Source organism: Salirhabdus salicampi, from assembly GCF_024259515.1.
GTDB classification, from domain to species: Bacteria; Bacillota; Bacilli; order Bacillales; family Alkalibacillaceae; genus Salirhabdus_A; species Salirhabdus_A salicampi.
The window spans coordinates 67594-182936 of sequence record NZ_JANBWE010000004.1 but is presented as its reverse complement, the minus strand read 5'-3'; the positions used below and the strand labels follow the sequence as shown (position 1 = coordinate 182936).

Below are 115343 nucleotides of genomic sequence, written 5' to 3'. Positions count from 1 at the left end.
TCTTCCTTTCTCAAATTATATTTTTACCTTCTTTAATCGAAGGGAATTCGATACTACACTTACTGAACTAAATGCCATTGCTGCACCAGCAATCCATGGTGCCAATAATCCTAATGCCGCAACTGGTATTCCTGCACTATTATATACAAAAGCCCAAAACAAATTTTGCTTAATGTTTTTCATCGTTTTCTGGCTAAGTCGAATCGCTTTTGGAAGCAAACGTAAATCCCCACCTAAGATGGTAAGATCAGCCGCTTCAATCGCCACATCTGTTCCAGTCCCAATCGCAATGCCAATGTCGGCTACCGCTAATGCCGGGGCATCATTAATACCGTCACCAACCATGGCGACGTTTTTCCCTTCTTGTTGAAGTTTTTTCACATAGTTTGCTTTTTGATCAGGTAATACTTCAGCAATTACCTGTTCAACACCAACTTTACCTGCAATGGCTTCAGCTGTTCGGCGGTTGTCTCCAGTTAGCATGAGAACTTTTATCCCCATTTGTTTTAATTGCGTAATTGCTTCCTTTGCCTCATCTTTAACGGTATCTGCAACAGCAATTGCCCCATTACATACACCGTCAACACTGATTAGCATTGCCGTCTTTCCTTCTTTCTCCCAATCTTCCATTTCTTTTTGAAAGTGTAATGGAATGTTATGTTTTTCTAGAAGAGAACGGGTTCCGATGAGTATGCTCTTCCCATCAATAGTAGCTATTATACCGTGACCTGGTATTGCTTCAAATTGGGAGGAGTCCATAATATCAATACCCTGTTCTTTACCATACTCAACGATGGCATCTGCAAGTGGATGTTCAGAACCTTTTTCTGCACTAACTGCGAGCGCTAACGTCTGTTCATCCCCCAAATAATTAGTAACCTTTGGTTTCCCATGTGTAATTGTTCCTGTTTTGTCAAAGACAACTGTATTGATAGCAAAAGCAGCCTCTAAATATTCTCCACCTTTAAATAGAATACCTTGTTCTGCTCCCTTTCCAGTTCCAACCATAATGGACGTAGGTGTTGCTAGCCCTAACGCACATGGACATGCTATAACAAGGACTGTGATACTAGCTGTTAATGCCATTTCTAAGTTACCAGGGTTACCAAAATAGAACCATGCTCCAAACGATATGAGCGCAATAGCTACTACAACAGGAACGAAATAACCTGAAATAATATCGGCCATTCTCTGGATTGGAGCTTTTGATCCTTGTGCCTGTTTCACGACTTCAACGATGTTTGCTAATGTTGTATTTTCCCCAACTTCAGTAGCCTCGACTTGAATAACACCATTTTTATTAATCGTCGCTCCAACTACCCGGTCCCCTGTTATTTTGTTAACAGGTATAGATTCGCCTGTAATCATCGATTCATCTACTGATGTACGCCCTTTGATCACGTATCCATCTACTGGAATTTTTTCACCTGGTTTCACAATTAGGACGTCACCTACCGTTACCTTATCAATCGGGACACGCACTTCTTCCCCCTCTTTTATAACGGTAGCCTCTTTCGCTTGAAGGTTTAGCAGTTTCGAAATCGCTAGCGTTGTACGTCCTTTTGCCAATGTTTCGAAGTATTTTCCTAGTAGAATGAGCGTAATTAAAATGGCGCTCGTTTCAAAGTATAGATGTGGATGATACATTGGGTTAAATACGGTTCGTACGGTTTCAACAACGCTATAAAAATAGGCTGCACTCGTACCTAAGGCAACAAGAACATCCATGTTCGCACTTTTGTTTTTCAAATTCTTATAAGCACCTACGTAAAAAGGCCAACCAATAATAAATTGAACAGGTGTTGCCAAGGCAAATTGAAACCATGGGTTCATAAATATACTAAGTAGTGTTATGCCAAATACATGGTCAAGCATCGTAATAAGGAGAGGAAGAGATAACAAACTCGAAATGATTACCCTTTGTTTTGTTCGTTGGATCTCTTTTTCTTTATAGTCTTCAATATCCTCTTCATCTTCTGTTTTTGCTTCAAAACCTAACTTTTCAATTCGTTTAACTAGTTCTTGTTTCGTGATCATGGCTGGGATATATTCAATCTGTGCTGTTTCGTTAGTTAAGTTAACAGTAGCAGTGACAACCCCATCCAATTTGTTCACGACTTTTTCAATACGGTTGGAACACGCAGAACAAGTCATTCCAAAAATGGTAAAATTCACGTGCTTTGTTACAACATCAAAACCTAGATGTTCGATTTTCTCCGTAATTTGCTTAACAGATGTGGAGTCATCCTCATATTGAATCGTCGCCTGATCAAGGGCAAGATTAACTTTGGCGTTGACTCCATCAATTTTATTTAAGACCTTTTCGATTCTCGTTGAACATGCAGAGCATGTCATTCCTTGGATATCGAGGGTCATATTTTTTTCCTCTACCATTGACTCTCCCCCTTACGATTTCGAAAACTGTTGAAATACTTTCATAAGTTCTTCAATAGCCTCTTCACCGTTTCCAGATTCAACGGCAGCAGTGACACAGTGATGTGAATGCCTTTCCAGTAGGCTATAACCAACCTTTTTTAATGCTTGATTCACAGCCGACAGTTGAACTAAAATGTCCACACAATAACGGTCGTCATCAACCATCTTTTGTATCCCGCGGACTTGCCCTTCAACCCGGCGTAACCGGTTTAAAAGCTGCTGTTTTTCATCTCCTGTTGGAGGGTGTACAGGAGTCTTTCCACTATCTATCAAAAATTCGTCGCACATACATATCACCTCTTTTATACTTTATACTATACCCCCCTACAGTATTCATCGTCAAAGATTATGCACGAAAAATCTATTTAAAAAACGCAATCCCTTTTATAGGATTGCGTTTTTTGCATTAAGGCATTGTTGTTGGGGTTGGTTCTAAACCTTGACTTGAGTATTTTGCATCAATGGAAGCGCGAATATCTTGTAACGATTCTCCATTATCATAACGTTCCACAGCCTCACGGGCTATATCTACACAAATTCCTCAGCCAAAGCCCATCGAATCCAGTTGAACAACACCTTGATTTACCTGACTGACAAAACAGTCTCGATTACTCACATGCCCTTGTTCAAAACAGCCGCAATAACAAGGCATGTGATCTAACACTTCTGGGTGATGAATGGCCATTTCATAGGCTTCCTGGATTGCACCTGTTTTATCGTCATATTCAAAGAAATGTGCAACCTGAGGTGACCATCCAGACGTCTCTAAACTGTATTGCATCCCATCTAAATGATGATCACTTTTTATTTCTCCCCTTTCTCCCTCTTGTTCGTTGGAACAAGCAACTAAGCCCATCACTAAAAGGAAGAAAAGAATACTGTAGTATTTCACCACGTATATCACCTCAATTTTTACATTTCATGTTTTTTAATGGTTATCTATCATTTTACCATACTCATTGAGCGGAATTTTTTACGTTAATATGATGTTTTAAATCGTAATCATTCTTATTTACAAATCGTAATCATTCCGATACAATGTTTATGCTTTAGTAAATACGTGGAACAATAAGAAGAATTTCATGAAACATATATTAAGAAGGAAGGTGAACGTGAATGACAGAGCCTATTGTCTCCATTCATGACTTAACCTATCGTTATGAACAACAAAATGTATTAGAAAATATTACGTTAAACATTCCGAAAGGATCCTTTGCCGGGTTAGTTGGACCAAACGGATCCGGAAAAACAACATTAATTAAACTTATTTTAGGTATTTATAAAGTCCAAACGGGGGACATCAAACTGTTTGGTACATCAATTACAAAGTTTCGAAATTGGCATAAAATTGGCTTCGTATCCCAGAAGGCGAACTCCTTTAATAAAGGATTTCCAGCAACTGTATACGAAGTCGTAGCGATGGGCCTAACTCGAAAACTCGGCTATTTTCAATTTTTAACGAAACAACATAAAGTCGAAATCGTAAACGCCTTAAAGCAAGTAGGAATGGAACAATATATTCATCAAAATATTGGGGATTTATCCGGCGGACAGCAACAACGGGTATTCATTGCCCGTGCACTTGTTAGTAAACCCGAATTACTCATCCTGGATGAGCCAACAGTAGGAGTCGATACGGAGAACGTAGATCGATTCTATAAACTATTGGCGAAACTAAATCGTGAACAAGGCATCACTCTTCTCCTCGTTTCACACGATATTGGAACGATTACGACATATGTGACAGACTTATTATGTTTAAATAAAACCTTACATTTTCATGGTAATCCCGGTGACTTTGAACAAAAATCTGATAAAGAATTATCACAGTTTTACGGGCACGCGATGCATACCATTTCTCATAATCATTAACAGGAGGAACAAACATGATTGAAGCTTTTTTTCAATTTGAATTTTTACGAAATACATTTTACACCGGATTATTAGTCGGATTAATTGCCCCTCTTCTTGGAACGTTTATTATGGTACGCAGGCAGTCGCTCATAGCTGATGGCTTATCTCATGTTACGTTAGCTGGTATAGCATTCGGACTTTTTCTCCAAAAGAAAATGATTAGCCCCTTTATTTCTCCATACTATATGGGGATTGGTTTTTCCATTGCCGGTGCCATCATCATCGAATATTTACGTAGTATATATAAAGCTTTTCAAGAGGTTGCCATTCCGATTATATTATCCCTCGGTGTTGGGTTAAGTGTTATTTTTATATCATTAGCCGATGGGTTCAATACAGATTTATTTGCCTATTTGTTTGGATCAGTCGCGGCCGTTAGCCGAAAAGATTTATATATCATTCTTCTGATTACAGTAATAGTTTTTATAGTAGTTATCACATTTTATAAAGAATTATTCGGCCTGTCTTTCGACGAGGAATTTTCTAGTGTATCAGGTGTACACGCGAAGTTTATCCATTTTATTTTTATCATTTTAACTGCCCTTGCCATATCGGCATCAATTCGAATTGTCGGCGTATTGCTCGTTTCATCTTTAATGACATTACCGGTTGCAGCTAGTATACGTGTTGCAAAAAGTTTTAAACAAGCAATCACTTTAAGTATCGTGTTCGGTGAAACAGCAGTTCTTACAGGACTGGTGAGTGGGTATTATTTTGAAATCCCCCCTGGGGGTACCATTGTCGTTGTAGCGGCTATTATTTTAACCGTAACCCTTTTCATAAGAAAACGATAAGTTATCAGTAGGTAGGTGAAATCGACATGAACTTACAGGAAGCACTATATAAATTAAAGGCTGAAGGTTATAAACTTACCGATAAACGAAGAGACATTTTACAATATTTCGTAAATCGTGATGAATATAGTACCGCAAATGAAGTCCTTTCCCATCTACTAACGTTATATAAAGGAGTTAGTTACGATACTGTTTATCGGAATTTGTATTTATTTCACCAGTTACGATTACTTGAACAAACGACGTTGAATGGTGAAAAGCACTTTCGATTACAATGTGAAACAAAACACCATCACCATCTCATATGTAAAAGTTGTGGTAAAACAAAAGCAATTGATAATTGCCCTATGGAAGATGTAAAAAAATCGTTAACAGGATATGTAATCGAAGACCATAAATTTGAGATATATGGCTATTGCCCTGATTGTAAGAGCGCATAAACGGCAGTCATGTTGTTTCTTTATTTTTTTGATAAAATAAGATGTCGATAAAAAAGGCAGTCGTTTGCCTTTTTTACTTTCGCAATCGTACTATTCCGTATGTGGCACCCCGTTTATGGGGGAATTTATGAACATAAGTTACGAGTGCCATTTTAACAATTTATGTTAAAAAATCCCAAATGTTGAGGGTGTTTACAAATGACGTTAAAGAGTTGGATGCTCATTGCACTTGGTGGAGGTTTCGGAGCCCTTTCACGTTACAGTCTATCGGTGGTTTTATTACATGAAGGTGTTTTTCCGATCGCAACTTTACTAGTCAATTTCATTGGGTGCGCTTTATTGCCGTTTGTATTCTTCCACCGTCAGAGGGAAATGACTTTGCTTGTCGGCACAGGTTTTTTTGGCTCATTTACAACTTTTTCAACCTTTTCATTAGAAAGCATGAATCTTCTCATGGAAAAACAATATATGCTATTTAGTTTATATACTTCGCTTACGATTATAGGCGGAGTTGTCTTAAGTGCTATCAGCTTCACCATCATTATGAAAAAAGGAGGAAAACGGAAATGAATTGGGTACTCATATTTGCTGGCGGGGCTCTAGGGGCAATCAGCAGAACTTGGTTTGGTCGTCAATGGAACAAAAGCGCACTCCCTTGGGGAACGTGGTTAGCGAACGTAGTCGGTTCAACCTTATTAGCTGTTTTGTTTGTTACATACGCACACCAAGGGATTCGTACAAGTGCATTTACATTGTTGAGCATTGGCTTTTGTGGAGCCTTTACAACGATGTCCACTTTTAGTCTTGAAACAGTGCAGCTTATTCAAGCAAACAAATTGCGTAGCGCCTTCATGTACGTGCTATCCTCGGTCTTGACAAGCCTTGCAATCGTTGGAATTGTACTCTTTACCTTTTTATCCACATAACTTATATATAAACTGGATGGTTTTCCTTATATGCATTTCCTAAACGATTATAGTACTCCACCACTGTACCATTTAACTGTTTCACTTCCTCTGGTACCGCTGGCAATCGATCTGCTTCTTCCTGTGACCAAATGACTTTCCCCGGCTTAATAAAACGACCATTATCTATCCGAATATTGTTCATAACAATCGTACCAGGCATGATGACACAATCTTTACCAATATGAGCACCACTTAAGGAGACCCTTTGACCGATATACGTATTTCTGCCTATATAAATCGGACCTTGTAGAGCAGTATGTTGGTGGATACTTACCCCATCCTCAATATAAATGCCATATGTTTTATTATTCATCTCAAGTTGCTGCTTCGGTGAACTACTCATCGTAATGTGATTATGAATGTTAACGTTTTTACCAATATAAAAAGGTGCCGATGAATCTGCTCGTAAAACATTTTGAACACCGATGAACGTATAATCATTCACTCTAACGTCCCCAATAATGACAGATCCTGGTCCAATTACGACTGTTGTTTTCAATCGTGGGTATACAATTTTATCCTCATTTCTCAAAGGAGGATTATGAACAATAATCTGTCCAGATGGATAAATGCCTGCTGTATGAAATAATGGTCGTACATAGCGCACTTGTACCCCACCGCAAGGCGAGAAACTATTATAGTAATACAATATATACCACCCTACTTTCTTCAAATTATAACTATGTACATAACTTATGAAGAAAGAATAAAATTCAGAAGTGAGGAATGTCATGTCATTTTTTTGACAATTCAATAAAATCGTGAATAATTATAATTAAATAGAATCGTTGAAAAAACGAGAGGAGTATCATTATGGATCAAGATCAATCTAAGAATCCTTCTATCAATGTAAATGGGTATAGATATGAATGGGAAAATGAGCGTGGCCGCTTAACGTTTGAGGGAGAAGATGCCACTCTATTTTGGACCGATTCTGCTTTAAAGTCATTATTAGATACATTTGAAGAAATATCTGGACATGACGCAGCAAACGTAGTATTAGAATCCTCGGGTTACCGTATGGGGATCATTGTAAGTAACCATTTCAAAAAGGCTGGTAACATTGAAGAACTCTTAAAACAACTTCCGGCGGCATACGCTGCTGCTGGCTGGGGTTCTGTCTCGTTTGTACATGTTGATTTGGAAAATAAACAGATGATCGCAAGATTTACAGACACATGGGAATACAAAGTGAACAAAAAACAAGGCAAATCAGAAGGCGGCCCTTTCCTTCCCAGTCATTGGGCAGGTACATTGTCCGGTTTGTTTGGTGAAAATGTGTGGTATAAACAACGTAAATGCCAATTAAGTGGAGATGACTATGACGAGTATGAATTTTTTCCTTCTTCATTTACTCCAACCGAAAACATTCATGCTTACACTCGAAAACAGGAAAAAGCCGAAATTGAAAAACTTGAACAGCTCGTTAATCAACGTACGAAAGATCTTGAAGAGCTTGTGGCAGAACTATCGGCTCCATTACTTCCGGTACTAGAAAAGTGTGTTGTTGTCCCCCTTCTCGGAAAGTATGATTCTAATCGAATGGAGGATCTCATTAATAAGACGATTTATCAATTACCCCAATATGATCCTGAATACATAATTATTGACTTCACCGGGTTTGACATTAGCGGTCATAGACAACTCGGAGCGCTGTTTGATCAATTTATTCAAGCAACTCGAATGCTAGGTACGGAGTGTATCTTTGCAGGGATATCCCCTCGGTTAAGTATAAAATTAACTGGGGCTAAATATAACTTGTCTAATGTTAAGTGTTATACAACATTACGACATGCAGTCATGTACGCACTCTCCCAAGAAGGTAAGCAAGTAATACAGAAAAAGTAAAAGAAGGAGATAATCTCCTTCTTTTTTATTGGCCATTCTCCCTTTCCAAGGCCCCCATGGTCCATAGGCGTATGCTTAAATCAATTAAAAACACTTCATCTTGATTCTCTAACGAACAATCGGTTAACGATTCAATTTTCTTTAACCGGTATAAGAGTGATTGACGGTGTAGATTTAAATGACGTGCGGTTTGACTAACGTTTCCACGATTCCTGCTGTACGTAATAAACGTGTTGACCAGGTTAATCCCCCGCTCTTGATCGTATTGAAGTAAAGCACCAATTGTTTGTTCCGCAATTTCTTTTAATTCTTCGTTATCTCGTAAACTCATTAATGCGCGATCTACCCGGGTATCAGCATACGTATTTTGATGTCCCGGGCCCTTCTGTCTCCTTCCAATTTCTAACGCCTTTTGCGCTTCTTGATAGCTTTCATGAAAACAATATTGACCTGCTGTTTTTCCAATCCCCCAAGATAAAATGAACCCTGGTAGTAGTTGGTTGATTCGATCCTTTAAATCATCTAAAAATTGAAATGCCGTTTCCATTCCTTTCCCGTCTTTAATTTCAAGAAACGTGATAAATTGTCCCCTTTGGTAAGTCATTAGCGTATAACAATCCAACATCTTCCCTGTATAAAAAATTTCATCTTCGATTCTACGGGTCACATTTTGCCGCCAATGCTCATAGGAAGATTCGTCTACACTACGTTTATATATATCACGTAAATTTTCCGGAAAACCGATGATACAAACAAAAGGTAAATGAATCGGGTAATTTAGTGATTTCGCCCTTGATAATACGCTATCCCATGAACGAATCTTTTCTTTTGCTAAACTCCATACGAAATCATCCCGAAGTTTCATCTCCGTTTGCCGTATTGTATTTTCCTTTAAAAAGCATAGCGCAACCGCTGTAACGGCATGTTCCAACATATGCACAGTTCGTTGGCCTAATAACGTCTGTAACTCACTTTGAGAAAGTCCTTCTACAATTAAATAACCTTGGACTTCGCTGGTCGACTGAATCATAAATTGAAGTAACGTTCTTTTATTTACGTTAATGACTCGTGTGTTAGGAGATGTTGCATAGTTGGTCTTTTCAAATGGGGTAAGGGAAATGGCGTAATCCTCAGATTGAAGATACTCTTTCCAGTCTTGGACGAGGCGCTGCGCATTATGGCTTTTCTCTTTTATTAAGCCGCGTTTATCGGTAATAATAACAGGTTTACGTATCGTTTTATAAATATAGTTCGCAATTTCGAGTAATCCACCGTTATTTAAAATAATGTTTAATAATTGTTGTTGGATTTCTTCATTTTTTTCTATTAGTCTTTCTTTCTTTTTTTCTAATGCTTGTAAAATGCCTTGAATAATATCCGCAAACCGAACGTCCCAGGGAATAGTCATAATTGGGAAGCGAGATTCATTGGCTAAATCAACAATCGAATCAGGTAAATGGTCAATATGTCTCCCAGTGGCGATTGTTAAACCCGAAGCCTTCGATTCAATCACTTCTTTAACGAATTGCAAGAAGACCTCCTCTTGCTGACAGCCAATTCCAGTACTTAGTACTAGCTCATGTTTTCGAACAAAATTTTCTACGGGTGTTTCAATAACCGATACCCATTCCACTATCGTATCTTCCAGAAACTCTCCTCCAGCGTGAATCTCAACCTTATTCATAACTTGTAATTTTACAACATCCTTCATCGTTAAGTGCATCGAATCACCACCTTATCCAACGAAATAACAAACTGACATATGGAAACGAAAAAACTTCTTACATTTTTACGAATATTCAATTTATTTATAGTAGCTTATCATAAAAGTAAGAAAAAGTTTAGAGGTAACATATATCACCTACAACGTATGAACACCTTAGTGTAAATATGTGTCCTTCATTCTTATCCCTAATATAAAGGAGTGGTTATGAGTGGAAAAAAATCTTAACGAAAGTCTAGCAACGAAAGCTGTTTGGGCTGGTGAAAGTGAATACTTAGCCCACGGAGCCACACAAGTTCCAGTAGTACACAGCGTATCATTCGGATACTTCGATGTTGATGAATGGTATGACGTCGCAATCGGGAAAAAAGAAGGTCATATTTACGGTAGAAATACAAATCCAACGGTTCAAGCATTTGAAGATAAAGTAAAGGCACTCGAAGGGGCCAAAGCTGCTACATCGTTTTCAACTGGAATGGCGGCTATTAGTAACTCATTAGCAACATTTTTGAAACCAGGTGACCGGGTAGTGTCCATTAAAGATACCTACGGCGGTACGAATAAGATTTTCACTGAATTTCTTCCACGATTAAATATTAATGTCATGTTATGTGATACGGGAGATCACGTACAAATAGAAGAAGAAATCGCTAAAGGTTGTGACATTCTTTATTTAGAAAGTCCAACAAATCCAACGGTAAAGATTACGGATATTCAGCGAATGGCAAATGCCGCGAAAGAAGTAGGAGCACTCGTTTTCGTCGATAATACGTTTGCGACGCCTATTAATCAAAACCCACTTGAATTAGGTGCTGACCTAGTCATTCATAGTGCAACTAAATTTTTAGGGGGCCACGCTGATGCACTAGGTGGAGTTGTATGTGGAGACCCTGCACTCGTAGAAAAAATTTATCATTACCGAGAAATTAATGGTGCTACCCTTGATCCAATGGCTGCCTACTTGTTGCTTCGTGGAATGAAAACGTTAGATTTGCGAATTGAACGACAATGCGAAAGCGCCATGAAAATAGCCCAATATTTACAGGATCATGATGCCATTGAAGCTGTTTATTATCCTGGTCTAAAAAGTCACCCAAACCATGATATAGCGAAAAAGCAAATGCGACGCTTCGGCGGGATGTTAAGTTTTGCCCTTAAGGGAGGCCTGGACAGTGTTCGAGATTTTTTGCCGCAATTACAGTTCGCACATCGTGCCGCTAATTTAGGTGCCGTCGAAACGGTAGTTGGCCCTGCAAGGACAACGAGTCATGTTGAGTGCACACCTGAGGAACGGAAGGCACTTGGAATACCAGAAGGATTAGTTCGGTACTCTGTAGGAATTGAAGACCCTAATGATTTAATTGCAGACCTTGAGAAGGCATTATCCCACGTAACGGTAACTAGCCGCTAGTTGGGAGGATGGATAACATGACGAACCTTCATTATACGTTAAAGGATCATGTGAAACACATGCGGAGAGCTTTACATCAATTTCCTGAATTAAGCTTTCAAGAATATAAAACAACAGAATTCATTATAGGTGAGTTAAAAAACATTCCAGGTATGAAGGTTTATACAGGTAGAGATTACGTCGGCTTAGAAACAGGAGTAATTGGTGTGTTATCTACGGGCGATGGACCAGTTATTGGAATCCGTGCTGATATAGATGCCCTCCCAATCCAAGAGCAAAACGATATTCCCTATCGTTCGAAATGTGATGGAGTGATGCACGCCTGTGGTCATGATGCTCATACAGCCATGGCCCTCGGTGCTGCAGCTTTACTTGCCGAACAACTAAGAAAAGGTGAATGGAAAGGGACGATTAAATTTATTTTCCAACCTGCCGAAGAGGACACTGATGAAAACGGGTCAACAGGTGCTCCATATTTAATTGATGCCGGCATATTACACCATGTTGATGCAGTTATTGCCCTTCATGTTCACCCAGATTTACCTGCAGGAGAGATTTTATTAAACAAAGAGTATACCATGGCTGGTATTGATACGTTTGATGCCAAAATACTCGGAACAGGAGGGCATGCTGCATACCCCCATACTACAAATGACCCTATTTGGATGCTAGGAACCGTATTACAAAATCTTCAAGGCATTGTCGCTCGGAAAACTTCTCCAATGGACCCTTCCGTTATCAGTGTTACACATGTTCAAACAAATCCTTCCTATAACGTCATACCGGATAGTGTCTCATTAAAAGGAACACTACGAAGCTATCACCCAACTAATAGACAGCAATTACGTGAATTACTGGAAACATCCCTTACATGGACTCGCACAGTAGGTGGGGATTATACCTTGAATATAATTAAAGGCGAACCACCGTTGTACAATGACCCACAAATTACGAAAGTCTTTGAAGAAACCATTCAAAATATCTTTCCAAATTTCCTCATTCATAATGGTCCTTTTGGTATGGGGGGAGAAGACTTTGCCCATATGACAAATCAAGTACCAGGTGCCATGTTCTTCCTCGGGGCAAAGGTAATGGATGAAAAGGAACGGGGATTGCACACACCTCATTTTGATATAGACGAAACCGCCCTTTTGTATGGCGTGACGATATTAGCGGAAACCGCAGTTCGCTTACTCAAGACAGCGTAGAATAGCGGACAAATTTAAAAAGAAAGGATGTGAAAAAATGTTCACGGTGGAGGAATATCACGACCGAATGAATAGAACGAAGAAAAAGATGCACGAGAACGGTATTGATGTCTTAATTATTGTAAATCCATCCAATATGTACTATTTAAGTGGTTATGATGCATGGTCATTTTATGTTCATCAAATGTTAATCGTTATGATCGATGAAGATGAACCAATTTGGATCGGGCGGGAAATGGATGCAAATAGTGCTAAATTATCCACTTGGATGCAGAATGACCATATTATTTCCTATCCAGATGATTACGTCCAATCAGTTGAAAAACACCCGATGGCGTTTGCCGCCAATATTTTAAAGGAAATCGGTCAGGCAAACCGTGTGATTGGTCTGGAAATGGAAACGTATTATTTTTCAGCTCAAGCTTATAAAGTACTTGTAAATGAACTTCCAAGCGCAACATTCAAGGATGCTAATCAACTTGTAAACTGGGTCCGTATTGTGAAATCTCCGCAAGAAATTGCGTATATGAAAAGAGCAGCAAGGTTGGCTGAGTTAGCCGTTAAAACTGCATACGATTCAATCGATGAAGGTATACGTGAATGTGATGTAGTCGCAAATATTTACCACTCCCAAATTAGTGGCACACCGGAGTTTGGTGGTGACTATCCAGCAATCGTCCCAATGCTTCCAGCCGGCAAAAAAACATCAGCACCACACTTTACATGGACCGATGCACATTACTCCTACGGAGACCCAGTAATTATAGAAATTGCCGGTTGCTATAAACGCTATCATTCCCCTTTAGCAAGAACGATGGTCATTGGAGAAAGTACAGAACAGATGAACGATACAGCTGAGGTCGTTTTAGAGGGACTAAATCATACGTTAACTTCTATTAAACCTGGGATGACCTGCGAAGAAGTGGAAGGCGTGTGGAGAGACTATATTACCCGTAGAGGTTACTATAAACCAAGCCGATTAGGCTATTCTGTTGGGTTAAGTTATCCACCTGACTGGGGAGAGCATACGATAAGTATTCGAAAAGGGGATAAAACCATCATCGAACCAAACATGACATTCCACTTAATTCCTGGAATTTGGTTTGATGACTACGGGGTTGAAATAAGTGAAACGATTCGAATTACCGAAACAGGATGTGAAACGTTAGCGAATTTCCCAAGGGAATTATATGTAAAGCAATCGTCTCCTAATTTATTTATAAACGGCAGTGCACTTCCAAAAGAAGAAATATAGAAACAGACGTTTCAAAGCATGTGGTGTCTAAACATCACATGCTTTTTTCTTTTAAGATGTTTTACCTATGTTAAACTTGTGGGAAAGGAGTTGACTCATAATAGTGAAAGAAACTATAGGTAGACATATATATGATTTGGAACGACAATTGTTGCAGCCCAATGTTCGTAAAGATATATCCATTTTAAACGAGTTACTTGCAGATGAATTCTTTGAATATGGAAGCTCCGGAACCGTATGGTCTAAAACGGATGCGACCAACAATGGCGGCATGAATACACCAAAAATGACATTATATGATTTTTCAATTCATAATTTATCTGAAGATGTCGTTCTAGCTACATACCGTGTAAAAGATGAAACCCGAAACCGTGAAACATTACGCAGTTCTATTTGGAAAAAGATAAGTGGAAATTGGCAAATGGTCTTTCATCAAGGAACCGTCATGCCAACATTATAAACATAAGAAAGGAAGAACGTTCATGCAAGTACATACAGAAGAAACCGTTTCTGTTCGGAAATGGTTACTCATTCTTCTATTAACTGCCGTACCCTTTGTAAACATTGTCGCAATATGTGTGATGGCATTTGGAAACTTTAATACAAATATAAAAAACTACGGAAAAGCGACTCTTATGATGTTCGGAGTTGGTCTTCTCATTGCCATGTTTACTGCCTTTCTTTAAGGTCGCTTACCACGTTGCAAATCCCGAATTGTCAAGCCGAAGTCCATTTGTAAATGGGGATAATCTTTAAAACGGGACCAATCCCCTCCCCATTCAAATCCTAATTCTTTCGCAATTTGTACGACTTCCATCCAGTCTGATTTTCCATTGGCATTCCCATCATAGCGTAAATCCCAAATAACTTCCCCATTACTGTTTCGAATCGCAAAGTCTATTGCTAAACCATAATTATGATAAGATTCGCCCCCCTTTGCGTATGTTACAATATTTCCATCATCGGTCCGTCCTCGGTTGTATAATTCATTTTGCTTATCAAATGATCGAAATCCTTCAGTAATCACAACGGAAATACCCATTTCATCACTACGTTCCACGAGTCTTTCAGCTTTACCCGCAACTACAGGGTGTAAGGATGTAGGTAAGGGGGTATTTCTTAATTCCCATTCATTGCGGATTACCAATGTTATAATTAATAGAGAGACAATCACTATAAAAGTCCAGATACGTAAGCGTAATCTACTCATCATTTGCTCTCCCTTTTGCTATGTAACCATGTAGAACATGATGACTTAATGGTACATTTTGTAATATACTATGAATTTATGAAAAATCATAGTAGTATGATAGTGATAGCCTTTTTTCAAAAAAAAGAAACTATACTGAACTGAAAGAGGATTACACATGGGGAATTTTCAACAAACCGTTAAAAATATTTTTAATAGATTAGATTATATCATGCTTCTTTGTCTATTAATGTTATTTGCCATTAGTCTTGTCGCCATCTATAGTGCTGCAGGACAATACTCCGCCGATCCCTCCTATTATGTTATTCGCCAAATTATTTGGTATGGGATAGGGTTCATGATTTTATTTTCTCTACTTTTCGTAGATTTTGATATTTTCCGTACTTTAGCTTACCCCCTTTATGCTTTTGGAAGTTTGTTATTATTACTCGTACACTTTTTTGGGGTAATGAGGAATGGTTCTCAACGGTGGTTATCAATAGGTGGATTAGAAATTCAACCATCTGAATTTATGAAAGTGTTTCTTATTATTGCAGTCGCCCTAGCGATACACCGTTATGGTCAAAAACAGGCTCCTGGTTCATTTTCATACGATATGCAAGTTCTCTTACGAATTGCAGCTTTTGGCCTTGTACCCTTTTGGCTAATTTTACAACAACCGGACTTAGGAACAGCCCTTGTTGTTGTTGCAATATTGGCGGTCATTACACTCGTATCAGGTGTTTCATATAAAGTTATTTCCGTTCTTGCTGGTCTTGGTGTTTCATTAGTTCTATTATTAATTTGGCTCCACAATAATGCGAACGATATTTTTCGTAAAATTATAAAAGACCACCAAATGTCCAGAATTTATGGATGGCTACAACCCGATGATTATGCTAGCTCGTTCGGGTATCAATTAAAACAGGCTATTCTCGGAATCGGAGCAGGTCGACTAACCGGTAGTGGTTTTATGAATGGAACCCAATCTCAAAGTGGTAGAGTTCCCGAAATTCATACCGATTTTATTTTTACTGTAGTAGGAGAGGAATTTGGATTTTTAGGTGCGTCCATCCTCATTCTCATCTTCTTTTTACTCATCTACCGCATGATTGCCATTGGACTTAACTGCAGTAATCCTTTTGGTGCCTATATTGTTTGTGGTGCCGTTGCGTTAATCGCTTCTCAAGTGTTCCAAAATATTGCGATGACAATTGGCCTCATGCCGATTACCGGACTGGCTCTTCCGTTTATTAGCTACGGCGGGAGTTCTTTATTGACGAATATGATTGCAGTAGGGCTCGTCATGAATATTAAAGTAAATACCCGCTCCTTTATGTTCGGATCGAAAAAACAAGAATTATAATCATCATTCAGCTGTCCATTATTGGACAGCTTTTTTCGTTTTCACTTTATTGACTTCTCTTCGTGACCAATTCACGCAAAATATCCCGGCAAAAATTAGTGCACCACCTAGCCATACATTCCATTTTACTGGCTCGTTCAGTAACATCCAACCAAATAATACACCGAAGAAAGGCGCTAAAAATAAAAATGCACTAACCTTACCTGGATCATGTTTTTGTAACAAGTAAAACCAAACGCCAAACTGAACTACTGATGCCATAATAGCCAACCACATAATAATCGAAACGGATGATACATTCATGACGAGTCTCATATTTTCAAAAACGAAACTACTTACTAATAAAAGGAGTCCTCCAAACAACATTTGATAAGCAGTCAAAACCCAAATGTCAACAAAATGGCCCCACTTTTTAATAAGTAATGTAGCACATGTCCAAAAGATTGCACTACCTATTGCCCACATCGTGCCTATTTCGGTACTTACATTCGCTCCCAATGTAATAAGCACGCCAATAAATCCAATTACGACCCCGAACCATTGATACCAATAATAATGAAACTGTAAAAATAATTTACCAAACAATACAACTAATAACGGATTCGTAAATGTAAGAATAGAGGATTCACCTGCTGTTATCGTTTGCAAACTTATAAAAATACAGCCCATTACCCCTGCAGTTTGAAAAGCTCCGATCATAAACATGCGGAACCAATCTTTCAAGCTTACAGGGTGCCGTCGTTTTAAAATTATCACAATTAGGGCCATAAGCACACCTGCTATCGTAAAACGTAACGCTACTAAAAGTAACGGAGAGACATAAACGAGCCCCATTTTTCCGATTGCAAATGAGGAGCCCATTAAACTCGTTGTAATGAGAAGCAAAATAACAAAAGATAATTTACTCATATGTATATACCCCTAACTTCTCCTATAACCCCCATTATAAACTATGTCTACCATTTTACCGCTTGTATTCCATCTTTATCAAAGGTTATTCATATTCATTTATGATTATTAAAACAAAAAAATTCACCATGATAATGGTGAATTTTTTACTCCGCTCCTTTTCGTTTTCTGCGAGGAGGTAACGACTCTTTTCTAATCATTTTCATAAAGGCAATAACAATCATAAATATAATGATCGTAAACGGTAGAGCTGCTATTAATGAAGCTGTCTGTAAAGCATCTAAACCACCTGCAACTAACAAAACAGCAGAAATAGCCGCAATTAAAAAGCCCCACGTTAATTTCACAGCCGTTGCAGGATGTAAACTTCCCCTCGATGTCATACTACCTAAAATGTATGTTGCCGAGTCGGCAGACGTAACTAAAAATGTAAAGATGAGTAAAAACGAAACGAACGATAACCCTATGCTCATCGGTAAATATTGATAGGTTTCAAATAATGCTACGGTTACATCTTCATTTACAACTTCAGCAATGTTAGTACCTAACATTAAGTCATGATAAAGTGCCGTCCCACCGAAGGTTGCAATCCAAAAACATGCAATTAATGGGGGGATAATTAGTACACCAATAATGAACTCACGAATGGTTCTTCCCCTTGAAACACGTGCTATAAAAGCACCGACAAAAGGAGACCAAGCAATTACCCATGCCCAGTAAAAGATTGTCCAATCTCTTACCCATGTTCCGCCGAGATAAGGCGTTAGTCGTAAGCTATAGGATACAAATAAATTGATGTAGTCTCCAATTCCTAACACAAAGGCATTTAGGATGAATACAGTTGGACCAGTTAAGAAAACGAAAATAAGTAAAAGTAAACATAAACTTAAGTTAATATTACTGAGCCATTTGATACCTTTATTTAAACCTGTAAAGGATGAAAGAGAATAGAGTACGAAAAGAACCGCCATAATGATTAGTTGTATCCAAACCGAATTCGGTAAATCGAATACGTAGCGGATCCCACCTGACATTTGTAGAACCCCGAAACCAATTGAAGTAGCGACTCCCATAACCGTTGCAATTACAGCTAACGTGTCAATGACACCTTTTACCCCTTCTCGTTGGCCAATGATTGGTTCAACTGCTGTAGAAACGAGACCGTTTTTTTCCTTACGAAACTGGAGAAAGGCAATCATCATACCGACGATTGTAAAAACTGACCATTGACTAATCCCCCAATGAAAAAAAGAATATCCCATTGATACCCTAGCTGTTTGTTCGTTTTGAGGCTCCAAATTCTCAAAGGGTGGTGTAAAGAAGTGGCTCATCGGTTCAGCTATACCCCAAAATACGAGACCTACTCCGAATCCAGCAGAAAAAAGCATACCAATCCAAGTGAAAAATGGATATTCTGGCTTTGAATCTTGTGGTCCAAGACGAATTTTTCCGTATTTACTAATCGCTAAAACAATTAAAAAAAGCACAAAAATAAACACAGAAAATAAGTAAAACCAACCAAAATTCGTTGTTGTAAAAAGGAAGAGTCGCTCTGATACTGCTCCAAACTGCTTAGGGGCCAGAGCACCTATGACCACCAGAATTAATATAATGATGGCTGAAATGCTAAATACCGGATTTTGAAATGTTTTTCTCATAAACGTCCCTTTCCCTCATTGATTTTATTTTTATGCTCTACTTTTTTATCATGTACAAGTTCATCATTCTTATCCCACTAAATCCCTCCATGACCAACAAAAAGGAGAGGATCTATGATCTTCTCCTTTTTCTGTATATACCTCTTCAACTTTATCATTACTTGTGTCATACAATCATTCTCTATAATCTATACAAATTAAAAAGCCTCACCATTCGGTGAGGTTCTTTATTCATCCCTATATAGGCCTACTAATGAAGGGTATAGTTTTATAAACTTCCTATAGTGTTGTTGGTACATATCATAATGTTCTTGACGGGGTATATATGTTTTACATTTGATGGACATTAAATACCGTTTGCTAAATTCATTGTAGTCCTTAGTCCAACCGAGTTGCACAAACGCAGTTGCTGATGCACCGATTGCTGTCATATATTGACTATCAGTTGGCACTCTTAATTCCCTACCTAGGCAGTCCGCTAATATTTGGCACCATACTGAACTTTTCGTCCCACCACCGATTAGCGTTACATTACGATGATCATCCACATCAAAGGATTCAAATAACTGCTTCAACGAAAAACAGATTCCTTCTATAACTGATCTCACCATGTCACCTTTACTCGTTTGTGGACCAATTCCCCAAAACGCGCCTTTTGCCTCTGAATCATGGACTGGAAACCTTTCACCATTTAAATATGGTAAAAAGAGTACACCATTACTACCCGGAGGACTTTCTTCGACAAGGTGTTCAAAGTTTTCATAGTCATCTCGAGTCTGTGAATCGAAGAATGTATTCATCGCCCATTTGTGAACATTTCCGACATTTAATAATGGAGCAATTGCTATAATCCGGTCTTTCGGAAGATGGGCTAACCGAAAAATTCCTTGTAACCCATCGTCCATTTTCTCCTCATGTTGAACAATGGCTGTCCAACCTGTTGTCCCAATATAAAAATAGCCATCGCCATCATCGATAGTAGCAGCACCTAAAGTAGAAGCACCCGCATCTCCACTTCCAGCTAAAACAGGTGTAGATGGTAAAAAGCCAATCTCCTTTGAAGCACGTTCTGATACATTTCCTACAATATTTGAGGGTTCTAAAAGCAACGGTAACTTGCTATTATCAATCCCTATTGTATCAAGGATGTTTTCATCCCACGACCTCGTTTTTAAATTCATCATTCCAGTGGTAGCCCCAGTCACAGAATCTGTTACACATTTATTGGTCAGTTGATAAATGATGAAGTCCTTCGCACTAAAAACAAAACACTTCGTTTCCTCATATATGGATTGGTCATACCTTTCTAACCATAACAATTTCGCTATCGGAGTTGACGGATGAATCCCATTTCGTGTCGTTTTATGAATAGTAGGGTATAATTCTTTTATCATCTGCGCCTCTATAATAGCACGCTGATCAGAATACAATATAGCATTCACAGACGTGCCATTCGTCGAGATAGGAATGACATCTTCCATTTGCCCTGAGAACGTAATCATGGAAATATCCTCTGGTTTGATATGAAATTCGTTCCACCATTTATTTGCAATGTTTGTAACACTGTGCCACCAATCTAATGGGACTTGTTCTATTTCCCTATTTGAACCGTAATGAGTTGTAAGATCTACAGAAAGCTCCCCTTTAATTGATCCTTCACGACTAACGAGTACTCCTTTTATCGCTGTCGTCCCAATATCAAATACAGCTATATAACCCATTGGTTACCTCCTTTCTAAATTAAGAGTGCCTTCCTAACCTTTGGATAATCAGTGCAACAATAATGATCACCCCCGTAATAACATCTTGCATAAATGACGGCACTTGTACTATGGTAAGACCATTTGCCAAAATGCCGATAATGGCCGCCCCATAAAGCGTTCCTAACACATTCGGGATTCCACTTCTCACTACCGTCATCCCTAAAAAAACAGCCGCATAAGCATTTAAGAAAAAGCCATCTCCCCCTGTAGGATGAGCGGAACCTAAGCGGGATGCGAGTAACGCTCCCGTAAATGCGGCCAACATGCCACATAGTGCAAAAGCGAACGTTTTATAGTGTTGAATTCGAATACCCGACACTACCGCCGCCCTTTCATTACCACCAATAGCATAAAGTCTTCTGCCAAGCGGCATATGAGACATAACATACCAAAAGATGAGAACAACCAGAATCATAATAATTGTTAGTAATGGAATTGCCCCTAACTGAGTTTGACCAATAAACTTAAAACTAGTAGGGATGTTTTGAAAGATAGTAGATCCGTCCGTTAACCAAAACGTAACGCCACTTAAAATTGTTCCCATTGCTAACGTTGTTACAAATGAAATGACTTGAAAACGGGTAACGATAGCACCATTTGCCATTCCAATGAAAAAGCCTATCAGTATTGGTGTTAATAAACAAATGACGACAGGCATACCAGCTGCTGCTAGTTTAGCCGCAATGACACCACCTAAACTGGCCATTGCTCCAACTGACAAATCGAATTCTTTTACCGACATCACTAAAGTAGCTCCGACCGCTATAATGACAAGGAAGGAGATTTGTCTCGTTATGTTGATGAAATTATCAAACGTAGCAAATGATGTTGGTGCCATAATACTAAACAAGATAATAATTCCCACACCTGCTAACATCGTTCCATATGAACTGACAATAGATTTATTTATGAACGCTTGTTGTGTTTCTGTACTAGGATTCATGGTGTGACTCCTTCCCGCTTAAAGTTATAACAGACTTCTAAAATATCGCTTGTCGTGACATGTTCATTTTGTAACTCTGCTACAGTTTCTCCTTCGTTGAAAATGAGAATTCGGTCACTTACTTCTACAATTTCATGAACATCCGATGAGACAAAGACAATACCGTGTCCAAGATCAGCTTGTTCCTTTAGAAACGAATGGATTTGAGAGCGAGTCATAACGTCCACCGCTTGGGTTGGTTCATCACATAAAAAGACAGACGGTTTTGTTAATAAAGATTTAGCAAACACAACCTTTTGCTGATTACCTCCGCTTAACTCAGAAACATATTGACTGGGACTGGTTGCTTTTACTTGGAATCGTTCCATTTCGCCTTTTACAACCCTTGCTTCCGCTTTTTTACTTATCTTCCCTTTTGTTACGAGTTCCTTTAACACTGGCAGCGTAATATTATCCTTCAATGTACTAGTCATAATGAGACCGTCCTTATGACGATCTTCCGGAATCATCACCACGCCACGATTGATCAACTCTTCTGGTGTAGACCTCGTCATATACTCTTCCCTTACTCTCACATAACCGGTTCTCATTGCCCTTATACCGTATATTGCCTCTAACGTTTCGGTTCTACCCGAACCTGCCAACCCATAAACCCCTAATACTTCACCAGCATGTAAAGAGAAGTCGACTTTCTTTACCCGGTCATCTTTCGTAGAAAGATTCTCTACTTGTAATAAAGTGGATTGATTTTCAAAGGGTCTTTCTCTTGATTTGAACTTTTGGATGCTTCCTCCGTCTGTCATATGGTGAATAATCGTATCACGTGAAAGTTCTTCCTTGGCAAGAGTAGTCATAACCTTTCCACCGGTTAATACGGTTACTCGATCAGAAATGGACATTACTTCTTCCAACCGATGAGAAATGTAAATAATCGCTACCCCTCGTTCTTTTAACCGTTCAATAAAGGAAAACAATAGTGTGGACTCTTTATCTGTTAAAGAAGCAGTTGGTTCATCTAAGATTAATAGTTTAGAGCTCGTACTCATTGCTCGTAAAACCTCTAACAATGTTTGTTCTGATGGCGTCATTTGTGAAACTGGAATGTTTAGGGGGATATCAATCCCCCACTTCTGCTTCAAAGCTTCTCCTTCCTGTTCCATCCTCTTCCAATCAATGCCAAACCACTTTCTCTTAACCGGATAACGACTATGAAGAAATAAATTTTCTAAACCATTAAAATCAGATACTAACTGTCTCTCTTGATGGATCGCATGTATGCCTAATTGTTGTGCTCTTTTCGGGGAATGATCATCAATTTTGTCCCCTTCCCAAAATAAAACACCTTCATTAGGTTGATAAACTCCAGTAATGATTTTGATCAATGTTGATTTACCTGCTCCATTTTCACCAACTAGTGAATGAACCTGACCTTGTTCAAATTCTAGTTCAATAGAATCAATGGCTTTGTTGCCCCCAAATTGTTTACTTACATTGTGTATCTTAAGCAGCTTCACTTTACAACCACCTTAAAGGTTTACTCTGCCGTAATTAATTCAGCAGGTGCATACAGTTCAGTTCCGTCAACTTCTTCCCCCGCAAATACTTTTTCCATTTGGTCAATAACAATTTCAGCCATACCAACAAAGTTTTGTTTCACGGTTGCTTTAAAAGGACCACCTTCCTCAATCAACTCAACTGCTTGACTGTTCCCATCAATCCCCGTTACAACAACATTGTCACGATTTACTGAATTAAGTGCTTGTGTAACACCGATTGCCGGTTCGTCCCATCCAGCCCAGACTGCTGTAATTGCATCTTCTCCTTGGTTAGCAAGCAATAGATTCTCCATTTGTTTTCTTGCATTCTCAATCGGACCAGGCACTTGCACTTCCTGTTCGGTAATGACATTAATATTTGGATAATCCGATAACAGTTTGTCCAATGCTTCTGTTCTCTTTAATACGCCCGGGTGTGGGCGGTGTGTAAGAACGATTAAGTTCCCTTCTCCTCCCATGAGTTCAAAAAGATGCTCCGATATCATATTTCCCATCTCAGAATTGTCACTCGTTGCGTTTAGTGTCATTCCATCTATGTAACTTGCATCACAGCCGAATACAGGAATATTCTTTTCACTCGCTGATAGAATTTGAGAATGTACTTGGTTAGGATCTGTACTCACGAGAACAATGGCATCGGTACCAGAAGAAATGACATCTTCCATACGAGAGGCAAGTGCACCAACATCCCCTTTCGTATCAACTATATTTACTTCCCACCCTTTTTCTTCAGCCATCTGCTCGAGTTCATCAACCATCTGTTTCGTCGTCACTGAGGATAAGTACGGAGTTAATATTGAAACTCTTGGTTTGTCGTCCCCACTTGTCGTGTTCGAACAAGCCATTAAAGAAAGAACCATGATTATACTAACAACTACTAAACTAAATTTTTTCATTTTCATATCTCCCTACATTTTTATGTTTTTCCAATAGTTCTTTAGCCGTGACCATATCAGTTATCAATACATGAAGCCAACGTCCTTGTAGTGCTGCCAAAACGGCATCGACCTTTGCTTTCCCTTTAGCAACACCAATAACTAGCGGAATGTTCTTTAAGTTGGCTCCTGAAATGCCAATCAATCGTGCTGAATGAGACATACCTACCTCTTGCCCATCCTTACTAAGAAACGAAGTACCAATACTTGCAACACCACCTTCACGCCTAATGTTATAGACGTCTTTTTCACTCATATTAGTAGAAGAAAATAATGTTGCTTCTTTCGAAACTTCACTAACACTAACCAATGCAACAGAAGCATGGTTGGCGATGTTAATGACTTTTCGTATTTGTGGTTCTTCCATTACAGTCGCCTTCATTGTTGCAGAACTGACAATTGCCGGTGCGTGTAAAGACCAATGCTTACCTTTTGCCTTTTTAGCAAGCTGATATGTATAAGCATTTGCATCCCAATATGCTCCTTCCGGTCCCCAGCCCCCTACTAATGGAACAAACTGCACCTCTTTTTTAGAAATGTGATTAATTTCATTTACAAAGGCTGCAATTGTTTTTCCAGCCATAACGCCTACTGTATCCCCATCTTGAATAACTTCTTGAAGATAATTCCCACCTGCTTGGGCAAAAGCAGCTTCATCGTTCCCTTGATTCGTATCCACGATTATTGCGTTTCGTAAATGAAAATGGTCCATTAATTCCTTTTCTATTGTAGTTTCTTCACGAAAAGGGTTCCGGATGGAAACTTCTACAATTCCTTCAAATTTGGCCGAAGAAATAAGCCTACTAACTTGTGGCCTTGATATACAACATCTACGAGCAATTTCTTGCTGATTTAACCCTTCGTGAAAATATAATTGACAAACTTTTACCATTAAACGAATTCTCTCTTTATTCAAGGCAACCCTCCTTTGAACATATGTTCAATGAGTAAATTTTTGTTCAAGTGTTATGTAACAAGTTACCATTCGACAGAAAATTGTCAATAGTTTCATGACAACAACCATTCAGAAAACTAGAAGTGCGTGCAAGTGAATACGAAACGTTTGAACTCTCATGTTTCTCTGATGCTCCAAAATTTGTATATAAAAAGAGAGTCTGTATCGAAACAGACTCCCTAAACTTTTTATAATCGTTATTTCCAAAATCCAGGATGGCCGTATGGCCCATATTGATGATGACCATGATGATGACCATAACCTTTATGGCCGTAGTCATGTTGTGGATGATAACCATGATGGTGACCAAACTTGTGACCAGGACCGAAACCACTATATAAGTGAGGTCCAAAACCGTAATGACCGTACCCATGAGGCTTAAAACCATGGTGGTCGAACTTATGATGGCCGTGGTGTCCATGATGATGCCCATAGCCATAATGTCCGTGATGTCCAAAGAAGTTCATCGAATCCCCCTCCCAACTAAACCTTTTCAAACATTTTTGACCAGCCAAAAATGTAGATGCTGTTATATTCGATTATCCCTACTTAAAAAAACGGCTAAGATTGATAAACACTCTAATATATGAGCTATTAGTAATATATGCTAAATGGAAAGGTTTGTATGGGTTCTATGATTAGTAACATATAATCTAGATGCCAACCTACAAAACAACACTTGCACCTTTGCATATAAAAAAGCATATGCTTTTCTAACGAAAAACTTACGCTCTATGTCATACACATATATGTAAAGTATCTAGTGTCAAAAAAATATATAATGAACCACGGTTACGTACGGCCATGCGTAAGTTCCGCACCTTATGATAAACTAAGTCGTTTAGATGATTTGTTTTCCCTGAATCTTCACAAGTATGAACAACTAAAACTCCATTTGAACTTGGGTATGTATATTGTCAAATTAGTACATCCGTATTGAATATAACTTGCAAAAAACATACATGTATTAAATTCATTTTTCATACAATCTTTTTAGAGGTGATGATAGTGGCAAGAGTGGCTTATACCGAAAGTGACATTGATTTAATAGCGAGGATGATCAGGGCAGAAGCTGAAGGTGAAGGACAACTGGGTATGCTTATGGTTGGGAATGTTATTATAAATCGAGCAAAAGCTGATTGTTTAGACTTTAAAGATGTACGGTCTATACGGGATGTCATTTATCATGTTCAAGGTGGAAATTATGCTTTTGAAGCAGTACAAAAAGGGAATTTATTTTATAGCCCAGCAAGAGAGGTAGAGAGAAGATTAGCACGACAGGTTGTGAAATATTGGAGACAACAGCCTTCTATATATTCACTATGGTATTTTAATCCGTCTGGGAATTGTCCACCTACATGGTACGGTCAACCATTCGCAGGACAGTATAAACAACATTGTTATTATGAACCAGTTGCGAATACATGTGATAGTGCTTATCGATATTGACAAAAAAAATCCTTACAATCTAGTGCCCCCCAAAAGTTAGAGCTTTTAATCAGTCGGCTGGTGTGGAATCGGTATTAAACCATTCATACCAGCTAATTTTTACGCTTATATTCACCTATTGATGATATAAAAATCTGAGGGGAAGTACTTCACAAATAACGCATTAAATAACACTCGTCTATTACGTTATTGGTACTGTACATATTTACATCACTTTCATCATTTATTTCAAAAAAACAAAATAAAGCATAAACCTTCCTAAAAGGGAGGTTTATGCTTTAAGTCACAACATGTGACTTGAACCATACTATTGCCGAGTATTGAAGGATATCCTTGCCAAAGCCTGGTATAACAATAATCTCCACTATAAATTTCCGCACTATCCTTTGAAAATGAGCTTGATTATCCAAATTACTTATCCGTTAATGCTACATTTAGGGACTTTAGGCAAGCTTATCCTTCTCTAAAGAACTTCTGGCAAGGGTATGATGTAACGCTAAAAGAACATGTAATCTAGAATAATTATATAATATATAAACTAAATTCCCAATAAAAAACAAAATGTTCTTTAATAAAATAATGTCGCACTTTTATTCCCTTCTAATGAATACAGTTAATATATCCTTCCTTATATTTTTTCATTATCAGATACTATCCTAGTTATTAATTTTTTTCACTAAATTCTTCTTCTTTCTTCTTCTCTTTCCCCCAAAAATAGCAGCATCAATCATATCAATCATATAAGTAGTTCCTACATCAATACTAAATATTGCATAGTATCGTTGTATTGCACAGCAAATTACTTTGTTTATTCCCTCTAGTCCCTCACTGATACCTTTTTTTGCACCATCTATGTTAGCAAGTATCTTTGTTTAAAAACAAAATAGGTGTAATTTTTATAACAAGACCTAACAAAAATAAATATAATAGCATACAATCCAACTACGTGATAAAATCGTTTTAAGATTGAAGTGTCTACTACAACCCCCTTTTCTTTGACGAGCACCTTTTTAGGTGCTCATTTTTCTTTTTTCAGGCTATTTCCACTCCATACCCGTTCTTTTAATATGGACTTGGTAATTCACTTTAACATCCATATCCTTATAGATTTCTGACCACCGCTCATCACTTTTGACGTGTTCATCCCAGTATTTTGCATATTTTGCTCGTATTCTAGCTCCTAACCCTAAGACATCAGACCCTTTTTCTTGTAATTTCTGTAACAAGTCTTCTCCTATTTTTTTGAATTTCTTATTGGTTTTCTCTTCGATTTTTTGTAGAATTTGTTCATTCAATTGATGGCTTTTTGTTTCCTCTTCAATGACCGCATCGATTTCTACATCTATAGTGGCACTTGGTTTTCCCTTTTCCACTTTCGTGCGAATTTTAGATTTCCGTTCGGTTACCTTGACCATGAAGACACCTTTTTGACCAGAGATTGAAACAGGGCCACTATATCCTCCAGGGTTCTTCTCTTTCATCGCCATATAAACCCCTATTTCAATCGGCGGAAATGTATCCACCATCTTTTCTCCTTTAAAATAAGCCATACCATCAATCAAGATACGGTCATTGTCTTGCACCTTCACCGAGGGAAGAATTGCGTCTACTCCGGGATCGGATATATCAATCCAATACTTCCCTAAATACTCTCTTGGTAATTTCCCGAATCGTACAGCGTTATCCAAGGTGTCGGACAAATAAAGGGACGGCACGGTTTCAACAGGTGGAGATGCCTCTAACACCTTACTCGCCTTTTTTTTGTTCACCACCATCCATGCGGTTCTTCGTACTTCAGGATTTCGTCTAAAGTAATCATTGATATCTTTCACCCCTTTTTTTGCTACGTCTTCGGAGATAACGATAATCTGTAAATGTCCCAAGTACAGTTTTTCGGCTAGTTGTTGCTGTAGGTTGGCCATCGCATCTTTCACGGTATGCCCCACAGTTTCAAGCACCCATGCGGTTTTGGCTGAACCTTCTCCTCCTCCTCCTTCAGGACCTAACTTAATCTTTCCTGGAAGAGAGATTTGGGCAGTAATTTTTATGTAGTCCTCTTTCTCTTCTTTAGGAAACTCTCCTTCTCGGTGTGTGACTTCAGGCTCTTCTTTCATGTCCTCTTCTTCTGCAATATCGATCGCAATCCCTAAAATATTGGCTCGTTCCTCTATTTCATACCGATCCCAACATCCCGTTACAAGAAGTGGAATCCATAACCATATCCATATTTTCCTCATTCTGATTCCCCCTTTTTGCGGCGAATCATAGCCAGCAATAATAGAGTGAAAGGGTAAAATAAGAGGGGGGCGAGTCCAAATCGACTTACCATTAAAATATAGTCATACATGACATAAATATCATCGGGAAACATGGCAAGAAAATAGATGACAGGGGCTCCGAATATTGAAATCACTCGGTAATGGTGAAATCGGAACAACTCACAAAGCCCTCTTACCACAACAAAGTAGTAAGACAGCAACGTAGTAAAGACCCCGTATATCCATGAAATCAACAAAACCGCATCCACGCGTGCCAACACTTCAGCAGGAATTTGAACCATTCTTCCGAGTACAAGAGTTGGCCAGTACATCTTGAGGATTTCTTCCTCGCCAAACGTACCTATCGTCATAATGGCAATGAATAATACAATCGATGCTCCTATCCAGTACCCCCAAATGGCTCCCTTCATGCTCTTTTTCGGGTGTTTCATAAAAGGAATGACCATCGCTATTACCAAAAAGTTCCCAATGGCTTGTGTTACCGTTAAAGCACCACTCATAACCCCCTTGAATGACGGATTATGTCCTAAAATAGGGGTGATATGGTATACCTCCATATCCTTAAAAGCAGGAAAGAGTATGGCTGCAATCGGAATAAGTATGAGGGGGACATAGAAAAAATGGATATATGCAAACGTGGTGACGTTTTGAAAACTGGTTGTCGCACAAAGCATAATCATGATGATAATAGCGACTTGTATCGGTGTATTAGGAAGCATAGATCCATGAATCGCCTCAGCGTAGTGCCTGGTCTCCAATCCCATCATGACCATAAAAACCAAGATGATAGCAAGACTAAGAACCTTCCCTACTGATTTTCCAAGAATGATTTCGTTATACCCAATAATGGTTTTATTCGGAAATCTCTTCGCCACGAATACGATTCCTAACAATCCAACAAACGCCATTAATATTCCGATAAACGTAGCAAAAGGGGCTCCAATTCCCGCGTCTCTTACGACAAAACGCACAAAGGTTAAAATGGCCACCCCAAGCATGGTACTAATCACAATAAAGGCCAATTGAAGGTTTGTGACCTGTTCTTTCGGTTTATTCATTAGACCCTTCCCCCTTTTTGCTGGCAAGTGGGTTGGTTGGCCCTTTTTTCACACCACTTTCGACTCGCACAGAATCTTGGGGATAGAGTTCAGCTGGACGCTCCGTTAGCCAACGAAGCGGAGCGCGAATCAAGGCATCCTTAAACCCTTGCTTATTCCAAGGCGTAACAGGGGAAAAATACGGAACTCCAAAAGAACGTAATGAAATCATATGATTGATGATAAACATAAGGCCCGTTGCAAGTCCTAATAATCCAATAAATCCCGATAAAATAATTAATGGGAACTTTAATAATCGAAAAGCGATCGCTGCATTATAAGATGGGGTTGCAAAGGAACCAATCGTAGATAAAGCAATAATGACCACGGTAATTGGACTCACAAATCCTGCCGATACGGCTGCTTGTCCGATCACTAATACCCCAACAATGGATAAGGCTCCACCAACCTGTTGAGGCATTCGAACGGTGGCTTCTCTAAGGATTTCCATTGCCACTTCCATCAGTAATACTTCAACCACCACTGGAAATGGGACACTACTCCTCCCACTGGATGCGGCTACTACGAATTGCGCAGGAATCATTTCAGGGTGAAACGATAAAACCGTGATATAAAACGACGAAAACGTAAGAGAAAAAATCAGAGCCATAAAACGGACAAGACGAGTGATACTCATAATCATATAACGCTCAATATAGTCCTCACTCGTTTGATAGAACTGGTTGAATACAGCGGGGACAATGAGAGCAAACGGGGACCCATCAACTAGAATGGCAACCCTTCCCTCTAATATATTCCCAACTGCTTTATCAGGACGCTCCGTGTTCTGCACCTGCGGGAATGGAGAACGTGGATTATCTTGAATAAACTGCTCGATGTATCCCGCATCTAATACACGGTCAATCTCTATGTCTTGAATTCTCTTTTTGACTTCATCTATCAATTCTTGACTCGCAATGTTGTCTAAATAACACACAGAGATTTTTGTTTTCGTTTTCTTCCCCACCTCCATCGGGTCTATTCGAAATTCAGGTACAGGGAGCCGGTATCGAAGCAACGAGATATTGGTCTGCATCTGTTCAATGAAACCGTCCCGTGGTCCACGAACGACTCGCTCGGTTTCAGGTTGAGAAATTCCTCGTTTTGCTAGTTTGAATGTGTCTAAAAGCAATGCTTCTTTTTCACCATCTATAAAAATGACGGTTTTTCCTTGCAGTAAGGCATCGAGCACCGCCTTCATGTCACTCCCCTTCTCTCCATCACAGTAATAGAGTACCTCATTTAAAATGGAGGGGATGGAAGGACTTTCGGAAGGTGACTTTTGGTTTAGCTTGTTCCTTTGTAGTGGTTGAAGTATATCCCGATTTATCTTTTCCTTGTCCACTAAACTGCTGATAAAAAAAGCAACTGCAGATGTATCCCCAAATAACTGAAACTCCCGGAGTGAGAAGTCACTATCTTTTTGAAATATATCTTTCAAAAGGGAACGGTTCTGTTGTATGTTGCTCTCTATGTATTGATTTTTCATGTTTTCCATTTGTTCACTATAAGGATTGGGGTTGTGTTTGCCTTTTTTTTGTTTCCCAAACAATCGAAAGAGCATATTACCTCTCCTTTGTTGCAGTTGCAAGTAATCTTACCTTCTTACAGTGCTTTGGATACAATATCTTCATACTAGGTAATCTGTAGCATTTTATAGATTAAATTATGAAGTAAATATTTTGATGCAAAATTTGAAAAGATTCCATGCAAAAAGGAGTATGGTAATAAATATGTTTGAATCGATTTTTGATTTTTTATTCACGAAAAAAAGAGAGAAACTTATGAAAGGATTGTATAAAAGAAGTTAGATGGGGGATTAAACGCTAATCATACATTCAGTGTACATAACGCCCGTAACAGAAAGCATATTTGCCCACCTTTCTATTGATGAACCTATATTAGTTTTAGATTATAATATGCCACTATTCGAAAATTCAAAAACAGAACCGATACAGCCCTATCAAGCCTAATTATAAGTTCAATTGGTTATAATGTTACTAGTCATTTACTCTGGAGGTGTAAAATGAGCAGAGACATTGAATTAATTAAAAGCATGCATATCATTGGAAACATGGTACGTGGACTTCAATACGGGATGGAAGAAAACTTACGGACTTTAGCTAATAAACTTGGAATAACCTATCCAGGACTTAGAATTCTCTGGATTTTACACTTTGAGAAAGAAATGTCAATAACCATGCTTTCAAAAATTGGATTGTGGGACATTTCTACCACTCAAAGGATCGTTAGTAATTTACATAAGCACAATTTTATACATGTAAATAAAAGTGAAGAGGATAGTCGAATTAGATTGATTAGTTTAAACCAGAATGGCTGGAAACTGATAGAAAATGCTTATATCATTCTCTCACAGATGCAAGCTGATCCCGATTTGCCATGTGCCATAGAAAAAGCCCTAGATAAATATAATAGTGATGATTTTCGTAAGTTTTTGGAAGTTGGGTTATATATTTGTACAGAGATGATCAGTCAAGACTATGTGAATTGGGTTCATAAATCAATGAAGACGTACTTAAAAAGGAAAATTGAAGAATTAGAATAACAAAGGTTGCAGTTGCAAACAATGTACTTAACAATACACTTGCAACTGCAACTTTTATTATTTTTGTTGGAGGTATTAAAATTGAAAAAATTATATTGCCTGAATATTTTTAATGCAATTTTCGCATTTTTAACCTCTGTTATTCAAACAGAAAAAATAATTAACAACGCTAAAAAATTTAACAGAAAAAACACTATATTTTTATTGCTTCTTTCAATTTTTGCTGCCGTCGTTTCTATCGTACAAAGTAATATCATTATTAAGAAAACCACAGATAACATTATAAAAACAGAAAAAATAAAAGCATGACGGTGTTTTGAAAGTTGTTAAATTAACAATAACATTTTTCTAAAGAAGAAAAGGGTAAAGGAACTATATCTTAATATGGTGGGGTTATATATCTCTTAGTTTTTTAGTCAGTTGCACTTGTACAACAACGGATTATATACGTATTTGGTGGTGAGTACTCTTTGAAAAAACAATTATTAAATATATTTTTAATTATCGGGATTGTCCTTATACCTTTTGCGTTTAAGAGAGAAAAACTAAAAGATTGGCTACTAATTTTCTTTCTAAAGGGGTACATATCAAGTTTTATCTCTTTTATCGTTGTTAATAACAAACAAATCAGTTACCCAATACGTTTTATGCCGAAGTTTTTTAAAATAAGTATAATTTTCGAATATTTGTTATTCCCTTTGTTATGTGTATTTTATAACCGCACTTCCTTAACATCTAAACCCGTATCGATTTTAATACAATCAATGCTTTATAGTATGCCAATAACAATAATTGAGGTTTTATTAGAAAGAAAAACAGATCTTATTAAATACCATAGTAAATGGAATTGGAAAATAACCTTTTTATCGTTAGTTACTTCGTTTTTAGGTGTCCGAGGCTTTATGTATCTCACCAGAAAATTGAATATTGAGATAGACGATTCCTCTTATGAAGGTGTCTAGCCATGTCATTTATCAAAAATTTTTTTAAAAAAAGCTCTGTTATAGTATTTTCATCAGCTGGAGTAATTGAAATTAATACGTGCTGTCGGTCATGAGAATAAATAGCGTTGATAGTAATACCTTTTGCATTAAAAACACTTAGTAATGCATCTTTACTATTAATGCCAAATGAAATTAAAGCGAATATACCGAAATTTACCTAGTGTTGTAAGAGAGATTCAAGACCAAATAACTGAACTAGATCAGACAAATTAAAAAAATTTAATAAATTTCTAATCGCAATCTAACTCACCGATTGTATAAAAGGAAATTTGATTTACCTGTTGAATTTAAATATGGCTTCAAAATTATAAAGTAGGAAACAGTTTGTTCCTGGCAAAACGATGTCCCGTTTGTAAACGTTTATTTAAAACAGGATAAGTCCTAGATGTATTAAATACAGTTATCGTCAGGATTGTTTACCAAGGTATAAAAGTCAGCTTCCTATGATAGACAAAGGAACATACCGAGTTTCATTGAAAAATATAATGTTTTGTATAGTTTGGTGTAATCAAAGAAATCATTTACTCTTTCTAGAAGAGCTTCGAGACTGTCAGTAATATTGCCCCCTAATACCTTCTATATTTATGATTCAATTTAACTTAGACGTTCCCTATTATTGTGTTCTACTTAATCTTTTAGAGGATACCGTCCTTTTTAATTTGCATACGAACTGACTTTGGCTTAGTATGAGAATTTAAAAGAGTTCCCTTAATACTTTTCTTTAAAAAACATATGGTAGATTAGGGAAAAGAACTTTTTGGCCAAAATTTGTGTTATTAAGGAGGTAGAAGATGAAATTAACAGGTGTAAGCTTAGTTATGCTAGCCGCTATATGTTGGGGTGTTAGCGGAGGATTTGCGGGTATTTTAATGACTAAGGGATGGGATCCTATTGTGATTTCATTTTACCGTGGAGCTGTTGGATTCATATGTTTTTTCTTCTGGTTTCTCTTTCGCTTTAGAAAAAATCAAATCCTAACTCCTCGTGTATACATATGGTCCCTATTGGCAGGTATTGGAGTTGCTGGAAACTTTACTTTTTATTTTCTCAGTATCCAAGCTGCAAGTATTCCTGTTGCCGCTACGTTAATGTACACCGCACCTGTGTTCGTCCTTTTAATCTCTTTTTTATTACGAATAGAACGTTCGACTTGGTATAAATGGGGGTGCATTGCCGGTGTACTTATGGGGATTATCCTGCTTACTGGTGCCTATAACACCGATTCGATTTCAGTGAGTTATCTAGGAGCCGCTTCAGGGATTGCTGCTGGCCTCTCCTATGCTTTATTTATATTCGGATTTAAAAATGCTTCTTCTATCGGAAGGCCACAGACTACGCTAACCATCGCCTTTTTTACCCTTTGTCTCATCCTTTTTCTTTTTACAGACATTGGTGAGGTAGTTGCTGTAATAACATCAAGTGATATTGGCTGGTTTCTGTTATTAGGTATATTGGGTGCTGGAGTATCATTTATATTTTATGTGATTGGTATTCGATGGACTACTCCCACAACTGCCTCAATGGTCGCCATGGTAGAGCCGGTGACAGCTTCATTATTTGGTGTTCTGTTTATCGGAGATCATTTGACCATCATTCAACTTCTTGGAATGGTGTTCATACTGGTTACGATTACCGTGCTGAGTGTGAAGCAGTCCGACGAGAAAGTTTATATTCATTCCAATAATTAAAATGATAAAATCACTTTAGTATAATAGCATTTTCTTAGTAACTTAAAAATTAGGTTAATTATAATGTTTGACTCCAATCTTGTGTAGCATGACCTTCTAAATAACGTTCTGCATCTAGTGCAGCCATACAACCAGTTCCTGCAGCAGTAATTGCTTGACGATATTGATTGTCTTGGACATCACCACATGCAAATACTCCCGGAACATTTGTTTTAGTGGAACCGGGCTTAACAATGATATAACCGACTTCATCCGTTTCTAGTTGCCCATTTAAAAAACCTGTATTTGGCTTGTGACCAATTGCAACAAATATTCCATCAGTCTCAATAATGTGTTCCTCCCCTGTATCATTGTCTTTAACCTTCAGTCCTGTCACTTTCTTTCCGTCTCCTAACACTTCTATTGGAGTCTTATTTAAGTTCCATTTAATTTTATTGTTTTGCTTTGCTCGTTCTTGCATAATTTTAGACGCTCTTAATTCGTGTCTTCGATGAACAATTTCTACTTCATCAGCAAATTTTGTTAAAAACGTAGCTTCCTCCATTGCCGAATCTCCACCACCGATGACTACTACTTTCTTTTGACGAAAGAAAAAACCATCACATGTAGCACAAGTACTTACACCTTGTCCAAGTAATTCCTTCTCACCAGGAATATTAAGCATTTTTGCTGAGGCACCTGTTGAAATAATAAGCGCTTCGGTCAGTACTTCTCCCAAACCTTCCACTTTTAATTTAAATGGCTTAGACGAAAAATCAGCTTCTGTTACCCAACCTCGTTTAAACTCTGCTCCAAACCTTTCAGCTTGTTTTCTCATGTTGTTAATCAATTCTGGCCCCATTATGCCTGTTTCGAAACCAGGAAAATTTTCAACTTCTGTTGTTAATGTTAATTGACCACCTGGTTCATCCCCTTCAATAACAACAGGTTTCATATTTGCTCTTGCTAAGTATATAGCAGCAGTTAAACCAGCAGGTCCAGTGCCTAAAACGATAACTTTTTCCATAGTATCCTCCTTAAAACCAACTAATATTTTCAGAAAAATTCCATTTAAATAGTTTTATGTATTTATTATTTCTATCGACATTGTATTTATCCTAAGTACATAATCGATATTTCATGGGGGAACATGTAACTATATAATACGTATAAATAGAAGGTGATTTTATGTCAGATAAAAAGTTCAACCCCGCAAAAGCGGACAAACCCATTAATGAAGAACGCTATAAGATGCTGCCACCGAACAGACACTGAAGCATTTAGACATACAATCAAATGATATAGTTGCTGACTTAGGTGCTGGTAATGGATATTTCACTATTCCTGCTGCCAAAATGACAAAATCGAATGTTTTAGCTGTTGATATAGAACCGTATATGTTAGAACTATTAGAAAAAAGAGCAAACAAATTTCAAATTAAAAATATTGAGTATATAGAAAGCGATTTGGACAAGATCCAACTAGATTCAAAAAGTGTTGATAAAGTCATTGTTTCATTTGTTATTCATGAAGTAACTAGTATTGAAAATACATTAAATGAAATAAGGCGAATTCTAAAACCCGGAGGCAAAGCTTTAATTATCGAATGGGAGGCAATTGAAACAGAAAATGGACCACCATTTCATGAACGAATTCCATCAAAGGAGTTATTAAAAATAGTTAAACAACATGGATTTGAAGCTAAGGTGTTAACCTTAAATGAAGCGAATTACGGAATAGTACTACAAGTTTAAGGGGTGTCAAAATTCCATTAAAACGAGTCTTGACTTAATCTTATTTAGTGGCTCCACTTTAAAGTATTTAGTAAATCTAAAAATAAAGATGAGCAGGTGTAAAAAGACAATTTACTGGTAACATATAAGTATCGATATAAATATAAAATGAGCATTGAAATGCTTTACTATTCAATGCTCAACCTATTCATTTTCTAAATATATGTCTGTACTAACAATAATGCCACTGTATGGCTGAGAGCACTTCGTACAGTGGGAGTCCTCCTATTTCATCTTATTAGATAAGAAATAACCAACTACATGAAAACCTTTTTTTCTTAAAAACCTTGTACCCAAGTTACTTTCAACTTTTTCTGAAGCAATTACGATTAGGTTTTATCTTTTGGTATAGTAGTATGATGTCTATTCATATAGGAAAGAGGTAAGCAGAAAACATTTTCCTTTTTATCTTTAAAAGAGGTTTGGTAATCCCTTATATCTAAAATACTACATCTTCTATACTAATCTTTTGTTCTCCTAATTCTTTAATCCCCCATATAGGTATATATCTTTGGTAGAGAACCACAAGACTTAATAAAAATATAATGATAAATACAGTCATTGATTCTCCCCACTTTCTAAAATTAAACAACGATAATAAATATATAAGGAAGGCGCTTTCTTTAAAAAACTTTATATATTAAAATTCGAAATAAATCTGTACAACAAGAAAATGATTCCTACCAGGAATATTAATCTTTGTGATGGTCATAGTGAAGACCAAATATTCTTCATACTCACTACTCCTTTTTATTTATTATGAGTGTCCATAAAGGTAAAAGAAGAGAGGAGCTCCCCTCTTCCTTCTGTTTATTCTATATTCAGTTTTTCTAATATTTGATCTGGATCAAAACCTACTACCCAGTGTCCATTAACATTCGTTTGTGGTACTGCCATCATACCTGTTGCATTTACCACGTCCTGTTGAGCATCGTCATTAACAGTAAGGTCAACTTCATCAAATTGAATTCCTTTCTCCGAAAGGAAGTGCTTAAGCGTAGTGCAGTGTGGTCAAGAAGGTGTTGTGTAGACGGTAATGTTTTGTTCACTCATGTTAATCGCTCCTTTTTACTTTTTTTACGTTCATATATAAATAACATTGAACATCTTTCTTAAACTGCTTGATCAATACACTTGATTAATCGTTTTTCAATATCTTCAGCTAATTCCTTTACAGCATTGTCGTTAACCATTTCAATTAAAGCAGTTGGTTTTGGCATTCCTATTTTCGTTTTTGATTCATCCTCGTATACAACAATTTTACAAGGTAAGAAGTAACCCACCATCTTGTTTTCCGTTAAAACTCGTTGTGCCTCTTTTGGGTTACATACCTCTAATACAAGAAAGGGGTCATCAAGCTCTAGTCCCTTTTCTTCCAATTTATCTTGAATATTGAACTGCCACAAAACCCCGAACTGCTCTTCTTTTAAACTTTCCTCAAGTGACGTAACCGTTTCATTTAATGTTTTATTCGTTTCCACTGTATAATGAAACATAAAATCTCTCCTTTCGTTTTTTAATCTACCCTATCAACGGGTTCCGATAACTATTTGTCTAAATCACCTTGCCAATCATTCATCCCGCCAACCATATCTTCAACATCGAATCCAAGTGCATTTAGAATTCCGCATGCGGCTTTACTTCTGTTTCCTGAACGACAAACAATAATATATTCTTTCTCCTTATCTAACTCATGTTTACGCAAGGCCAATTGACCTAATGGGATATGTTTTGCACCTGGAATTTTACCCTGTCTAACCTCATCATTTTCCCTTACGTCCAAAACATGCACATTCTTACCCATTTTTAATCTTTCAGCAACTTCTGACGGTGCTACTTTTTGTTCATCATGACATCCCCTCATAGGCAAGCTATTCATTGAAATTAGAACTTTGTGTTCGTTGCTCGTATGACGTACCCAAACGACTTTAGTGGGTGGACTACATCAATTTCAAATCCATAAAATTTTAATATATCTGACATTTGTTGAGATGAAATTTTTTCATTTATCGATGGGCCCATATTAAACTCATTTTTTTCCCATTCAATAATTACGATTTGTCCCTTGTTTTTAAGGACTCTGTTTATTTCCTTGATAACCTTTTCATGATTGTTTACTTCATGAATAGCGAAGGCAACAAAAGCTTTATCAATCATATTGTCATCAAGTGTAATAGTTTCTATATCACTAACGACGTAATGAATGTTTGTAACTTTATTTACATCAGCGTGTACTTTTAATTGATCCAACATCTTTTGTTCAATATCTACTGCATACACTTTTTGTTTTGTTTTCTGTGCTATTGGCAATGTAAAATACCCATTCCCTGCACCTAAATCAGCAACTTTGTCTGTTTCTTTTACTTGCAAAAATTCAATGGCCTCTTCAGAGGGTAATAACTTTTGCCTCTTCTCACTCCACAAAACGTGAGCATTTTCTGGGTTGAAACGTTTATCACTCATATGTCCTCTCCCCTTTATGTAGGAAATGAGGGAGAACTTGTCTCCTCGCCATTTCCCTTTAAAGCCTCTAAATAACTGTTTAAGGATCAGTTACACCCAGCTACTCATGCCGCCTTTAACATTTGTAATATGCTTAAAGCCATGTTTTTTTAATATCTTAGCTGCCTTCATACTCCTTACTCCACTTTGGCAAATCACAACTACTTCTTTATCTTTTTGGAGTTCTCCAAGTCTATTCTTTAACGTATGAAGAGGAATATTACGAAATGGTTTACGGTGATTACTACGATATTCTCCTTGTGTTCTTACATCGACAAACTGCACCTTTTTATCTTTTGCTTCTTTCGATGTAATGTGACTCACACCTTTAACTGGCATAAATCGGTTCCCAATAAACAATATTGCAACCACAAATAAAATTCCTTGTATAATCGTTTCCACTGTTCTCCCCCTATGATTCCTGTCGATTAGCTTAAAATATCAAGCCATATTTTGATGGCAGTCCCAAGGATTAAAAGCGCTAAAATCCATTGGAGAACCTTTGTATTGACTTTCTTCCCCGCATTGGCTCCCAACGGAGAGGCAATTAAGCTTGCAATAATCATGATAATCGCCGGTAAATACAACACTTGCCCAGTTAGAACCTTACCAGTTGTTGCGCCTATCGAAGATATAAAGGTAATGGCTAACGATGTTGCAATTGTCATTCTTGTTGGTATTTTTAATACTAGCAACATAATCGGTACTAATATAAATGCCCCAGCTGCACCGACAATTCCAGCTCCAATCCCTACGAATAAAGCGAGAAATGCTGCTAACCACTTATTGAATGTCACTTGATCGAGTGGAATGTCATCAATTCCTTTTTTCGGTACAAACATCATAACAGCAGCTATTGTTGCGAGTACGCCATAGACGAGGTTGATTCCCGCACTCGTCATAAACTCGGATCCATAACCGCCAATAAAGCTTCCGATTAAAATACTCGTTCCCATATATACAATGAGTGTTTTATTTAAATATCCGCCATTTCGATATGCCCATACTCCTCCTAAAGTTGCGAATAGAACTTGTATTGCACTTACTCCGGATACTTCATGAGCAGTAAACGCTGTTAACCCAACCATGGATGGTATATAAAGTAGCATCGGATATTTAATGATGGACCCACCAATTCCTACCATTCCTGAGATAAAAGAACCAATGAAACCGATAAGAAAAACGGTTATAATAAGTAGTAAGCTGTATTCCATGTTATATCATCCTTTAAAGTAAAGGGGACCCACTAAGTGGGTTCCCTTTTATCCTTTTTTGACCCAAAATTTAAATACGCCCTCTTCTTCCGTATCTTGAATCAATTCATGGTTACCTGATTTCACCCAAGCAGCCAAGTCGCTTTTAGCTCCTTTATCTGTCGCGTGAATTTCTAATATTTCACCTGAATTTAGCTCTTCAATTGCTTTTTTCGTTTTCACAATTGGCATTGGACATGCCAATCCTTTAGCATCTAGTACTTTATTTGCATCCATCATATTTCCTCCTTTAGGTTTATTCGTGTACCGCACAGCGGTTAGGACCAATTTCCATTTCTCTTTGTTCTTCATTCTCTGGATTGATCTTACCCATGTTTGTTTTTCGGATATCTTCGTAAGCATTTGGTTGCGGTGGAAGATTTTCTGTTACCATTTTTCTGAATTCACCTTCATCATCCACTTGTAATCCTGAATTTACTTTGTAAAGATCACCCAAGCGAGCCGATACGAGTCCACCTTCTCCAAGTTCTTTCGCAAATGAATAGTGCGCAGGTAGAACAAGCAAGTCTTCGGACAATTCTTTGTATTTGTTATAAAGCGTGTTTCTTAAATCAGCTACCCAATCTTCAGCTTTACCTGCAAGGTCTGGTCGGCCAATTGATTCAACGAATAATATATCTCCAGTTAAGAAATATTGATCATCGATAATGAAAGAAGTACTACCAATTGTGTGACCTGGTGAATAAATGGGTTGGACTTTTACGGTTGTATTTCCAACTGTAATGTCTCTTCCTTCTTCAACAGGTGTATAATCAAACGTTACTTCTGTCGCATCTTTTGGTGGTAAGTAGTAAGTTCCACCAACTTTTTCAGCTAGTTCACGTCCACCTGAAATATGGTCAGCGTGCAGGTGTGTATCAATTAAGTGTTTAATTTGTACACCTCGTTCTGCAGCAAATGACTCGTAAATGTTGATCATTCTATTTGTATCAATAATGGCCGCTTCTCCATCAGACTCAACGAAGTAAGACAAACAACCTTTTCCTAAACGTACAAATTGATAAAGAGCCCCGCCATCTTTTAATTCACCAACTTTTACTGGTTCTAGGTGTTCACTCCAAGCTTTCATGCCACCTTCTAAGTTCATCATGTTGGTGAAGCCTGCTTCTTCCTCAAGCATTTCAGCTATCATTCTTGATGAACCGCCTTTTGCACAAACTACAATAATTTCCTTATCTTTTGGTAATTTGTCAACGATTGGATCAACACCATCTAGTAGGTTGAAATATGGTTCATTTATGACTTCAACTTTCCCACCTTCAATTTTCCAATCATCAAATTCATCTGTATTCCTTACATCTAAGATAAATATCTCTTCATGATTTACGATTCTTTTCGCCAACTCACTGGTTGTCATTTCTTTTGCCATTTTTATTCTCCTCCTCAATTAAAACGTAAGTGATGTATTTGCATCTTTCGCGTATTCGATAAAGGTAGCCGCGCCACCTACTTCAATTCCTTCAACAAATGCGTCTTTCTCTAAACTCATAACATCCATTGTCATTTGACATGCGATCAATTTAATACCCATCTCTTGAGCCATAGATACCATTTCTTCGATAGCTGGTACATTTTCACGCTCAAAGCCCTCTTGAAAATGTTCTTTTCCCTCTGGAAAAGGAAGGTTTTTATGAGCCTCTTTATGAATTAAATTTAACCCTTCAAAGGTAAAGAAAATCCCCACTTCCGCATCAGATGCTGCAGCAGCTAGTGCTACATTAAACACTTTATATGCGTCAAAACGCCCTCCGTTTGCGGCAATAATTGCTACTTTTGTATTAGCCATAAAATATTCCTCCTAAGATTAATTTTTGTTAAGTGGCCCTTCCCATTTGGTCATTCCAGGAACTACATTTTTCACATTCTTAAAACCTTTTTCCGTTAACTGTTGTGCTGCTAAGTCACTTCGATTTCCTGTGCGACAGATAATATGAAGTTCATCATCTTGGTTTAATTCCTCAAAACGTTGTTCGAGCTCCCCTAATGGGATGTTGACTGCTCCGGGAATATGACCAAATGCAAATTCAGCAGGTTCACGAACATCCAAAATTGTGATTTTTTCATTTCCTTCAACTCTTTTACGCAAATCATCTAAATTCACAACTTCTTCATGTTTTGTTTCTTCTTTTGCTTCTTCCTCACTCGCTTTACGTAAATAATGTTTCAACACATTACCATCTTCAATGGTACCTAGATACTGATGGCCAGTGCTGTCAGCCCAAGCTTTCAAATCAGCTGTAGAACCTTTATCAGTTGCTTGAACCTCCATGACTTGCCCTGGTTCTAAATTTGTAATAGCTTTTTTTGTCTTCACAATTGGCATTGGACATGCCAAACCTTTTGCATCTAATACTTCGTTTGCTGAAATATCCATAATATATTTCCTCCTTTTATTTCTCTATTTCGTCTTTCCACTCAAGCATTCCGCCAACCATATTCGTTACATCATATCCATGCGCTTCAAGAAACTGGCTAGCATTACCACTTCGGTTGCCAGATCGACAGACCATAATGTGATTACGATTTCTATCGATTTCATTTAGACGATCTGGCAATTCACCAAGGGGAATATGCTTTGCACCTGGAATTTTCCCATGTGCTACCTCTTCATGTTCACGAACATCAATAATGCTAATGTTATTGTCTGTTTTTAATTTGTTCGCCAACTCCTCTGGGAATATTTCTTTCATATTGCCCACCTCCCAATATTTCTTTTTATACTCCCCTAAGTATTTTATGGATATCCTATAATCATACTATAGGGGGTATATTTATATTGAAAAATTTTTAGATGAATAAGTTGATATTTCCATCTTCCGCATCCCCGATATAAGCAGCAACACCTGCATAATCTAATCCATCAATAAGCTCTTCTTTTTGAAGTCCTAAAAGATCCATTGTCATTGTACAGGCTATTAATTTCACACCTTGCTCCTGTGCCATTTCAATAAGCTGTGGTAAAGGCATAGCATTGTGTTTTTTCATAACATCCTTTATCATTTTTGGCCCCATACCAGCAAAGTTCATTTTTGAAAGCCCCATTTTATCTGCCCCACGAGGCATCATTTTTCCAAACATTTTTTCCATGAAGTTCTTCTTCACTGGAACTTGTTCTTCTTTACGAAGCGCATTTAGTCCCCAAAATGTATGGAAAATCGTCACTTCATGATCGTATGCTGCGGCTCCATTTGCAATAATATAAGCAGCCATGGCCTTGTCATAATCTCCGCTAAATAATACAATTGTTGTTTTCTTTTTCTCAGTCATGATGATTGCCTCCTCTTTGATTTAAGCTTTTTGTACCCAAAATTTAAATAAACCGTCTTCTTCACTATCTTTTAATAATTCATGACCACCTGATTTTACCCAAGCTGTTAAATCGCTTTTAGCACCTTTATCTGTTGCATGAATTTCAAGAATCTCTCCTGACTGAATTTCTTCAATGGCTTTTTTTGTTTTTACAATTGGCATTGGACATGCTAAACCTTTTGCGTCTAAAGTTTTTGTAATGTTCACTTTAAGCTCCTCCTTCTATTCTTTTATACTTATACGGGTAGGGGTATATAAAATCCTTAAAAAAAATGGGGTTAAATAAGTTTAACCCAACGATATTTACCTTAAATCATACACTTAACTTTGTCAAACAGAACACTTTATCTACTTTTGACAAGTAGATTCACAGCCTCATGGATAAGATCTTCCGATGATTCACCTGTCTCCATTTCTTTACGAATACACTGTTCTAGGTTTTCGCTGACAATCACGGCAATTGTTCGATCTAGTGCATTTCGAACAGCAGACATTTGATTCACTACGTCACGACATTCTTTATCTTCTTCCATCATTTTTAATAATCCCCGCACTTGACCTTCGATGCGTTTTACTCTGTTTTTAACTTTTGCATCATACTTCATATGGACACCTCCTCTACCCTTTAATTTTATTATTCAATTCATAACCAAAGTGACATTCAAAAAAGTTTCTTTCTGGCTGAATACATTTTAGCTTGATTAGGGAATGTTATAAATGAATATTATGAATTTTTTCCAATAAAGTAGTTTAATAATCAGTTTAGTTAAGATTTTACTCGTGTTTTTAAATTTTAAGCAAAAATATTCGCGCTTAACTAACTTACTACCACATTTTATACCCCCATAGGTATATTGTCAACCCTATTGTATACTTTCCATTAAATAACCCTACCATAGGAGGATTGTATAAATTGAAATATAAGATATTCGCCGTATTGTTTACAACACTTTTATTAACTAGTTGCATGCAACAACTTGGACCGAATTCTACGGAAGATTTAGGTCAGGGGATGATGAGTGAGGCTTTGACACCAGAATTCTTCTCGGAAATGATGAGGACAACTGAAATGCAGAATGCAATGATTCAGATTATGGCATCTCCAGAAATGCGTGAGCAAATGATTAACATTATGTCCGAAGAAGAAATGAAACAAACAATGGTTGAAATCATGAGTACTCCCGAAATGCGAGAGGTTATGATTAATGTTATGACATCACCTGACATGCGCAATCAAATGATTGATATTATGAAAACACCAGAGATGACCAATATTATCAAAGAAGCTTTGAATGTACAATAAACCCTATATATACCATGGAGGATACTATGCAAACCTTTCAAGAAATAAAATCAATAAGAGATACAGACTCCTTTATTAATTCCTCACCATTAACTTTTATTTATCTATCCAAGGAAAAATGTAGCGTTTGTCATGCTTTACTACCACAAATAAGGGCAATTATGGATAACTATCCTAAAATTAAATTAGGTCATATATCTGTCAGTCAATTAGAGGAAATCAGCGGTTACTTTTCAATTTTTACTGTACCAGTATTAATACTGTTTATCGAAGGTAAAGAATATTTAAGAGAAGCTCGATTTGTCCATGTAGACGAATTTGATAAAAGATTAAAGAAAATATATGAATCTTACTACTCCCATTAAATCTTTTTTTAGTTTAATTTTTCACATATGTTTTGGTACTCATTTCCATGTTCAGTATGATGAACTATAGTTTATAATATGCTAATATTAATTCATACTAGTTTTATAGGAATTGTTAACTTTATAGGAGTGACAGATGTGAAATTTTTGAAATGGATAATTGATGAAAAATGTCCTCATTGTAAAAATATATTAGATAGTTCAAAAACTTTCAGTTTTATAGGGAAGATGAATAAATATTGCTCTATCTGCTCATATAGAAAAGAGTTCCATCCAGGCCTTGAAACAGTAGTAGAGACAACAAAAAAATGACTAAAAGTAACTCCTAAAAGCGGAATAATCGCTTTTAGGGGTTTTTACGTAAATGTAGATGATTCACCTTTAACTCTTGATCCTTTTTTAGTTCTCCAGGTATAACCGCAAAAAACATGATCAACAAAAATAGCAATAGATGGAACCTTTATAAAATTATTAGAATTAGGATCCTGGTAAATATGTACGTTTTTTGCGTAAATCACCTCATCATTTTGTCTAACGTTAGTTCCACTTACTTTGAGTAAATCTTCGACCATTGAAGGAAGTAAATCAGTAGGTTCAATTTCTCCTTTTTTAGTTAATAACGAATTAATCTCTTCTGATACATCATCGGTACGTTTTAGGCTCTTCACCTTAACTTTAACCGGACTACATACAATATAACCATAGTTTGTTATTAAAGTTATTCTTTCCGTATCAGATCCTTTATCCTTTCCAATTACGGACATCAGTGAATTAGTAGAATTAATAACAATTGATTTTAACGACATTCCACATACCCCCTGTTGTATTTTTGCCTGTTTATTATTTTATACGGGTTGTTCTGTTTTTTTCACTAATAAACCGAATATTCTCCAAATTTAATCTAAAAGTCCTAATTGTTCCCATTTTGATTATGTCTATTAGGTGCTAAGTTTTAAGATTGTAGGAGCCCAATTCCTGTTTTTCGTTTTAATAAATTCGATAAAAAATGCGTTAACCTTTTTGGATGAACGCAGACTTTAAGCACACAAACCGTTATTTTTTTAAAAACCACCATTAGCAGCTATATTATTTAGTGCAGTAGTAATATCTCTTGAGCATTGGAAAGTGAAAAATACTGTTTTTGTTGATTGACCGTAACGAAACAATTAGGTGGTGAAGGAAAGTTTGGAGATAGTCTTATTAGGTTTGAGTCTACACGTAACATAGGGACTACTCCTCAATCATGTCATTTAATATAGACATTCGCTTGTTCTAAATGTAATCATAATAAAAAGGTACCTATGCTCTTTTAAAAGCATGGTACCTTCGTTTTGAAGTATATTTTTGCCACTAGTTTTTTGAAGCATATCGTTGCCACAGCGGCAAGATTATGGTTCAAGTTACAAAAAATAAAAAATCCACCATCTTATGTATGGTGGAGACGGTGGGAGTCGAACCCACGTCCAGAGATATCGGCACTTAAGCTTCTACGAGCGTAGTCGATATATTATCTTTCGCCACTATTTCAGCCTATCGACAGGCTTCCATAGGACTAGTCTGATTGTTCTCTTCTGCCAGCCTCAGACTGCGACTGAACAGCGTAGCCCGCTTCGTTTGAGACCCTTCAATCTACCACACGGGCGATGGTAGGAAGGATCCTTTAGTGCTGCTTAGGCAGCTGCTAAAGAGTAATTGTTTTCTTTGCCAGTTATTATAACTGATGACGTTTTACGAGTCGTCGCCTCGGCTCGCAACCTAAGCTCGACCTATCCCTGTCGAATCCGTAACGTCCCCGGATTAAAATAGGTTTTGCTCAACTGCGTTTTTACATTATAACATATTCGCAACATTTTTCAAGATTAATCACGATCTTTCATTGCTCGCTCAATATCCCGTTTTGCTTGTTTCCGTTTTAAGTCTTCCCGCTTATCGTATTTCTTCTTACCTTTTGCTAAGCCTATAAGTAATTTCGCTACGCCATTCTTAATGTACATCTTAACTGGTACTAAGGAATATCCTTGTTGTTGAGTTTCACCAATTAATTTATTAATTTCCTTACGGTGTAATAGTAACTTTCGCGTCCTAACCGGATCGTGGTTAAAACGATTTCCTTGTTCATACGGAGATATGTGCATATTATAAACATAAACTTCCCCTCTATGAATACGGGCATATGCATCTTTTAAGTTCACTCTCCCAGCGCGAATCGATTTGATTTCGGTACCTTGTAGTACAATACCAGCCTCATAAGTTTCCTCAATGAAAAAATCATGATATGCTTTACGATTTTGCGCTATGGCTTTACCTTGACCTTTTGCCATGTTTCTTCCTCCTCTTCAGTACAACATATTGTATCAAAAAACTAGTTCCTTTCAAGTCTTATCACTCCTAAACATGGTTATTCTAATAAATAAAGACATTTTCCTTCGTTACATGATTGTTATGTGATTGTAAAGAACACCGCTGCCGCCCATTACCACGCCAATTTGCCAATCGACACCCTTTCACTTTACTTGCATAACAGGTAAAAACATGATTGAATGGACAAATATAGATGAAGGAGTGATGAATTTGTTGAAAAAACAAACACTATTTGGTGTCATTATAATGTTGATGATCTTGGCAGCTTGCTCTCAAGAAAACAATAATGAAGAGGGTAAAGCAATTGAAGATGATACAACAGTTGCAACCGTTAATGGAATGGAAATTAAAGGTGAAGACTATAACATGTTGTATGAGCAGACGGAACAATATTTTGCTCAACAAGGACAAGACCCCGAAGATGAAGAAATAGCCAACCAAATTAAAGAAAGTGCATTAGACCAATTAATCGGACAAAAGGTTGTTTTATTTTACGCTGACCAAAATGGATACGAAGCAAGCGAAGAGGAAATTGAAGAACAGTTTGATTTCGTAAAATCTCAATATGAAAGTGACGAGGATTTTGCTGATATCCTTCAACAGCATAACTTAACAGAAGAAAAGTTACGTTCCGAAATCGCTAATCAAATTAAAACAAACCAGTTTCTAGAGGACAAGATTGGCGAAGTTGAAGTAACCGATGAAGAAATCCAAGAATATTACGATATGTATAAAGAACAAATGGGTGATGAAATTCCTGAACTTGAAGAAGTAGAAGAAATGCTTAAAGATGAAATCCAACGTCAAAAGCAACAAGAACAAATGGCACAAGTCATTGAAAACCTAAAAGAAGATAGCGATATTGAAATTCTAATATAAAAATACAGACGGGGATTCCCCTTCTGTATTTTTTATTTTTAAGCAATTATTGTTGTTTTTCTACATAAACATAGAAAATGTGTCAACATCAATGTGAGGTGATAATGTGACAGGTCACACGGCTTCGCAAAGAATCTATTACTTCGACAATGCAAAATTTTTATTAATTCTCTTAGTTGTTATCGGGCACATGGTAAGTCCATATCGGCACGAGTCAACCTTTCTACAAGCGTTTTATAAATTTATTTACACATTTCATATGCCCGCCTTTATCCTTATTGCCGGATATTTTGCCAAAAATGTATTCAAAAAAGGATATGTCAAGAAAGTATGTTATAAAGTGTTATTTCCTTATTTTATTTTTCAGTTATTATATACAGCTTATTTTACGTTTCAAACTCACACTTTGGAATTCACACTGTTTGATCCCCATTGGACGTTATGGTTTTTATTAAGTTTTGTCGGCTGGCATTTCCTGTTACTTCTGTTCGCAAAGGTGAAATATTCACTTCTCATAAGTATTGGGATTGGTGTTTTTATTGGCTTTATTCCTACAATCGGAACCTTTTTAAGTTTATCTCGGACGTTTGTTTTCTTCCCCTTGTTTTTACTTGGGTATTATTTAGAAAAGGAACATTTTTCATTGTTACGGCAACGCGGCTTACGAATACTAAGTATATATGTACTAGGCACGCTATTAATTTGCTATATGCTGTTTTTACACGATGTGCCCCGGGATTGGTTACTTGCCTCATCATCCTATACAACCATTGGTGTAAATCCTGAAATCGGTGCGATTGTTCGCCTAATGATATACGGACTCGTATTTTTAACGACATTCGCCTTTTTATCCGTCGTACCATGGCGAAGAACGTTCTACTCAAAACTAGGGGAGCGCACCTTGTATATTTATTTATTACATGGCATTGTAGTGAAACTATTAGATACTACACCTGTTATCGAGGTAATGATTAACGCCAATGTTTATGTATTTCTGTTTTTATTTGGTACTATGATTACTTTTATCTTAGGTTCAAATCCGGTAACAAAAGTTACCCGTCCAATCATTGAGCCCAGAAGAGAACTTCAAACTAAATGTAGATGATCTGTATAGACAACAAATCATGTCCTGTGAGAATATGGAACTGGAAACTTTTACACTGGGGGACAGAAGATGCCACAAGATACACTACAAATTCGGCAGTTACAACAGTCCGACTTACCATCTTTGGAGCAAATGGATACTGGTATTGAAGATGACTATGTCATCCGGATTTTTTCAGACTTAGTCAAGAGTGAACGTCATGAAATGTACGGCTTATTTCGAGATGAAAACTTAGTTACGATTGCAGGATACTCCCTTTTCGCAAACCATTTTGCTATGTTAGGGCGCTTAAGAAGTGACCGTCGTTTTACGGCGAAAGGATACGCGACTGAATTAATGAAAACAGTTATTGAAGAGCTGAAAAGAAAATCTTTTGTAAAATGGATTGGCGCCAACACACAACGAAATAATATTTCAGCACGTAAAGTATTACAAAAATTAGGTATGCAAAGTCACACAACCGTTTATTCATCTAAGCTTATACACCCGAAAAACATCTATGGTAAACCCGGTCCGTTATGGCAGACTGCGGAAACCATTACTGAAAAACGTGCATGGTTAGCATCGGTGAAAGAAAGTGCATTAGGCATGTTTCCTTACGAATGTTATTATCCGTTCCCATACGATTATCTCCTCTTTTCCGATGAATACTTAGAGGGATGCACATTTTATTATAATGAAGAAAAATCAAGGTTTTTTATTTTGAAAGAGGACCGCAAAGATCAATGGTATCTTCAATTCATTTATTTTTGGAATGATCATTTCGAACAACCTGGACTGATAGATACTGTAATTCGAGCTTTAAATACCTATTCTTCGGACTACAATTTATGGGTTGACTTTTCCGAGCATGCATATGAGCATCTACCATATAAAGATGCATTTGATATCCAGGACCCGTGGATGATGCACGGTTTTTGGGTAAGGTGATCGTACAAATGCTAAACAAAAATAACAGATCGGTTAACCGATCTGTTATTTTTTCTTCTTTTTACGAACACCTTCATAAAAAGGTTTCTTAGCCTTTTTCCCTTTTTTCCCTTTTTCTTTCCCTTTAGGTCCATCCGGTTTTTTCTTTTCTTTTTTTTCCTTAGCTTTAATCACTGTCGGTCTGGCTTTTTTCGGCCTCTCTTTGCGTGGTTTCATACCGACAATTTCAAAGTCAACTACCCGTTCATCTAAATTCACATTAACACATCGTACCGTTATTTCATCCCCTACCCGGAAGATATTTCCGGTTCTTTCGCCAATCATTGCGTAATGTCTTTCATCAAAATGATAGTAGTCATCAGTTAAATAACTTACATGAACAAGACCTTCAACTGTGTTGGCCAGTTCCACAAACAAACCAAAGTTTGTAACAGAGCTAATGACACCGTCGAACTCTTCACCAATTTTGCCTTGCATGAATTCCGCCTTTTTCAGATCATCTGTTTCACGTTCGGCATCAACTGCACGTCTTTCCATAGCGGACGTGTGACGAGCAATCTCCGGAAGCCTCTCCTTCCAATGCTCTTGTGTTTTCTTATCCAAGTTCCCTTCAATAAGATACGTTCGAATGAGTCGGTGTACGATTAAATCAGGGTAACGACGGATTGGTGAAGTAAAATGAGTGTAGAAATCAGTAGATAAACCAAAGTGCCCTACACTTTTCGGGTCGTATTTCGCCTGCTGCATTGAACGCAACATTAGTTTGGAAATCACCATATCCTCATCTGTACCTTTTACTTCCTCCAGTACGTTTTGCAACGCCTTCGGATGAATGTCATTTGAGGTTCCCCGCACGACATAGCCTAAGTTGGCAATAAACTCAAAGAAGGTTTGCAGTTTCGCTGGATCCGGATCTTCGTGGATACGGTGAATAAACGGAACATTCATCCAATGGAAATGTTCAGCAATCGTTTCATTAGCGGCTAACATAAATTCTTCGATGAGTTTTTCAGCCACTGAACGTTCCCGTAATACGACATCCACTGCTTTTCCTTCATCATCAATTTCCACTTTCGCTTCTTTAAAGTCGAAGTCTATTGCCCCACGTTCCATTCGTTTGCTTCGTAAAATGGCTGCTAAGTTTTCCATGTCTTCTAACATTGGCACAATGGCATCATATTTTATTCGTAATTCTTCATCTTTATCTAGTAAGATTTTGTTTACATCTGTATAAGTCATCCGCTCAGTTGTGTTGATCACACTTTGGAAAATCTCATGTTTTACAACTTCACCTTGCTTGTTAATTTCCATTTCACAGCCAAGGGTTAAACGATCTACCTGTGGGTTTAAGGAACAAATGCCATTTGAAAGGCGGTGCGGAATCATCGGAATAACACGGTCTGTTAAATAAACGCTTGTCCCACGTTCTAATGCCTCTTTATCGATTGGACTATTCTCTTTTACATAGTACGATACGTCCGCAATATAGACACCCAGTTTGTAATTTCCATTTTCAAGACGTTTTACATGGACAGCATCATCGAGGTCCTTTGCATCTGCCCCATCGATTGTTATGATAACTTCATCACGTAAATCGCGACGATGTTCAATTTCATTTGGATCAATTTCGTCCGGAACCTCTGTCGCTTGCTCTAAAACTTCTGGAGGAAAATCAGACTTAATGCCATGTTTATAAATAATGGATAAAATATCGATTCCCGGATCATTTTTATGGCCTAATATTTCAATTACTTCCCCTTCAGCACTCATGCGTTCTTCAGGGAACTTTGTTATTTTCACTAACACTTTATGACCATCTACCGCCCCGTTAGCAGCTTCCTTCGGGATGAATATATCGTTTGGAATTCGTTTATCATCAGCAACGACAAATCCAAATTGACCGTTATCATCATATGTTCCAACAATGGTATCAAGATTCCGTTCTAATATGCGAATCACTGTACCTTCAGAACGTTGCCCTTCTCCTCCACCAGAATCAATTCGGACTAACACTTTATCCCCATTCATGGCAGAATGCAAATGAGCCTGAGGGATAAAGACATCGTCCCGACCCTCATCATCTGGAATTAAAAAAGCAAATCCTTTTGCATGCATTTGCACCTTACCCCGAATTAAGTTCATTTTTTCAGGGATGCCGTACCGGTTTTTTCGTGTACGGACTAATTCTCCTTCTTGTTCCAGCTCATTTAATGTTTTCATCAATTCGGTAAAATCATTCGAACCTTGCAACTTAAAAATTTCCTCAATTTCATCCACTGATAGTGGTTTCGCGTTTTCATGGAAATGTTCCATTATCCGCTCTTTTAATGTGTTCAAAAACATCACCTTCCGTTCTTTTCCATATTAGTAGTATCCCACATTAACGGTCAGACCAATCAAGTGTTTCTAAAAAATGAAAGATATCTTCATGTAACTGATCCTTCTCTTTGTCCAGGGTAATAACATGTCCTGACTCTTCATACCACTTAATTTGTTTTTCATCCGTTTCTACTTCGTCATATATATAATTTGCACTTTCTGTATTAATCATTTCATCCTTACGGGCTTGAATGACAAAAGTAGGTGTGTAAATTTCGTCAATGTGATCATGTACTTCTTTTAAGAACTGCTCCAATGCCTCAAATGTATTCATGGCGTTGTCCATTAACTCTTTAATTTCAGCCTCAATTTGTTCATGCGGCTTTTGTTCCAGTTGCTTATATTCCTTTGCAAATTGTTGAAATCCACTCTTCAATTGCGTTTCATTGTCAAAAAACATTGGTGAACACATTGGAATTACGCCAGTAATCGGTTCTGAATAAGCTAACTTTAACCCGAGCACTCCACCTAATGATAAGCCTGCAACAGCGATCTCATCATATCCCTTCATTTTTAAATGATGTAAAGCATGTTGTACGTCTTCCCACCAATCTTCTGGTGTATATTTGACGAGCTCTTCTGGTGGAGCACCGTGTCCTCTATAGATTGGTGCGTGAGATGTGTATCCTTTTTTTTGTAAATAGCGCCCTAACATACGAACATCTGCGGAATGACCGGTGAATCCGTGTAATAATAGGACAGCTCTTTGTCCTGCTTCAAATGTAAAAGGTTCAGGTGTCTTTATCTTCATTTTGCTCATCTCCTTTATTATATTTTCCCAAAAGATTATGTAACATCATTAACGGAAATAATTGGTAATACTTACATACACAAAAAAACAGCAAGCCTTTTACTTGCTGTTCTCCTACTATACGATATATCCAAGCAAGAACGTGAGTACAAAAAACAGTACACCCGTTACAATCGTCGCTTTGTGTAAAACGGCATCTAATCCCCGTGCTTTTTGCTTACCGAATAATTGTTCAGCACCTCCGGAAATTGCTCCCGACAGTCCGGCACTTTTCCCAGTTTGTAAAAGGACAAGTACTATCAATAGTATTACATCAATGATTAACAACGTTACTAACAAGCCATACATGTTGTTACACCTCCATTATCTAGCGCACAAATCCATAAAACAAATGTAGCATAAAACAAGCCTACGGGCAAGACTAATCATGTTAATGGATTTCATCAATAATATAAATATTTCCTTGAAAGAAAATGACGATTTTTGATTATTAATGAAAGATTTTGATTGATTTATGAAAGGGCTTACGTTATGATAGTTTTTGAAAGGAGGTTGTCAATTGCTTACTCCTGAACGTCATCAAATTATTTTAAATCTATTAAAAGAGAAACAGAACGTAACCATCCATGAATTAGTTGAAGTGACTTCGTCCTCAGACTCTACTATTCGCAGGGATTTAAGCCAGTTAGAGAACGAAAATTATTTAAAACGTGTTCATGGTGGCGCCGTATATATGAAGCAAAAGGGTGAAGAATTAAGCATTTCCGAAAAATCAACAAAGTACTCAACTGAAAAACAGGCGATTGGCAGGTATGCTGCTCAGTTGGTTGAGGATGGAGATTGCATTTTCCTCGATGCGGGCACAACAACAATGCAAATGATTCCATTTTTAAGAGAGAAAGACATCGTAGTCGTTACAAACGGCTTGAGCCATGTGGAGTGGCTCTCTGATTACAACATAAAGACGTATTTAACTGGCGGATTCATAAAAGGGAAAACGAGAGCACTAATTGGACAAAAAACAATGGAAAGCATCGGTTCTTATCGCTTTGATAAATGTTTTTTAGGCGCAAACGGTTTTCATCCAGAGCATGGATATACGACCCCCGATCCAGAAGAAGCCGAGATAAAAAAACTAGCACTTTCCTTAAGTCAAGAGCAGTTTATGCTCGCGGATAACTCAAAGTTACATGAAGTTACCTTTGCTCGAATTTCATCATTAGACAAGGCAACTTTAGTGACAAACACAATACCGCAAAAATATGAAGAAATACTCAAAGAAAAAACTAACGTAAAGGTTGTGTCATCATGATATACACCTGTACTTTAAACCCTTCTGTTGATTACTTTGTTATGGCAGAAAACTTTCATGAAGGGCAATTAAATCGGGCAACAAAAAGCCAATATTATCCTGGTGGAAAAGGCATTAATGTTTCAAGGATCTTGTCCCGCTTACACGTTGAGAATATAGCGCTCGGCTTTGTCGGTGGATTTACAGGGCAATTTATTACCGAATTTCTGGGACGTGAGAATGTAAAGCATAACTTTACCGAGATCGATGATGTCACAAGGATTAACGTGAAAATCAAATCACAAATAGAAACGGAATTAAATGGATCTGGTCCTACCATTTCGTCAAAAAAGCAGCATGAACTGTTAACCAATATTCAACAACTGAACGAAGATGATTTACTCATATTAGCTGGCAGTTTACCCAATTCGTTACCCGACAATTTTTATGAACAAATTACGAATATATGTCAAAATCGCAACGTCCCTTTTGTTGTTGATACTTCCGGCAAGTCTCTTGAACAATTAGTTAAGAAGAAACCCTTTTTAATCAAACCAAATCACCATGAACTTGGAGAGTTATTTAATACAAGTATTCAAACTGTTCAAGATGCAGTGAAGTATGCTGAACAGCTCGTCGAAGATGGGGTTGAAAATGTCATCGTATCACTAGGAGAAAAAGGAGCAATATTTGTTAACAACTTTGTACAGTACAAGGCTGATGTGCCACAAGGTGAGGTCAAAAATACTGTCGGAGCAGGTGATTCATTGTTGTCGGGATTTATCTCTTCTTATATTACAAATAAAAACGAAAAAGAAGCCTTTCAATATGGAGTAGCAACTGGATCAGCAACTGCTTTTAATCTTGATTTATGTACAAAAGAAGATGTGGAAAATTTACTCAATCACATAAATATTACAACTATTAGGGGGTAAATAAATTGAAAATAACTGAGCTATTAACAGAAGATACAGTTGTCCTGAACTTATCAGCTACTTCAAAGGAAGACGTGATTGATGAGTTAATAGAAACATTAGATGCAGGAAAATATCTTTCAGATAAATCCCGTTTCAAAGAGGCTATACTCGCCAGAGAAAGTCAAAGCACAACTGGTGTTGGTGAAGGGATTGCGATTCCCCATGCAAAAACAGATGCCGTCCGTAACCCTGCCATTGTCTTCGGACGCTCCACTGATGGGGTTGATTATGACTCACTAGACGGGCAACCAGCACACCTATTTTTTATGATTGCTGCTACTGAAGGTGCTTCCAATGAGCACTTAGAAGCATTATCCAAATTATCATCCTATTTAATGGATGAATCATTTCGGGCTAAACTTGAAAGCGCTACAACGGTAGAGGACGTAATAAAAGCTGTAAACGAAAAAGAAGCTGATCAAGGAAATGAAGAACCCGTTGAACAGTCATCAGATATTCACCTGTTAGCCGTTACCGCTTGCCCAACAGGTATTGCCCATACGTATATGGCAGCGGATAAATTAAAGGATACTGCAAAGAAACTCGGTGTTAATATGAAAGTAGAAACAAGAGGTTCTGGTGGAGCGAAGAATGTTCTAACAAGCGAAGAGATTGAAAACGCTGATGTCATTATAGTTGCAGCCGATACGAAAGTGGAAACGAACCGATTTAAAGGAAAACGAGTTATTGAAACAAGTGTAGGAAATGCTATTCATAAGACTGACCATTTAATTGAGAGAGCGATGAAAAAAGATGCTCCCATTTATAAAGGGGATGGATCAGGAAATGGATCCAATGAGAGAACAGAAAGACGAGGATTCTATAAGCACTTAATGAACGGGGTTTCTCATATGCTACCATTTGTTGTAGCAGGAGGAATTTTAATTGCAATCTCTTTCATTTTTGGCATTAATGCGTTTGACCCTGAACACCCATCTTATCACCCATTTGCTGAAGCTCTAATGACTATAGGTGGCGGCAATGCATTCGGGTTAATGGTCCCAATCCTTGCTGGTTTTATCGCAATGAGCATAGCCGATAAACCTGGTTTTACTGCTGGAATGGTTGCAGGTATGTTGGCAAATAGTTCTGATGCAGGCTTTTTAGGCGGAATTATTGCAGGTTTTCTAGGCGGTTATATAGTTGTAGGACTTCATTACTTGTTAAAAGGATTACCAAAGTGGTTAGAAGGAATTAAAGCCATTTTATTTATTCCTGTTCTTGGAGTAGGACTATCTGGTCTTATTATGTTATATGTAATTAATGAACCGGTGAGCGCTATTAATACTGGACTGTCCCATTGGTTATCAAGTTTAAATGACGCAAATGCTGTCATTCTAGGTTTACTTTTAGGAGCAATGATGGCCTTTGATATGGGGGGACCCGTGAACAAAGCGGCCTATGTATTTGGTACCGGGTTATTGGCCAGCGGAGTCACTGCACCGATGGCGGCTGTAATGGCCGCTGGTATGACACCTCCATTAGGTATTGCATTAGCTGTCGTTCTTTATAAAAAGAAATTTACGAGTGAAGAAAGAAAGGCAGCGCCATCTACAGCAGCAATGGGGATTTCCTTTATTACCGAAGGTGCGATTCCATTTGCAGCGGCCGATCCGTTACGTGTCATCCCTTCAATCATGGTAGGTTCAGCGGTAACAGGTGCTCTGTCAATGGCTTTTAATACAACATTACAAGCACCACACGGAGGATTTTTCGTCTTATTTATACCAAACGCTATTTCTAACGTACTTCTATACGGTTTAGCTATAATAGTGGGAACTGTTGTGACGGCATTCCTACTTGGAACATTCAAAAAACCAATTCAAAACTCCTAGGTTTATGTTTCATAAAAAATATGGCATAATAGGACTATAATCTAATTTTTGAATCACAGGAGGAACAACATGGTAGAAAAAACATTCACAATCACAGCATCAGAGGGCGTTCATGCTCGTCCAGCAACAGTACTTGTACAAAAAGCAAGCGCTTTTCAATCAGATATAAACTTAGAGTATAAGGAAAAATCCGTTAACTTAAAGTCTATTATGGGCGTTATGTCATTAGGAATCCCTTCAGGGGCCGAAATTAAAATCACTGCTGAAGGTTCAGATGAAGAAGAGGCATTACAAGCATTAGCAGATTTATTGAAGAATGAAGGTCTGGGGGAATAACGGTATGAGTCAGTTAAAAGGGATTGGTGCTTCCGATGGAATAGCCATTGCGAAAGCATACGTTCTAGAGTCCCCTGATCTTTCGTACGAAAAGAAAGCGGTTGTAGAAGTTGAAGCTGAAGTAAAACGACTAGAGGAAGCTCTAAACGTTTCGAAGTCTGAATTAGAAAAAATTCGTGAACATACAAAGCAAGCTATAGGAGATGAGCATGCAGAGATTTTCTCTGCTCATCTTCTTGTCTTGAATGACCCTGAGTTAATACAACCAATTAAAGATAAAATTCAAAACGAAAATGTAAACGCTGAATCAGCTTTAGATGAGGTAGCCAATATGTTTATTGACATGTTTAAGAGCATGGACAATGAATATATGCGGGAGCGTGCTGCAGATATTCAGGACGTTACAAAACGGGTTATGGCTCACTTACTACAAGTAACTTTCCCGGACCCTGCCTTAATTAATGAAGAGGTAATTGTCATTGCAGACGACTTAACTCCGTCTGATACAGCACAGTTAAATAAACAGTATGTAAAAGGGTTCACGACGAATATTGGCGGAAGAACTTCCCATTCTGCTATTATGGCAAGATCTTTAGAGATTCCAGCTGTAGTAGGTACGAAAACGGTGACGAAAGATGTACAAGCTGGGGATATTATTATCGTCGATGGATTAGATGGTGATGTTCTCATCAATCCGACCGATAATCAAATTGCATCCTATCGTCAAAAACAAGAAGAATTCGCAGCGAAGAAGGAAGAATGGGCGAAATTAAAGGATCAACCAACGATTTCTGCCGATAACGTTCAAGTTGAGCTAGCTGCAAACATTGGTACACCTGAAGATGTAGACGGTGTATTACGTAATGGTGGCGAAGGCGTAGGATTATATAGAACCGAATTCTTATACATGGGTAAAAATAGTCTTCCAACTGAAGATGAACAGTTTGATGCTTATAAAACCGTTCTTGAAAAGATGGAAAACAAGCCAGTTGTCGTTCGTACATTAGATATCGGCGGTGACAAAGAGCTTGATTACCTGGAACTACCGAAAGAACTAAATCCGTTCTTAGGATTCCGGGCAATTCGCTTCTGTCTTGAGAGAGATGATATTTTCCGCACTCAATTGCGCGCACTTTTACGTGCAAGTGAGTATGGAAATTTAAAAATTATGTTCCCTATGGTCTCAACATTAGAAGAGTTCCGTGAAGCGAAAAAGCTGTTGCTTGAAGAAAAAGAACAACTCGTTGAGCAAGGTGTTAACGTAAAAGATGACATTGAAATTGGTATTATGGTTGAAATTCCGTCAACTGCAGTTATCGCTAAACAGTTCGCTAAAGAAGTTGATTTCTTTAGCATCGGAACAAACGACTTAATTCAATATACAATGGCGGCAGACCGTATGAATGAGAAGGTATCATACTTATATCAACCATACCACCCTGCAATCTTAAACTTAGTTCATAACGTTATAGAAGCTGCTCATAGCGAAGGTAAATGGACAGGCATGTGTGGTGAAATGGCCGGCGATCCAATTGCAATACCATTACTACTTGGCCTTGGGCTAGATGAATTTAGTATGAGTGCAACATCAATTTTGCCGGCAAGATCACAAATTGCACAACTTTCTAAAGAAGATTTGGCGAACCTAAAGGATAAATTCTTAGCTGCTTCAACTGCTGAAGAAGTCGTTGAAATTGTTAAGGAAGTAACAAACGGTTAACTAAAAGATGTAAAGGAACTTAGCACATAAAGCTAAGTTCCTTTTTTGTTGATAACTTTGTTGCATGTGGCGAAAACTAATTCTGTACCCACATATACAGGAGGTGTATACGTATGCCTGAACAGATGAGGCAATACCGTACTGGTCAAGGTGTGCCGAAAAAAGGAAAATATATTTGCCAATCAGGTAGAAGAGTGGAATTACGAGAAAACGAAACCTTCCCTTATTGCCCGGTAAGTAAAGAGGAAACAAGTTGGGTACATGAAGAAGATGTATAAAAAAAGAGGTGCAGGTGCACCTCTTTTTCTTTCATTACTTATTCAAATTGTAGAATGCGTTGTCGCCAGCGTAAAGTGCAACTCCACCTAGTAAATCTTCGATGCGTAGAAGTTGGTTGTACTTCGCCACACGGTCTGTACGTGATGGAGCACCTGTTTTAATTTGACCTGCGTTTGTTGCAACAGCAATGTCAGCAATAGTAGCATCTTCTGTTTCACCAGAACGGTGAGAAATAACAGCAGTGTAACCTGCTTGTTTTGCCATTTCAATTGCTTCAAATGTTTCAGTAAGTGTACCAATTTGGTTCACTTTTATGAGAATAGAGTTTCCAATGCCTTGTTCAATACCGCGGGAAAGACGTTCTGTGTTTGTTACAAACAAGTCATCACCTACCAGCTGAACGCGGTCACCGATACGATCTGTAAGGAGCTTAAATCCATCCCAGTCATTTTCGTCTAGTCCGTCTTCAATCGAAACAATTGGGAACTTGTTTACCATTTCTTCGTACCATGCTACCATTTCTTCAGAAGTACGAGTTACACCTTCACCTTTTAAGTTATATTTTCCATCTTCATAAATTTCAGAAGCAGCAACGTCCATAGCTAGTTTTACTTCTTCACCTGGCTTATATCCAGCTTTTTCAATCGCTTCAACAATTGTTTCTAATGCTTCTTCATTAGATTTTAGGTTCGGCGCGAATCCACCTTCATCACCTACAGCTGTGTTTAACCCTTTATCCTTTAATACAGCTTTTAATGCGTGGAAAATCTCGGCACCTGTACGTAATGCTTCTTTGAAAGACGGAGCACCAACAGGCATAACCATAAACTCTTGAATATCAACGTTGTTATCAGCGTGCTCTCCACCATTTAAGATGTTCATCATTGGTGTTGGAAGTGTTTTTCCGTTGAATCCACCTAAGTATTGGTATAGTGGAAGCCCTACAAAATCTGCAGCTGCATGAGCGACAGCCATGGATACACCTAGGATAGCGTTAGCACCTAAGTTCCCTTTGTTATCTGTACCATCAATTTCAATCATTTTTTCATCAATGTCAACTTGGCGAGTTACATCATAACCAACAATTTCAGGAGCAATAATTTCGTTTACATTTTTAACTGCGTTTTGAACCCCTTTACCTAAGTAACGACTTTTATCTCCATCACGGAGTTCAACCGCTTCATATTCACCTGTAGAAGCTCCACTTGGAACTAATGCAGTACCAAAAGCACCTGACTCGGTGTACACTTCTACTTCAACTGTCGGGTTACCACGGGAATCAAGTACTTCTCTTGCGTAAATATCTGTAATGTAAGGCATAAATATCTCTCCTTCTTATTTTTTAATCAATGATTTTCCAGTCATTTCTGCTGGTTGTTCAATTTGCAGCAAATCTAATAATGTTGGAGCTAAGTCACCTAAAATTCCGTCTTCTCTTAACTCTAGTCCCTTTTTTGTCACAATAACAGGTACGGCGTTTGTTGTATGAGCTGTCATCGGTTTACCTTCCAGGGTTGTCACTTCATCAGCATTCCCATGGTCAGCTGTAATAATGACTTGTCCACCCTTTTCCAATATTTTATCAACAACTTTGCCTAAACATTCGTCGACAACTTCAACTGCTTTAATTGTCGGTTCTAATTTACCTGAGTGACCCACCATATCAGGGTTGGCAAAGTTTAGAAGCGTAACATTATGATTACCTTGTTCAATATCGTTTAAAAGGGCGTCAGTAACTTCATAAGCACTCATTTCAGGTTGAAGATCGTATGTTGCAACTTTAGGAGAGTTTATTAAAATGCGGTCTTCTCCTTCAAACTTCTCTTCTCTTCCACCATTCATAAAATACGTAACGTGGGGATATTTTTCTGTTTCAGCAATACGTAGTTGTGTTAAACCGTTTTTCGCCACTACTTCCCCAATCGTGTTTGTAGGCATATTTGGTCCAAATGCTACATGGGCATCAATATCATCACTATATTGAGTGAAAGTTACGAAGTGTGTGTTGTTCGGTGCTTTTTCACCTCTGTCAAAATCGTTAAAATCCGCATTTGTAAACGTGTTTGTAAGTTGTGTTGCACGGTCAGGACGGAAATTAAAGAAAATCATCGCATCTCCTTCTTCTACCGTCCCTACTGGGGCACCGTTATCCGTGATGACAGATGGAATGACAAATTCATCATGTACCTCTTCGTTATAAGAAGATTCAACGACTTCTGTTGCACTTGTGAATTGTGGTCCATCACCGTAAACCATCGCGCGATAAGCCTTTTCAACACGTTCCCAACGCTTATCCCGGTCCATAGCATAGTAACGTCCTGAAATCGTCGCAAACTGTCCTACACCAAATTCCCTCATCTTATCTTCTGTTTCAGCAATATATTGTTTCGCTGTTGTTGGTCCAACGTCGCGTCCGTCAAGGAAGCCGTGAACGTATACTTTCTCTAATCCGTGTTGCGAAGCGAGTTCTAATAACGCATATACATGGTGGATATGGCTATGTACACCACCGTCAGAAAGTAAACCTAAAATATGGAGGGCTTTGCCATTCTCTTTCGCATGCTTTACGGCATTAACTAATACTTCGTTTTCGAAAAAGCTCTTATCACGAATAGATAAGTGAATACGCGTCAAATTTTGATATACTACTCGACCTGCACCTATATTTAAGTGCCCTACTTCCGAATTTCCCATTTGTCCTTCAGGCAAGCCTACCGCTTCTCCTGACGCTTTTAGTGTGGAATGTGGGAACTCGTTCCAATAACGGTCAAAGTTATGTGTATTAGCCTGTTTAACAGCATTCCCCATCACTTCGTCACGAAGAGCATAGCCATCTAAGATGATTAGTGCTGCTAGTTTGTTCGTCATTTTGTACCTGCCTCCACTAATTTTAGGAAGGACTCCGCTTCTAAACTTGCGCCACCTACTAAAGCGCCGTCAATATCAGATTGAGCTAATAGTTCGTCAACGTTTGCAGGCTTTACACTACCTCCGTATTGAATACGTACAGCTTCACCAGCATCAGCAGAAACAGACTGTTTTACAACTTCACGCACGTGAGCACACACTTCATTTGCATCCTCGGAAGATGCTGTTTTACCTGTACCAATTGCCCAAATTGGTTCATAAGCAATAATAGAAGCTTTCACTTGTTCTTCTGTTAGGCCAGCTAACGCCTTAACCACTTGGTCTTCAACAACGCTTTTCGTTTCATTGCTTTCACGCTGCTCAAGTGTTTCACCTACACAAATAATAGGTGTTAAACCATGATCAAATGCAGCTTTTGCCTTTTTATTAACTGTCTCATCTGTTTCATTAAACAGTTCTCTTCTTTCTGAGTGACCGATCACGACATAAGTTACCCCAATGTCTTTTAACATTGTTGGACTTACTTCACCTGTATACGCACCACTTGTTTCAAAGTGCATGTTTTGAGCACCAACTTTTAACTCCGTCCCTTTCGTTTGCTCGACTAACTGTGGTAAATAGACAAACGGAGCACAAACAACACTCTCTACTTTTTCATCAGAAGGAACCTTTGTTACTGCTTCCTCTACAAAGCTGTTTACTTCACTAGATAATTTGTTCATTTTCCAGTTTCCTGCAATTACTTTTTTGCGCATCGTTCACCTCTCCTTTATTCTTTATCATTCAGAGCTGCTACACCTGGTAGTACTTTACCTTCCATAAATTCAAGGGAAGCACCGCCACCCGTTGAAACGTGACTCATTTGATCAGCATAACCGAATTTATCTACTGCTGCGGCAGAGTCTCCACCACCAATTACACTATAGCCAGACGTTTTTGCAAGTGATGCTGCAACGGATTTCGTTCCGTTTGAGAATAAATCAATCTCGAATACACCCATAGGCCCATTCCAAATGATCAGTTTAGAACTTTGAATGACTTCATCGTAACGTTTTCTCGTTTCTGGACCAATATCTAACGCTTCCCAGTCGGAAGGAATTTCTTCAATCGGAACAACTTTATTATTCGCATCATTAGAGAAATCATCTGCAACGACAACATCAACAGGCATATAGAAGTTCACGTTCTTCTCTTTTGCTTTATGCATAAATTCTTTTGCTAAATCAATTTTATCTTCTTCTAAAAGTGATTTACCAATTTCTAAGCCTCTAGCCTTTACAAATGTATAAGCTAATCCACCGCCAATAATTAAGTTATCTACTTTATCTAATAAATGATCAATCACACCTATTTTATCTTTAACTTTCGCCCCACCAATAATCGCCGTAAATGGACGATCAGGGTCTTCGAGAGCTTTTCCTAGAACATTCAATTCCTTCTCAAGTAGAAGTCCTGCTACTGCTGGAAGATAACTTGCAACTCCCGCTGTGGATGCATGAGCACGGTGTGCTGCACCAAAAGCATCATTTACATAAAGATCTGCAAGTTCTGCAAATTGCTGTGCTAGTTCAGGACTGTTTTCCTTTTCACCTGGATGGAAACGAACGTTTTCGATTAGTAAGACGTCCCCATCATTTAATTGTGAAACGGCTTCGTTTACTTCACTACCAACAACTTCGTCCGTTTTTGTAACTGTTTGGTCAAGTAATTCACTCAGCTGTTTGGCAACAGGGTCAAGGCGCAGCTCATCAACAACTGTTCCCTTCGGGCGACCTAAGTGACTGGCTAAAATAACTTTTGCACCTTCATTCACTAAATGTTGAATCGTTGGTAATGCTGCGCGAATTCTAGTATCATCAGTGATTTTTCCGTCACTCATTGGGACGTTAAAATCTACTCGACAAAACACCTTTTTTCCTTTGAGCTCAACGTCTCGGATTGTCTTCTTCTTCAACGATAGTCCTCCTTTTGTTCCTTGTTACCTCTTATATGTATTCCCTTTTGGGAATTAACCATAAAAGACCTTAAGGAGGAGGGTTTTTCCCTTCCTCCTTAATCATCTTTCCCATGTAAACAATCGTTTCATGAGTTATTTCGTCTTTATTATAGACCTTTTTTTGCTAAGTATGCCGCCAAGTCTACACAACGATTTGAGTAACCAGACTCGTTGTCATACCAAGAAACAACTTTTACGAAGTTATCTTCCATAACAAGTGTTGATTGAGCATCGATTGTAGAAGAAGCTGGGCTTCCGTTGTAGTCACTAGATACTAATGGCTCATCACTATATTCAAGAATACCTTTAAGGTCACCCTCAGCGGCTTCTTTAAATGCTGCATTAACTTCTTCCTCAGAAACGTTTGTGTCAAGCTCTGCAACTAAGTCAACTAGAGAAACGTTTGGAGTCGGTACACGCATAGCCATACCATTTAATTTACCGTTAAGCTCTGGAAGAACTTTTCCAACAGCTGCTGCCGCACCAGTTGTTGTTGGGATGATGTTTTCTGCAGCGGCACGAGCACGACGGTAATCCTTATGAGGTAAGTCTAGAATTTGTTGGTCGTTCGTGTATGAATGGACTGTAGTCATCATACCACGCTTAAGACCGAATTTATCATTTAATACCTTCGCAAAAGGTGCAAGGCAGTTTGTAGTACAAGAAGCGTTTGAAATTACGTGATGGCTAGCTGGATCGTATTTATCTTCGTTAACTCCCATTACAACTGTGAAGTCTTCGTTTTTCGCAGGAGCAGAAATAATTACTTTTTTCGCACCAGCATCAAGGTGTTTTTTCGCATCCTCACGTTGTGTGAAACGTCCAGTTGATTCAATCACAACTTCAACGCCCAGGTCACCCCAACCTAATTGAGCAGGATCACGCTCTGAAAGTACTTTAATTTCATGTTCACCTACCACTAAGTTAGATCCGTTAACTGTAACATCTTGATCAAGTTTGCCATGTACAGAGTCATATTGTAAAAGGTGTGCAAGCATTTCTGCGTCGGTTAAATCGTTAATCGCTACAATTTCAACCTCATCATTTTTTAAAGCCGCACGAAATACGTTACGCCCAATACGTCCAAAACCGTTAATACCTACTTTTACTGCCATTGTTAAAATCCTCCTTAAAAGATATATAGATCATTTTTATTTATATAGAAAGGGAATTTCCCTTTACAAGCATTGTTGCTGCTGCTTCATCAGTAATCAGTACTGTACAGTGCGCTAATTTAAAATAAGAAGCGATAGCATCAGCTTTAGAAGCACCACCAGCTACAGCAATCACATGGGGAATTGTTTCCAAATTCTCCACTTGAAGTCCAACTGTACGCACTTTATGAATAATTTCACCACTTTTGTCAAAATAATACCCAAATGCCTCACCAACAGCATGAGCATCTTTTAACTTTTCCAGTTGTTGGGCAGGCGTTTTTCTTCTCTCTGCCATAGTCATAGCGTCACCGATACCATGAATGACCACATCTGCCTGACGAATCGTTTCTAAGATTTCTTTAACTGCTGGTTCCTCTATTAATGTGTGGTAAGACTCTTCACTTATCGGGTCTGGAACATATAAGAGCCTGTATGTACCTTTTGCTTTTTGTGCCATTTCAACACAGATCGTATTCGCTTGATTTTCCACTTGCTCTCCTAGTCCACCCCGAGATGGTACAAATAAACAATTTTCATAATTTAGAGGCTTCATCGACTTTGCGACAGCGGACATTGTAGATCCGCCGGTGACCGCAATCGTCATATGCTCTCCTAAAATTTGTTGAAGAAACTTTACACAAGCTTTCCCTAATTCTTGTTTTACCCGAGAAACATCATCACTATTACCAGGAACAACAATTACTTGTTGTAAATTGAATTTCTTTCGTAATTGTTCCTCTAAATCATCTAAACCCGATAGTTGGTTCATCACCGACGACAATTGTTCTACTAGATGAGTTCCTTCAGGTGTAATTGTCATTCCCTTTGCATTCACATCGACAAATCCTTGTTCCTGGAAGAACTCGACGTCCGAACGGATAAGTCGCTCTGGGTTATCGGTTTGTTCAGCTAAACTTCTACGGCCGATTGGTTGTAATAAACTTATAATCTTTAACAACTGGTAACGACGTTCCAATACGGTTAAAACATCCGGAGCAATTTTCTGTTGTAGTCGAATAATCTCTTGCATAAACAAGCTCCTTTGCCATTTGCTTCTGGGACTTATTTTGTCCCGCTATGGCATATAGTGTCCCAGTTAGACCAAAAAAATATAACCTTTTTTAGCAGTTTTAATTTTAACAGTTCTTTCCCTTATATGCAATGTTATGTAATCGTTTCTTTCAACAATTGTTCAACTTTTCCATAATTGAGATGCGCACCGTCTAATTCCTTGTTCTTTATCCTTATGACCGGAATTGATAAATGGTACTTTTCAAGCAAATATGGGTCTTGGTATATGTCAATTTCCTCAATAGTAAAATCATAATCGTCTCGAAATAGAAAAAGCAGCTCTTTTGCTTCATCACATAAAGGGCATCTTTCTTTTATATATAATGTGATTGTCGTATTCATTTTCAGCACCCCTTTCATTCATCTCACCTACATAACATTCTAACATGTATACATATAATCTATCGTACACAAAAAGCCTCTTTTGCATTTATGCAAAAGAGGCTTTCATTTAAGGAGCGCCCTCGGAGGGAATCGAACCCCCATTACAAGAACCGGAATCTTGCGTGTTATCCGTTACACCACGAGGGCAGTTATTATAAAAACGGCATTTTTTATTATACTTTTCAAAGCGAAAAAACGCAAGGGATATAACTGAAAATACCCGTATACTTCTACTATTTTTAGGTGAAAATAGAAATATTACATAGAACAACAGGAATGTTTGCTTTCACCTTGAATATTATGTACAGAAGGGTTTTTGTTTGACCTTTACTGACCAACTCTGTATCATAAAAGTATAGTTTAGTTAGCTAGATAAAAAAAGGAGGAGTTACTATGCACTTAATTCCAACAGTAATAGAACAAACAAACCGCGGTGAACGTGCTTACGATATTTACTCAAGATTGTTAAAAGACCGCATCATTATGCTAGGGAGTGCAATTGATGATAATGTTGCAAACTCAGTAGTTGCCCAATTGCTATTTTTAGCTGCAGAAGATCCTGAAAAGGATATCTCTCTATACATCAATTCACCTGGTGGCTCCATTACAGCAGGTATGGCGATTTACGATACAATGAACTTCATTAAACCAAATGTATCGACGATTTGTATCGGTATGGCTGCATCAATGGGTGCTTTCCTATTAGCTGCAGGTGAAAAAGGAAAACGCTATGCTCTTCCAAATAGTGAAGTAATGATTCACCAACCATTAGGCGGAACGCAAGGTCAAGCAGCAGACATTCAAATTCATGCGAAACGTATCGTTGAAATGCGCGATAAAATTAATAAAATCTTATCCGATCGCACAGGTCAACCACTTGAAGTGATTGAGCGTGACACGGATCGTGATAACTTTATGTCTGCCGAACAAGCACTTAAATACGGACTTGTAGACAAAGTAATGGAAAGTAAAAACGACTAACATGATTAAAACCCTTGTCATAATGACAAGGGTTTTGTTATATCGAAATTGCTCAACAACTCACAAATGTGATTAGAAAATATTATTCTTCTATTACGAAAGTCGAAAGCTTTTCTAACGCTTCTTCTGCGTCATCACCATCAGCTTGTAAAACAATGTCTTCCCCATTTCCGACAGCAAGGCTCATTAAGCCCATGATGCTTTTCGCATTCACACGCTTTCCGTCTTTTTTTAAATAAATATCTGCAGAAAATTGATTTGCCTCTTGAACAAATTTAGCAGCAGGTCTTGCTTGTAGACCAGCTGTTAACTGGACCGTAACTGTTCTCTCTATCACCGTCATTCCCCTCCCAATCGTTCCAATGGTGTAAACGTTATTCTATGAATATAAGAAAAGACGCTTTCAAAATGAAAGCGTTTTATTTTTTCTGTTATTATATCATGAACAGTTAGGAAATGGAATTTTTATGATGAAACATTTTACGTAATGGCACCTTTTCTTACCTTCTCGGCAAATTCATCAATTTTACGTAATCGATGATTGATGCCAGATTTACTAATGTTCCCTGATAACAACTCTCCAAGTTCCTTTAATGTAACATCTTGGTTTTCCAACCGAACTTCGGCTAGCTCTCTTAACTTATCAGGAAGCTTTTCCAACCCTACGGTCTTTTGAATATAGCGAATATTTTCAACCTGTCGGAAAGCAGCACCAATCGTCTTATTTAAGTTCGCTGTTTCACAATTCACGAGTCGATTGACCGAATTACGCATATCACGCATAATACGTACATCCTCAAACTTCAACAAAGCTTGGTGTGCCCCAATAATATTTAGAAACTCTGTAATTTTTTCCGCTTCTTTTAAGTACGTAATATAACCCTTTTTTCGTTCCAATGTTCTGGAGTGTAATGAAAAGCGGTTCATTAGTTCGCAGAGCGCATCATTATGTTCTTTATATAAAGTAAAAATCTCCAAATGATACGAAGACGTTTCTGGATTGTTAACAGAACCGCCCGCTAAAAATGCTCCTCGCAAATATGAACGACGACAGCATTTCTTTTTCATATATTTATTTGCTATTGATTCAACAAAGGAAAAGGGCTCATCCAATATTTCAATATCTGTAAGAAGCGTACGAACTTCTTCTTTTAGTCGTACAATATACACGTTATTTTTCTTTAACCTCATTTTCTTTCTTACAAGAAGTTCAACTGGATGGAAATAAATCCGTTTAATCAGGACATAAATTCGTCTCGCAATAGCTGCATTTTCCGTTTGAACATCCAGTACATATTCCCGGTTCGTGAAAGAAAGCGATCCGTTCATACGAATGAGAGCCGCTAATTCCGCCTCTGTACAACAGTCATCAATTTCAACTTTCGTCAATTCCTTTTTTGTATCAGAAGCAAATGACATTCTGTATCCCCCTAATCCTTTACATAATTAATGAATGTAGCAATTTAGCGATTTTATCTGTATTGTGACGTAACATTTTGTTTTTAGATTCGATAATATCGCCCTCGATGATTTCTAGACCCATATGGATTAACCGTTCTAGATCATATGTTACAGGCGAGGCATTCTCTTGCTCATACACTTTACGTATGTTCTTATCAATCGGGGTATTATGAACAACAATTGCATCGATTAAATCATGGGTGAGATGATCGTGGATAACTTGTACGTGGTCAGCTGCAGTAAAATTATCCGTTTCCCCTGCCTGTGTCATCACATTACATACGTATACAATTTTCCCCTCACTTAAACGAATCGCATCCCCAATTTCAGGAACAATTAAATTAGGTAATGTACTTGTATACAAGCTGCCAGGAGCAATGACGATTAAGTCTGCTTGTCTAATCGATTCCACCGCTTCCGGTAAAGGTTCAATATGATCGGGACTTAAAAAAACACGACGGATTTTTTTGTTCGCGTTAGGAATCTTTGATTCACCAGATACAATGGTTCCATCATTCATTTCAGCATGTAAATACATGTTTTGGTTTGCTATAGGATAAATATTCCCTTTTACATTTAGTACTTTAGATATTTCTTTAATCCCATCATAAAAATCACCTGTAATCGATGTCATAGCTGCTAGCAATAAATTCCCCATTGAGTGACCAGATAACCCATTCCCATTTTGAAAACGGTGTTCGAAGAGTTTCAAGAGCATAGGTTCTACGTCTGACATAGCCGCTATGACTTTCCGGATATCCCCGGGAGCAGGTATGGCCATCTCATTACGAAGGCGGCCTGAACTTCCACCGTCGTCTGCCACGGTTACGATTGCGGATAAATCAATCGGGTAATTTTTCAGTCCCCGCAACAATACGGGCATCCCTGTTCCTCCCCCAATTACAACAACATTCGGTTTTCTCTCTGTAGTCATTTGATTATCCTTTCTTTCTCTCAATCTCTCGATGAGTTACGTTTGTTACGTACGATTTAGAAAACGTGTCAGCTAAATGTTCAGAAATAGCTACAGAACGGTGTTGTCCACCGGTGCAACCAATTCCTACAACAATCTGACTTTTTCCTTCCCGCTTATATTGAGGTAACATAAATTCCAGTAAATCGGTTAATTTAGAAAGAAATGTTTGGGTTTCTGTCCATTTAAATACGTATTCAAAAACATCACTGTCTAGTCCTGTTAGCGAACGCATAGAGTCAATATAATGGGGGTTGGGCAGAAAGCGAACATCAAATACTAAGTCGGCATCAATTGGGACCCCATGTTTAAATCCAAAAGAAACAAAGTTCACTGAGAAGATTTGTTGTGTCTTTTCTTTATAGTTATTCAAGATTTTTTCCCGTAATTCTCTTGGGGATAGTGAGGACGTATTAATAATTTGTTGCGCTCTTCCCCTTAACTCATCCAGAATTCCCCTTTCCTTATGAATCCCGTTTAAAGGTAAACCGTCTGGAGATAGTGGATGGGATCGCCTCGTCTCTTTATAACGGTTTACTAACACTTGATCATCTGCATCTAGGAAAAGAATTTTTTCCGTAATGGCACTTTCTTTTCCGATATGCTCCAATGTATCTAATAAAGCATCAAAAAATTCCCGTCCACGTAAATCCATAACAACAGCTACTTTTTGATCCTTTTGCTCATTTTCTTTCATTAACTCTAAAAATTTCGGCAATAATGCCGGTGGCAAATTATCTATACAAAAGTAACCCAAATCCTCAAAGCTTTGGATTGCAACTGTTTTCCCTGCACCAGACATCCCTGTAATAATGACTAGATCAATATCCTTTTGTTCCACTCGATCACCTCCTAAACTCCATTTATATCTAGTTCTACCGAAAGCAATGTAAAGTCAGTCGTATATGTAAACGTGCCATAAATGATTTCATTACTTGTTAAGACGTGCTGAAAAATGTGACGATCACCTTCAGCCATATCTTTTTGCAATACTTCCGAAACAGGAACCCATTCCAGCTCCCCTTCTTGTGATACATCCAATCGTTCGCCTTCACTTGATTCACAATAAAACGTGAACATCATCCATTCCTTAAATTGTTGCCCATCCTCTTTGATGACAAACGTAAAGACCCCTCTTAATTCAGGGTGTAGCAATGTTAAACCAGTCTCCTCTTGAAACTCTCTCGTGACTGACCCACGAATATGCTCACCTGGTTCCATTTTTCCACCAGGTGCGCAGTACCAGTCTCTTCGAGGTTTTTTTAACATTAAAATTTCATTACCTTGTTTTAAAATACAATTCGTTATCCGCTGCATACTCTAGCCTCATTTCTCCGTTCATTTGTAAGCCAGTTATATTTATTATACTATGAATCAATATTCAGCACCATCGAACGAATTTTGGAAATTTACATCCTCGTTTTTCCTCAAAAAAAAATACACAGGTAGCTATACCTGTGCGAAAAATGTATTTATTAAAAGGGGGTCAATACTTAAGTTAATTATATTGTACCCCAAAAATGTTTCAGGCGTGTTACAACAGGATTAAAATGTAATTACTTTTATTAACCCTCTGTTATTGTTTTACTTTTAACTCTTCTAATAGATTTTCGATGTACTGCTGTGCAGATTGGGCTGCAATACTTCCGTCTCCTGTAGCTGTAACGATTTGACGAAGGTGTTTTTCACGGATATCTCCTGCTGCAAACACACCCCGAACGTTTGTCTGCATATTTTCATCTGTTGGGATGTAACCTTCTTCATTCGTAATTCCAAGGCTCTTGAATGGTTCACTTAACGGTTCCATTCCAATATATACGAAGACTCCATCTGTTTCTTTTTCATACTCTTTATCTTCCGCTTTATCATAAAGCGTTACACTGCCTACTTTTCCATCTTTCTCATTAATGGACTTCACGACAGTATTCCAAATGAAATCAACCTTTTCATGATCAAAAGCTCTTTGTTGAAGTATTTTTTGGGCGCGAAGCTCATCACGACGGTGTACGATTGTCACTTTTTTTGCAAAACGAGTTAAATATACACCTTCTTCAACTGCAGAGTCTCCTCCACCCACAACAATTAGTTCTTTATCTCTAAAGAAAGCTCCATCACATACTGCACAGTAGGAGACACCACGGCCACCTAGTTCTTCTTCTCCCGGAATACCTAGTTTCTTATATTTCGCACCAGTAGTAATAATGACTGCACGTGTTTTATATTCTTTGTTGCCAGCCACAACTGTTTTATATTCCTTGCCATCCTTAACCTCTTTTATATCACCGTAAGCATATTCGGCACCAAATTTTTTCGCATGTTCGAACATTTTGTTTGATAAATCTGGTCCAAGAATATGATCATAGCCAGGGTAGTTTTCAATATCTTCCGTGTTTGCCATTTGTCCGCCTGGAATTCCACGCTCTAGCATTAACGTATCTAGGTTTGCCCTAGATGTATAGACAGCTGCTGTCATTCCGGCAGGGCCTGCTCCAGCAATGATTACGTCATAAATCTTATCCTCTGCCATTCTTTCATCCCCTTTATTCACTTGAATCAATGATTATTGTCATGTCTATCGTATAAGACACAAATTCTTACGTCTATTCATATGCTCAAAAACGTTTTTTGGTATCATCTTTCCAAGGGCCATCGTGATTTGCTAAGTATGGATGTCGTTTACAACCATCCTCCCAAATTTCCAACGCCTTTGCTGGCATCCCTATTCGATAAGTAGCAATGCTGTACCATTTAAAATAAGATAGATGTCCTTTGACGACTCCCTTTCCAAGTGATTTAAAACGACGGTAAGCTTCTTCATAACGTCCTGTTTGAGCAAAGGTCACGGCTAATTTTAATTTTGGTTGTTCATGAATAGGATAGACATTTCGAAAAGGTTCTATGTAAGCATTACATAGTTCCTTTTTATTTTGATAATAATAAAACAAAGCCAAATTTAGCTGACTATGAAATGAGTGACGATCTCGTTCCAGCCATTCTTCTTCCAGCTTAATCGCTTCTTCCTCATCTCCAGAGAAAAATAACGAAAACGCATAATCATGTTTTGCCGTTTTGTAGTCTGGATAAAGGGCCATCACTTCTTCAAGTAAAACCAAAGCCTGCTCCCACTCTTCATGTTCAATATGGTAAAAAGCGGTCTCTTGATAAGCTAACAGGTCATCCTCGTCATCTAATTTCCATTCATCGTCACTTTCTTCATTATATAGCTCAAGTACTTCTAACAACTGCTTTGCTTCTTTTGAAAATTCACCTTTTGGTGCCTGAGCTAAATATAGTTCAATATTCGTTTGCGCGTCTTTAAACAGGCCTAGATGTGCATAATTATTTGCAATTAAATAATAACAATCTACATATTCATGGCCATGTTTCGTCATAACTTCTGCTAAGATTTGATTTGCTTTATGGTAGGAACCTAACTCTGTATAAAGTACGGATAGTTGACATTGATATAATGGATTATCAGGCGAAAGTTCTACTGCGCGTTTTAACCACTTTTGTGCTTTATTAAATTCATGCTTTTGAAAAGCTTTCACTCCGATTGAATAATAAAATTCGCCTTCAACTAAGAAAGGGACAATATTCGGCTTATATACATTATCTACGAGTCCTTTATAATCATTCAAGATCTAACCCTCCTAAGTTGATGCTATTTGTCACATTGATTAAGTTGTTCTCGAATAATAAATATTCTAACTCTGTTAGTGTCATCATACCATAATTCGGAATCCTTTTTACAAAAAGGATATAAAAACATTACCATTGTACTTCTAATTTTTGGTAAAATAAAGGACAAAAATATAGAAAGGGTGACACCTTTGAAACGACGGGTTATATGTTTGCTCATATTCGGGTCAATCTTCGCTCTTTCAGCATGTAAAGACGATGAAGTGATGCCAAGTGACCGCTTCGAAGAATACGTCGAGTTATGGAATGAACATCAATTTAGCCAAATGTACGAAAGCTACCTAGCTGAGGAAGCAAAGCAACAATATACAGAGGAAGATATGGTGCAACGATATGAAAAGATATATGGAGACTTAGTTGAAGAAGTGCACGTAACCTTTGAATCTCCAACTGAAGAAGAAATAGAAAAGGACCAAATTGAAATTACCTATCCTTTTCACGTAGAAATGGAAACTGTTGCGGGGACCTACTCCTTTGACCATGAAGCAATCTTAAAAAAAGAAGGAAACGAAGATGAACTAAGTTGGTATGTGGACTGGAACCCCAGTTATATATTCCCTCAATTAGAGGACGGAGACACTGTTCACCTCCGAACAAATCGAGGACCTCGTGGACAAATCTTCGATCGTAACGGAAAAGGGCTAGCCATTAATGACACATTATATAATATTGGAATCGTTCCGAAAGAGTTAGGAGAGCAAGAGGAAGACATTAAAGAACAACTATCAAACCTTTTAAATGTGGACGTTTCCTATATTGACCGCCAGTTAAACCAAAATTGGGTCAAGCCGAATTTGTTTGTACCCATTCAAACCGTTAACCCTGGAGATGAAGAGTTATTAAGTAAATTATTTGCTTTACCAGGGGTTTTAAAAAGCGACGTTCGCGGCCGGGTATACCCCGAGGGAGAAGCCGCTACCCACTTAGTGGGCTACACAGGGGACATAACAGCTGAAGAACTCGAAAAACGTAATGGTGAGGGGTATAAACAAGGTGATGTCATTGGGAAAAGGGGATTAGAACTTCTCTACGAAAATGAGTTACGAGGCAAAAATGGTGCTGAAATTTATATTGATAAAGGCAATGATAAGGTTACTGTCGTAAAAAGGCAGCCCGAAAAAGGAAAAGATCTTCACTTAACCATTGATGCAAATATTCAACAAGAGCTCTATAAAGAATTGGCAGGAGAAAAAGGATCAACTGTCGCCATTGACCCACGAACAGGTGAAGCGTTAGCACTCGTAAGTACACCATCGTTTGATGCTAACTTATTAACTTCGACCTACTATTTGAAATTATTACATGATGAGGAGAACCCTCTTTTAAACCGGTTTACCAATCCATACTCACCAGGATCAACCTTTAAACCAGTAACAGCCGCGATTGCCTTAGCGAACGATGTCATTTCCCCTGAAGAAACCTTTGATATTCAAGGATTGACATGGCAAAAAAATGGATCATGGGGAGATTATGAGATTCGACGTGTAACAGACCCAGGAAAACCGGTTAATTTAGAAGATGCCCTCATGTATTCTGATAACATTTATTTCGGTCAAACAGCAGTTAATATCGCAAACGAAACAATGGTAGATGGACTGCAACAATTTGGTTTTCAACAGAAGATTCCGTTTGAATACCCACTCCCCCAATCAAAAATTTCGAACAATGGGGATTTAGCAAATGAAGTATTACGGGCAGATAGTGGCTATGGTCAAGGTCAAATCCAAGTCAGTTTACTTCACTTAGCGACAATGTATACCCCATTTGTAAACAATGGGGATCTGGTGCAACCATACTTAATGAAGGATGGAGAACGACAAGTATGGCATGAAAATGTCTTATCCTCAGAGCATGCGAACTTAATAAACGATTACTTACGGACAGTAATAGCAGATCCCAACGGAACAGGAAATGTCGCCGACCTTTCATCTGTACCTCTCGCAGGAAAAACAGGTACCGCTGAATTAAAACAAACTCAGAACGAAGAAGGGGGACAAGAAAACGGCCTATTTGTTGCTTATGAGAGCGATAATCCTAGCATCCTGATTACGATGCTTATTGAAAATGTTGAAGACAAAGGTGGAAGCCGCTACGTTGCAGAAAAAGTGAAAAATGTATACGAGGCAATTTATTAAAAAAAGGCAAATTATTTATAATAGAGACCAAATCGTTGGTCTCTTATTTTTTTAATATATAATCGAAAGCTTGGATATTTGAAACTGCACTTCCAATTGTTAGATATTCTCCAACAATCGGGGTGCAGTTCAATATCTCTATCCAAGCATTTCTTGGTTACGGCGCGTGTCAATATGTTATTACCTTATATTTTCTCCACGTTATCGGACTCTATATGATGTGCATTGTCTCATTCCTCTATTTAATATTGTAATGTCATTTACTGCTATGCCAGTTAATCCTTTTCTACAGGATGCACTGCATCATAGATAAGTTGGTCCAACTCTTCTGTATAATTCTGCTTTTGTTCATCAGTCCACTTTAACACCTTTGCTAAATAGCGGATGACAGATTGTTTCTGGTTCTGTACCCATTGAATATTAAAGAAAAGTGCACCTGTTCTCCGTATAAAGTAATCAACAGGTTTATAGATAAGTTCTTCTTCTAGAGCATATGTTAAAGTTGCATAGACAACAGGGTCTAGCCCTTCTTTTTCAACCGTATCTTTGCCCTCCTTGAGCCGTTCATAAACTTTTACAACATTGCCACCGTATCGTTTCGTTAGTTCCATCGCCGATTCTTCTGTTAAACCAAGCTGTATCCCTGCCTCAACCTGTTCCTGATAAAACGTTCGATATCCTTCTGATCCACCGACTTCCCCTCCTGATAGAGCCATATGTTTTGTTTGAGAGTCTGGATATTGCTTTCCTTCCTCCTTATACAACTGTTCTGCAACTAGATCAATAACGTTTTCCGCCATCTTTCGGAAGCCTGTCAGTTTACCTCCTGCAATCGAGATAAGCCCTGAATTTGAGATAAAAATTTCATCTTTCCGTGAGATGTCTGAAGGGTCCTTACCCTCCTCATGAATGAGAGGTCGCAATCCTGCCCAACTAGACTCTACATCTTCAGGTGTAATATTTACATTTGGAAACATAAAATTGATCGCTTCTAATACATAATTCCTGTCAGCCGTTGTCATTTTCGGATTGCCGATATCCCCTTTATATGTTGTATCTGTTGTACCTACATATGTTTTTCCATCACGTGGAATAGCGAATGCCATTCGTCCATCTGGAGTGTCAAAATAAATTGCCTGTTTTAACGGAAATCGTTCTCCATCAAATACGAGGTGGATTCCCTTTGTTAAGTGTAATGTTTTTCCCTGTTTTGATTGGTCTTTTTCTCTAAGCGTATCAACCCAAGGACCAGCTGCGTTAATAACCTTTTTCGCATATATATGGTGGCGTGATCCGTCAATTTGATCCTTAACTTCAACCCCAACAAGGTTTCCATGTTCATATAATAAGCGTTCTACTTTTGTATAGTTTAAAGCTTTCGCTCCTTTTTCTACTGCCTTTTTTATCACTTCTAATGTTAGACGGGCATCGTCTGTTTTATATTCTACATAATAACCCGCACCTTTTAATCCCTCTTGCCTCAAAAGTGGTTCCCGCTTTAAAGCCTCATAACGATTAAACATTTTCCGTCGTTCCGCTTTCTTCACCCCTGCCAGAAAATCGTAGATCCTAAGACCGATATTTGTAGACAATGGTCCAAACGTTCCGCCTTTGAAAAATGGAAGCATCATCCATTCTGGTGTTGTTACATGAGGAGCGTTTTCATAAACGATTGCTCGCTCCTTCCCAACTTCTGCGACCATTTTCACTTCAAACTGTTTTAAATATCTCAGTCCACCGTGTACAAGTTTCGTAGAACGACTTGATGTTCCTGCTCCAAAATCTTGCATCTCTACAACAGCTGCTGACATTCCACGGGTAACTGCATCTAATGCAATACCGGAACCGGTTATGCCTCCACCGATAATGAGGACGTCAAGCTGTTTTTCTTTCATAGATTGATATATTTCCTTACGTTTGAAACTGGAAAAAACCATACATATCGCTCCTTATTTTATGTTTTAGGAAATATTTGGCAAATGATAAAAAAAAGACCACAAAACGCTCTTTAGGGATATTCCTAAGAGGTTTGTGGTCTCTCCAATTCTCCGTCCAAACTTATTTATTAACTTTGTGGATAGTATAGCATTCGCGTTTGTTCATGTAAAGTAGAGCTTATTTGAATTCCCTTGTTGCCTTAACAGCTTTTTTCCAGCCGTCATATAGTTCATTACGTTTTTCTTCAGACAGTTCGTTCGTAAATGTTCGTTCGTTTTTCCACTGTTTTGCAATTTCTTCTTTGTCTTTCCAATAGCCAACAGCAAGGCCTGCAAGGTAAGCAGCCCCTAGTGCTGTTGTTTCTTGAACGACTGGACGATCTACAGGAACTCCTAAGATATCACTTTGAAACTGCATGAGGAAGTTATTTTTAACGGCTCCACCGTCTACACGCAAAGTTTTTAAGTCTATACCAGAATCTGCTTCCATAGCATCCAACACATCTCTCGTCTGGTACGTAAGTGATTCTAATGTAGCACGTACAAAATGTTCCTTTGTAGTACCACGTGTTAATCCGAATACTGCTCCCCGTGCATCACTATCCCAGTATGGTGTTCCAAGTCCTACAAAAGCTGGAACTAAGTAAACACCATCTGTAGAATCAACAGAAGTAGCTAATCCCTCTGTTTCTGGTGCACTTTCAATGAGGCGTAACCCGTCACGTAACCACTGAATTGCTGAACCGGCTACGAAAATACTTCCTTCTAGAGCGTATTCAACTTTTCCATCAATTCCCCATGCTAACGTTGTAAGAAGACCGTGTTTCGAAGGTACTCCTTTATCTCCTGTATTCATTAACATGAAACATCCCGTTCCGTAAGTGTTCTTCGCCATACCGGTTTCAAAACACGCTTGCCCGAACAGTGCCGCCTGTTGGTCCCCTGCAATACCGGCAATCGGAACTTCATGCCCAAAGAAATGGTAATCTACTGTTTTCGCATATACTTCAGATGACTGACGAACTTCTGGTAGCATATTTTTCGGTACGGTTAGGATATCTAGAAGTTCATCATCCCACTGCAAATCATAAATATTAAACATTAATGTACGGGACGCGTTCGAATAATCTGTCACGTGGGCTTTTCCGCCTGACAGCTTATAAACTAACCACGTATCAATTGTTCCAAATAGGAGATCACCGTTATTTGCTTTTTCACGAGCTCCTTCTACATTATCGAGAACCCATTTCACCTTTGTACCAGAGAAATAAGCATCAATTAACAACCCGGTTTTTTCTCTGAACAGGTCTCCATACCCTTGATTATTTAACTCATTACAAATGTCTGCTGTTTGACGTGACTGCCATACGAGGGCTTTATAAACAGGCTTACCTGTATGTTTATCCCATACTACTGTCGTTTCACGCTGGTTCGTAATACCGATTCCAGCTACATCAGTTGGATTTGCATCCGCTTTTCGTAGTACTTCAGATATACACGCTAAGATAGACGTCCAAATTTCTTCCGCATCATGTTCTACCCAACCTGGCTTCGGAAAAAATTGTTCAAATTCCTTTTGAGCCGTCTCAACAATTTCACCATCATGATTAAACAATATAGCGCGGGAACTCGTAGTTCCTTGGTCCAAAGCTAAAATATACTTCCCCATCCGTATTCCTCCTCAAATTTCACTGTTTTATTTATGCACTTTCTGTTGCACTAACGGAAACATCACTTTGCTTTTTCAACTCTGAATTCGCAGCCCCTACAAATAGCACAACAGTGAATGCTGTAAAGATCCAGAAAAATACTGTCGCATTCCCTGCAAATACTGCTTGATAGAATAATGAACCATACACTCCACCTAACACAGGTCCTACAACCGGTATTCCTGCATAACCCCAATCAGATGAGCCTTTTCCAGGAATCGGTAATACTGCGTGTGCAATTCGAGGTCCAAGATCACGGGCTGGATTAATCGCGTAACCAGTCGTTCCACCTAGGGACATACCGATTGCAACAATTAAGAAACCGATAATAAATGGATTTAACCCTTCAGTAAATTCATTCGCCCCGATAAACAAAATTCCGAGTAGTAAAATAAATGTACCAATATACTCACTTACAAAGTTTGATAGTGGGCTACGAACAGCAGGGTCTGTTGAGAATACTGCCAGCTTTAAACCTTGATCATCCGTCTTATTCCAATGAGGTAAGTAGTGAAAGAATACAACGACAGCCCCGATAAACGCCCCAATCATTTGTGCCGTTACATATACAGGAACTTTCTCCCACGGAAATTCCCCTATTGATGCTAATCCAATTGTTACCGCTGGATTAATGTGTGCCCCTGAAAATTGACCAACTGCATAAACGGCCATCGCAACGGCAAGACCCCACCCAAATGTAATAACAACCCAGCCAGCACCTTCTGCTTTCGAGTTCTTTAAGACGACACCTGCTACAACACCGCCCCCGAAAATAATTAAAATCATCGTACCAATGACTTCAGCTAAAAATTCAGCCATTCTACACATCCCCCTTATGAAATTTTTCATACTTATCAAACCGAAACCACACAAGTTTCATAGCATGAGAGATTGAGCATAAAAAAATCCACACATCATGTCCATACTCCTCCCAGGGATAGTATGACTTGCGGTGTGGATCTCCAAATCTCCGTCACGTTGTTAACTTGTTAAGTATAAGATACGAGATTATGGAAGCGCTGTCAATACCTAATGGAAATTTTTACATGATTTATACGATTATTTTAGCCTCCATAAATCTGTTGTTGATGTTGTCACCGCAACAGCACCAGCATCTAAAGCACATTGCACATCTACTTCTGACCGTATTAATCCACCTGTAATAATCGGTAAATTCGTTTTTTCATAGATTTCTTGAATCAGTCCTGGCATTAATCCGGGTAAGACTTCGATATAGTCGGGTCTTACTTTATTAATGATTTTTAAGTTTTGTTCAAGTGCATGACTATCTAGCAAAAAGAGACGTTGAACCGCTATAATGTTATGTTTTTTAGCCGCCGTTATGATGTTCCCTCGTGTGGAAATAACCCCTTCAGGTTTTATTTTCCGTATTAAATATTCTAGACCATGCTCGTCTGCCTTTAATCCTTGTACTAAATCTGTATGTATGAGAACCTTTTTATTACTTTTTTTCGCATATTTCACGAGGTCAAATAACTGGGCAATCCTCGTTTCTAAGAAGATGAGATATTCGTGATCACTGGCTAACAATCTTTCAAAGTCTTTCATATTTCGAACTGCCGGCAAAATACCAGATGGTAAAGACATGTCTACACCTCCATTATATTAACGAAAAAGCAGGCATATGCCTGCTTTACAATTTTTCCAAAAATGTATCTTCTCTTCTTCGTTGTTCCATTTCTTCCTCATTATAAATAATTCGCATCGGGTTTCCACCGACAAAGCAACCTTTAGGGACATCTTTATGTACTAGGGTACCTGCTGAAACAATAGCCCCATCTCCTACTGTAACACCAGGTAATATCGTAGAGTTTGCACCAATCATTACGTCATCCCCTATGACGACCTCACCAAGACGGTACTCTTTAATTAAATATTCGTGGGCTAGGATTGTCGTATTATAACCGATTACCGTATTCCGCCCTACTGAGATTTTCTCGGGAAACATAATATCCAACATCACCATAAGGGCGAACGATGCATGCTTCCCGACCTCCATTTTCAACAACTTTCGGTACATCCAATTTTTCCATGACAGAATAGGGGTATACCGGGCAATTTGAATGACGAGAAAGTTTTTTATCACTTTGAAAAACGGAACGGTTTTATATACATGCCATAAGGAATTCGGGCCGTGTACCCGATAACGCTTCGTTTTCCGCATAAGATCACTTCCTCAATATTTTCCGCAAATCACTTATATGATCGAGCATGTAAGTAGGATTTAGTTTTTCTAACGTTTCCCGCCCCTTAATCGTCCAAGCAACTCCTGCTGTTTTTGTGCCAGCGTTTTGACCAGATAAAATGTCGTGGTGATTGTCTCCAATCATCATTGTTTCCTCAGGTTTAGCTCCGAATGCTGCCATCCCTTTATTTACTGGCTCTGGATCAGGCTTTGCGTTTGTCACATCATCAAGTCCAATAATCACATTAAAATACGGAGCAAGGCCGGTTACTTCTAGTCCACGTATAGCTGTACTTTTAATTTTCGTTGTTACAATTCCTAGTTGGTAACCTTCTTCTTTCAACTGTTTAATCGTGTCTACCACCCCATCAAACGGAGTGACTAGTTCGTCATGATGCTCGAGATTATGCGCACGATATACTTCAATCATGTCATCAATTTTGTCAGGTGCAACTTGTTTAAACGTATCCGCTAACGGAGGACCGATAAATTGTAAAATGTCCTCACGCTTAAACTCATTCGGTCGAAAATGTTGTAACGTATGCTCAAATGAAGAAATAATTAGTTCGTTCGTGTCAATTAATGTTTCATCTAAATCAAAGAGAATTGTACGAATGCTCATTTGTTGGTTCCTTTCTTTTTGAGACTTCAACTTTGTTCCATATAACACCAATCAATGCAGTAAGTAATAACGCTGTAATTAATCTTATTGCTAATAATGGCCATAGTGGTATCCCTAATGGCGCAAATACGAGTGTATCCTCTATAACCGCATGACATGATACGAGGAAAATTAAGACGAGATACATATCTTTTTTCGATACACCATCTTCCTTAGCGGACTGAATCATTAATCCAGCACTGTATGCCAAGCCGATGGTTAATCCAAATACAAGAACCATAGATGCGTTTCGTTCCACACCTAACACCTTTGTGAACGGCTCTAATTTTTTGGATAAGAAGTCAAAATAGTTCCGTTCACGCAACCATTGCATAACTATCATAAGTGGTATAACAATCAGAGCTAGTTGAAATACTCCAACCGTTGCCGTCTTTAACGCTGTAAAAATAATCGCTCCCCACGTTTCTGGTGCTGCAGTTTCAGCTGGAATGAGTCCGTATTGAGCCATTTCCGCACCGCCATCCCAAAAAACGTTAATAAGAATAGCAGAAAAAACAGCTAAGAGAACACGAACTCCTGTGATTACCCAAAAGTTAACGCCAACTTTCGATGCAAGTGTCCCCTCTATGATTAAATTGTGGGAAAAGGACATCATAATCGCCATTATAAAAACTTCTTTTACCGTAAAACCAAACGTTAAGATGGCTCCAATCCCAGCGTATAAGTTTAAAAAGTTTGCCATAACAAGAGGAACAGCTGCTTCTCCCGATAATCCTAACAGTTTCATGAAAGGTGATATCCAATCGATAATAATTGGAAAAAGCTTCGTGTGACTTATAATCATTATGATAACCGTTACCGGAAATATAATTTTCCCCAATGTCCATGTTAATGCCAGCCCGCTCATAAATCCTCTTTTTATTATTCCGGACAATCTCGTTCCTCCTCACGTTCTACTCAGTTGTTATTTATCTTTATATCTTTTATTTGCGTAACCAGCTCTACGACGATACACAATGAAAATAATGCTGATCCCAATCGCAAGGATAGAAATTAACTGTGCAACTCGTATATCTCCAACTAAATATAAACTATCAGTTCTTAGCCCTTCAATAAAGAATCTTCCAATTGAATACCAAATAATATACGTAAAGAACATCTCTCCACGGCGTAAATTTACTTTACGTAAATATAGTAATATGAACAGTCCAATGAAATTCCAAACGGACTCATATAAAAATGTAGGATGGTGATACACACCATTTACACACATTTGATTCATAATAAAATCCGGGATGTATTGAAGACCATTTTGATAAGCAGCTTCGGATATTGGGCCACCGTAAGCCTCTTGATTCATAAAATTTCCCCAACGGCCAATTGCTTGACCAAGAATTAAACTTGGTGCTGCAATATCTGCAATTTTCCAAAAGGATATCCTTTTCACTTTCGCATAAATAACCGCTGTGACAATTGAACCTATTAAGGCACCGTGAATAGCGATACCGCCTTCCCAAATGGCGAAGATCCCCCACCACGGGCCACCTGAATATCGGTCCCATTCAAAAATAACATAATATAATCTTGCACCTAATAATGCAGCAGGAATCGCAAACACAAGCAAATCAACAAATGTATCTTTTTGTAATCCGAGACGTTCAGATTCCTTTGTTGCTAACAATAAACCTAAGAAAGCGCCCGTTGCAATAATAATTCCATACCAGTAAATGGTCAATGGTCCAATTTCTAAAAAAACACGGTCATAAGGTACAGTTGTACATACCAAAATGATAACCTCCCTTTTTATTCATATTTTTCATCATGGTCATGGTCTATTACATTACTTAATCGTTGCGAAAATTGTTCAGCAGTATTAATCCCCATTCGTTTAAGGCGGAAGTTCATTGCCGCAACTTCTATAATAACGGCTAAGTTTCGTCCAGGTCTAACAGGTACTGTAGCTTTAGGTAAATCTACATCAATAATTTTCATCTTCGCTTCATCAAGACCTAAACGGTCATAATGCTTATCTGGATCCCATATTTCCAAATTGATGACGAGGGAAATTCGTTTGTAATTCCGTACAGCTCCAGCTCCAAACAAGGTCATAACATCAATGATCCCTAAGCCACGAATTTCTAGCAAATGTTTAATTAATTCAGGAGCATTTCCGATTAATGTGTCTGTATCCTCTTGACGTATTTCTACACTATCATCAGCAACAAGACGGTGGCCTCTTTTAACAAGCTCCAATGCCGTCTCACTTTTTCCGACACCACTTTGTCCTGTGATTAATACTCCTACACCGTAAATATCTACTAAAACCCCGTGAATAGCTGTAAATGGGGCAAATTTAGACTCTAAATAATTTGTTATTCTGCTTATGACACTTGTCGTCTTATAGGGGGAACTCATTACCGGAACCCCAGCATCATCAGCTGCTTCAATTAACTCCTTCGGAACATCTATATCCCGTGTTACAACAAAACCTGGTGTTACATCTGTACAAAGCTTTTCCATTCGTTCTTTCTTTTCGTCCCTAGATAATTCATTTATAAATGAAATTTCTGTTTTCCCAAGTATTTGCAACCGTTCCTTAGGATAATATTTAAAATATCCAGCTATCTCAAGACCTGGACGGGAAATATCTCCAGTAATAATTTCACGATGAATACCGTCTTTTCCACTTACTAATTCTAACTGGAAACGATCGAGTAAGTCTTTTGTGCGGACTTTTGCCATGATGTTACATCCTCCTAATCGATATACAATCATTGTTTCCTATTGTAGCATGTTTTCCAAAAATCGTCTGTTCTCTACTATCGTTCCATAAAAAAAGCAGGTAAAATACCCGCTAGTAAGTTAAACTATTCGTTACGTAATGTGTCAACAATTAATCGATTCAACAGAAGGTTAATCACCGAAATGACAATGGCAGCGATGAGAGCAGTGCCAAATCCTTGTATAACAAAACTGCCCCCTAGTAAAGCTTGAGCGATCATTAACGTAATCGCGTTAATGACAAATAAAAATAACCCCAAGGATAGTACTGTTATCGGTAATGTTAACATAATCAATATCGGTTTTACGATAACGTTTAGTATGGACAAGATAAAGCTCGCCAACACCGCTGTTCCAAAACCTTCAATATGAAAGCTGCGAAAAAGTTCCGCCACAGCAATAAGCGCAACTGCGTTTAGTACTATAGATAATATCCACCTCTTTAACATCAGAACCTCCCCTTTCGGTTTATCAATTAGCAGGAATATAAGGCTCCACCCTTACCTGCCCTGTTTTTGATTCTGCTTCAATATAAAACATATCATGGCCATTTCCGGACGTACGAAACCGCATTTTGGAGTGTAATAATTCTTTTTCGCTTTGGATGACTTGGTGAGGAAGGTTGCAAATCATTGTCCCTATATTCGTTTTTAATTGCCCTTCAATTTGGACATTGTTCGGGACGTATAAATCCACATTACCTGTCGTTGATTTAAAAAATCCGGAGTAACCTGAAGAACCTCGCCAATGACAGACGATACTTCCTGTTACCACTTGTGTATCGACTTTTTGAAAGTCTCCGTGGAGGTGTACTTTTCCTTTTATCGCTTCTGTTTGTAACTGTTCACAACGGACATTATTCGTATAAATATTTCCGTTCACCGTATTTAATTCCCACTTAACACCTACTCCTCTATCAATTGTAATGTTCCCGTTCGATGTTTTCGCATTTAACGTTTGGAACATCGCATTTTTCATATAGATCGGTCCATTAAATATTCGTACAGCACCATGGATATAACTCTTCTCCGGGAGATATAGGGTAATGTTCCATTTCATTTTTCTTATATTCGAGCGGATTTGTAACGTTTGTTTTTGAATATCAACATGGAGATGGCGATTTAATGCATCGGTTGCTTCCTCTTCGTTTTCGACTTGATAAACGTCTGCATTAATCTCAATTCGAATGGAAGGTTCATCCCATTGTTTAACATTGACCGTACCGTTCTCAATATGGACATCCATGTCACTTACTAGTTGATCCTCATATTGGAACACACGGGAAACTTGTTCATAATGACCAAAGTTAAAATCTAAATCCGTCTTTTTTAGTTTATGAATCGTTTCTTCAATTACACTCTTTACTTTCTGTTTTGTGGAATGGTATTTACCATCCATGTTTTCATTTATGAACTCTTCATCCTGTAACTTCTCCAATAATTCCTCTGCCTCTTCTACTGAAATGTCTCCCGCCTTCAGTTTATTCAAAATTTCCCGCTTCTTCTTATTCACACGAACCTCCCCTTTCCCATTGTCCGTTAAAAAAAGTGTCCCCACCTAAAAAGGTGTAGGACAAATTAGTCGTTAAACTTCCAAACGTAAAATTCTTCAAATTGTAGACGTTTCAATGCTTCCTCATACTCACCAATAAAGTCAGGACTCTCTCTCATTCTACTTAACATTCCTTCCGCCTGTGAACGGTGAGCTTTAATCGCCTCCATTTTCGTTGGGAAAACGTCTTCTGTATCGATGTTCACATCAGGAGTCCCTAATGTTTGATGACGATCATTCGTAATAGCTTGCACCCACAATTCTGGTCGAACATCATTGTCCATTTTGCCAACCGCCTTTACCGCAGCTGCTCCCATCGCATTATGATCCGGATGAACGGCATAATCCGGGTAATGGGTAATGACTAAGGTTGGTTTAATGTCCTCCAAATATGTAAGCAAATGGGCTGCAATTTCATCTGTCGATTCAAACTCTAACGTTTTGTCTCGGTATCCAAGCATTTTCACATCCATATGTAGGATGTTACAAGCATCTTTTAACTCCTTTTTACGAATTTCCGGTAAAGATTCCCGGTTTGCAAAAAGGGGGGTACCCATATTTCGTCCCATTTCACCTAACGTTCCACACAAATACGTAACTGGAATACCGTTTTGATGAAATTTTGTCGCTGTTCCTGCAACTCCAAATGACTCGTCATCTGGGTGTGGATAGATAACGACTACATGTTTATGATGATACACATACATCTCTCCCTTAATATCGAAATGGCTTTTCACTAATTTGTAACGCGACAGTCAATCTTCCTTCCGCATCATGCCCTGCTAATAACAATTGATCTTCTTCCGTTACTTCCCAATCTGCCAAACCCTCAGCGTAGATCCAACCAATATCCATTTTTAATCCTACTCGGTATGAATCAGTTCCACCTACAATTTTTGCACGTGTGAAACGAACTTGTGCATTTCGAATGAAGGCTCCAGCATTTGAAGCATTTTTGTCAAAATGCTTCGCGTATGCCCCGTTCGTCGTTTCCAAGTGAAGATACACATCACGGTTTTGAAAGCGATCAAGCTCCCGCTGAACGTTTTCTATTTGAATCGGTTTCATTCATTGTACTCCTCTCACGTTCTTCTTGTTTTTACGATAGCGAAACGTATGCTGAACGTCAACGTTTTGCACTTTTATGTAGAAATAGCCGGATTAACCGGCTATTTCGTTTACGTCGTAATCATTTCGTCAATTTTATCTTCCATCCGTTGCCGATCTCGCTCAAGTACTGGCTTTAAGTAGCGTCCTGTATAGGATTTTTCATAATTCGCCACTTCTTCTGGTGTTCCAGTGGCTACGATCATTCCGCCACCTTCCCCACCTTCGGGTCCTAAATCAATAATATAATCCGCTGTTTTAATCACATCTAAATTATGTTCAATAATTAAAACAGAATCACCGTTTTCAACTAGTCGTTGTAATACAACAAGTAAACGGGAGATATCATCAACGTGTAAACCTGTTGTCGGTTCATCCAATATATATAATGATTTACCAGTGGAGCGGCGGTGAAGTTCACTTGCTAATTTCACCCGTTGCGCTTCCCCGCCAGATAATGTAGTAGCTGGTTGCCCTAAACGTAAATATCCTAAACCAACGTCAAATAACGTTTGTAATTTTCGTTTAATGACCGGAATATTTTTGAAAAATTCAAGGGCATCTTCCACTGTCATATTCAAAACATCGGCAATTGTTTTCCCTTTATATTTTACTTCTAAAGTTTCTCGATTATATCTTTTCCCATTACATACTTCACATGGGACATACACGTCTGGTAAGAAGTGCATTTCAATTTTTATAATGCCATCTCCCCGGCACGCTTCACAGCGACCACCTTTTACGTTAAAGCTAAAACGTCCTTTTTTATAACCCCGTACTTTTGCTTCATTTGTGGATGCAAATACATCACGAATATGGTCAAAGACACCGGTGTATGTGGCTGGATTTGAACGAGGAGTACGACCAATGGGTGATTGGTCAATATCAATCACCTTCTCGATATGTTCAATCCCTCTGATTTCTTGATGCTTCCCTGGTTTCGCCTTACTACGATACAACTTTTGCGCAAGTGATTTATATAAAATTTCATTAATTAACGTACTCTTACCGGATCCGGAAACCCCTGTCACTACTGTCATTAGGCCTAAAGGCACTTTCACATTTACGCTCTTTAAGTTATGTTCCTTAGCGCCTTTAATTTCAACATATTTCTGATTACCTTCCCTTCGTTCCTTTGGAAGTGGAATGAATTTCTTCCCTGATAAGTAGCGCCCTGTTAAGGATTTTTTATTCTTCATGACTTGTTTTGGTGTACCATTAGCAACAATTTCACCGCCGTGGACACCAGCACCTGGACCAATATCGATTAAATAGTCGGCTGCAAGCATAGTATCTTCATCATGTTCTACAACAATCAGTGTATTCCCTAAGTCTCTCATTCGTTGCAGGGCAGCAATTAAGCGGTCATTATCCCGTTGATGCAACCCTATGGACGGCTCATCTAATACATATAAAACACCAGTAAGAGCTGAACCGATTTGCGTTGCTAAGCGAATCCGCTGTGCTTCCCCTCCCGATAAGGTACCTGCCGACCGGGATAATGTTAAATAATCAAGCCCTACATTCATTAGGAAAGATAACCGATCCATAATTTCCTTTAAAATCATTCGTGCAATATGCTCTTCTTTTTCTGATAATTGGACACTCTCAAAGAAGGACTTAGCTTCATGAACAGAATACTTCGTTATTTCCCCTACATGCTTTCCATCGACTAATACCGCAAGTGCTTCTTCCTTCAGGCGGTACCCTTTACAAGTTGGACACGGCTTTTGTGCCATATATTTTTCCATTTGCTCACGAATATAATCCGAAGACGTTTCTTTGTAGCGACGTGCTACATTGTTAACAACCCCTTCAAAATATATGAAATTTGATCGTATTTGTCCTCGTTCGTTTGTATAGCGAAACTCGATTTGATCTCCACCACTACCAAACAAAATTTTATCCATTTTTTCTTTCGGTAGGTCTTTTACCGGTGTATCTAAATCAATGTCATAATGACGACAAACACTTTCTAATAATTGTGGGTAATATTGGGAACTAGTCGGTTCCCAAGGAGCAATCGCATGCTCCCGTAAAGTTAAATCCCCATCAGGAATGACGAGATCTAAATCGACTTCTAGTTTCGTTCCTAATCCGTCACAACGTTGACAAGCTCCGTATGGACTATTAAAGGAAAATAAACGAGGTTCTAGTTCACCAATTGAAAAGCCGCAAATTGGGCAAGCGTGGTTTGCATTAAATAGTAATTCCTCATCGCCAATTACATCGACGATTACCTTTCCTTCGCCAAGTTCCAAGGAAGTTTCTAACGAATCACTTAAACGAGAACCAACACCATCCTTCACAACAATACGGTCAACAACAACTTCAATGGAATGCTTTTTGTTCTTCTCAAGCTTAATGTCTTCAGATATTTCCCGCATTTCTCCGTCAACACGCAGGCGAATATACCCTTCTTTTCGCAGTTGCTCTATGACCTTCACATGCTCACCTTTCCGTCCAGAAACGACAGGGGCTAATATTTGCAGCTTCGTTCGTTCCGGATATTCCATTATCCGGTCAACCATTTGCTCCACCGTTTGGGACTCAATTTCAATGCCATGCTCCGGACACGTCGGGCGCCCTACTCGTGCATAGAGAAGACGTAAATAATCATAGATTTCCGTAACCGTTCCGACTGTTGAACGAGGGTTTCGACTAGTTGTTTTTTGGTCAATGGATATTGCCGGAGATAGTCCTTCGATCGCGTCTACATCTGGTTTATCCATTTGCCCTAAAAATTGACGCGCATAAGCAGATAACGATTCTACATACCGACGTTGTCCTTCAGCATAAATCGTATCGAATGCTAACGAAGATTTCCCCGAACCAGACAAGCCTGTCATAACCACAAGCTTGTTTTTCGGAATTTCTACATTAACATTTTTTAAATTGTGGGCACGCGCTCCTTGTATTTTGATTGACTTCATCGTCATATACGATTTCATCCTTCCGATTTTAACTCCAATATAATATCGCGCAATTCCGCAGCACGCTCAAACTGTAAGTCTTTTGCGGCTTGCTTCATTTCCTTTTCCATCTCTTCGATTACTTTCGCTTTTTCTTCTTTACTTAATTTCGCCACATCATTCTTCACTGCATACGTTTCTTCTTCCTCCGCAGCAACGGTTGCCCGAATGACGTCACGAATTTCCTTTTTAATTGTTTTCGGTACAATTCCATGTGCCTCATTGTATGCAATTTGCTTTTGACGGCGACGCTCTGTCTCATCAATGGCTATTCTCATTGAGTTCGTTATTTTATTAGCATACATAATTACTTGACCATGTTCGTTTCGGGCAGCTCGCCCAATTGTTTGAATGAGGGAACGTTCCGAGCGAAGGAACCCTTCTTTATCTGCATCCAGTATAGCAACTAAGGAAACCTCGGGTAAATCGAGACCCTCACGTAACAAGTTAATCCCAACTAACACATCATATTTTCCTAACCGTAAGTCACGAATAATTTCAATTCGTTCTAACGTTTTAATTTCCGAATGTAAATATGCAACCTTGAATCCTACATCCTTCAGGTAGTCGGTTAAGTCTTCGGCCATTTTTATCGTTAACGTTGTCACAAGAACCCGCTCGTTACGTTCAGTACGCTTGTTCACTTCACCTATTAGATCATCAATTTGCCCTTCAATTGGACGTATATCAATTTCAGGATCCAACAAGCCTGTAGGACGGATAATTTGTTCCGTCACTTTCGGTGTGCGTTCTAATTCATACGGGCCCGGTGTAGCCGAAACGTACACGATTTGATTGACCTTCTGTTCGAACTCTTCAAACTTCAATGGTCGGTTATCTAAGGCTGAAGGGAGACGAAACCCGTGGTCGACGAGGGTCATTTTTCTTGCTCTATCCCCGTTAAACATGCCTCGTATTTGTGGAATCGAAACGTGGGACTCATCAGCCACAATTAAAAAGTCATCGGGGAAGTAGTCAATTAACGTATAAGGAGTAGATCCTGGAGGTCGTAGTGTTAAATGTCTGGAATAGTTTTCGATTCCAGAACAGAATCCCATTTCCCTCATCATTTCCAAATCGTAGTTCGTCCGTTGCTCTAGACGCTGGGCTTCTAATAGCTTCCCTTCATCATGTAATTTTTTCAATTGTTCCTGGAGCTCATCTTCAATATTAGCAATTGCTTTTTTCATTTTTTCTTCCCTTGTGACGAAGTGGGAAGCTGGAAAGATTGCTACATGATCCCGGTCTCCGACAATTTCACCCGTTAACGCATCTACTTCACGGATACGATCTATCTCATCCCCGAAAAACTCAACCCGAATGCAGTGTTCCTCACGAGAGGCAGGGATGATTTCGACCGAATCACCTCGTACCCGAAATGTTCCCCGTTGAAAATCAATATCGTTTCGAGCATATTGAATATCTACTAAATTTCGCAGAAGTTCATCTCGTTCTTTTTCCATTCCAACTCGTAACGACAATACGAGCTCCCGATATTCTTCCGGCGAACCTAAGCCATATATACAGGACACACTAGCTACAATGATGACATCACGCCGTTCGAATAATGCTGAAGTAGCTGAGTGTCGCAACTTATCAATTTCATCGTTAATGCTTGCATCCTTCTCAATATATGTATCCGTCTGTGGGACATAAGCTTCTGGCTGATAGTAATCATAGTAACTTACAAAATATTCAACTGCGTTATTTGGAAAATAGTCTTTAAATTCACTATATAATTGTCCCGCTAACGTTTTATTGTGGGCAATGACTAATGTTGGTTTGTTCACTTCTTTAATTACATTTGAGATAGTAAAAGTTTTCCCAGTTCCAGTTGCTCCTAGTAGTGTTTGATGTTTTTTATTAGAATGTATACCTTCGACCAACTCTTTTATCGCTTTTGGTTGGTCACCTTCAGGTTGATATTTAGATATAAGCTCAAATTGCTTATCCACATTCGGACCTCCATTTCATACCTGTTTCCTTTATTACAAACATTGTAACATAAAAGCGAACAGACATTCGATTACAAACCCTTTTTCTATTTACCTATAGAATAGGCTTTTCTTTCTATTTTTGCAAAATTCACTTATGAACATAACAAAAAAGCCTGCCGATCATGAGGCAAGCTTTACGATAAATCTTGATATAAACGAAAACGTGGTTTTTCCTTAATGAATACGAGACCAAGTTCATGATGCTCTCCTTCATATAACGCACGCTGTACAAACCGGAGTTCACCATCTAAGTTGCGTACTTCCAGCTTGCAAAAGGTTCGATTTCGTTGAATTGCCTCATAAAATTCCTGTTCATTGGAAACCGGAATTTGATTTACTTTTTCAATCTTTTCGCCCACTTCAAGCCCCATTTTATGTGCCGGACTATGAGGGATCACACTTAAAATGGGCAACCCATCTGATTGAGGTGAAAATAGAGCCAACTTTTCCTGATCAACAAACCGAACCGATAAAAAGATAATAAAGCGACCAATCAGAGCAATTCCGATGCCAATGTAGGCAACAACAGGTACATAAAAACTACCAATCGCAGCAACCCCTGTTAATAAGGCAAGCAATAATATCCATTTCCCCAATAATTTCGCCCCTGCCTTCGCATACATCCCTTGAAATGATTGGTCTACTCCAATTAAAAAGGGAACAAGCATAAGGTGGAAGCCCCCATTTCCTACTGGGAACACAGGCCACCATTGTATAGGTAACGTAATATCTCCTGTCGGGATGAGCACAAACAACGGTAAGACGGTTAATCGATTCACTTTCTGAATCCCAATAAACTTTCCCCGCTTCCCTTTCAATAGACGAGGAAACCCGCCTTCCCTTGTAGCAAAAACAAGGATTGCTTCCATCAACAAGAATAAACTGAGAATCAATAATACAAGCGGATAGTGTAATTCGTATAAGTCAGCATACCATCCAGTTGGGATATATGGGATTGAAAATTGAACTAGTAAAAGGACGGTAACAAATGTCATTCCAAAAACGTAAGCGGGTGATAATAACGTTAAATTACCAGTAATAGATAATACAATTGTCCAAGCTGAAAGTAAGACAATAAAAGAGATTGGCAGAAAACTTCCGGAAACAATAAATGCCCCTGAAAGAATCACCATACTTGTGAAACTCAACCACCACGTGTTACGTAATTCAGCTCCGAACTGATAAATTTTCGAGCCGAAATCAAGCCGCTCCTGTTTCGCCCTTTTTACCGATACAATTATAAGCAAAAGGAAGAACCAATAAAACAGTGGTTGATAGATAATAAATGATATTCCTCTTAATAATTCCAGTAATAACGTCTCAATCATGTTGTTCCCTCCGTAACGGTATTATAATAGATTTCGATAAAAAAAGGTAATCTCCTTCATATAACAGACCGAAACAGAATATACTTTTACAATTCTGTCAGATTCAACATGTGAGGAGGGTTTGTTGGTGAGATTTCCTTTCTACGTTTTCTTTATAATTTCCTTGCTGCTCACTGCTTGTAGTCAAGATGAACGAGCGGACAACGAACATGAATCTGCCGAACAACAACCAGCCACTACTGAAAACAATGCAACAAATGAAGAAACGAAACAAAATGATAACGTACGAAACAACCCAAATGAGTTGTTTTCAAAAATGGTCCTAGCTATGCAAAAACAAAACAGTTACATAACAGAATCATCCTTATCTATAGAAGTAAGTGGGAATGAAGATGGGACAATGGAAATGGAAAGTACTTCTGAAATTGTTTTAGACCCATTTCAATCCCATGTAAGTACGACGTTAACAACTACAGGGGACGGTGAAAATGTTTCTGTGCATATGGAAACGTATAATACACCTGATGGGAGTTACTCTTTCAACTCGATGTTTGGTTCTTGGATATTTTCTGAGAGTGACCAACATCATATTTTTGATAAGCTTTCCCCCGGTGATTTTTATGAAAGTCTTGTAACGCTGGAAGAAGAAATCGATATAGAAGAGCAAGACGAGCAAATGATCGTATTGGCAGGGGGAAACATTCAAGATATACATCGCTTTTTCCATTCAATGCCTATCGATGGTAGCGAAAATTTGCCTGAAAGCAATGTAGATATTGTAACAGCCTCAATGAAGGGGGTAATTCATAAGGATAGTTTGCTACTTGAATCATTATCATGGCAACTAGAACTCGTTGGAGAAGATGAGAACCTTTCTGCGAACTATACATTTACATTAAACGTTAAAGATTATAACACGATAAACGAGATCAAAGTCCCTGATGACATCATTGAGGAAGCGATGGAAGAATCGAATTAAACACACTTATTCTCCCCCCTCTTATAGAGGAGGGAGTTGGTCTATATACATGTTTCCTCTTTCACTCAATACCTAATGTTTTCATAAGCTTCTAATAATAAATCTACGATGTGCACCGCACGAACTTGATCAGATAACCCTTCCTTTTCAATACCTGACTTCATTTGAAGTAAACATCCAGGGTTAGCCGTAACTACTGTTTTCGCCTTCGTTGCAACCGTTTGTTTCATTTTATAGTCTAAAATTTGCATAGACATTTCTGATTCTAAAATGTTATATATGCCAGCTGACCCGCAGCAACGACTCGCATCTTTCATCTCCACATAAGTCGCCCCATAAATTGATGATAAAAGTGTACGAGGCTCCATAAATGTTTTCTGACCATTCCGTAAATGGCAGGAATCTTGATAAGTGATCACTTCATCATCTAAAGATAATGGCTGACGATGAAACTCTAATTCTACTAAAACACTTGTAATATCTTTAATTTTACTCGCGAACATTTTCGCCCGTTCCGCCCACTCTTTATCATCTTTTAGTAGTTGATCATAGTCTACGAGAAACGCCCCACAACCACCTGCATTTGTAATAATATAATCAATGTTTTCTTCTTCGAAAGCTTGAATATTCCGTTTCGCCATCTCTTTCGCTTTCTCTTTTTCCCCACCATGTCCGTGAAGGGCCCCACAGCATGCCTGTTGATCTGGGATAACAATTTCACAACCAGCATATTGAAGTAACTTAATGGATGATTTGTTCGTTTCTAAAAACATCGTATCCATTAAACATCCCGAGAAAAATGCAACCCGCTTCTTTTTAGCATCTTTAGGTTGAAAATGTCTTTCCCTATATTTCATTTCATGTTTTGTCGGTACATTCGGTAATACTTTTTCCATCGTACGAACGCTATCAGGTAATAGATTCATAACCCCTATTTTCCTCGCTACCTTTTGCATTCCAGAACGTTGATACAATCCTAGTAATGAAGTGAAATTAATCATTCGGTTTTGATGAGGAAATAGTTGATGGAAAAAGAAATGTTTCATCAATTTCGCCGAAGGAGATGACGTCTTATTTTGATAAATGATATCTCTTGCTTGTTCTAATAAATGACCGTATTGTACGCCAGATGGACAAACAGGTTCACATGCACGACACCCTAAACACATGTCGAGAGATCGTTTCACTTCTTCGTCCGGCTCGATCTCCCCATCGACAACCGCCTTCATAAGGGCAATTCTACCCCGAGGGGAATGCCTTTCATCCTGAACAGATTCAATATATGTAGGACAGCTAGGCAAGCAAAATCCACAACGCATACAATTTAACAATTCATCATAATCCATTTTTTCTTGAAATTGTTGTTGGATTCGCTGTTTTTCTATCGCCTTCATCGGGTGACCACCACACGTTTCCGCTCTGACTTCGCAAACACTTTCCCTGGATTCATAATATTGTTTGGGTCAAAGGCCTTCTTCACATTTAACATTGCGGAAACGCCTTCTTCCCCTAACTTCCAATGTAAATACGGTGCTTTCATAGCACCGACCCCGTGCTCTCCTGTAATCGTTCCACCTAACTCAACAGCGACAGCGAAAATTTCTTCAAATGCATGTTCCACTCGCGCAATTTCTTCTTTGTTTCGTACGTCTGTTAAACAAGTTGGGTGTAAGTTTCCATCACCAGCATGGCCGAATGTACAAATGTCTAATTCATATTTGTTAGCAATGGTGTTAATCGCTGCAACCATTTTCGCAATGTTGGATCGTGGGACTGTCGCATCTTCTAAGATGGTCGTTGGCTTTAATCTTGCTAAGGCGGATAAAGCTGCGCGTCTTGCTGTTCGTAACGCTTCAGCTTCTGCTACGCTTTTCGCACTATTGACTTCTACTGCATCGTTTTCTCTACAAATGTCCATTATCTTTTTCATATCATTTTCCACTGTCTCTTTATTACCATCTTGCTCGATAAGTAACACCGCTTTCACATGAGTTGGTAAACCAATCTTTGAAAAATCTTCTACTACTTGAAGCGTAGATTGGTCCAAAAACTCTAATGTTGCCGGAATGATTCGGTTTGATATAATTTGCGACACTGTACGGGCAGCAGCCTCTAAATCTTCGTACAAAGCTAATATCGTTTGTTTTTCTTCTGGCATTGGCAAAAGTTTTAACGTTGCTTCCGTCACAATACCGAGCGTTCCTTCAGAGCCGACGAACAGCCGTGTTAAGTCATATCCGGCAACATCTTTTGCCAACTTTCCGCCGGTTCGTATAATATCACCGTTGGGCAGTACAACTTCCAATCCCATGACATAGTCTCGAGTGACCCCGTATTTCAAACCTCGCAATCCACCAGAGTTTTCATTAATATTTCCACCAATCTGGGAAATTTTCATTGAACTTGGATCAGGAGGATAAAACAATCCTTTCTCTTCAACAGCCTCCATAAGTTGTTGAGTAATCACTCCCGGTTGTGTCGTTACTGTTAAATTTTCCTGATCAACCTCCAAAATGTTGTTCATATGTTTGAACAGTAACACAATTCCCCCTTCGGTTGGTGTTGTGCCTGCACTTAAATTCGATCCTGATCCCCTCGGTACAATCGGAATGCGGTATTCATTACATAACTTCACGATACTCGCTACTTCTTCGGTATTTCGGGGGGACACGACCCCATCAGGCGTCGATTGAAACTGTGGTGTTGCATCAAATGAATAAACAAGTTTACTTGCATTGGAGTCTGCCACATTTTCCGCACCGACAATATGTACCAACTTCGTTTTAAATTCATCTGGAAGCATACACATTCTCCTTTAGATACATTTCTTATGTTTATTTTAGTGAAAATGACCTATAAAAGATATGGGCAATTACACAAAACAATACTACAAAAGCAGAATTATATTGTGTATATGCATAAAGCATACAAAAAAAGCTTGTAAACAAAGGGAGCACCTTCGTTTACAAGCTCACTCACTTACTGAAACAATATTTCCAATGCTTTTTCCATCTGTTTATCGCCGTGGTTATCGTTAATGGCATTAATAACTTCCTGTTCAATTTTCCTAGCAGTTTCTTCATTCACTGTACCTGTTACTGTGAGGCCATAATCCCGCTGGAACTTGCTAACGGCTTCTTCCGTTTTCTTACCAAAATAACCGTCTTTTCTCCCTGGGTCATATCCAAGCCCATCCAGCATAATTTGAACGTTTGATACTCGTTCACCTGTCATATCGTATTCAAGTGGTTTCGTTAACTGAATTGGATTTGTGTAATAAAAATCAGGTTGTTTTACCTCTACTGTTGGTTCAATCCCTTTTTTATGAATCCAATTTCCGTTCGGAGTTAGCCATTTATAAATTGTTAACTTTAAATTGCTGCCATCTCCTAAGTCCATCGTCTGTTGAACGGTTCCTTTTCCGAACGTTTTTGTTCCAACGATGTCATAGCCAGCCGCTTCATGTAAAGCTGCTGCTAAAATTTCTGAAGCAGATGCACTACCTTCATTTACCAATACAGAGACTGGATAATCTTTTTTCTCCTTCGTTCCGGAGAAGTAACGTGTTTTCTCACCGTCCCGATTTTCAATCATGACATAAGGTTCATCTTCTGGAATAAAGTGCTTCACGATGTCTTCAACTACGGTAAATAATCCACCTGGATTTCCCCGAACATCAATTAAAAGACCGTCAATGTTCTCTTCTGTCTCCAATTCGTTTAACGCTCTTTCGAACTCAACCGCTGTCTTCTCTGAGAAGGAGACAATTTCAATAATTCCAACTGTTTTGCCGTCCACTTTTTCCGTTCTCTTATAAACCGTTTCAACTGAAATTGTATCCCTCACTACATCGATGGATAGTGATTCTGAAACACCTTTACGCTGTATTTCTAACGTTACAGTCGTTCCTTTTTCACCACGAATCTTCATGACAGCTGAATGTAGATCAAGTCCTTCTAAACTTTCTCCATCTACACTTAAAATTTGATCGTTTGGTTTTAATCCTGCCTTTTCCGCTGGTGAACCTTTAATTGGGGAGACGATGGTAACAAACCCATCAATCATACTAACTTCAGCACCAATTCCCTCAAAGGATGATTCAATCGTACCTTGAAACTGTTCCACTGTCTCAGGATCCATGTAAACACTATATGGGTCATCTAATGTTTCTAACATTCCACTAATAGCACCTTCAATAAGTGCATCGTCTGTTACGTCCATAACATAATTCTGCTGAATTGCTTCGTATACACGAGCAAACTTGGAAAAGTCACCTTGATTTTGAAACGAGTTTAAAAATTTCTGTCTTGCATCATCCAGTTCCTCTTCGGATAATTCTGCGATTGGATCTGTACTATTTCCTTCAGCATCTTGAAAATAGTCAGCAGCTTTTACTCCTGCAAACGCAACTCCTGCTCCAAACAACATCGCGACAACCATCAATACTGCGACAAAACGGCCTCTTAAATTCATAACTTTTCACCTCTATAATTGCATTACTAATCCGTTCACCTTGCACAAAAAGGCATCACACCTCTGTGCGATGCCTTCTATCATACTATATGTTTCTCCATCCGTAAACATGTACCATTTAGTAAGAGAGGTACTTCAATGGATTGACGGCATTGGACTTGTCAGCTGTCCAGCGTGGCCCTAAATGGAGTTCAAAATGTAAATGTTGCCCAGTTGAGTCACCTGTATTCCCCATATACCCAATCCGTTGTCCTTGTTTTACTTCATCTCCATCACTTACAGTTCTAGAACCGTAGCGCATGTGGGCATAAACTGTTGTATAAAACTTACCACCTAAGTAGTGTGTAATAAAAACTACTTCACCATATGATGCAGAACGGTAGGACCGGGATACAATACCATCTGCTACGGAAACAATAGGTACGGTGCCAGCTTTTGCAACATCAATTCCGTAGTGCATCGATCCCCATCTTTTACCATAGCCACTCGTTAACCAACCATCCGAAGGGTTAATAAACAGTTTCCCATTTGGATTTTGGTTTACTTGCTCTAATCGCTTCTTTTCCTGTTCTGCCTTTTTCAGTAACTGTTGTACTGAGTTTTGCTGAGCAGCTAAAATCTCAGCTTGCTCTTCTAAAGACATTTTATTGCTGTGGAGCGTTTCTTCCTCTTGTTCAAGTTGGGCTACCAACGTAATTTGACTTTGTTTTTGTTTTTCCAAGTCCGCTTTAATGGATTCAAGCTCGTCCTTTTTTGCAACTAAATTTTCTTTTTTATCCTCAAGCAATTGTTGTTGGACTTCTAAATCTTGTTTTTCTTCGGCTTGCTTGTCCATTATCCGTTTATCTTGGTCCATAATCTTTGATACAGCCGTACTACGGTTTAATAAATCCCCAAAATCTTGTGCTCCAAGTACTACATCTAAGTAGTTAATTTGCCCACCGTTTTTTTGTAAATTACGTAGACGGTCTTTTAACATGATATCCCGGGTAGCAATCTTCTGCTGCAAATCTTCAATACTCCCCGTTAATTCTTCGATATCATTTTCTGTTTCATGTATTTCTTCTTCCTTCTCAACAAGTTGTTTCGTTGTTTCCGTTATATGATTATCCAGCTGCTGAATTAATCCTCTAATTTCTTTTTGCTTTGCTATGTTTCTCGCAATCTCGTTTTCAATTGTGCTCTTTTCACTACTAATGTCACTTTTTTGATCTTTTAAATTATTTTGTTGATCTTTCAGTTCTTCAATTTCCCGCTGAATATCTTCTAGAGTTTTCGCAAAGGAAATACTCCCTTTCGAAAACGTAACAGATACAGCTAAGAGTACAACTAATGTCATTAAGGCAATAGACTTTTTCCTCAATGTTCCGATTCCTCCCTCATCATTCTTTCTCTATCTACACTTTTAAGAACTTACGAACGCTCATAATGCTTCCCCATATACCGATAAAGCCGCCAATTGCCAGCAACATACCAGATAACTGCCATGCAAACGGGGTAAATGGCAATAACTCAATAAATGGTAATGTTATGCGGTCTTTCAATTGGTAATAAACATAATGATAACCAGTCATTACGACAGCAATTGGGATGATAGAACCTAACACTCCCATAAGCAATCCTTCAATGAAAAATGGCCATCGAATAAATCCGTTTGTTGCCCCTACTAGTTTCATAATGCCAATTTCTTTTTTTCTAGCAGTGATTGTAATTTTAATCGTATTGGAAATGAGGAAGATAGCCATTAATACAAGTGCCCCAATTAGGCCAATTCCTATATATCTGGCATATTCATTAAATGTAAACATTTTTTTCACGACATTCTCTGCGTACACAACTTCAGACACATTGGCGAAGTCTTCCACTTGCCGCGCTACTTCAATCGTGTCAATCGGATTTGTCGTTTTTACAATAAAAGCATCATTTAGTGGATTATCTTGTTCGAATAAACTCCAAACTTCACCGGCGTCCCCCATGCTTTCCATCAACGACTGTAACTCATCATCCTTGGAGGAATATTCTACGGTGGATACTTCCGGTATGTCTGTTATTTGTTTTTCTAGTTGAGTTCTCTCCGTTTCACCTGCTGTGAGATCAATGAGAACTTTAATTTGAACATCCTTTTCCACATTTGTAGCCATTTGATTGATGTTCATCATAATGGCAATAAAGACTCCAACAAGAACTAAAGTAGTTGTAACAGCACCAATCGAAGCAACAGTCATCCAACCATTACGAACAATATTTTTGCTTCCTTCCCGAATGTGACGGCGAACGGTTCTAAGCTTCATATCCGTATTCACCTCTTTGCTCGTCACGTACTACTCGTCCATTTTCAATGGCAATAACACGCCTTTTTAACGTGTTCACTATATCTTTACTGTGTGTCGCCATGACAATCGTCGTTCCTCTCGAGTTAATTTCTTCTAAGATGCGCATAATATCCCACGACGTATCTGGATCTAAATTTCCTGTCGGTTCATCGGCAATCATAATTTTCGGATTGTTCACGATGGCGCGGGCAATCGAAACACGTTGCTGTTCTCCACCCGATAATTCGTCGGGGAGAAATCTAGCTTTATTTTTCAACTTTACTAAGTCTAGTACATCCATCACTTTCCGCCGAATTTTTTTCGGGTTTTCTTCAATCACTTCTAGGGCGAAAGCTATATTCTCATACACTGTATATTTTGAAAGAAGTTTAAAGTCCTGAAAAACTACACCAATTCCCCTACGTAAGTATGGAACTTGTTTATCTTTAATTTTCGTTATGTCATAACCGTTAATTTGAACACTACCTTTAGAAGGTTGTACTTCGCGATACATCATTTTAATAAACGTCGTTTTTCCAGCACCACTTGGTCCAACAACATAAACAAATTCACCAGCTTCAATGGAGAGATCAATACCACTTAAAGCGGTTACGCCATTTTTATATGTTTTGTGCACATTTTTCATCTCAATCATTTTGTCTACCACCTGTACTCTAAAGTTGTGTTGACATGATGTTGCTATTCTCTATCTGTAGTTTATAAATCTATTATTATAATCGATTCGATACAATTTGTTATTTTTTGTACCTTTTTGTAATCTAATGTTTGTTACATATTATTATAACATCTATTTCGTTCTTTTCAGACAAAATCATATTACATTTTTGTATCAATATGGTATTTCGTTCGACAAAAAAACACCTTATGTTTGCGAACATTTCGCAACATAAGGTGTCTTTCTAGTTCATTCTCTATATTAATCCCGCGTTAGTAACCAATCTGCAACTGTCTGGGCGTCTTCTTCTGATACATTTACTTTTTGCATATTCCCTTTTCCATTTAAGATAATATGGACAATCTCATCTCGTTCATACTTATCCCCTACGTTTTGCAAGTTAGGGCCTGCTCCTCCAGATAGATCAGCGCCATGGCAAAAAGAGCAGTTATTTTCATAAATTTGTTCTCCGTTTGCATTCGGTGCGTCAGTGTCATTTCCACCTTCAGCACCGTCGCCTCCCCCACCGCATGCGGCTAATAATAATATTGCGCTAAGAGATGTGAATCGCATTACCTTCTTCATGTTTAAAGATCCCCCTCGTCAACGGTTTCGAATTACCGTTATTATAACCGATTTATGTTGATTTAAACCCTTCTCCAAGTACTTCAGCCGCTGCCATGGCCACAACGAAAGCACCCGGATCAATACCTTTTACAATTCGAGTTAATTGCGAAAATTCCTTTTGGTCAACAACACACATAATGACGTTCCGTTCCTCATTCGTGTAACCACCAGTCCCACTTAAAATTGTCACGCCACGGTCAACTTTTGCAAAAATTTCATCCCTTACTTCATTCGGATATTTCGTAATAATCATGACATTTTTCGATGTATTAAAGCCTACTTGAACAACATCAATTGTTCGACTCGTAATAAACAAACCAATTAACGCATATAAACCTTGCTCGACATTAAAGACGAGAGCAGAGGTTACGACAATAGCACCATCGATAATCGCAATACATAGCCCGAGGGATATGTTTGTATAACGATGTAAAATTTGGGCTGCAACATCAATTCCACCAGTAGAGGCCCGACCACGAAACACGATACCTAAACCAAGACCTACACCCATACCACCAAAAATAGCTCCGAGCAACGGATTCATCGTTGCAGGGTCGATATCCTTGGTAAGATAAACGAAAAATGGTAAAATCAGCGTTCCGACAAAAGACTTCAACCCAAAATTTGCTCCTAATATTATTACGCCCGCTAAAAATAGAGGAACATTTAACGCACCTTGAACAAGTGCCGGCTCCCACTGAAATACTGCCTCTGTAATCGTACTAATCCCGGCAACCCCACCTGAGGCTACTCGATTTGGTAATAGAAATACATTAAATGAGATAGCAACAAAAAATGATCCTAACAGTACATAAAAATATTCAATTAACACCAACTGTTTTGGTGAAAGTGGTGTTCTACGAGAATTATGTAACATCACGTTTATCCCCTCTGTTTACGTTCTGTAACGAATAGTCCGTTTGGAATATAACACACATTTCAGAAGCCGTAAACGCGGTTAAATTAACACATTACCCCGGTAAAGCAGCAACGACAAAAAAAGGAAGATAGGGCATCCTACCTTCCATCTTATTATGACAACTTCGAGCGTAAGTACGCATCGATGAATGGGCCCAGCTCTCCGTCCATTACACCTTGGACGTTACCGACTTCTACATTTGTTCGATGATCTTTAACCATCGAGTATGGGTGGAATACATACGAGCGGATTTGACTACCCCAGCCGATATCTTTTTGCTCACCACGAATTTCATCAAGCTCCTGTTGCTTACGTTCAATTTCTAATTGATACAGTTTCGCCTTTAACATCTTCATCGCTTTTTCACGGTTTTTAATTTGGGAACGCTCTGACTGACAGGTTACTACTGTGTTTGTTGGCACGTGCGTTATCCTAACTGCAGAATCAGTCGTATTCACGTGCTGTCCGCCTGCTCCACTTGAACGATACGTATCGATTTTCAAGTCTTCAGTTTTTACATCTACCTCTACATCATCATCAAATTCTGGCATGACTTCACAAGAGACAAATGAAGTATGACGTCGACCTGAGGAGTCAAATGGTGAGATACGAACTAAACGATGGATCCCCTTCTCCGCTTTTAAGTATCCGTAGGCATTATGGCCTTTAATAAGCAATGTAACACTTTTTACGCCTGCTTCATCACCAGGTAAATAATCCATTGTCTCAACTTTAAATCCTTTTTTCTCAGCCCAACGGGTATACATACGAAGCAACATACTTGCCCAGTCTTGTGATTCCGTCCCACCAGCACCAGGATGTAGCTCTAAAATTGCATTGTTACGGTCATACGGGTCACTAAGAAGCATTTGTAATTCAAACTGATTCAGTTCATCTGTTAGTAATTTTACTTCCTCTTCAAGCTCTTCCCTTAGTTCTGGGTCATCTTCATCTTTTACCAGTTCATAGTTGGCTTCTAAATTTTCTAACGCTTCTTCATTCTTTTCAAAGGATTGTACTAACTCCTTAATGGAATTGACTTCATTAATCACTTTTTGGGCCTTATCCTGATTATCCCAAAAATCAGGTGTAGTCATCTCCTGTTCAAGTTCAGCAATTCGATCCTTTTTTACCGATAAGTCAAAGAGACCCCCTAAAGTCCGCTAAACGATTAGCCATTTTATCCAGTTCTTGCTTAATTTCTGTTAAATCCATGGAAGACCACCTCATTCATATTGTTCAAAGCTCACATCAAAAGACACCCCTCTGTTTGAGGGAGTGCCTAAAGTATTGGTTAACGTCCACAACATTGTTTATATTTCTTCCCACTTCCACAAGGGCATGGGTCGTTTCTTCTAACCGTTTCTTTTTTCACTACTGGTTTCCGCTTCTTCTGTTCACGGTGATTGCCCCCGCTTACAGCCGTGGCACCTTTTACAACTTCTTGTCGCTGTAAGTTCTCACGGATTTGCGCCTTCATAATGTAGCGCGTTACCTCTTCTTCAATCGAAGCGATCATTTGCTCGAACATCGCAAACCCTTCCATTTGATACTCACGTAATGGATCAGTTTGGCCGTATGCACGTAGATGGATACCTTGACGTAGTTGATCCATTTGGTCAATATGATCCATCCATTTGGTATCAACAGTACGAAGTAGGATAACCTTTTCAAACTCACGCATTTGTTCGTCAGATAGTTCCTGTTCTTTTTCATCATACTTCGCTTTTACTTTATCCATAATGAACTCGGTAATTTCTTCCGGCTCTTTCCCTTTCAAATGATCAACCGTAATTTCGGCTTGCTCAAGCAAGTTCGCTCGTACATAATCAACAATTGATTGTAAGTCCCAATTCTCGTCAAGTTCATCCTGCGTATGAGTACTGACAACCCGATCTAGCGTAGATTGAATCATACCTTCAATAATTTCTCGCAAGTTTGCCGAATCCAGCACTTCAAAGCGTTGCTTATAAATAATTTCACGCTGTTGGCGTAGGACGTCATCATATGACAGCAATGTTTTACGTGCGTCAAAGTTATTTCCTTCTACACGTTTTTGTGCTGATTCTACTGCACGAGACACCATTTTACTCTCAATCGGCTGATCGTCATCCATCCCGAGACGGTCCATCATATTTTTCATATTGTCGGACCCGAATCGACGCATTAACTCGTCTTCCATTGATAAATAAAACTGAGAAACACCTGGATCACCTTGACGGCCAGCACGTCCACGCAACTGGTTATCAATACGTCTTGACTCATGACGTTCCGTACCAATTACTGCGAGTCCGCCTACCTCTTTCACACCTTCACCTAATTTAATGTCTGTTCCACGACCAGCCATGTTAGTTGCAATGGTCACAGCACCTTTTTGGCCTGCTTCTAATATAATTTCCGCTTCACGAAAATGATTTTTCGCGTTCAATACATTATGTTTTACGCCCGCCTTTTTCAATTGCTGTGAAATAATTTCGGATGTTTCAACAGCTACAGTACCAACGAGGATAGGTTGTCCTTTCTCATGGCGTTCCTTAATATCCTTAACAAGGGCACGGTACTTCCCTTCTATCGTTTTATAGATTAAGTCTGCACGATCATCCCGTTGGATCAGACGGTTTGTTGGGATAACGACAACGTCCATGTTATATATGTTACGGAACTCTTCCTCTTCTGTTTTCGCTGTACCTGTCATACCTGCAAGTTTTTCATACATGCGGAAAAGGTTTTGGAACGTAATCGTCGCAAGGGTCATGCTTTCCTTTTGGACTTGCAATCCTTCCTTCGCTTCGATCGCTTGGTGAAGCCCATCACTATAGCGACGCCCTTTCATTAAACGCCCAGTAAACTGGTCAACGATGACAACTTCTCCTTCTTGGACAACGTAATCCGTATCCCGTTTCATTATTACGTGAGCTTTTAACGCCTGGTTAATGTGGTGAGTTAACGATACATTGGACAGATCATATAAGTTTTCAACACTAAAAAAGCGCTCTGCCTTATTGATACCTTCTTCCGTTAATTGAACGTTTTTCGTTTTTTCATCAAACGTATAATCTTCATCATTTTTTAACGTACTCGCAAATGAATCAGCCTGACGATATAAATTCGCTGATTTTTGCGCTGTACCTGATATGATAAGCGGTGTACGTGCCTCATCAATTAAAATGGAGTCGACCTCATCAATAATCGCATAATGAAGTGGGCGCTGTACCATTTGCTCTTTATAGAGCACCATGTTGTCACGTAAGTAATCAAACCCAAATTCATTGTTCGTACCGTATGTAACGTCAGCTGCATAGGCATCCCGTTTTTCTTCTTTAGACATTCCGCTCATGTTTAACCCTACGGTTAAACCGAGAAAATTATAAAGTTGTCCCATTTCCTTTGCATCACGGTCTGCTAAATAGTCGTTTACTGTAACTACATGTACACCTTTTTTCGTAATTGCATTCAAGTAAACAGGCATTGTAGAAGCTAATGTTTTCCCCTCACCTGTTTTCATTTCGGCAATGTTACCTTCGTGCATCGCAATTGCACCAAGTAACTGAACATAATATGGACGCATGTGTAATACACGCTGTGACGCTTCCCGTACAACCGCGTATGCTTCTACTAACATGTCGTCTAATGATTCACCGTTTTCATATCGTTCTTGAAATTCTTTTGTCTTATTTTTCAACGCATCATCTGATAGTAATTTCATCTCTGGTTCTAACGATTCAATTCGATCAGCAATGGCTCCGTACTTCTTTAACTGCTTTGCAGTTGGATCTCCAAATACTTTTTTCAATAATCCACGCATCACTTTGCACCTCTATTTTTATAATCAACACTAAAATAGAATATTCCATAGTTAATCATAACACTTATAGAAACGTCATGCCAACTGAATAGGCATTGGTTCCAGACAAGAAAAAAAGACAGCTTTCGCGCTGTCTCTAAACTGGAGACGTATCCGGGGAACGGAATGGAATGGAAACATATATAAGAAGTGAAGAAATGGAAAAGGAAGTTGGAAGGGTGGAGGCAATACGTTTTTTCTCTTGTAAGTGGAATATGGATAACGTCTCCTAATATGTTTACATTTTTGTTATAGCACGAATACTTGATTATATCCAATTGTAAAAAAGTCCAGTTTTCAGTCGTTTTTTGCGAAAATCTCTATTACCTTTTGCAGAAAACTTACGTTTAAATCAAAAAAACAACAAAAATTTTCAACCCTTCCATAAAAAAGACTCTGTCATATGACAGAGTCGGTTAAGTATATTAACTTGGTTCAATCAATCCGTACCGTCCATCCTTACGACGGTAGACGACGTTTGTGTCACCTGTTTCCGCATTTGTAAACACATAAAAACTATGTCCCAGCATATCCATTTGTAGAACAGCTTCTTCCGAGTCCATCGGCTTTAAATCAAATCGTTTCGTTCTGACAATTTCGATGTTTTCTTCATGTTCTTCCTCACGTTGAATACGTTGAAATGCCTCATTTTCTAATTCAGCCAATACATATTTAGGGGCACCTTGTTGTCGGAACTTCCGATTAATTTTCGTTTTATGCTTTCGAACTTGACGCTCTAATTTATCGATGACTAAATCAGTAGCAGCGTAAAGGTCATCATGTTCCTCTTCAGCACGCAGGAGTAATTCTTGCATCGGGATTGTTACTTCAATGCGCTGTTTTTCATTAAAAACACTTACATTAACATGTACATCAGAAGTGACAGGTGAATGGAAGTATCGTTCTAGTTTACCTATCTTTTTTTCGACGTACCTCTGAATTGCGCTCGTAACCTCAATATTCTCGCCTCGAATGTTGTATTGCATATGAAGCTCCTCCTTTCGCTCTTATGTATTGTTATTCTACGATGCCCTTCAACATTCCTTTTTAAACGAGCAGAATTTTTAGAATTATTAAATAATTTAACCAAAAAAGAAAATCGCACTGAATGCGATTTAATGTTGAAGGTATTGGTTTAGCTTTAACTGAATTGGACGTCGCCAAGCTTGAAAGGCTGGTATAATATGATTCGTTACTAGTTCTTGTTTGTTTTCCTCAGCTGTTTCAAACCATGTAGACATGGCTTCTACAGCTTTTTGGAACGGCGAGAAATCATTCCATTCTATGATCGAAATAAGTTGTTCGTGGCTTACATTTAGTTGTTGGAAAGCATGAACCAAATCAGCAAATACCGTAGAAATAGTAGCATCTTCAAAGTCTGTTACTTCGCTAAGAAAAGTGAAGCCCTCATCCATACTATTTAATAATTCGTTATACTTTTTCAGAAACGTTAATTCGCCCTCTTTTAAAGTTGCCATATATCCTCCTAGTTTCGTTTATCAAAAAACATACCGTCGGAAGTAGAGGTGTTCCCATACGGATTCACATACTTTTTATTGGAACGCTTTTGATGTTGGACTTGTTTTAAATTCCCTTTTAATTGAGTGAAGAAGAATTGTAGTTGTTCTTCTATTTGCTCGTTCATTTTCACAATTTCCTGACCGAGTGCTTTCTCCTTCTCTGTATAAGGAGGAGAGAGCTTCTGCATGAGGGCCTCTCGTTCGTCTAACAGTGACAAGATTTCAGTAATGGATTCCTCACGGGCTTCAGCATTTTGGTAAGTTTTAACTTTTTGTGCGAGTTTTGTTGTCAGTTCGTGGAGTTTTTGGACATCTGACATTAAGCTTTCCCGCCCTCTCCATATTGTGCTTTACGGTTGATGAGTAGCACTTGTTTCCACGCATCTCTGAATTCCGCAACAAACTCAGCAGCCTCCTCTAACGCCTTAATGTCGTTGTTCACATTCGCTTCCATTAAACGATGATGGATATACTCATACAGCGGTAACATTTCATTTGTAATTTCATAACTTGGATCAAGTGTAATCATTAACTCCTGTATAATACGTTGCGATTTCTGTATGTTAGTATTTTTCAATTCAAAATCTTTGTTTTCTATACCTTCTTTAGCTAGTTTTATAAACTTTAAACAGCCATTATATAGTTTGAGTGTTAACTCCCCAGGTGATGCTGTGTTCATGGATTGGTTTTGGTAAACTTCGTACGCTGGTTTTGCCATTATAATAAAACACTCCTTTTTTTCATCATTACATCATCATACCGCCGCCAAATTGTTGCATTAATTGCATCGATTGACTGTTCATTTGTTGAATCGCCTTTTCCATCGCAGTAAATTGATTCCAATAACGATCCTCTACACTTACTAAGCGTTGTTCAAAAGAACGAATTCGGTTGTTCATATCTTTAATTTGTCTTCCTAAGGAATATTGATCATTCGTACGGAAACTGTTTCCGGCACGATCTGTAATTCGAGACATTGTATCACTAACAGTATCTGCCAACCTTGTAATGATTCCTTCGTCACCGTTACCGGTACCTTTATTCATAAATAACTTTTCCACAGCATCTGGATCATTTTCTAATGCTTCTTTTAATTTTGACTCATTAATTTGAAGTTTTCCGCCTTCACGATAATTGGAAGTCGTGGTTATACCAATTCCGGTTAATTGTTGGTATTCCGACGGTATATCAGCATCTTGCACTCTTGAATAAAGATCATTTCGCATACTTGTTAAAGCACCGCTTAGTATAGTGTCTCTTCTTAGCATACCGCTTCTAGCACGTTCTTCCCACATCTCCGCTTGTTTATCGGACATACCTTGTCGTTCTTCGTCACCCAGCGGTTTATAATCACGGTATCTCGGTTCATTGATTTTATCTTGGATGCTTCCTATTAATGTGTTGTATATGTCGACAAAACCTTTGATTTTATCAACCACGGATTGTGTATCATTATTAACTGTAATGTCGACACTTTGATCAGTAAAGGCTTGTTTAAGCGTAAACGTTACACCTGACATATCAAACGTATTCGTTTTGCGTTCCGTTTCCATACCGTTAATAGTAAATTTTGCGTTTTGACCACCTGTTTCTTCTACTCCACCAAAACGTAAACCTTTATTAATAAAATCACCAGAAGTAGTAATATCATGATCAGCAGCACTATAATCTGCATCATTTGGATCTAAGCCATTATAGTTACCGGTTTCTGTACGAGTCATGGACATTTGGCCGGTAGCAGAATCGTAAAACATGTTCACGCCTACACCAGAGTTATTTACATGAGATGTTACATTCGAAAGTGTACTCGAACCTTCCACATTAAAAAGCTCTTCTTTATAGCCACTTGAAGTATGTGCGCCAACTTTAAAGCTCGTATAATTTTGCTCATAACTTACATCCACATTTGAACCAGCTTTAATAGTTACTTTCGTTTCGTCAAACGTAATTTCTCCAGTATTATGGTCAATAGAACCTACTACTTCATTAGCGTCATTTAATACGTCTCCATTATTCGTGGTATAAGTTGTATTGCCATCTACAGTTATGGTAGCACTACCTTCAACAATAGATTTTTTTGTTAATTGTAACGTTTGTGTATCCTCTGTTGGGTTAAAGGTATCTACTCTTCCCGTTGTAATGTAATTTGCCGAAATGGTAGATCCCGCAGACAATTCATTTTTAAACGTTAGATTTCCGTTATCATCTACTAAAACTTGATTATCAGTAAGGTCGGCTTGCGTCCCAGTTGTCACAACCTCATACGATTTTCCGTTTACCTTTACACTCATCTCTGTATCCGCATTTTTCATTTGAATACCATCTGCTAATTCTAGAGAGAAAGTATCACTTGCTGCATCTACAGATATTGTTTTCTTTTCAACACTCCCTGAATTCCATGTCCAGTCTTGGTTTGAAAATTCACCGGTTAATTGATATAAGCTTTTTTTTGTATCCACGGACGTGTCCGTAAAGACGCTTCCACCATTTACTTTCGATGCTGCAGATGCTAACTGACTCACAGATGAAATTGTGTAAGATGTTTGATCTGCTGAACTTGAGACCGTTGCGGATACGAGATTCTCATTTGAAGATGTTACTGTACGTGCACGGTAACTAGATGTCATACGCATATCCGTTAAATTCTGTCGGAAGTTCAATAAAAGAGAGTTCATATTTCGGTATTCATCCCTTTTCCACTCTAAAAGCTGCCGATCCTGTGAGAGCTTTGTTAAGGGAATACGTTCTGCCTGCATTAAGTTTCTTACTATTGAATCAATATCCATTCCCGTTGCTAAACCACCAATTCTCATGATTGCGACCTCCTATATCTTTTCGTCTACTACTAAACCCATACGCTCAATCATCGAAGCATATATATCTAAAATTTTCCTAGATGGAATTTCTTTTATTACAGCGTTTGTTTCAGAATCTATCACTGTAACATAGTAATCATTCAATTGTTCATGTAAATTATATTTCACTGATGTGTGAGTAGGCTTTAGAAATTCATTTAACGTTTCAACAATTTGACGAACCTTTTCGACATCAATTATTTCTTGACTCTGTTCTCGTTCAACCGATTTACTTATATTTGAATTCTCTAATATTATTGTATTAACGTTTGCCTTGGATAATATATTAGAAACTTCCATAAGCGTCATCCCCTCGTGTCTATATAATATATATCGGTAATTGTTTGCATTTTTTTATAGTTGAGAGGCGCATTTAGAAAAAAAGAGGAAATCTACTAAATAGATTTCCTCTTTTTTATTTATTTAACGTAGATTGTAGTGCTACCTATAACTAAATGACCTTCGGTATTGTATCCGCGGAACTCTACTTGTACTTCCTCATAATTAGAGTTATTTGCTTTGTTCTGTCCTTGAATGACACTCCAACCAAAATCTTTTCGGGCAAATTTAAATTTCCCTTGATTAGCTAGTTGTTCGTTCCCTTCATTTTGGGCCACAGCATTAACTCCATTAACAGTTACAGTTGTAAGTTCAAATCCTGGTTCAAACTCTTCACTAATGGACACTTTTACATTAAAGATTCCATTATTCCCATTTCCTTGATTTGGCTTCTTCCCTTTATCATTTGAACTTTTACCATTATTAGAGCCCGACAATACTTTAACGTCAGCAGGAATATAAACTGTAAATTGTTTTTCCACTGTCGTTTGCCAACCAGCATGGTCTGTTACTTCCACTTTCACTGTATAATCTCCTGGTTGATCAAGAGAGAACAGGTCACCTTTTTCGTACTCTTCACCGTTTACTGTAATAGATTGTGATGCAATACCACTTATGCTATCAAAGGCAAAGTATGTTAGTTTAATGTCTTGCCCAAGTTCATATTCTTCCTCAAATCCATCAATTACAACTGGTGCTGTTTTATCAATTTTCACTTCCACTGAGTTTGCTTCTTCAACATTTCCAGCTTTATCTACGCTGTAGTAAGATACTTCGTTAACTCCTTCTTCTGTTACAACAAAGCTTGTTCCTTCTTTAAATTCAGAACCGTTTACTGAGTAGTATGTTTTCTCAACTCCACTTAAGTTGTCTGTTGCTGTTAGTTCTACCGTAAAGTCATCTTTCAACCACTCGTCCGTCACATTAGATTCTGTTACTGGAGGTGTCTTATCTAACATTACCTCCACTGTATTTGCGTCTTCTACGTTTCCGGCTTTGTCTACACTATAGAAAGATACTTCGTTAACTCCTTCTTCTGTTACAACAAAGCTTGTTCCTTCTTTAAATTCAGAACCGTTTACTGAGTAGTATGTTTTCTCAACTCCACTTAAGTTGTCTGTTGCTGTTAGTTCTACCGT

General features: G+C 38.3%; 116 protein-coding genes, 1 tRNA gene, 1 other RNA gene and 1 pseudogene. 32 read left to right on the top strand and 87 right to left on the bottom strand.

Going from position 1 to position 115343, the window contains the following annotated elements; translation table 11 throughout:
• Positions 1–15: 15 nt before the first annotated feature.
• From NLW78_RS12825 to NLW78_RS12815, 3 genes are all read right to left on the bottom strand, one after another.
• Positions 16–2394 (bottom strand): heavy metal translocating P-type ATPase, encoded by a 2379-nt coding sequence (locus tag NLW78_RS12825; RefSeq protein WP_254497543.1) that lies wholly within the window; start codon positions 2392–2394, stop codon positions 16–18.
• A 12-nt stretch (positions 2395–2406) separates the two neighbouring features.
• A complete protein-coding gene (locus tag NLW78_RS12820; protein WP_254497542.1) occupies positions 2407–2724 on the bottom strand; it encodes a metal-sensing transcriptional repressor in 318 nt (105 codons plus the stop codon).
• A gap of 118 nt (positions 2725–2842) precedes the next feature.
• A complete protein-coding gene (locus NLW78_RS12815; RefSeq protein WP_302328556.1) occupies positions 2843–3292 on the bottom strand; it encodes a PCYCGC motif-containing (lipo)protein in 450 nt (149 codons plus the stop codon).
• 260 nt (positions 3293–3552) lie between these two features.
• Between NLW78_RS12815 and NLW78_RS12810 the strand changes: the two genes are divergently transcribed.
• From NLW78_RS12810 to NLW78_RS12790, 5 genes are all read left to right on the top strand, one after another.
• On the top strand, positions 3553–4308 hold the full coding sequence (locus NLW78_RS12810) for a metal ABC transporter ATP-binding protein (RefSeq protein WP_254497541.1): 756 nt from the start codon (positions 3553–3555) through the stop codon (positions 4306–4308).
• Between the two features lie 14 nt (positions 4309–4322).
• Positions 4323–5144, top strand: coding sequence for a metal ABC transporter permease (locus tag NLW78_RS12805; RefSeq protein ID WP_254497540.1), 822 nt, complete (start codon positions 4323–4325; stop codon positions 5142–5144).
• Between the two features lie 26 nt (positions 5145–5170).
• Entirely contained in the window at positions 5171–5584 is a 414-nt protein-coding gene (locus tag NLW78_RS12800) for a Fur family transcriptional regulator (protein ID WP_254497539.1), read from the top strand.
• A 198-nt stretch (positions 5585–5782) separates the two neighbouring features.
• Positions 5783–6154 (top strand): fluoride efflux transporter FluC, encoded by a 372-nt coding sequence (locus tag NLW78_RS12795; RefSeq protein ID WP_254497538.1) that lies wholly within the window; start codon positions 5783–5785, stop codon positions 6152–6154.
• Complete coding sequence (locus NLW78_RS12790; RefSeq protein WP_254497537.1) at positions 6151–6510, top strand: fluoride efflux transporter FluC; 360 nt, start codon at positions 6151–6153, stop codon at positions 6508–6510. Before NLW78_RS12795 ends, NLW78_RS12790 begins: the two co-directional genes overlap by 4 nt.
• 1 nt (position 6511) lies before the next feature.
• On the opposite strand, the gene NLW78_RS12785 is transcribed toward NLW78_RS12790, so the two are convergent.
• Positions 6512–7201: an LbetaH domain-containing protein gene (locus NLW78_RS12785; RefSeq protein ID WP_254497536.1), complete on the bottom strand. Its 690-nt coding sequence runs from the start codon at positions 7199–7201 to the stop codon at positions 6512–6514.
• Between the two features lie 164 nt (positions 7202–7365).
• Between NLW78_RS12785 and NLW78_RS12780 the strand changes: the two genes are divergently transcribed.
• Positions 7366–8400, top strand: coding sequence for an STAS domain-containing protein (locus NLW78_RS12780; RefSeq protein WP_254497535.1), 1035 nt, complete (start codon positions 7366–7368; stop codon positions 8398–8400).
• A 25-nt stretch (positions 8401–8425) separates the two neighbouring features.
• Here the strand turns inward: NLW78_RS12780 and NLW78_RS12775 are convergent, their stop codons facing one another.
• Complete coding sequence (locus NLW78_RS12775; protein WP_254497534.1) at positions 8426–10123, bottom strand: PucR family transcriptional regulator; 1698 nt, start codon at positions 10121–10123, stop codon at positions 8426–8428.
• 211 nt (positions 10124–10334) lie between these two features.
• Here NLW78_RS12775 and NLW78_RS12770 point away from each other — a divergent pair, with 211 nt between their 5' ends.
• The 5 genes from NLW78_RS12770 (at position 10335) to NLW78_RS12750 (ending at position 14683) form a co-directional block, all read left to right on the top strand.
• Complete coding sequence (locus tag NLW78_RS12770; protein WP_254497533.1) at positions 10335–11534, top strand: cystathionine gamma-synthase family protein; 1200 nt, start codon at positions 10335–10337, stop codon at positions 11532–11534.
• A 17-nt stretch (positions 11535–11551) separates the two neighbouring features.
• Entirely contained in the window at positions 11552–12742 is a 1191-nt protein-coding gene (locus NLW78_RS12765) for a M20 metallopeptidase family protein (protein ID WP_254497532.1), read from the top strand.
• A gap of 37 nt (positions 12743–12779) precedes the next feature.
• Positions 12780–13997: a M24 family metallopeptidase gene (locus tag NLW78_RS12760; RefSeq protein ID WP_254497531.1), complete on the top strand. Its 1218-nt coding sequence runs from the start codon at positions 12780–12782 to the stop codon at positions 13995–13997.
• A 103-nt stretch (positions 13998–14100) separates the two neighbouring features.
• The gene (locus tag NLW78_RS12755) at positions 14101–14457 is read left to right on the top strand and encodes a nuclear transport factor 2 family protein (protein ID WP_254497530.1); all 357 of its coding nucleotides are present in this window, start codon (positions 14101–14103) and stop codon (positions 14455–14457) included.
• A gap of 22 nt (positions 14458–14479) precedes the next feature.
• Positions 14480–14683, top strand: coding sequence for a hypothetical protein (locus tag NLW78_RS12750; RefSeq protein WP_254497529.1), 204 nt, complete (start codon positions 14480–14482; stop codon positions 14681–14683).
• Here NLW78_RS12750 and NLW78_RS12745 read toward each other — a convergent pair.
• Positions 14680–15210 carry a M15 family metallopeptidase gene (locus NLW78_RS12745; RefSeq protein ID WP_254497528.1) on the bottom strand — a complete coding sequence of 177 codons (531 nt, stop codon included), beginning with the start codon at positions 15208–15210 and terminating at the stop codon, positions 14680–14682. The genes NLW78_RS12750 and NLW78_RS12745 overlap by 4 nt on opposite strands.
• 154 nt (positions 15211–15364) lie before the next feature.
• On the opposite strand from NLW78_RS12745, the gene rodA reads away from it, so the two are divergent.
• The gene (rodA, locus tag NLW78_RS12740; RefSeq protein ID WP_254497527.1) at positions 15365–16552 is read left to right on the top strand and encodes a rod shape-determining protein RodA; all 1188 of its coding nucleotides are present in this window, start codon (positions 15365–15367) and stop codon (positions 16550–16552) included.
• Positions 16553–16570: 18 nt separating this feature from the next.
• Here the strand turns inward: rodA and NLW78_RS12735 are convergent, their stop codons facing one another.
• The 8 genes from NLW78_RS12735 to NLW78_RS12700 form a co-directional block, all read right to left on the bottom strand.
• Positions 16571–17461, bottom strand: coding sequence for a DMT family transporter (locus tag NLW78_RS12735; RefSeq protein ID WP_254497526.1), 891 nt, complete (start codon positions 17459–17461; stop codon positions 16571–16573).
• A 146-nt stretch (positions 17462–17607) separates the two neighbouring features.
• Positions 17608–19119, bottom strand: coding sequence for a BCCT family transporter (locus NLW78_RS12730; protein ID WP_254497525.1), 1512 nt, complete (start codon positions 19117–19119; stop codon positions 17608–17610).
• Positions 19120–19346: 227 nt separating this feature from the next.
• The gene (locus NLW78_RS12725) at positions 19347–20840 is read right to left on the bottom strand and encodes a xylulokinase (protein WP_254497524.1); all 1494 of its coding nucleotides are present in this window, start codon (positions 20838–20840) and stop codon (positions 19347–19349) included.
• Positions 20841–20859: 19 nt separating this feature from the next.
• Entirely contained in the window at positions 20860–21825 is a 966-nt protein-coding gene (locus NLW78_RS12720) for an ABC transporter permease (RefSeq protein ID WP_254497523.1), read from the bottom strand.
• Positions 21822–23339: a sugar ABC transporter ATP-binding protein gene (locus NLW78_RS12715; RefSeq protein WP_254497522.1), complete on the bottom strand. Its 1518-nt coding sequence runs from the start codon at positions 23337–23339 to the stop codon at positions 21822–21824. The genes NLW78_RS12720 and NLW78_RS12715 overlap by 4 nt, the downstream gene beginning before the upstream one ends.
• 20 nt (positions 23340–23359) lie before the next feature.
• Positions 23360–24277: a sugar ABC transporter substrate-binding protein gene (locus NLW78_RS12710; protein WP_254497521.1), complete on the bottom strand. Its 918-nt coding sequence runs from the start codon at positions 24275–24277 to the stop codon at positions 23360–23362.
• A complete protein-coding gene (locus NLW78_RS12705; protein WP_254497520.1) occupies positions 24264–25232 on the bottom strand; it encodes a sugar-binding transcriptional regulator in 969 nt (322 codons plus the stop codon). The genes NLW78_RS12710 and NLW78_RS12705 overlap by 14 nt, the downstream gene beginning before the upstream one ends.
• Before the next feature lie 236 nt (positions 25233–25468).
• Positions 25469–25738, bottom strand: a complete 270-nt coding sequence (locus tag NLW78_RS12700) for a hypothetical protein (protein ID WP_254497519.1) — start codon at positions 25736–25738, stop codon at positions 25469–25471.
• Positions 25739–26279: 541 nt separating this feature from the next.
• Between NLW78_RS12700 and NLW78_RS12695 the strand changes: the two genes are divergently transcribed.
• Positions 26280–26720: a cell wall hydrolase gene (locus tag NLW78_RS12695; RefSeq protein ID WP_254497518.1), complete on the top strand. Its 441-nt coding sequence runs from the start codon at positions 26280–26282 to the stop codon at positions 26718–26720.
• 1037 nt (positions 26721–27757) lie between these two features.
• Here NLW78_RS12695 and NLW78_RS12690 read toward each other — a convergent pair.
• From NLW78_RS12690 to NLW78_RS12680, 3 genes are read right to left on the bottom strand one after another with little or no spacing between them, the layout of a single operon-like run.
• On the bottom strand, positions 27758–28957 hold the full coding sequence (locus NLW78_RS12690; protein WP_254497517.1) for a Ger(x)C family spore germination protein: 1200 nt from the start codon (positions 28955–28957) through the stop codon (positions 27758–27760).
• Complete coding sequence (locus NLW78_RS12685) at positions 28954–30057, bottom strand: GerAB/ArcD/ProY family transporter (RefSeq protein WP_254497516.1); 1104 nt, start codon at positions 30055–30057, stop codon at positions 28954–28956. Before NLW78_RS12685 ends, NLW78_RS12690 begins: the two co-directional genes overlap by 4 nt.
• A complete protein-coding gene (locus tag NLW78_RS12680) occupies positions 30050–31660 on the bottom strand; it encodes a spore germination protein (RefSeq protein ID WP_254497515.1) in 1611 nt (536 codons plus the stop codon). The genes NLW78_RS12685 and NLW78_RS12680 overlap by 8 nt, the downstream gene beginning before the upstream one ends.
• A gap of 462 nt (positions 31661–32122) precedes the next feature.
• On the opposite strand from NLW78_RS12680, the gene NLW78_RS12675 reads away from it, so the two are divergent.
• The 4 genes from NLW78_RS12675 (at position 32123) to NLW78_RS12665 (ending at position 35354) form a co-directional block, all read left to right on the top strand.
• Positions 32123–32662 carry a MarR family winged helix-turn-helix transcriptional regulator gene (locus tag NLW78_RS12675; protein ID WP_254497514.1) on the top strand — a complete coding sequence of 180 codons (540 nt, stop codon included), beginning with the start codon at positions 32123–32125 and terminating at the stop codon, positions 32660–32662.
• Positions 32663–32743: 81 nt separating this feature from the next.
• Entirely contained in the window at positions 32744–32971 is a 228-nt protein-coding gene (locus tag NLW78_RS12670; RefSeq protein WP_254497513.1) for a hypothetical protein, read from the top strand.
• Positions 32972–33132: 161 nt separating this feature from the next.
• Positions 33133–33624, top strand: a complete 492-nt coding sequence (locus NLW78_RS15695; RefSeq protein WP_367617684.1) for a CBO0543 family protein — start codon at positions 33133–33135, stop codon at positions 33622–33624.
• 833 nt (positions 33625–34457) lie between these two features.
• On the top strand, positions 34458–35354 hold the full coding sequence (locus NLW78_RS12665) for a DMT family transporter (RefSeq protein ID WP_254497512.1): 897 nt from the start codon (positions 34458–34460) through the stop codon (positions 35352–35354).
• Positions 35355–35412: 58 nt separating this feature from the next.
• On the opposite strand, the gene trxB (NLW78_RS12660) is transcribed toward NLW78_RS12665, so the two are convergent.
• Positions 35413–36360, bottom strand: coding sequence for a thioredoxin-disulfide reductase (gene trxB, locus NLW78_RS12660; RefSeq protein ID WP_254497511.1), 948 nt, complete (start codon positions 36358–36360; stop codon positions 35413–35415).
• A 244-nt stretch (positions 36361–36604) separates the two neighbouring features.
• On the opposite strand from trxB (NLW78_RS12660), the gene NLW78_RS12655 reads away from it, so the two are divergent.
• Positions 36605–37087: a class I SAM-dependent methyltransferase gene (locus NLW78_RS12655; RefSeq protein WP_302328551.1), complete on the top strand. Its 483-nt coding sequence runs from the start codon at positions 36605–36607 to the stop codon at positions 37085–37087.
• An 849-nt stretch (positions 37088–37936) separates the two neighbouring features.
• On the opposite strand, the pseudogene NLW78_RS12650 reads toward NLW78_RS12655, so the two are convergent.
• The 14 genes and pseudogenes from NLW78_RS12650 to NLW78_RS12585 form a co-directional block, all read right to left on the bottom strand.
• A pseudogene (locus NLW78_RS12650) lies at positions 37937–38125 on the bottom strand (glutaredoxin family protein); the annotation flags it as partial.
• A gap of 113 nt (positions 38126–38238) precedes the next feature.
• Positions 38239–38622: a DUF302 domain-containing protein gene (locus tag NLW78_RS12645; protein ID WP_254497509.1), complete on the bottom strand. Its 384-nt coding sequence runs from the start codon at positions 38620–38622 to the stop codon at positions 38239–38241.
• Positions 38623–38672: 50 nt separating this feature from the next.
• Positions 38673–39005 carry a rhodanese-like domain-containing protein gene (locus tag NLW78_RS12640; RefSeq protein WP_254497508.1) on the bottom strand — a complete coding sequence of 111 codons (333 nt, stop codon included), beginning with the start codon at positions 39003–39005 and terminating at the stop codon, positions 38673–38675.
• Between the two features lie 5 nt (positions 39006–39010).
• Positions 39011–39589, bottom strand: a complete 579-nt coding sequence (locus NLW78_RS12635; protein ID WP_254497507.1) for a class I SAM-dependent methyltransferase — start codon at positions 39587–39589, stop codon at positions 39011–39013.
• A 90-nt stretch (positions 39590–39679) separates the two neighbouring features.
• The gene (locus tag NLW78_RS12630) at positions 39680–39967 is read right to left on the bottom strand and encodes a rhodanese-like domain-containing protein (RefSeq protein ID WP_254497646.1); all 288 of its coding nucleotides are present in this window, start codon (positions 39965–39967) and stop codon (positions 39680–39682) included.
• A gap of 89 nt (positions 39968–40056) precedes the next feature.
• A complete protein-coding gene (locus NLW78_RS12625; RefSeq protein WP_254497506.1) occupies positions 40057–40842 on the bottom strand; it encodes a sulfite exporter TauE/SafE family protein in 786 nt (261 codons plus the stop codon).
• A 48-nt stretch (positions 40843–40890) separates the two neighbouring features.
• Positions 40891–41118, bottom strand: coding sequence for a sulfurtransferase TusA family protein (locus NLW78_RS12620; RefSeq protein ID WP_254497505.1), 228 nt, complete (start codon positions 41116–41118; stop codon positions 40891–40893).
• Between the two features lie 19 nt (positions 41119–41137).
• Positions 41138–42271, bottom strand: coding sequence for an MBL fold metallo-hydrolase (locus tag NLW78_RS12615; protein WP_254497504.1), 1134 nt, complete (start codon positions 42269–42271; stop codon positions 41138–41140).
• An 18-nt stretch (positions 42272–42289) separates the two neighbouring features.
• On the bottom strand, positions 42290–42688 hold the full coding sequence (locus NLW78_RS12610; RefSeq protein ID WP_254497503.1) for a DsrE/DsrF/DrsH-like family protein: 399 nt from the start codon (positions 42686–42688) through the stop codon (positions 42290–42292).
• 18 nt (positions 42689–42706) lie between these two features.
• Complete coding sequence (locus NLW78_RS12605) at positions 42707–43276, bottom strand: sulfurtransferase TusA family protein (protein ID WP_254497502.1); 570 nt, start codon at positions 43274–43276, stop codon at positions 42707–42709.
• A 16-nt stretch (positions 43277–43292) separates the two neighbouring features.
• Complete coding sequence (locus NLW78_RS12600; protein ID WP_254497501.1) at positions 43293–43592, bottom strand: rhodanese-like domain-containing protein; 300 nt, start codon at positions 43590–43592, stop codon at positions 43293–43295.
• Between the two features lie 97 nt (positions 43593–43689).
• Positions 43690–44169: a DsrE/DsrF/DrsH-like family protein gene (locus NLW78_RS12595; RefSeq protein ID WP_254497500.1), complete on the bottom strand. Its 480-nt coding sequence runs from the start codon at positions 44167–44169 to the stop codon at positions 43690–43692.
• Positions 44170–44190: 21 nt separating this feature from the next.
• On the bottom strand, positions 44191–44418 hold the full coding sequence (locus NLW78_RS12590; RefSeq protein ID WP_254497499.1) for a sulfurtransferase TusA family protein: 228 nt from the start codon (positions 44416–44418) through the stop codon (positions 44191–44193).
• A gap of 137 nt (positions 44419–44555) precedes the next feature.
• Positions 44556–44816: a metal-sensitive transcriptional regulator gene (locus NLW78_RS12585; protein WP_254497498.1), complete on the bottom strand. Its 261-nt coding sequence runs from the start codon at positions 44814–44816 to the stop codon at positions 44556–44558.
• Positions 44817–45124: 308 nt separating this feature from the next.
• Between NLW78_RS12585 and NLW78_RS12580 the strand changes: the two genes are divergently transcribed.
• Both NLW78_RS12580 and NLW78_RS12575 read left to right on the top strand, forming a co-directional pair.
• Entirely contained in the window at positions 45125–45514 is a 390-nt protein-coding gene (locus NLW78_RS12580; protein WP_254497497.1) for a hypothetical protein, read from the top strand.
• A gap of 26 nt (positions 45515–45540) precedes the next feature.
• Positions 45541–45879, top strand: coding sequence for a thioredoxin family protein (locus NLW78_RS12575; RefSeq protein WP_254497496.1), 339 nt, complete (start codon positions 45541–45543; stop codon positions 45877–45879).
• 356 nt (positions 45880–46235) lie between these two features.
• Here NLW78_RS12575 and NLW78_RS12570 read toward each other — a convergent pair whose 3' ends face one another.
• The 4 genes from NLW78_RS12570 to smpB form a co-directional block, all read right to left on the bottom strand.
• Complete coding sequence (locus tag NLW78_RS12570) at positions 46236–46685, bottom strand: hypothetical protein (RefSeq protein WP_254497495.1); 450 nt, start codon at positions 46683–46685, stop codon at positions 46236–46238.
• A gap of 284 nt (positions 46686–46969) precedes the next feature.
• The gene (locus tag NLW78_RS15620) at positions 46970–47104 is read right to left on the bottom strand and encodes a hypothetical protein (protein ID WP_302328548.1); all 135 of its coding nucleotides are present in this window, start codon (positions 47102–47104) and stop codon (positions 46970–46972) included.
• Positions 47105–47312: 208 nt separating this feature from the next.
• Positions 47313–47673, bottom strand: a transfer-messenger RNA (tmRNA) gene (gene ssrA / locus NLW78_RS12565).
• 65 nt (positions 47674–47738) lie between these two features.
• On the bottom strand, positions 47739–48200 hold the full coding sequence (gene smpB, locus NLW78_RS12560) for an SsrA-binding protein SmpB (RefSeq protein ID WP_254497494.1): 462 nt from the start codon (positions 48198–48200) through the stop codon (positions 47739–47741).
• Between the two features lie 250 nt (positions 48201–48450).
• Between smpB and NLW78_RS12555 the strand changes: the two genes are divergently transcribed.
• The 3 genes from NLW78_RS12555 (at position 48451) to NLW78_RS12545 (ending at position 51154) form a co-directional block, all read left to right on the top strand.
• Complete coding sequence (locus NLW78_RS12555; RefSeq protein ID WP_254497493.1) at positions 48451–49119, top strand: SurA N-terminal domain-containing protein; 669 nt, start codon at positions 48451–48453, stop codon at positions 49117–49119.
• Positions 49120–49225: 106 nt separating this feature from the next.
• Positions 49226–50224 (top strand): acyltransferase family protein, encoded by a 999-nt coding sequence (locus tag NLW78_RS12550; RefSeq protein WP_254497492.1) that lies wholly within the window; start codon positions 49226–49228, stop codon positions 50222–50224.
• A 69-nt stretch (positions 50225–50293) separates the two neighbouring features.
• Positions 50294–51154: a GNAT family N-acetyltransferase gene (locus NLW78_RS12545; protein WP_254497491.1), complete on the top strand. Its 861-nt coding sequence runs from the start codon at positions 50294–50296 to the stop codon at positions 51152–51154.
• Between the two features lie 45 nt (positions 51155–51199).
• Here NLW78_RS12545 and rnr read toward each other — a convergent pair whose 3' ends face one another.
• The 3 genes from rnr to secG form a co-directional block, all read right to left on the bottom strand.
• Positions 51200–53467 (bottom strand): ribonuclease R, encoded by a 2268-nt coding sequence (gene rnr / locus NLW78_RS12540; RefSeq protein ID WP_437181977.1) that lies wholly within the window; start codon positions 53465–53467, stop codon positions 51200–51202.
• Positions 53468–53534: 67 nt separating this feature from the next.
• Positions 53535–54284, bottom strand: coding sequence for an alpha/beta hydrolase (locus NLW78_RS12535; RefSeq protein ID WP_254497489.1), 750 nt, complete (start codon positions 54282–54284; stop codon positions 53535–53537).
• Positions 54285–54401: 117 nt separating this feature from the next.
• A complete protein-coding gene (gene secG, locus NLW78_RS12530) occupies positions 54402–54632 on the bottom strand; it encodes a preprotein translocase subunit SecG (RefSeq protein ID WP_254497488.1) in 231 nt (76 codons plus the stop codon).
• A gap of 211 nt (positions 54633–54843) precedes the next feature.
• On the opposite strand from secG, the gene NLW78_RS12525 reads away from it, so the two are divergent.
• From NLW78_RS12525 to NLW78_RS12500, 6 genes are all read left to right on the top strand, one after another.
• Entirely contained in the window at positions 54844–55596 is a 753-nt protein-coding gene (locus tag NLW78_RS12525) for a DeoR/GlpR family DNA-binding transcription regulator (protein ID WP_254497487.1), read from the top strand.
• Positions 55593–56510: a 1-phosphofructokinase gene (gene pfkB / locus NLW78_RS12520; RefSeq protein WP_254497486.1), complete on the top strand. Its 918-nt coding sequence runs from the start codon at positions 55593–55595 to the stop codon at positions 56508–56510. Before NLW78_RS12525 ends, pfkB begins: the two co-directional genes overlap by 4 nt.
• A gap of 5 nt (positions 56511–56515) precedes the next feature.
• On the top strand, positions 56516–58387 hold the full coding sequence (locus NLW78_RS12515; protein WP_254497485.1) for a PTS fructose transporter subunit IIABC: 1872 nt from the start codon (positions 56516–56518) through the stop codon (positions 58385–58387).
• 69 nt (positions 58388–58456) lie between these two features.
• The gene (locus tag NLW78_RS12510; RefSeq protein ID WP_254497484.1) at positions 58457–58723 is read left to right on the top strand and encodes a phosphocarrier protein HPr; all 267 of its coding nucleotides are present in this window, start codon (positions 58457–58459) and stop codon (positions 58721–58723) included.
• 4 nt (positions 58724–58727) lie between these two features.
• Entirely contained in the window at positions 58728–60443 is a 1716-nt protein-coding gene (gene ptsP, locus NLW78_RS12505; protein ID WP_254497483.1) for a phosphoenolpyruvate--protein phosphotransferase, read from the top strand.
• A gap of 113 nt (positions 60444–60556) precedes the next feature.
• Positions 60557–60721 carry a hypothetical protein gene (locus NLW78_RS12500; protein WP_254497482.1) on the top strand — a complete coding sequence of 55 codons (165 nt, stop codon included), beginning with the start codon at positions 60557–60559 and terminating at the stop codon, positions 60719–60721.
• 34 nt (positions 60722–60755) lie between these two features.
• Here NLW78_RS12500 and eno read toward each other — a convergent pair whose 3' ends face one another.
• From eno to NLW78_RS12460, 8 genes are all read right to left on the bottom strand, one after another.
• On the bottom strand, positions 60756–62042 hold the full coding sequence (gene eno / locus NLW78_RS12495; RefSeq protein ID WP_254497481.1) for a phosphopyruvate hydratase: 1287 nt from the start codon (positions 62040–62042) through the stop codon (positions 60756–60758).
• A 15-nt stretch (positions 62043–62057) separates the two neighbouring features.
• Positions 62058–63590, bottom strand: coding sequence for a 2,3-bisphosphoglycerate-independent phosphoglycerate mutase (gpmI, locus tag NLW78_RS12490; protein WP_254497480.1), 1533 nt, complete (start codon positions 63588–63590; stop codon positions 62058–62060).
• Entirely contained in the window at positions 63587–64345 is a 759-nt protein-coding gene (tpiA, locus tag NLW78_RS12485; RefSeq protein WP_254497479.1) for a triose-phosphate isomerase, read from the bottom strand. The genes gpmI and tpiA overlap by 4 nt, the downstream gene beginning before the upstream one ends.
• Positions 64346–64359: 14 nt before the next feature.
• The gene (locus tag NLW78_RS12480; protein WP_254497478.1) at positions 64360–65544 is read right to left on the bottom strand and encodes a phosphoglycerate kinase; all 1185 of its coding nucleotides are present in this window, start codon (positions 65542–65544) and stop codon (positions 64360–64362) included.
• Positions 65545–65693: 149 nt separating this feature from the next.
• Positions 65694–66701, bottom strand: coding sequence for a type I glyceraldehyde-3-phosphate dehydrogenase (gene gap, locus NLW78_RS12475; protein ID WP_254497477.1), 1008 nt, complete (start codon positions 66699–66701; stop codon positions 65694–65696).
• Positions 66702–66741: 40 nt separating this feature from the next.
• Complete coding sequence (locus NLW78_RS12470; RefSeq protein ID WP_254497476.1) at positions 66742–67773, bottom strand: sugar-binding transcriptional regulator; 1032 nt, start codon at positions 67771–67773, stop codon at positions 66742–66744.
• A 134-nt stretch (positions 67774–67907) separates the two neighbouring features.
• On the bottom strand, positions 67908–68156 hold the full coding sequence (locus NLW78_RS12465; RefSeq protein ID WP_254497475.1) for a glutaredoxin family protein: 249 nt from the start codon (positions 68154–68156) through the stop codon (positions 67908–67910).
• 117 nt (positions 68157–68273) lie between these two features.
• Positions 68274–68345 (bottom strand) — tRNA-Arg (locus NLW78_RS12460).
• Between the two features lie 246 nt (positions 68346–68591).
• On the opposite strand from NLW78_RS12460, the gene clpP reads away from it, so the two are divergent.
• Entirely contained in the window at positions 68592–69179 is a 588-nt protein-coding gene (gene clpP / locus NLW78_RS12455) for an ATP-dependent Clp endopeptidase proteolytic subunit ClpP (RefSeq protein WP_254497474.1), read from the top strand.
• An 82-nt stretch (positions 69180–69261) separates the two neighbouring features.
• Here the strand turns inward: clpP and NLW78_RS12450 are convergent, their stop codons facing one another.
• From NLW78_RS12450 to NLW78_RS12420, 7 genes are all read right to left on the bottom strand, one after another.
• Positions 69262–69516, bottom strand: a complete 255-nt coding sequence (locus NLW78_RS12450) for an HPr family phosphocarrier protein (RefSeq protein ID WP_254497473.1) — start codon at positions 69514–69516, stop codon at positions 69262–69264.
• 143 nt (positions 69517–69659) lie between these two features.
• Entirely contained in the window at positions 69660–70598 is a 939-nt protein-coding gene (whiA, locus tag NLW78_RS12445; protein WP_254497472.1) for a DNA-binding protein WhiA, read from the bottom strand.
• Positions 70599–70617: 19 nt separating this feature from the next.
• Complete coding sequence (locus NLW78_RS12440) at positions 70618–71574, bottom strand: gluconeogenesis factor YvcK family protein (RefSeq protein ID WP_254497471.1); 957 nt, start codon at positions 71572–71574, stop codon at positions 70618–70620.
• A gap of 4 nt (positions 71575–71578) precedes the next feature.
• Positions 71579–72454, bottom strand: a complete 876-nt coding sequence (rapZ, locus tag NLW78_RS12435) for an RNase adapter RapZ (protein ID WP_367617683.1) — start codon at positions 72452–72454, stop codon at positions 71579–71581.
• A gap of 11 nt (positions 72455–72465) precedes the next feature.
• The gene (locus NLW78_RS12430) at positions 72466–72930 is read right to left on the bottom strand and encodes an NUDIX hydrolase (RefSeq protein ID WP_254497470.1); all 465 of its coding nucleotides are present in this window, start codon (positions 72928–72930) and stop codon (positions 72466–72468) included.
• 259 nt (positions 72931–73189) lie between these two features.
• Positions 73190–74140, bottom strand: coding sequence for a thioredoxin-disulfide reductase (trxB, locus tag NLW78_RS12425; RefSeq protein WP_254497469.1), 951 nt, complete (start codon positions 74138–74140; stop codon positions 73190–73192).
• A gap of 85 nt (positions 74141–74225) precedes the next feature.
• On the bottom strand, positions 74226–75254 hold the full coding sequence (locus tag NLW78_RS12420) for a tetratricopeptide repeat protein (RefSeq protein ID WP_254497468.1): 1029 nt from the start codon (positions 75252–75254) through the stop codon (positions 74226–74228).
• 192 nt (positions 75255–75446) lie between these two features.
• Here NLW78_RS12420 and NLW78_RS12415 point away from each other — a divergent pair, with 192 nt between their 5' ends.
• Positions 75447–77450: a penicillin-binding transpeptidase domain-containing protein gene (locus NLW78_RS12415; RefSeq protein WP_254497467.1), complete on the top strand. Its 2004-nt coding sequence runs from the start codon at positions 75447–75449 to the stop codon at positions 77448–77450.
• Between the two features lie 275 nt (positions 77451–77725).
• On the opposite strand, the gene NLW78_RS12410 is transcribed toward NLW78_RS12415, so the two are convergent.
• From NLW78_RS12410 to NLW78_RS12335, 16 genes are all read right to left on the bottom strand, one after another.
• The gene (locus NLW78_RS12410) at positions 77726–79387 is read right to left on the bottom strand and encodes a glycerol-3-phosphate dehydrogenase/oxidase (protein WP_254497466.1); all 1662 of its coding nucleotides are present in this window, start codon (positions 79385–79387) and stop codon (positions 77726–77728) included.
• Positions 79388–79565: 178 nt separating this feature from the next.
• A complete protein-coding gene (gene glpK / locus NLW78_RS12405) occupies positions 79566–81056 on the bottom strand; it encodes a glycerol kinase GlpK (RefSeq protein ID WP_254497465.1) in 1491 nt (496 codons plus the stop codon).
• Positions 81057–81087: 31 nt separating this feature from the next.
• Positions 81088–81915 (bottom strand): MIP/aquaporin family protein, encoded by an 828-nt coding sequence (locus NLW78_RS12400; protein WP_254497464.1) that lies wholly within the window; start codon positions 81913–81915, stop codon positions 81088–81090.
• A gap of 240 nt (positions 81916–82155) precedes the next feature.
• A complete protein-coding gene (locus tag NLW78_RS12395) occupies positions 82156–82704 on the bottom strand; it encodes a glycerol-3-phosphate responsive antiterminator (protein ID WP_254497463.1) in 549 nt (182 codons plus the stop codon).
• 46 nt (positions 82705–82750) lie between these two features.
• On the bottom strand, positions 82751–83281 hold the full coding sequence (locus tag NLW78_RS12390; protein WP_254497462.1) for an acyltransferase: 531 nt from the start codon (positions 83279–83281) through the stop codon (positions 82751–82753).
• 4 nt (positions 83282–83285) lie between these two features.
• Positions 83286–83924, bottom strand: a complete 639-nt coding sequence (gene ppaX / locus NLW78_RS12385; RefSeq protein ID WP_254497461.1) for a pyrophosphatase PpaX — start codon at positions 83922–83924, stop codon at positions 83286–83288.
• Complete coding sequence (locus NLW78_RS12380) at positions 83899–84858, bottom strand: nucleoside recognition domain-containing protein (protein WP_254497460.1); 960 nt, start codon at positions 84856–84858, stop codon at positions 83899–83901. Before NLW78_RS12380 ends, ppaX begins: the two co-directional genes overlap by 26 nt.
• A gap of 30 nt (positions 84859–84888) precedes the next feature.
• Positions 84889–85710, bottom strand: a complete 822-nt coding sequence (lgt, locus tag NLW78_RS12375) for a prolipoprotein diacylglyceryl transferase (protein WP_254497459.1) — start codon at positions 85708–85710, stop codon at positions 84889–84891.
• A 17-nt stretch (positions 85711–85727) separates the two neighbouring features.
• Positions 85728–86666: an HPr(Ser) kinase/phosphatase gene (gene hprK / locus NLW78_RS12370; protein WP_254497458.1), complete on the bottom strand. Its 939-nt coding sequence runs from the start codon at positions 86664–86666 to the stop codon at positions 85728–85730.
• Positions 86667–86791: 125 nt separating this feature from the next.
• Positions 86792–87154 (bottom strand): phage holin family protein, encoded by a 363-nt coding sequence (locus NLW78_RS12365; RefSeq protein WP_254497457.1) that lies wholly within the window; start codon positions 87152–87154, stop codon positions 86792–86794.
• A gap of 22 nt (positions 87155–87176) precedes the next feature.
• Positions 87177–88217: a DUF4097 family beta strand repeat-containing protein gene (locus NLW78_RS12360; RefSeq protein WP_254497456.1), complete on the bottom strand. Its 1041-nt coding sequence runs from the start codon at positions 88215–88217 to the stop codon at positions 87177–87179.
• Between the two features lie 65 nt (positions 88218–88282).
• Positions 88283–88957: a bacillithiol biosynthesis deacetylase BshB2 gene (gene bshB2 / locus NLW78_RS12355; RefSeq protein WP_254497455.1), complete on the bottom strand. Its 675-nt coding sequence runs from the start codon at positions 88955–88957 to the stop codon at positions 88283–88285.
• A 13-nt stretch (positions 88958–88970) separates the two neighbouring features.
• A complete protein-coding gene (locus tag NLW78_RS12350; RefSeq protein ID WP_254497454.1) occupies positions 88971–89324 on the bottom strand; it encodes a YojF family protein in 354 nt (117 codons plus the stop codon).
• 110 nt (positions 89325–89434) lie between these two features.
• Positions 89435–92302 (bottom strand): excinuclease ABC subunit UvrA, encoded by a 2868-nt coding sequence (gene uvrA, locus NLW78_RS12345; RefSeq protein WP_254497453.1) that lies wholly within the window; start codon positions 92300–92302, stop codon positions 89435–89437.
• Between the two features lie 8 nt (positions 92303–92310).
• The gene (uvrB, locus tag NLW78_RS12340; protein ID WP_254497452.1) at positions 92311–94290 is read right to left on the bottom strand and encodes an excinuclease ABC subunit UvrB; all 1980 of its coding nucleotides are present in this window, start codon (positions 94288–94290) and stop codon (positions 92311–92313) included.
• A 176-nt stretch (positions 94291–94466) separates the two neighbouring features.
• Positions 94467–95660 carry a PDZ domain-containing protein gene (locus NLW78_RS12335; protein WP_254497451.1) on the bottom strand — a complete coding sequence of 398 codons (1194 nt, stop codon included), beginning with the start codon at positions 95658–95660 and terminating at the stop codon, positions 94467–94469.
• Between the two features lie 127 nt (positions 95661–95787).
• Here NLW78_RS12335 and NLW78_RS12330 point away from each other — a divergent pair, with 127 nt between their 5' ends.
• A complete protein-coding gene (locus NLW78_RS12330; protein ID WP_254497450.1) occupies positions 95788–96639 on the top strand; it encodes a DUF6612 family protein in 852 nt (283 codons plus the stop codon).
• Between the two features lie 65 nt (positions 96640–96704).
• On the opposite strand, the gene NLW78_RS12325 is transcribed toward NLW78_RS12330, so the two are convergent.
• The 17 genes from NLW78_RS12325 to NLW78_RS12245 form a co-directional block, all read right to left on the bottom strand.
• Positions 96705–98033, bottom strand: a complete 1329-nt coding sequence (locus tag NLW78_RS12325; RefSeq protein WP_254497449.1) for a (Fe-S)-binding protein — start codon at positions 98031–98033, stop codon at positions 96705–96707.
• Positions 98030–99442 carry a glycolate oxidase subunit GlcD gene (gene glcD, locus NLW78_RS12320; protein ID WP_254497448.1) on the bottom strand — a complete coding sequence of 471 codons (1413 nt, stop codon included), beginning with the start codon at positions 99440–99442 and terminating at the stop codon, positions 98030–98032. The genes NLW78_RS12325 and glcD overlap by 4 nt, the downstream gene beginning before the upstream one ends.
• A gap of 176 nt (positions 99443–99618) precedes the next feature.
• Positions 99619–101112, bottom strand: coding sequence for a S41 family peptidase (locus NLW78_RS12315; protein WP_254497447.1), 1494 nt, complete (start codon positions 101110–101112; stop codon positions 99619–99621).
• Positions 101113–101230: 118 nt separating this feature from the next.
• Positions 101231–102475, bottom strand: a complete 1245-nt coding sequence (locus NLW78_RS12310) for a murein hydrolase activator EnvC family protein (protein WP_254497446.1) — start codon at positions 102473–102475, stop codon at positions 101231–101233.
• Between the two features lie 34 nt (positions 102476–102509).
• Positions 102510–103403 carry a permease-like cell division protein FtsX gene (gene ftsX / locus NLW78_RS12305; protein WP_254497445.1) on the bottom strand — a complete coding sequence of 298 codons (894 nt, stop codon included), beginning with the start codon at positions 103401–103403 and terminating at the stop codon, positions 102510–102512.
• Positions 103393–104079, bottom strand: a complete 687-nt coding sequence (gene ftsE / locus NLW78_RS12300) for a cell division ATP-binding protein FtsE (protein ID WP_254497444.1) — start codon at positions 104077–104079, stop codon at positions 103393–103395. The genes ftsX and ftsE overlap by 11 nt, the downstream gene beginning before the upstream one ends.
• A gap of 282 nt (positions 104080–104361) precedes the next feature.
• Positions 104362–104685 carry a cytochrome c551 gene (cccB, locus tag NLW78_RS12295; RefSeq protein ID WP_254497443.1) on the bottom strand — a complete coding sequence of 108 codons (324 nt, stop codon included), beginning with the start codon at positions 104683–104685 and terminating at the stop codon, positions 104362–104364.
• A 52-nt stretch (positions 104686–104737) separates the two neighbouring features.
• Positions 104738–105604: a YitT family protein gene (locus NLW78_RS12290; RefSeq protein WP_254497442.1), complete on the bottom strand. Its 867-nt coding sequence runs from the start codon at positions 105602–105604 to the stop codon at positions 104738–104740.
• Between the two features lie 155 nt (positions 105605–105759).
• Positions 105760–106861 (bottom strand): peptide chain release factor 2 gene (gene prfB, locus NLW78_RS12285; protein ID WP_254497441.1). Its coding sequence is split into 2 segments (ribosomal slippage): positions 105760–106788 and positions 106790–106861, totalling 1101 coding nucleotides; the frame shifts between segments, so codons are not numbered across the junction.
• A 79-nt stretch (positions 106862–106940) separates the two neighbouring features.
• Positions 106941–109451 (bottom strand): preprotein translocase subunit SecA, encoded by a 2511-nt coding sequence (gene secA, locus NLW78_RS12280; protein ID WP_254497644.1) that lies wholly within the window; start codon positions 109449–109451, stop codon positions 106941–106943.
• 464 nt (positions 109452–109915) lie between these two features.
• A complete protein-coding gene (hpf, locus tag NLW78_RS12275; RefSeq protein WP_254497440.1) occupies positions 109916–110476 on the bottom strand; it encodes a ribosome hibernation-promoting factor, HPF/YfiA family in 561 nt (186 codons plus the stop codon).
• 129 nt (positions 110477–110605) lie between these two features.
• Entirely contained in the window at positions 110606–110968 is a 363-nt protein-coding gene (locus tag NLW78_RS12270; RefSeq protein ID WP_254497439.1) for a DUF8042 domain-containing protein, read from the bottom strand.
• An 8-nt stretch (positions 110969–110976) separates the two neighbouring features.
• Positions 110977–111330 (bottom strand): flagellar protein FliT, encoded by a 354-nt coding sequence (locus NLW78_RS12265; RefSeq protein ID WP_254497438.1) that lies wholly within the window; start codon positions 111328–111330, stop codon positions 110977–110979.
• Entirely contained in the window at positions 111330–111728 is a 399-nt protein-coding gene (fliS, locus tag NLW78_RS12260) for a flagellar export chaperone FliS (protein ID WP_254497437.1), read from the bottom strand. Before fliS ends, NLW78_RS12265 begins: the two co-directional genes overlap by 1 nt.
• Positions 111729–111756: 28 nt before the next feature.
• On the bottom strand, positions 111757–113823 hold the full coding sequence (gene fliD, locus NLW78_RS12255) for a flagellar filament capping protein FliD (protein ID WP_254497436.1): 2067 nt from the start codon (positions 113821–113823) through the stop codon (positions 111757–111759).
• A gap of 12 nt (positions 113824–113835) precedes the next feature.
• Positions 113836–114165 carry a flagellar protein FlaG gene (flaG, locus tag NLW78_RS12250; RefSeq protein WP_254497435.1) on the bottom strand — a complete coding sequence of 110 codons (330 nt, stop codon included), beginning with the start codon at positions 114163–114165 and terminating at the stop codon, positions 113836–113838.
• A 119-nt stretch (positions 114166–114284) separates the two neighbouring features.
• Positions 114285–115343: OmpL47-type beta-barrel domain-containing protein (locus tag NLW78_RS12245; RefSeq protein ID WP_254497434.1), on the bottom strand; the 1059-nt coding region annotated here is incomplete at its 5' end.

Excerpts from the sequence above, each read along its gene's own strand:
- NLW78_RS12825 (WP_254497543.1), bottom strand. The coding sequence starts at position 2,394 with ATGGTAGAGGAAAAAAATATGACCCTCGATATCCAAGGAATGACATGC.
- NLW78_RS12820 (WP_254497542.1), bottom strand. The coding sequence starts at position 2,724 with ATGTGCGACGAATTTTTGATAGATAGTGGAAAGACTCCTGTACACCCT.
- NLW78_RS12810 (WP_254497541.1), top strand. The coding sequence starts at position 3,553 with ATGACAGAGCCTATTGTCTCCATTCATGACTTAACCTATCGTTATGAA.
- NLW78_RS12805 (WP_254497540.1), top strand. The coding sequence starts at position 4,323 with ATGATTGAAGCTTTTTTTCAATTTGAATTTTTACGAAATACATTTTAC.
- NLW78_RS12800 (WP_254497539.1), top strand. The coding sequence starts at position 5,171 with ATGAACTTACAGGAAGCACTATATAAATTAAAGGCTGAAGGTTATAAA.
- NLW78_RS12795 (WP_254497538.1), top strand. The coding sequence starts at position 5,783 with ATGACGTTAAAGAGTTGGATGCTCATTGCACTTGGTGGAGGTTTCGGA.
- NLW78_RS12790 (WP_254497537.1), top strand. The coding sequence starts at position 6,151 with ATGAATTGGGTACTCATATTTGCTGGCGGGGCTCTAGGGGCAATCAGC.
- NLW78_RS12780 (WP_254497535.1), top strand. The coding sequence starts at position 7,366 with ATGGATCAAGATCAATCTAAGAATCCTTCTATCAATGTAAATGGGTAT.
- NLW78_RS12775 (WP_254497534.1), bottom strand. The coding sequence starts at position 10,123 with ATGCACTTAACGATGAAGGATGTTGTAAAATTACAAGTTATGAATAAG.
- NLW78_RS12765 (WP_254497532.1), top strand. The coding sequence starts at position 11,552 with ATGACGAACCTTCATTATACGTTAAAGGATCATGTGAAACACATGCGG.
- NLW78_RS12760 (WP_254497531.1), top strand. The coding sequence starts at position 12,780 with ATGTTCACGGTGGAGGAATATCACGACCGAATGAATAGAACGAAGAAA.
- NLW78_RS12750 (WP_254497529.1), top strand. The coding sequence starts at position 14,480 with ATGCAAGTACATACAGAAGAAACCGTTTCTGTTCGGAAATGGTTACTC.
- NLW78_RS12745 (WP_254497528.1), bottom strand. The coding sequence starts at position 15,210 with ATGATGAGTAGATTACGCTTACGTATCTGGACTTTTATAGTGATTGTC.
- rodA (WP_254497527.1), top strand. The coding sequence starts at position 15,365 with ATGGGGAATTTTCAACAAACCGTTAAAAATATTTTTAATAGATTAGAT.
- NLW78_RS12735 (WP_254497526.1), bottom strand. The coding sequence starts at position 17,461 with ATGAGTAAATTATCTTTTGTTATTTTGCTTCTCATTACAACGAGTTTA.
- NLW78_RS12730 (WP_254497525.1), bottom strand. The coding sequence starts at position 19,119 with ATGAGAAAAACATTTCAAAATCCGGTATTTAGCATTTCAGCCATCATT.
- NLW78_RS12725 (WP_254497524.1), bottom strand. The coding sequence starts at position 20,840 with ATGGGTTATATAGCTGTATTTGATATTGGGACGACAGCGATAAAAGGA.
- NLW78_RS12720 (WP_254497523.1), bottom strand. The coding sequence starts at position 21,825 with ATGAATCCTAGTACAGAAACACAACAAGCGTTCATAAATAAATCTATT.
- NLW78_RS12710 (WP_254497521.1), bottom strand. The coding sequence starts at position 24,277 with ATGAAAAAATTTAGTTTAGTAGTTGTTAGTATAATCATGGTTCTTTCT.
- NLW78_RS12700 (WP_254497519.1), bottom strand. The coding sequence starts at position 25,738 with ATGAACTTCTTTGGACATCACGGACATTATGGCTATGGGCATCATCAT.
- NLW78_RS12690 (WP_254497517.1), bottom strand. The coding sequence starts at position 28,957 with ATGAGGAAAATATGGATATGGTTATGGATTCCACTTCTTGTAACGGGA.
- NLW78_RS12685 (WP_254497516.1), bottom strand. The coding sequence starts at position 30,057 with ATGAATAAACCGAAAGAACAGGTCACAAACCTTCAATTGGCCTTTATT.
- NLW78_RS12680 (WP_254497515.1), bottom strand. The coding sequence starts at position 31,660 with ATGCTCTTTCGATTGTTTGGGAAACAAAAAAAAGGCAAACACAACCCC.
- NLW78_RS12675 (WP_254497514.1), top strand. The coding sequence starts at position 32,123 with ATGAGCAGAGACATTGAATTAATTAAAAGCATGCATATCATTGGAAAC.
- NLW78_RS12665 (WP_254497512.1), top strand. The coding sequence starts at position 34,458 with ATGAAATTAACAGGTGTAAGCTTAGTTATGCTAGCCGCTATATGTTGG.
- trxB (WP_254497511.1), bottom strand. The coding sequence starts at position 36,360 with ATGGAAAAAGTTATCGTTTTAGGCACTGGACCTGCTGGTTTAACTGCT.
- NLW78_RS12645 (WP_254497509.1), bottom strand. The coding sequence starts at position 38,622 with ATGTTTCATTATACAGTGGAAACGAATAAAACATTAAATGAAACGGTT.
- NLW78_RS12640 (WP_254497508.1), bottom strand. The coding sequence starts at position 39,005 with ATGAATAGCTTGCCTATGAGGGGATGTCATGATGAACAAAAAGTAGCA.
- NLW78_RS12635 (WP_254497507.1), bottom strand. The coding sequence starts at position 39,589 with ATGAGTGATAAACGTTTCAACCCAGAAAATGCTCACGTTTTGTGGAGT.
- NLW78_RS12630 (WP_254497646.1), bottom strand. The coding sequence starts at position 39,967 with ATGCCAGTTAAAGGTGTGAGTCACATTACATCGAAAGAAGCAAAAGAT.
- NLW78_RS12625 (WP_254497506.1), bottom strand. The coding sequence starts at position 40,842 with ATGGAATACAGCTTACTACTTATTATAACCGTTTTTCTTATCGGTTTC.
- NLW78_RS12620 (WP_254497505.1), bottom strand. The coding sequence starts at position 41,118 with ATGGATGCAAATAAAGTACTAGATGCTAAAGGATTGGCATGTCCAATG.
- NLW78_RS12615 (WP_254497504.1), bottom strand. The coding sequence starts at position 42,271 with ATGGCAAAAGAAATGACAACCAGTGAGTTGGCGAAAAGAATCGTAAAT.
- NLW78_RS12610 (WP_254497503.1), bottom strand. The coding sequence starts at position 42,688 with ATGGCTAATACAAAAGTAGCAATTATTGCCGCAAACGGAGGGCGTTTT.
- NLW78_RS12605 (WP_254497502.1), bottom strand. The coding sequence starts at position 43,276 with ATGGATATTTCAGCAAACGAAGTATTAGATGCAAAAGGTTTGGCATGT.
- NLW78_RS12600 (WP_254497501.1), bottom strand. The coding sequence starts at position 43,592 with ATGAAAGAAATATTCCCAGAGGAGTTGGCGAACAAATTAAAAACAGAC.
- NLW78_RS12595 (WP_254497500.1), bottom strand. The coding sequence starts at position 44,169 with ATGACTGAGAAAAAGAAAACAACAATTGTATTATTTAGCGGAGATTAT.
- NLW78_RS12585 (WP_254497498.1), bottom strand. The coding sequence starts at position 44,816 with ATGAAGTATGATGCAAAAGTTAAAAACAGAGTAAAACGCATCGAAGGT.
- NLW78_RS12575 (WP_254497496.1), top strand. The coding sequence starts at position 45,541 with ATGCAAACCTTTCAAGAAATAAAATCAATAAGAGATACAGACTCCTTT.
- NLW78_RS12570 (WP_254497495.1), bottom strand. The coding sequence starts at position 46,685 with ATGTCGTTAAAATCAATTGTTATTAATTCTACTAATTCACTGATGTCC.
- NLW78_RS15620 (WP_302328548.1), bottom strand. The coding sequence starts at position 47,104 with ATGTTACGTGTAGACTCAAACCTAATAAGACTATCTCCAAACTTTCCT.
- smpB (WP_254497494.1), bottom strand. The coding sequence starts at position 48,200 with ATGGCAAAAGGTCAAGGTAAAGCCATAGCGCAAAATCGTAAAGCATAT.
- NLW78_RS12545 (WP_254497491.1), top strand. The coding sequence starts at position 50,294 with ATGCCACAAGATACACTACAAATTCGGCAGTTACAACAGTCCGACTTA.
- rnr (WP_437181977.1), bottom strand. The coding sequence starts at position 53,467 with ATGGAACATTTCCATGAAAACGCGAAACCACTATCAGTGGATGAAATT.
- NLW78_RS12535 (WP_254497489.1), bottom strand. The coding sequence starts at position 54,284 with ATGAAGATAAAGACACCTGAACCTTTTACATTTGAAGCAGGACAAAGA.
- secG (WP_254497488.1), bottom strand. The coding sequence starts at position 54,632 with ATGTATGGCTTGTTAGTAACGTTGTTAATCATTGATGTAATACTATTG.
- pfkB (WP_254497486.1), top strand. The coding sequence starts at position 55,593 with ATGATATACACCTGTACTTTAAACCCTTCTGTTGATTACTTTGTTATG.
- NLW78_RS12510 (WP_254497484.1), top strand. The coding sequence starts at position 58,457 with ATGGTAGAAAAAACATTCACAATCACAGCATCAGAGGGCGTTCATGCT.
- ptsP (WP_254497483.1), top strand. The coding sequence starts at position 58,728 with ATGAGTCAGTTAAAAGGGATTGGTGCTTCCGATGGAATAGCCATTGCG.
- NLW78_RS12500 (WP_254497482.1), top strand. The coding sequence starts at position 60,557 with ATGCCTGAACAGATGAGGCAATACCGTACTGGTCAAGGTGTGCCGAAA.
- eno (WP_254497481.1), bottom strand. The coding sequence starts at position 62,042 with ATGCCTTACATTACAGATATTTACGCAAGAGAAGTACTTGATTCCCGT.
- gpmI (WP_254497480.1), bottom strand. The coding sequence starts at position 63,590 with ATGACGAACAAACTAGCAGCACTAATCATCTTAGATGGCTATGCTCTT.
- tpiA (WP_254497479.1), bottom strand. The coding sequence starts at position 64,345 with ATGCGCAAAAAAGTAATTGCAGGAAACTGGAAAATGAACAAATTATCT.
- gap (WP_254497477.1), bottom strand. The coding sequence starts at position 66,701 with ATGGCAGTAAAAGTAGGTATTAACGGTTTTGGACGTATTGGGCGTAAC.
- NLW78_RS12470 (WP_254497476.1), bottom strand. The coding sequence starts at position 67,773 with ATGCAAGAGATTATTCGACTACAACAGAAAATTGCTCCGGATGTTTTA.
- NLW78_RS12465 (WP_254497475.1), bottom strand. The coding sequence starts at position 68,156 with ATGAATACGACAATCACATTATATATAAAAGAAAGATGCCCTTTATGT.
- clpP (WP_254497474.1), top strand. The coding sequence starts at position 68,592 with ATGCACTTAATTCCAACAGTAATAGAACAAACAAACCGCGGTGAACGT.
- whiA (WP_254497472.1), bottom strand. The coding sequence starts at position 70,598 with ATGTCATTTGCTTCTGATACAAAAAAGGAATTGACGAAAGTTGAAATT.
- NLW78_RS12440 (WP_254497471.1), bottom strand. The coding sequence starts at position 71,574 with ATGACTACAGAGAGAAAACCGAATGTTGTTGTAATTGGGGGAGGAACA.
- NLW78_RS12430 (WP_254497470.1), bottom strand. The coding sequence starts at position 72,930 with ATGCAGCGGATAACGAATTGTATTTTAAAACAAGGTAATGAAATTTTA.
- trxB (WP_254497469.1), bottom strand. The coding sequence starts at position 74,140 with ATGGCAGAGGATAAGATTTATGACGTAATCATTGCTGGAGCAGGCCCT.
- NLW78_RS12410 (WP_254497466.1), bottom strand. The coding sequence starts at position 79,387 with ATGGTTTTTTCCAGTTTCAAACGTAAGGAAATATATCAATCTATGAAA.
- glpK (WP_254497465.1), bottom strand. The coding sequence starts at position 81,056 with ATGGGGAAGTATATTTTAGCTTTGGACCAAGGAACTACGAGTTCCCGC.
- NLW78_RS12400 (WP_254497464.1), bottom strand. The coding sequence starts at position 81,915 with ATGGCTGAATTTTTAGCTGAAGTCATTGGTACGATGATTTTAATTATT.
- NLW78_RS12395 (WP_254497463.1), bottom strand. The coding sequence starts at position 82,704 with ATGTCTTTACCATCTGGTATTTTGCCGGCAGTTCGAAATATGAAAGAC.
- NLW78_RS12390 (WP_254497462.1), bottom strand. The coding sequence starts at position 83,281 with ATGCGGAAAACGAAGCGTTATCGGGTACACGGCCCGAATTCCTTATGG.
- ppaX (WP_254497461.1), bottom strand. The coding sequence starts at position 83,924 with ATGAGCATTCGTACAATTCTCTTTGATTTAGATGAAACATTAATTGAC.
- hprK (WP_254497458.1), bottom strand. The coding sequence starts at position 86,666 with ATGGCAAAAGTCCGCACAAAAGACTTACTCGATCGTTTCCAGTTAGAA.
- NLW78_RS12365 (WP_254497457.1), bottom strand. The coding sequence starts at position 87,154 with ATGTTAAAGAGGTGGATATTATCTATAGTACTAAACGCAGTTGCGCTT.
- NLW78_RS12350 (WP_254497454.1), bottom strand. The coding sequence starts at position 89,324 with ATGAAACCGATTCAAATAGAAAACGTTCAGCGGGAGCTTGATCGCTTT.
- uvrA (WP_254497453.1), bottom strand. The coding sequence starts at position 92,302 with ATGACGATGAAGTCAATCAAAATACAAGGAGCGCGTGCCCACAATTTA.
- NLW78_RS12335 (WP_254497451.1), bottom strand. The coding sequence starts at position 95,660 with ATGATTGAGACGTTATTACTGGAATTATTAAGAGGAATATCATTTATT.
- NLW78_RS12325 (WP_254497449.1), bottom strand. The coding sequence starts at position 98,033 with ATGAAGGCGATAGAAAAACAGCGAATCCAACAACAATTTCAAGAAAAA.
- glcD (WP_254497448.1), bottom strand. The coding sequence starts at position 99,442 with ATGCTTCCAGATGAATTTAAAACGAAGTTGGTACATATTGTCGGTGCG.
- NLW78_RS12315 (WP_254497447.1), bottom strand. The coding sequence starts at position 101,112 with ATGAATTTAAGAGGCCGTTTTGTCGCAGTATTGATGGTTGTCGCGATG.
- ftsX (WP_254497445.1), bottom strand. The coding sequence starts at position 103,403 with ATGAAGCTTAGAACCGTTCGCCGTCACATTCGGGAAGGAAGCAAAAAT.
- ftsE (WP_254497444.1), bottom strand. The coding sequence starts at position 104,079 with ATGATTGAGATGAAAAATGTGCACAAAACATATAAAAATGGCGTAACC.
- cccB (WP_254497443.1), bottom strand. The coding sequence starts at position 104,685 with ATGAAGAAGGTAATGCGATTCACATCTCTTAGCGCAATATTATTATTA.
- NLW78_RS12290 (WP_254497442.1), bottom strand. The coding sequence starts at position 105,604 with ATGTTACATAATTCTCGTAGAACACCACTTTCACCAAAACAGTTGGTG.
- secA (WP_254497644.1), bottom strand. The coding sequence starts at position 109,451 with ATGCGTGGATTATTGAAAAAAGTATTTGGAGATCCAACTGCAAAGCAG.
- hpf (WP_254497440.1), bottom strand. The coding sequence starts at position 110,476 with ATGCAATACAACATTCGAGGCGAGAATATTGAGGTTACGAGCGCAATT.
- NLW78_RS12270 (WP_254497439.1), bottom strand. The coding sequence starts at position 110,968 with ATGGCAACTTTAAAAGAGGGCGAATTAACGTTTCTGAAAAAGTATAAC.
- NLW78_RS12265 (WP_254497438.1), bottom strand. The coding sequence starts at position 111,330 with ATGTCAGATGTCCAAAAACTCCACGAACTGACAACAAAACTCGCACAA.
- fliS (WP_254497437.1), bottom strand. The coding sequence starts at position 111,728 with ATGGCAAAACCAGCGTACGAAGTTTACCAAAACCAATCCATGAACACA.
- fliD (WP_254497436.1), bottom strand. The coding sequence starts at position 113,823 with ATGAGAATTGGTGGTTTAGCAACGGGAATGGATATTGATTCAATAGTA.
- flaG (WP_254497435.1), bottom strand. The coding sequence starts at position 114,165 with ATGGAAGTTTCTAATATATTATCCAAGGCAAACGTTAATACAATAATA.